Source organism: Rhizobium sp. BE258, from assembly GCF_031457345.1.
Taxonomy (GTDB): Bacteria; Pseudomonadota; Alphaproteobacteria; order Rhizobiales; family Rhizobiaceae; genus Rhizobium.
Map to the genome: position 1 here is coordinate 1 of NZ_JAVDWL010000009.1, position 110,351 is coordinate 110,351.

The window sequence follows — 110,351 nt, forward strand, 5'->3', positions numbered from 1 at the left end:
GGCATTACGATATCTCGGCGGGCGTTCGTGTCACGGACGCTAATTTCTAAGGGGATAGATGAGATGCTCACCACCAATAGTTTTTCAACAGTATCCGCCAGAAGCGGCCATCAATTCCAGCTTAACGCTTCTAAAGCGGTATCACGGAAAGTGCGATGCCAATTTCGTTTTACGGAGGCTTGTTATGGTGGGCGGACTTGCCGAAGCCTTACCCTATCTTTTCGTTCTTGTCGGGTGCGGCCTCGTTTGGTTCGTTGTGTCGAGATACAAGTCGTTTCACGATGTTCCGCGCAAGCAACTGGCATTGCTCGGTCTAGGCTGGTTGGTTCTAGTTTACTTGTTTATTCTCGCTGTGTCCCAATGACCGGTTAGGGCCAGTACCCACCGCCCTGTATTGGGATGTGACCCAGGGAAACCAGGGCGCCTAGCGACGCCCTGCCCTGCAAACTCGTTCGAAGACCTGCCATTAGGCTGCCACCCACTGAACCTTGTCGCCAGCGTCGGCGAAGACGTCATAGTCGGTATTGGCCGGCACAAAGACGCGCGGGCCGGTCGTGGCGTTCGGGGTCGGACCAACGGCGAAGTATGAGTCCGCGGATGCCCGGAGACGGAACATAGGCTGGCCGTAAAGGTCATGCGCGCCGGGTGCGCCGTTGGTAGTGGTTACGCCGGTTGCCGGGGCTTCCGACCAGTTGACCTTGCCAAGGATGGCCTGCGATTTGTCGCGACGATAAGAGCCGGCATAGCCGCATACGATATGAGCGCCCGAAAGAGCCATGGTAGTCTCCTAGAAATTTGTGGTGGTTAGCGAGTAGTAGATCGAGCCGCAGGGCGCGGCTTTTGCGCCTCGTGCATTCCGTCGATGCGGGTGGCTAGGTGGCGGACGTCATCGCGAATGCCGGAGACGGCGCCAAGGATCTCGTCCTTGATCTCTTTCATGCCGGACTTAGTGGTGTAGGTCTCGGCGACGTGGAGCTTATGGGCGGCGAGCTCGCGCTCGACGTCTTCGGCTCTGCTGTCGGCCTTGTCGATCTTGCCTTCGACCTTCCACCAGATGCCGAGCACAAAGCCCAGGAGCGCGACAATCGGGCTGACGTATGCAAACCACTCCATCAGCGCTTCCCTTCCAGACCGGCATCCCGATCGGCGTAGTAGTCCCGCAGCGCGAGATGCTTGCGGGCACAGGACAAAAGCCTCTCGCGATCCGTGATCCAGAGCTTTTCCAGCTGCGCCTGCGTGAGCGGCTTGTCGCCGAGATCGACAGGGCCTTTGCAGCGTTCCAGCAGGACGCTGTCAGGCTTGGTCAGATGCAACGGCGGAGGCGGCACGACGAGTTTATCGGATCTTGTTAATACGCTGCACGCTGGGAGCACCAAGAGCAGGCTTACCAGCATCAGGATCTTGGTCAGCTTCACGCTCTAGTTCCTTGATCTTTTGTTCGAGGGAATCGGTCTCAGCCTGCATCTCGGCGATGCGGGTGGCCTCGCGAGCCTTGGCGGCTGCTTGGACGCCGGCCTGACGTTCGACTTCGGCATTGCGCGCGTCAGCTGCGGCTTGCTTAAGCGTGGCGATCTGGCCCTGATAGTAGGTCTCGGCGCGGGCGTAGCCGCGGTGGTCGATGTAGGCCACGGCCCCGGCGAGAGCGGCAGCGATGGCCAGAGCCGCGACGACGCCTACCAGCCACTTATCCACGCCAAGCAGTTTTGCGAGAGCCCCGATCATGGCTTGAGACCCGAAACGCAGAGCTCCGCCTCGCCGATGCGCTGGGCGTCGCCCATCTCGCGGCGCTTCACAAGGCCTTTGACAACCTGGCCTCCCGCCTTGTTCCATGCCGTCTGGGCTTCACAGGCTTCCTTGTATCGGCCCTGCGAAGCAAGCCTAGCCGCCGTAGAGTTGACCATCCCATCGGCCCCGAAGTTGTAAGCGCCGGAAACCTGTGTCGCCTGAACGGACACCGGAAAGGACGTGAAACCCCTTATCCGCTTCGTCAATGGTAGGTAGTAGTCGGCATAGACGCGCTTCTCCAGGATGGCGTCACATTCTGCCTTCGTGAAGGACATGCCCGCAGTCACCGGCTTGCCGTTGATCCGGGTTTCGCCGTAGCAGATGTCGTAAATCTTGGCGTAGGGATCCCAGTGCGATTTGAGCACAAGACCTTCCCACGGCTTGATGAGGCTTTCAGTGGCCAGAATAACGGCCGCCGGCGTGGCTGGCTCGGTGAAGAACGTTCCGCCGCCCGCCAGAGTTGCGGCCAGAAGCGCGCCGGCTATGGCTGCCTTGCCGCGCTTCGACGGCACGATTTTATTTATCGGCATTGAGGTTTCCTTGGTCGATGATGCGCGCAAGCGGCGATGCCAGCAGCAGCGCGAACGACAGCCAGTGCGGAACGTAGCCATCAAGGTACGGCACGATGTAAGGCACCAGTTCCAGCACGCCTGCCAGATAGACGCACCACATCGAGAGCGAGCGCGTGAGCACTCGCCGCGGATTGCGGATAAACATGGGTGGATCCAATTGGCGGAATTACCGGCGCTTCAAGCCGAGATTGAACTGGTAGTGGCAGTTGACGCCATCGTAGGCGACGTTCAGCCAGCCGAGCCAAAGCTTTAGATACCAGTCGCCGAACAGCGGCTGCTCACGCTTCCACATAAAGAAGCGGTGATGATTGTTTGCCATCAGCCAGTAGCGCGGATTGTCGGTATCGGCCGGGGCTTTGAGATAGACGAGCCCTTCAGCGGACATGCCGAGAAGGCGGGACTGCCAGCCGTGGGCCGGGTTTCGGCAGATCCAGCATGTTCGCTGCCACCAGAGACGCCAGCCGGTTACGCCGACCTTGTATCCTTGCCTCTGACCGCCATCGAGCGTGTTGTCGAGTGTCGAAAACCACTGCAGGACGCCAGGCAGCACCGGTTTGCGCAGCGCCATGGAGAGAGCGGCGAGAAGTGGCGACAGCGCGAACGCGAGCAAGACCAGCCCGAGATTGACCGGGCAGTAGAGGAAGTAGCGGAGGATCATGGCCAAGCGATCTCCGGCAACTCTAGCAAGAAGGCTTCGACGGAAGGCTGCGGACGAACGCCACCCTGAACCTTGGCAAGCTCTGAATAGGCGTACTGCCAGACGTTGTCGCGCCAAGCGACGAACGCCTGCGCCTGAGCGGCCCACGCTTCGTTCGTCGAGGCCACGTAGGACGCCATTGTCACACCGTCATTGAACTGCTTGTCGCGGGCGGTACCATCAACCAGAGCTTGGATGGCGTTCTGGTAGTCCTCGATTTTTGGAGGTCGTGCCGCGTCGATGGCATGTTGAGCGACGTCCTCGGCGGACAGATCGACGACTTCGCCGTTAACTAGTTTCTTCATCCTGGGAGACCTTCCAATATGAGTTCGCCGCCACTGAACGTGCCCGCAGCGAGCAGAAGCCGGAATGCATTGTGCGCCGATCCACTGTTGCGCTCCCCGCCGATGACTGTCTCGGTAACAAGGCCAGCATTGTCGCCGCCGTAGCAGTGGACGTGAGCCGCTGTCCTCGTAGCTTGGTTGAAGCCCGTCAGGAGAGCTTCGATAGACATTCGAGTCACGCCGGCAGATGCTGAAACCTGCATCGACGCTGAAGTGGCCGTGCCTGCCGAGAGGCTCGCTGCTGTGGCCGTGATGACCTGCTGCGTGTAGTCGCTGGCGCCGCTGTCATAGGACGAGCCGTTGTTGGCGCTTACTCGCAACTGAATGCCGCCGGTAGCGCCAGAACCGGTCACCCAGCCCGTCAAGCGAAGCTCCCGGAAGCTGCCGAGATTGGTGAAATCGATGAGTGAGGGCGAACCGCTGATCGTGGTCTTCGAAATTTGTTGCCACGCGCTCGACGCCCGCACGTGCCGCAACACCCTCCAATTCCCCGAACCAAGGGAAACGAGATCAAGACTGTCGCCCGCCAGGATAAGGAGATCCGCTCCAGTTGGAGTAATCAGCGAAGTCGCGTTGTAGGTCACCGTCAGCGCGGCGGCGAAATAAACCGTCTTTGTGGTACCGGCCCTGATCGTGCCGAAGGAGGCGATCGTGGCCGTGCCAGTGGCGCGGATGTTCCGCGACTTCGCCGCGCCGATATCGGTAGTCGCCGCGGAAGCCACATCAACGAGCGGCTGTGGCGCAAGCTCGATGCGGTCGTTCGCGGTGTCAACGACAGCCACAAGAATGTCTTGCGACCCATCAAAGAACCAGAGGCGGGTTTCCCCCGCGACCGACGTGTCTTCCCAGATCGTGCCTGCCACGGCGTAAGTCGGCCGGGCCGAGCCTGAGTGGCCAGACATCAGCGCGTCAAACGAGTCGTCAATGCGTTGCGCAAAGTCAGTCGGAGAGGCCGGCCCGACTAGCGGCACCGACCAAGTTATTGCTTGCGTCATTGAATCGTCCCGTATCCTTTCGCCACGTAATCAAAAGACCGCGCGACTGCGGTCCCTGCGGCATTTCTGAAGATGATGGTGAAGCCGTTGGCACCCTTGCCGGTGATCTGATAGTAATCACCGGTCTGGAGTCCCTGGGCTGAGATGGAAACTCCGCTAAGCGCGAAGTAAGGAGGCGTGAAGCTAACAGTTCTGCCGTCCGTGCTGACGGTGAGGTCGTTTTCGGCGAGCACCCGGTCAGGCATGTCGACGGTGACTGCCAACCCTGTGACGACCGGCGTAACATCGAACTGAAGCGATTGCAGTTTCGCCCTGAATCTATAACCGCGTGCCGAGATGTCCGCCGTTACCAGTTCGCTCCAGTCGCTCCAGACAGGCGTGCCCGCCGGGTTGTCGTTTGTGGTAGAGATTTCGACAGTTACGTCCCACAGAGATCCTGACGCCTCGCCAAAAAAGTCAGGCGGACCAAACCAGTCCGGGCGTGAGAACACTTCTTCGCTGGTCAACTCTCCGTACGCCAGCACTTCAGCTGATACGCGAGAAGTAAAGACCTGCCCGAGATCGATGATGTTCGCGAACTCGTACATGCCCTGCGATGGGAAGCCGCCACCTGACAAAAAGAAATCCGGTGGAGCAAGGAAGTCGCTCAGATCGAAAACGTCGCCGCCGCTTTTCAACCGAAGCTGCCCGCCGACAGCGTACACATCTGTCTTAGTTCCAGTGAACGAAGGCGCATCCTGCATCGCCTCGACATCATTGAATGAGGTCAGAGGATCGACGGTTGTGGATATTACGGCAGGATTAGCCGAGACGCGACCAGAGTATGTCACAGCCTTGATCAGGTATGTTCCGACCATGGCAGACACCTGGACGCTGGTTCCGACAGCGTTATCCCTGAGTTGCGAGGCGGTCTGCCACGTCACGCCGCTCGTAAGTGGAGAGAACCGTATCTGATAGTAACCGACGGCCTGATTTTGAGGGTCGTCCCATTGCAGGGTTGCCGTGTCCCCTGCGACAGATATCCGGAACCCCTTGACGTCGTCCGGGTCGTTGGCGAAAATCGCAGCGACCATCGTTTCCGATACCCAGTCGGATAGCTGGCCGTTGGCGAACACTGCACGCACACGAACATCATAAACACCGACATCTAAGCCATTTAGTTCGAATGAGGTACCAGCCGCAGTAGCCGACGGGTTCCAGTTATCACTGCCCTTCAACGCATACTGGACGATGTAAGAGGAGACTGATCCAACCGATGGAGCAAGCCAGTTGAGCTTGAGCGTCGATTGGCCGGACGCCTTGGTCCAGATGGTTTCGATGTACGTCAGCTGCTGCGGTGCATAAGCCCGATAGTCCACCAACGGAGCAATACCAGTCTCGAATGGCGGGATATCTCCCTTGTCGGCAAGCAGGATGCCAGGCGCGTCATCGACGAGTTCGATTTTCGCCGATAGGTCGTTTTGAGCCGTGATGCCCTTCACACGAAGAATTACACTATCGAGGCCATTCTCACCGAACAGGGCAAGGTCGCCCCGCATAGGCAAAACGCCGGATCCCACTAGTGTGAAAGTCTTGAAGTCGCCGGCAATGCCAGCGACCTGTCGAACCACGCTTGACCCATCCTCAAGGCGGAAACGCATCGAATAAGTCTTCCCAGCTTCCATAGGGAAGGTGTCGTCAATGACGACGGTATCTGGAGAAGAACTGACGAATGAAACCCGCCCTGCCCCAAGACCCCAGAGAACCGTGTCATGGTTGACGCGGACGCGATCGCCACGCGTGCACACAAGGTTTTCGAAGTCAGTCGATAGCGTGTAGGTTTCACGCTGCAGGCGAAGCTGCGCCAGATGATACCGGCCGTGCTTCCAGATCAGATCCTTGTCGACAACACCCGGAAAATCCATACCTTCGAACTTGGTAGCGTTCGCCTCGGTGTAGCCATCGTCATAGACGACACGCTCGTCATTCAGGTAGCCGTTGTCCTTGTTGATGAACGCGACACGGAACCCGTGAGGCAGGTCAGCATACGCACGCACCGACGAGAAAGACCACGAGTTGCGCGGAGTGAAATGCTGGACGATCGGACTGTCTTCGACATCCCAGACCACTCCCCACTTGCCATCCCGCAGCGAAACAGCCGCCCTGCCCGCCGCTGCGATCTGCTGAAGCTGATCATAGACCGACAGCTGCGAGGTTGCGACATAGTCGAAGACAAAGCCTTTGCTTTGGCAGAAGTCATGCCACTCCTGCAGACCATCAAGATCGATCAGTGCATCGGCAACTGGGCGAGCGTTCGCACTACCCTGCAGGACATGCCTGAAGTGATCGGCGGGATTGCTGCTGAATTGTGCGTTAACCCATGCCGTGCCGTTCCATGCGCGGATGCGCGGCTTGGCAAGCAGGTTTAGCTTGTCGACGACGCCTGACAGTTCGTTTGTCGCCTTGATCCGCATTGCAATGACGGAAAGAGGTTTCGAGAAGTTGATCGCCGCTACTTTTCGTCGACCTCGCAAGGTCGAGAAGTAAACGGCCTCCGACACCTGATCGCTCGTAGAATTGTCGGAGCTAGATTTACGAACGCGAACGTCATACTTTCCAGAAGGAACCCGCCACAACACCGACCTACGGAGCGCCTGAGCGGAATTAGCCGTGACAGTGACTACTTCAGCAGGTGCCCATGCCCCCGAACCTGCGATGGCGTATTGCATCTCGACGCTGACGGTGTAGTTGACTTTCTTTCCGTTGGAACTTTGAAACTTGTAAACACCGTTCGGGAAAGAGATGTCGACCGAGATTTCTTGGATATTGTCCGCAGTGGTGCGAGTGGTCCAGCTGTCGGCGAATTCCATAAGGACGGAGACGTCCTCTTCGTAGACCGGCTGAGTGTAGAGCGTTGGCGGAGTGGCGATGTGGTTCTCGATGACCTCCATCGTCACGCCATCGAACTTGCTGATCGGTGTTTCGCCAATCTTGATGTCTGACATCGAGATTGGACCGTAGCCAACGCAGAATAGCAGCCGAAGATACTGGTCGTCGCCAACGATCTCAGTGTATGGGTTAGCAGCGTAGGGCGGCGAGATGCGATGCGTACCAAAGGTCGCTGGAATAGAACCGTACTGGGTCGCCTCGTTTTGTGCGCCACCGATGGAATACAGCGTCTTGGTGTTGTCCACCTGGCTTACGGGCTTCGCAGGCGGAAACAGCGCATTCACGATCATCGATCCGGCCATGGTGAGACCGGCACCGATTAGACCGGTTGCCACGCTGAACGCCGTTGTGCCGGCCTGAAATCCGAGAAATGCCGGGCCCGCCAGGTATGGAGCGACAACGGCCGCCACGAGCGCGATGATGGCACCGAAGATCTTGCCGATCGCCTTGCCGCGCGGGACAGCGACGATATTGACGTTGACGCCTGACTTAACCCTGATGCGTGACCAATTGGCCCGCGGTATGGCGTGACCGTTGAGCGAGACGTGAAGAGCCGAAATCTCAGGATGCAAGCCAGCCCTAAAGGCGCAATCCTCGACCATTTCCGCAACGGTGAGGCCCGCGGCTAGCCGAAAGTGCTTCTTCTCCTGGCGAAGAGGCGATGGACGAACATGGACATCCACCAAATCGGCAGGCGCAATGATCTCGCCGACATGGCTATGCGCCACGACGTTGCGTGCAACTTGCATATTGGGGCCGCCTGTTTATGCCGACGGCAAACCGTCGGTCTTCAACCTGAAATATCCGGTGATGCGTGAACGCAGCCGCATGTCGTCGAGACGTGCAACAACGGAAGGCTCCGGTCCCTCGCTGTGGAGGATCTTGCCGGCACCCAGAAAGATGCCGACATGGGAGTTATACCGACCAGCTCGTAGCAGAACGCAGTCGCCTGGTGATGGCGCATCAGCTTGAAGCCAGCGCTTCTCTTTTTCGGCATCTATGAGTGGCCCAATGTCACGCCGATGAAACTCTCGCTCGTGCATTTCGACGGAGTAAGATGGAATCGGAGTGCCGAGAAGATCTCGATAATAGAGATAAACCAGCCCCCAACAGTCCGCGCCGTCGTAGTCCCGCCCGTGAGCGACGTATGGTATCCCGACGAATTTTGAGAGCACTAGAACAGCCCTGGAAATGCGCCCGGCGTGAATAGCCCGGCTGGATATGGCTCATTGATCAGCGAGTCTGATACCAGAGTTGCCGATATGGACCCTTCATCGATCGTGACATCGCTCAACTGAAGCGAGGGCATCACGAGCTCGACGTGGTTCAAATCGGAACCAAGCACGACCTCGACCAGAACATCGGCCGGCGTTGAGATTGACCGCAGCAACTCGACCAGCGACCGATCGGTATTGTCCATGGTGAGGACCACACGTGGCGGGCTATCGCTTTTATCGTCGGGAAGTGTGAACTCAAAAGGCAGGTAGAGATGCTGGTTCCCGCGGCTGGTCGTCCCATAAATCAAAGGGTCGGCCGACAAGCGTTCGGTCGCGTCGCTCGATAGATATATCGGCCCTGGAATTTCAACGTGTGTCACCGTGAGGAGACAGATGATTACCTCATCTGTCTCCTGTGCGTTTGCCGCGGATATGAAGGTCGATGAAACGGTGCGGCTCACATTGGCCTCCTGATCACGGTAAAACCTCAAGTGTTATCGATACTTGCCAGAGGTTGGCATCAAGCGATGCCTTGGGCACCTCCTTGAACCGAACCAGAAGGTTTGGGCCGCCGAGCCGATCTGGGAACCAGAATGCTTTCGCGCCATCGCTGACATCGATCGACAGAAAGCGCAGGAAAGCGCGGTACTGATCATAGGTCATGACCATCGTGCCGCTCTGGTCCCAGACATTCGACGTCGTGCGCCGTCGAGCCTTTGCTGGCCCGATGGACACTTCGGAGTAAATGACGTTGTCTGGTCGTGTTTCCTGATAGGAACCCACCGTGAAACGCCTTGGCAGCGCGTCGGGCCAAATAGCTGTCATCGTTTTGCCAATCCACTCTTGAGCCCAAACTGCGATTGGACGGCGCCGCGCGAACGCGAGCCTGGCATGGACATTTTGTCGGCGACCACGTCGTCGATCACCATCTCGATGGACTGCCCGGAAGCAGTCTTTCGCTTGGTCTGTTTGACCTGCGATCCATTGTTATTGATGATCTTGATCTCGACGTCTCCCCGGCCATAGCCGCCAGATGGCGCCAGTGCAGGCGCGACGATGCCGCCTTTGGCAAGGTGCGCGACTGAGCCAGAGTTGATTGCTTCGAGCAACTTGCGATGCTTGCGAGTTGATGCTGCGTTGATGACAAACTCACCATTCGACAGCATCGCAGGGATGCTGTCACTGGTCGGGCCGCCCTCACCTGAGACGTGACCGCCGTCGGCGAATAGGCCGATGCCGCCAGAGCTCCAAGCCCCGGCGAACTGCGCCGAACTGCCAAGAACGGACGTTCCGTAAGCATTCAATCCGCCACCGAATAGCCTGCTGAACCAGCCTCCAATGCCGCCGCCATCAGGAGCGGATGGAAAGCCGCTGGAAAGCTTCTGTCCGAAATTGTTCAGGCCGTTACCAAGCGAACCGAGCCCCTGCGTCGCCGTCCCGGCTGTTTTTGCAACACTTCCAAGACTGCTGGCCGCTTCCGTTGCACGTCGCGCCTGGACGTCCATAGCATCAACCCAGCTCTTCCCAACCCCATCACGCAGGTTGCCGGAAAGCATCTCAAGCTGTTGCTGGCCGCCTACAAAACGGCTCGCGCCGGTAGCAAAGCCAACGTGACCGCCGGCCTGCGTCGATCCTAGCCCCCTGCTTTGAACAAGAACGTCGCCCTTGATGATCTGGCTCGGGTCAATCTTCGTGCCCCAGTCGAGGAAGCTGTTAGCAACGTTCGAACCGCTTCCTCCAATACCGACTTGAGCCAGCGAGGAGTTAACGAATGCGGCGCACCACTTCGTCTGAGCTGCGTTCAGATCAACGCCACCCTGTTTGAGGAAGGCGTTGATTGAGCCGGTATTCGCGTTCTCATTCTGGCCGAGTAGTTTCGTGGCTAGATCGACTGCTCCGCCTGCGGTAGAAACAACGGCCTTGCTAGCCGCCGTTCCGGATGCTGCGCCACCACCGTTGAACATGCTTCCAATGATGCCACCAAGACCACCGCCATTGCTGGCCGCGCTTTGCCCGGTTCCGCTGCCTAGAAACGCGTTGATGATCTGGTCGAATAGCTTATCCCAAATCTTCGAAACCTGGTTCAGAATCGCGTTTTCAATACTGTCGGCGAAAGCTTTACCGATATCGCCGCCATTGTTGAGCAAGGCGGATTTGAAGTCAGACGCAAAATCTTTCAGGTCGCCGCGCAACTCGTCGGTGCGCAAAGACCGCCGGATCGAACCCGCCTCAGTGCTGTTCAGATCCTCGGGCAGGCCATACTGACGCTGCGTCGTGATGACCTGCTGATCTTCCTTCGAGAGCGAGTTGAACCGCTGCTGAAATAGCAGATCCTGTGAAAGCTTGGCCTTAGCGAGGGTTTCGGAATACTGCTTGTATAGCTCGACTTTCTTTTGGATCTCAGCCCGTTGCGTCTCGGATAGAGACCGGCCTTTGTCTTCCGACTGCTGAAGCAGATCCAGCGCAAACCTGGCAGCGTCCGCCTCGACCCCGAAATTGCCGAGCAGCTGAATTTCTTGCTGGACCTGCGCAATGCGGTCATCGGCGGACTTCTTTAGATCACGGTAGGCATTCGCAGCTTTGGTTGCCGCGGTCTCTGCCTTCTTGTCGGCTTTCTCGGCGCCGGGCAGCCCTTCAAGCTCAATATTAGGTCGAGCGGAAGGCGTAGGGACATCAGCGGTACGGCCGTCGCCATTAGTAACTGTCGGGTTTTGGTCCGCAATGCGCTTCTTGGCAGCGGCTAGAGCATCATCAGCGGCACGGACATCCGCTTCGGTTCGTGCAGCTCGCAGCGCTTCGTCGTAAGCCTTTTGTGCCTGCGTGATGTCAGCGAGAGGCGTCGGCGAAATGTCTGCGAGCTTGTCGACAGCTTTGACGAAAAGATCAATGTTCTTAGCTGTAGCCGCCGCCGCAAGTCCTATGCCCTCTACCGTCTTGGTTAGCGGGTCGAGCTTTGCCTGTGCATCAAGGCCAGCTTTCGCTGCCTCGCGAATCTCCTTGATGAGTTCCTTGATGTTCTCAGGCGTGCCGGACTGATTTTCGATCTCAATCAGCTGCTCAATGAAGGCGCGAAGATTGGGATTTCCGGACTTGATACCGGTATCCAGCTGGCCGATGGCCGCCTGAACCTGCCGGATGGTCTCAGTAGCACCACCGAAATCGCTGGCCGGGATGCTGAGCAGTGGAGACTTGGCATCCTTTGAAGCATCCACTACCGCTGACTTGTACAGCGCGATGGAGTCCTTCGTATCCTGCATCAGGATACGCTTGCTTTCTGCCGCGTAGTCCTTCAGGCCTTCCGCCGCTTCCGGCCAAGCTTCCTTGATCCGGCGGATCAGATCGGAGTGGTTCTTGAGCGCATCTGCGGCCTTGTCGGCCTCGTCGCCAGTCGATGTGAAATACTGGAATGCAGCCACGCCAGCCGCGATAGCACCGATGGTCACCAGCGAAACAGGGCTGATGATCGACATAAACGCGGCGCCAATCCCCCGGATCGGGTTTTCCATCTGCGCAAGCACAGATGATAGCTGCGTGCCCTGCTGAAGTGCAACCTGCAGCGGATTGCCGTAAGATGCGGAAACGGCGATATCCTGGAACTGAGCCGCAATGTTGGCGGTCTCAAAGCCCCGAGCGCCCGCAGGCGTCTGCTTCACTGTCGGCGCCGCAGCCAATGCTGCGTTCCTGCCTTTGATGGCAGCCGTCGACGCCAGAGCGGCCTGCCGCTCCTTGCTGATCGCGGTTGCCATTTCATTGGCAGAGATTGCACCCAGCGCGTGGGCGCGCTTGATGTCAGCGACGGCGGTCTTGTAATTATTGATAGTTGCGAACAGCGGGCTATAGCGAGCGCGTAGGCGCTCAAGCTCCTTGCCCTGATCTGCGAGCGCGCCGGTCCATTCCTTCGACGCCTTGGCGCCTAGACCGACCATGCCGTTGATACGGGACTGCAGTCCGGAGATCGAGCTGTCGATCTTGGTGCCTGCCTGCTCGTACTTCTTGGCAATCTGGTTGGTCGCGGTGCCGATTTCACCCACGAATTTCGCCATGCCGCGGCTGGCGGCGGTCATGTCAGAGCTGACGGTAAAGACCAGATTATTGTCGTTGTCAGCCATGGGCAATTCGCCTTAAAATAGAAAAGCCCGCGTGGTGGCGGGCTGAGGAGGATGAATGCCGAAAGTGATTGTCCAGACGTGGTCCGGAGAAGGAATACTGACGGTTGGCGAAACCGATTATCCGGTCGCCTACCAACTTCGCTAATGAGGGGAATTCGAACACAAAAAACACGGCGGGGCACATCACCGGACTACCGGCCGCCTTGCTAGTCGATCTTCCGCAAGACGATCGACTGCCCCTCCGGCTCGATAATGGCGTCACGGTTGGTGTCGCAATATTTGGAGGTGACCCGTGTCGGGTGCGCGTCAATAGCTCTATGCCAGGTCTGGATTAGCCACGGCCACGACTACTCCGTTAGCGTCTTTGAGAAACCACCGGCCAGGGCGGGAACGCAGGAGTAAGCGACCATCGCTCAGTTTCAGCGGCTCGGTCGGAATTTCTTCGGCCTCGGGGCATCCGTGGATCTCGGCGAGGCGGCGAAACTCCGCCCGACCGACCACTGGTGCAACATCAAGTTCATCCATCAGTATCACCCATACTTCGCCATCAACTCGGCCATCTCATCAGCGGACGGTGCCTTCTCGGGGTGTTCCGGCTCTTGCGCTTCATTGTGGCCGTTGATGGCCTCAAAGAATTCAGTGAGCGTGGCGGCCCAGAATTCCGCTGGCCGCCACCCAAGGCCACCAAGGCCGATACGCATCCATTGTCGCCAAGGAAACGGCTCGTCCCCTTGGCTTTCTCTTTGCTTGGCTACGCCGCCTTGTCGGCGGCTTCCACGTTTCCCTCGTCGTCCTCGAAGTGGTGAGCGAGGATCGCGCTGAACGCGGCCGCACAAGCCGGGAAATGCTTCAGTTTGATCTTGGTGATAGCCGCGAGCGCGTTGCCCTTCACCGTCAGAAGCTCGATGCCCGCTAGCGTGGCGGCGGCTTCAACGCCCGAGAGGCGTAGGAACAGATCGTTGAGCGATTTGCACTGCAGTCGGCTGGAAACGGCAGAAAGTCGGCCGATCTCCGCGGCGAGAACGAGCTCGACGTCATCGATGACGAGGCGCACTTCCCCGCGCGCCTCGTTTACCTGATGCTTAAATTCTACCACCGTGGCATTCTCCTCACTGGCCATGATTATGCCTCCGCCGTGAACGTGAGGACATCAGCGGCCGTGAAGGTCGCGCTGAACTCCATGTTCGGCTCGACGTCACCAGATGCCGAGAAGTCGGTAACGAACCAAGAGCCGCTGAACGTGCCGAGGCCAGGAACGATCACCTTCGCATTGAAGGCGGTCGCATTAATCACCTTCGACATGAAGGCGGACATATTTGCACCCGCGACGTAGGCGCCGGAGCCCGTAAAAGTGCGGTTGGCGATACCAGGGCGGCTTGTCTTCTGAACCACGTCACCCGGATTGGCGCAGCTTGGGATCGTTGTATCGACTTCACCCGCCGACAGGTTGAAGCTGCGGGTTTTGAGGCCGCAGAGGTTGGTGAACACCTCCGTCGGGGAGCCTCCGTCACCGATTTGAATAAGCAGGGTTCTGCCGAGAACCTGACCGACTGATGCCATAGTAGTCTCCTAGTGTGGTGATTAGCGCGGTTGCGCGTTTGGTAGCTTGCCGCCCGCGCTACGCAGTCGGCTTCTCGACGTAGGCAACGAATTCGATGACTGCGTGCGAAGTGAGTCCGTCGGCGTCGCGAAAAACGCGCGTCTGACGGTGGCTGATCGAAATCAAATGGTTGGTAGCGAGCGTGATCGGAGCCTGATGAAGGCTATCTGTGACCGCGTCCGCGATGCTCTTTGCCTCCGGGTAGCCAACCGCCTGCGACCACGCATGCATGGTTAGATACACCCGCCCACCTTTGATGCAGGTCGCGTCATCCCGAAGGAATTGGGTCTCGCCTATAGTGAAATAAGGATACGTCACCGGCGAAGGAGGCTGGTCGTAAACACGACCGCTAATGAGCGCTGAAACAGTCGCGTCCGCCTTCAGGCGCGCAACAACAACGCCTTGTAGCTCAAGGTCTGGACTGGCCATGATTATTTCCGATTGAATTCGCGGAAGGCTTTCGCGATAGCCGCGCGCTTTATCTTGGCCGCCGTGGCTTTGAAACTTCTCCATGTGGGGAAGATGTGCGGCTGCGCCAGAGTGCCTGGATGCATGTCGCCTATGCCCTGCACGAGGTTTGATCGCCCCTTCACAGTGCCACCGCCCTTGGCCGTGTTGTGGGGCGCCGTGCCAAATTCCAAAAAACGCCAGGTCCAAAGCGCAAACAGGCCCGCCGCGTCTTTGTCTTTCGTCGGATTGTCGCTGGAATCCATGGCGCCGGGGTTGTTTTTGAGGAAGTCGCCACGCAGTGCTTCCGCATATTCCAGCGTCGCACCTCGTGGCGCGACTTCGCGGATCTTGTCGGCCACCTCTTCGGTGATCTTCAAATTGGCTTCCGCAGCATAGGTCAACGCGTTCGGAACAATGGCTTTCAGGTTTCGCGTCAGTTCGGCGCGGCCGGAAACCTTTACCGTGAACGCCATACCCTGCCCCACCACTTCACAAAGGACGCTCGCCATCTCGTCAGCGGCAGTGCGTACCAGATCAGCCAACCGGTAAATACAGCCATCTGGATCACGTCGCCACTCCTTGCGTCGCCATCAGGTCGATATAGGCGTTCTTCTGGTCGACGTTGGCCGCAGCCGTCAGGTTGAAAATCCGTGATGGGTTGCGCGCATCAACGGCACGCCACGCTGTGGTGACCACCCTTGCTGCAACACAACTGCGGATGCGGATAATGAAAGGCTGCGTCCCCGTCAGCCTGGCAGCGAGGACAGGCTCGCCGCCCTTGAGCGGGATAAGTTCCGCTGCGGCCGAGAAGACCGTGGCGAAATCGCCGGCCTGCTCATTACCGTATCCGTCGTCGACGAGCGATCGTTGCTGAAAATTCAGCTTTTCACGCATCGAACCAGCGCCCTTGGCCTTAGTCATCGTCCACCTGCCTTTGGCGACTTCCGACCGACTGGCCGATCAACGACTTCGGCGCGCTCGCCGGCCTCTTCGGCGCAAGCCCGCGTCACAAATTCAATAGTGCCCGCTTTGTACGCGACAGTTACGGCGGGCGTTGCGCGCCAGTCAAAGTCCGAGACAAAGCGGACCCACATTAGAGCGTGACCCCGGGATCGATAGTCGAAATCGCGAGAACCGCCGTGGTCTTTGCGATGCCGACAAGAACGGGGTCCATGCCGGTCGTTAGATCAGAGCGGGGACAAATTCCGCCCGGCGTGCCGCTTAGCCAGTAGTCCTGGCCCGCAACAAGCGTCGCGCCGATCGTGATATCACCAGACTTCTGGATCGAGACCGGCTGACCAGCCGACGCCGCATTGAGTGCGATGCCGTTAACCTGGCGCGTACCCGTGCCGTTGTTGTCTGAAAGCATCCAGCGATTGTTCGTGGCGTTCAGGTAGATGGTCTTGCCGGCTGCGATGGTCTCGCCAGCGATACCGGAATCAATGCCTGCGTTGCTGCCCGGAAGAACATTCGCGGGCGTAATGGTGATGTCTGCCATAATGGTTCCTTGTGGCGGCTCAGCCGCGCCTGAAATTGCAGAGAAGCGCGTCGAAAGCGGTCCAGTCGTCCTGGGCATCGTTTTCGCGGTTCTCGAATGCATCTGCGATCTGAATGAGGTGCGCGTGCTTCACGGCATCGGGCACGGCGGTATAGCCGACCACGGCGGTCACCGTGATGCGCGACCCATGCTGCGTAACCGGCCACTGTTTGGCGTAGGCGGCCTTGATAGACACCTCCAAGCCATCGAGCCTCGGCTCATAAATGGCAGGATCGACTGTTTGCGTGCCGCCTGCAGTGTCCACATAGGAAATCGAGGTGATGCTCTGCACGGGCGCAACAGAAAGGCGCGCCAGATCGTTCCAGCAGTCGCATTTGACTTCGACGGTACGCGTGACGAACGGCGTGTTGCAGTAGGCCTCGGCATAATCACGGACTGACGCGATCAAAGCTTTGATATCGTCGTCCTCGTCATCCCAAGTTATCCGCAGCCGACGCTTCACTTCATCAACCGTTACCGGCTCCGCTGTTGCCGCTACCGTCACCTTCGGTGGATACCACATCGGCCTTGCCCTTCTTGGTCTTGGCCGGAGCTTTCGGCTCGGCGTCGATGGCAAAGCCAGCTTCCTTCAGGCGCTCAGCTTCGGCATCGTCAAACTCGTGCTCGTCGCCCGGCGACAAGCTGAAGTCCGGACCAGATAGGCCCGCAGTCATTTTCAAAAGCATGTCGCCTCCGAGTGTGAGGCGGGCCAGCCACAAGGCCAGCCCGCACAGAACGTTAGGCCTGCTTCAGGTGCTTGATGGCAGCGGTGTCAGCCAGCTCACCGTCGAAGCGGATGTAGCCGGCGACGCCGAGGTTCGGCCAGAAGCGCTCGCGCATCACACCGATCACCGGGGAGCCGACCTTGCGGACGAAGTATTTCGAGAAGTCCCCGAACAGCATCGAGCGGTTACCGGTCGCGATATTCGCGACAGCCTGGTTGATGTCGTACCGGTAGCCGAGCAGCGCACCGGGCTGACCCTTGGTGACATCGCCCATCTGCCAGAGGTAATTGCCCTGACCGTCCTTCAGCTTGCGGATGGCGGACAGCGTGGTGTCGTTGAACTGAAAGCCGACTTTCGGCGACTGGCGGTAAGCCGCGTCGACAGAGTGGACCAGGTCGATGATTTCGTCAGACGCAATGGCCGTAGCGGAGGCGGCTACCTTACCCTGCGTCGAAGCAGTGGCGACACCGTTCGGGGCAGAGCTGCCGGTACCCACAGTCAGCTGCAGGTTGGCAAGGCGCCCGAGACGTTCGCCAAGCAGGTCACCGAGCAGCGCTTCGATATTGAAGATGCTGTCCTGTGCTAGTTCCATGGAGAACTTGATGAACTTGGTGTCGTAGACATAGGCCTCAAGCTGCTTCTGGCCGAACACTGCGTCGGCAGAACCGTCATCGACGATGTCCGCGCCCTGGGTGTGGGCGTAAGCCGTGCCAGCAGTATCATCGATCGTCGGCAGCTGAATAACTGCGCCTGAGGTCGTGTTTATCTCGGTGGTGACTCCCGGATCGTACATCGGGCCAAAGGCCTTCATGGACTTGATCAGGATGTCCGCGAGCTCGGTCGGGACGGTGTAACCGCCGGCCGCACCGGTTGCAGACGACTGCGCGCGATATTCTTCGCCGAGCTGAACGCCAGCCTTAAGCACGGCGCGCTCTTCCGGCTCAAGCGAAGCAAGATCGGCGCCGGTCGCAATGAACTTGTAGAATACCGAGCGGTACGAAAGTTCGTCGCCGGTATCCGATCCTGATGCGCGATCTTCCGAGCGAGAGCCGGGGCGGCGTTCCTGGCGGCGCTGCTCAAAGCGGGCTTCGATAGCCGCCTGGCGCTCTTCGCGCTCGATGTTCTTTTCGACCTTGTCGAAGTCCGCCATGATGGCGTCGTGACGGGCCTCAAGCTCAACGGAGCGGGCTTCGTCGGTGTTCTTCTTGATTTCGTCCAGGGCAGCGCGAGCTTCCGTTACAAGACGGCCGCGCTTTTCCTGCAGCTCAGTGAGAGTCATGCAAGTCTCCAATTTGGTGGTTTGTTGGGTTTGGCAGGACGTCCTGTCCGGCCCTCCGGCTGGTGCCGGGTGACTACAGCCTTACGGCTGGGCTACGAGACGTCCTGCCGGATGCCCCGAAACTTTTGTTCAGCGTTCGCGCGGCGTTCAGCAATGCGACGAGCGGCGTTCCGCTGATTGCGAGCACCACCCTCAGCCCTAGCCGCATCCAGCGACCGAAGACCGATCGTGGTGTCGTCGTAGGCCGGCCATGCGACCGCAGAAACCTCAAGAAGGTTCAGCTTCTCAATCGTCCTAACCGGAACATCGCCGGTTTCGTCCCATGTCTCTTTGGTGACGCGGAAGCCGAAGCTCATGCCACTGATATCACCGCGCTCGACGAGCACCCAGAGATCGTTGCCGTCTGTGGTGTCAGGAACGTCGATCTCGACGCGAAGGCCCTTGCCATCTTCCTGAAGCCTTAGCGTGCCGCTCTTGGTGCGGCCGATAACACGGCCCATGTCGTGGTCGACGAGTGCGCGGATGTCGCCCTTGATCGCGTCGGCGAAAGCGCCTGGCGCGATTTTCTCCTGGAAATATCCGCCGATGTCGGCAATGCGTTCGAAGACGGCCGCATAGCCAACGAGCGTGCGCTTGTCATCCGAAGCGCGGTGTTCAACCGCCTCTATATGACTGCGCTTTTCGATTTCTGTCGTCATGCGGCCTTTGCCTCGGGATCTGTGTTATCATTGGCGGCCGGCGGTGTGGCTCCAGGTTTTGGCTGAGACCCAAGGGGCACCGTTGCCCCTTGAATGTGCAGCTTCTCAGCCTCTCCGCCGATAGCCGGCAGGTTTTCCAGCCCTCGAACCTCGTCCGGCGTACGAATGCCGTTCTGGATTGAGATGCCATAACCTTCCATGCGGGTCTTGAAGTCGCCGCGCAGCAGTCCGTCGAGATTGTGCTCGATGTAGCGGCCGTTGTTGTTCCGACCGAAGAATTTGAGATTAAGCTCGTCCTCAAGCGCCTTGGCCCACTGACCGATCAGGTGCTTGACGAGATGCAGATCCTGCTGCTCGGCGTTGCTGAACGTCGCGCGCGTCAGATCCTGCAGGAACACCGGCGGGAGCTGGTAAGCACGGGCGATCTCTTCCACTTGGAAGCGGCGGGCCTCGACCATCTGCCCCTTGGCGGGATCTATGCCGACTGGGCTCAGCTTGTAGCCAGTAGGAATAGCGAAAACCGGTTCGTTGGCGTTCTTGGCGCCCTCGACAGCTCGCATGACGTCTGAGGTGGCGCGCTTCATCGCGTCGCCATTCGCCGGGAGCGGACCTTCTAGCGACAGCGGCGGGACACCGCCACCGGCAAAGAAGTTGCTGCCGTAGTCGTTCATGGCGATGGCGAGCTGAATCGCCTTCGAGGCCTGCGAAATCGGGCCATAATGCCTCAAGCCGCAGCTGCGGCGCATGAAAGGCACGTCGATAACGTCAGCCGCGTCGTATTCCTGGCCCTCGTACTGATAGACGATCTTCACGCCATTGCGCTTGATGGTCGTCTTCTTCGGATCCATGGGCCAGAGCGAATCCACGCCCTGCGGCGTACGCTCGATGTACGCGAGGCCGCGCCCTTCCGTGAAAACTTGCCCCCAGAACCACTGCCAGAAGGCAAATGAGCCCATGATGTCGTTCGGCGCGCCGTTGACGACCGTCTCCAGTTTACCGTTGACGCGCTTCGCGCCTTCCTTCGTGTCGCGATACGCATGTCGTGGTATCGCAGCGAGAGTACGGGACAGGAAAGCTACGGCAGCCCAGACAGCAGGCACAGTCAGCGCCTTGTCGACGTTCACCGCCGGCAGATTGGCTGAATTTACACCGAAGAACGCGAAAAAGTTCTCCGCGCTCACAGGCACCGTCGGATTTTCAATGGATGCGCGAGTTTCCGGCGCTTTTCCCTCATTTCGGCGGGAGAGCCAGTCTTTGATAGCCATTATGCCGCCTTGTTGAGGGAAAATTCGGGGTCATCCCATGGGGATGCCACCGGCTTAATTTCGAAAAAGCCGTCAACCGCCGCACCTACAGCCATTGCAGCCGCAACGGCGGGGTCGATGCGTACCGTCGCCTTTTTCTTGGAAAACCACTGGTTCCCCATGAGAGGATCGGTCTCGATGGCGACGCCCATCAGGGCACCCAGGAGGATCGGAGACTTGCGCAGGCGCACACGTTCTTCGAGGATCAAAGCCTCAAGCGCCCCGACGCTGCCCGGCATCCAAAGACCAAGAGGCGCCGGCTGACCTGAGGCCTTTGCTGCCTGCACCCGCTCTTCGTCGGGCTTGGCACGCCGCTTCCCGCCTTGTGGGTGCGCAACCGTCTTCAGCTCGACGCCATACTCGTCGAGTTCCTGCTCGAACTTGTCGAAAGCATACTTGTCGAACGCCAGCACAGAAATTCCATGCTCGGAGTTTAGCCTGGAGAACAGCGCCGCAACATGATCATAACGGATCCGCGAGCCTTCAGGGGCATTGATATATCCCTGCTCGAACCAAACCCGGTAGGGCACATGGTCGACTTTCGACCGCTCGTCCATGGTGTCACGTGGCGTCCATGCCTCAATCCAAAGATCATAGGTTGGAAGGTCCGCCTCGGAGCCGTCGGCGCGCGTGACGCGCTTGGTGCCGGTCTCGACAACGAATGCCGCCGCTGTGAGGTCCTTGGATCCGGAGAGATCGAGCCCGGCGGCAGTGATCGGCGCGCCTTTGTGCTCCACGTACGGATCGAAGTCGACCATCACCCTCTCAAGGAGAGGCCGAGGTATCCAGGCCGTGTCGGATTCGGTCCAGACGCAGAAATGAAGGCGGAGGATATTGTTGCGTTTCGAGGGAATGTCCCGCGCCTGCGCCACGACACCTTCCAAGTATTCGTATTTCAGCGTGACGCCGAGAAGCGGGTTCGCTTTGATCCAGCATGACGGATCGGTGAACGGGTCGTCGTCCTTGTCGAGTGCGCAGACATACGAAAAGCACTCGTCGCTGGTGCCGAACACGTCACCGACGTAGGCGAACTCTTCATCGGGAGTGTCCGTACCCGCCGCAACCTTTACCGCCCACTGATGCTCTGCCCAGCAGACCGAGTTGCGGTCCGAACCTGAGTTGGTGATCATCAGCAGGAGCGGCTGGTCGCGAAACTTGAAGCCGCGTTCGAGCATTTCCAGCGTATGGCCGTTCTGATGCTCGTGAATTTCGTCGCAGAGCGCCACGTACGGGCGCGGACCGCTATGGGCCTGCTCCCGCGAGATGGGCCGGAAGAACGATCGTGACTTGATGTGCGCCAGGTTCCAAACCGGATTGCCGCCAGATGGCGTCAGTTCCCGTTTCAGCTTCGGCGACTGCTCATACATTGCAACCGAATCACGGAAGAGAACAAAGGCCTGCGCCTTGTCCTTGCCCGCAGCATAAATCTCCGCGCCGGCCTCGCCGTCAGCGGTCATGCAGTATAGGCCAACAGCGCCAGCGAACGGCGACTTGCCCTGCCCTTTTGCCTGCTCGACATAGGCGCGACGAAAACGCCTCACGACCTTCCCGTTCTCGTTCTTTCGCTTCCATCCGAACAAACATCCAGCGATAAACGCCTGGCTTGGCTCAAGGATGAAAGGCCGACCCTCGAACTGGCCGCCGTTGAGGCGAAGTACGTCGCGGCAATAGCCTCGGAAACGGGCCTCCGCGGCCGGATCCCAGATCAGGCCGCGCTCCGCGCCGTGCACCAGGTCGTCGAGATGACGGCGGCAGGCATTGCGAACGTGCGGACCAGCGACAATCTCGCCAGAAACGACCGCTTTCGCATACGCGGTCGCGGGATCATCAGAAATACTTGTCGGCGGGGTCCGTCTTTTCGCCATCTGGTGTTGCCCCTGCCTTCGATGCGTCAGCCGGCGTCGCCCCCATCTGTCCCAGACATTGCCTCAGGAGGTTCAGCGCCTGGACGCCAACATCTTCGCCGGCCATAAGGCGCCCGCGAATGTAACTTGCGATTTCCACCAGCGCTCGGTGCGAGCTGTTGAGCCACGGAATTTCAGTTGCGAGGACGCGCCAAGCGGCCTGCTGGCCGACGGGCATCCATGCCGGCGGTTCGCCGAGTTCATCGGCAACCACAGGCTCGGCTCGCGTCTCGAACCGGCCTTTGTTCTTCTTGTCTGCGCCGGTCACGGCTGCCTTCGCCTTTGGCGTGCGCGGCCTTGCCATGCGCTAACCCTCAACTTTTGAAATGTGGCGCTGTGTACGAATGGGGACCGCCGGTAAGTCGGCGCCGATGCTCCATAACAATGGAAGACCCCTCCCCACCCTAGATCGGCCAACCATCGGGGCCATACCGCACCACGACCTTGCCGTGGTCCTCAAGCTGACCTCTCGACGAGTGACACGGCTTGCATGTCGAGACGAAAGGCCCACCCCAGAACAGGCTCAGGTTACCTCGATGCGGTGTGGCATGGTGCACCTCGGTGGCTTCGGTGATGTCCTCGCGCTCAAGGCACCATTCACAAAGGGGGTGCAGCGCAAGCTGATGGCGCCTCAGTGTCTGCCACCTTGCCGAGGCATACAGTCGACGATAGCGCGTCGCCTCTTCGGTGCGCGCATCTGATTTGGTGCTGGCAGCAGGAGTTGAACCCACGACATCCTCGTTACAAAGGAGGCGCTCTACCGACTGAGCTATGCCAGCGAAACGAAGTGTGGACCCGAAACCAATACTTGGTGGTCGGTAAGGGAACGCCACACGCTAGACGGCGATCAACCCGTCCGCCCGGTTTGCACCCGGTAACCTATGAAACCGAAAACGGCAGGGAGTGCGCACGACCCGCCGAGCCTAAGCTGACGGGGTCACACTCGACCTGCCGCACGATCGCCCAATGCAGCGGAGGAGGCGCGCATAGGGCAATGGGTATTGAGGCTGTCCCGGCATCGCTGCGAGCTCAGAGCGTCCGCGCGAATTCAGCGCCTCAAATGGAAAAAAGCCGCGCGATGGCGGCCTTTTGTGTGTCGTATATATATAACCTGACAATTCCCGGAACTGGTGCGCACCAAGCGCTAAGCGGCTACCATCTCGTCCAAGTCCTCATTGGTTAATGGTCCTACCCTGTCACGGATGACGGACAGCGCCATGTGGATCACCGCTCGCCCAACGGCCATTGCCGACCGCGAGCTCTTTGCGCCTGCCATCATGCCGACCTTCTCCAGGGTGGAGCCATGCAGCGCTGCTTCCTCGAAGGGCTCCATGGTCGGGCCAAGCAGAGCGCGTAGCATTGCCAACTGACCGACGGCATCGATCCGAGCGATGACCTTAGCATCGCCATTCCACTTGGTCGGAACCTGCGCCGGCAACTGCTTCGTGTAGGTCCACTTGAATACGTCGGTCGACTTGGCTTGCCAGGGTTGCGCATCCTTGGCCTTCGACTTCTTTTCGCCTTGTCGCTTGATGGCGCCAGTCTTCTCGTCCAGCCACAAGCCCTGCTCGGCCTGTAGCGGCTCGTTACCTATCGAAGTGCCCACCAGCTGCGCTCCGCTTGTCGCGGCAGCCTCGATGCGCCGGTAGTACAGCAACGGTGCCAGCAGATCGAAGTTTTCTTCCGCCAACAGCGCCTTGATGATCGGCAGGGACGGATTGTCGTTTGCCGCCTTGCCATCCCATGGATCAGATGGCTTGTTGCGCTTCGCCAGGCGCTTGCGGATTACGTTCATGCCCTGCCCTTCTGCCTTCACCTTTCTCGCGACCTCCTCTTTGTCGAACCAGTGTTGCGGCGTCTCTGGCACGAATTCCCCTGCGACCCACTTACCTCGGTAGGCCATCTTCGGACGATTGTCGTTCGCTGCCATGCGTGTCATCAGTTGTTGCTCCATTTCGGTCTAATATCGGGAATGTCGCGGATCGCCTCGCTTAGTGATGTCGGCTCGCCATCTGGCCCTTCCATCAATCGCGCGGCCTTCTCTCGGGCTAGGCGAAAGGCGCTTAGCCTGCCTTGCTCCGCCTCGGTTCGAGTGATGGTGAGCGAGCGATCATATTCACGCTGTCTCCGTATCGCTTCCCGTTCCGCTTCGATGCTGCTAATCTTGAGCTGCAGAACATCGATCACCCGATGAGCGTCGACGAAGAGGTTTCGATAATGGTTCCCTCGGAAGCGTGGGTCACGTGGTGCTGTCGAATCCGCCACATGCGTCGAGATTGCTAGCGGCAGCGGGGTTGCTACATGTTTCCGAATCCTGTGCTTTGCCATGCTTAGAGCGGATTGCCGCGGCTGGTGTGCTTCAGATAGGTCTCAGTGCCCAGGTGCGTGATGCCACCTTCCACATACTCGACGATGTAAGCTGGCTCGCCATCCTCCTCCTTCACGCCGATCACGCGGCACGGGTTCCAGCTAGATTTCAACGTTCCATCATCCTGCTTGGTGTAGACCTGACGTTCGGCGTAGTAATTCGCGACAGCGAACATATCGGTACTCCTCTTCTGTGTTGTGTTTAGCGGTGTGAAGTGAGCGGCTGGTTCCACCAGCAAGCGGTGCTTCCACCGCACAGGGGGTTATAGGGGGAGAGGTGGAACGCTTGGTGGAAGGTGGTGGAAGCGTGGTGGAACGTGAGGTGGAACATCATTCCTCGCCGCTCCGTCGAACGCTGTAATCGTCCTCCGTAACGATTAGCCTCTGTCTTTTTTTGGATGCAGGACCATCCCAAACGAGCTTGATCGTCCCCTTCTCAAGCAGGCGCTGCATTGCATCAGCGAGAGACTTCTTGGTGAAGCCTTCGGCTGACGGATGCTCCACCATCCTCGACGGTGCATAGTTTGTGCCGCGAGATGCGCCCAAATTCTGCCCCGTCCTGACAAACGTTCGCAGGATGTCGATGAACGCCTTTTCGGCATTGCGTTTGATCATGTTTGCCGCTGGTGAGACTGCGCCGCCGCGATCGAGGACGAATGCGCCGTCCTTCCACCGGATCTTGATCTCGCCTCCGGTGGTACCGTAGTTGGCCTTCATCGTTTTCAGCACGCGTTGATCTTGGTCATCCGCGCCCTTTGGATCTGGCCGGGTAAGATATAGTCGAGACCGAACCGAGTTATTCCAAGCCGTAGAGCCTGACGAACCCGTACCGCTCTGCATTCCCTGTACCGACGGATGGGCCAGAAGAACTACCGCGCAATCAAGAGCAATCGCGACCTGGCGAAGCATGCCTATGAACTGACGCACCTGGCCGCGTTTGATTTCATCGCCTCCGAACAGGTCAGCGGCTGTATCAAACACGATAAGGCGTGGCTGCCATTCTGCTGCGAAGTCGAAAATGCCTTCCATCAGCGGCGTTGGCATCATTTTGCCGCTCTTGTCCGGAAGGGACAAAAGCGCATCTCGATCAGCCAGAGGCAAAAGTCGGAAGCCCGAAAGGTCGCCGAGTGACTTCCCGTGAGCCTCAGCAATGTCGATCAGGCGACGCCAGAACTCCTCCGCTTCGTCCTCGGCTCCGACATAGAGCGTGTGACCAGCGGCTGGTGACATCTCCAACGTGTCCACGCCCATAGCGCCGGCAGCGGCGATTTGCAGCGTCAGAAGTGACTTGCCCACGCCACCGTCACCATTCACGATTGTGACCTGCCGCAGCGGTATGAGGTCTACGGCATACCATTGGCGCGTCGGAACTGGCTTGCCGTTCCACTCTGTCGGATCGACGAAGTTTAGTGGCTCTTCTGCGGGGGGCTTTTCAGCCTCCCGCGCTTCTGTCCTGGACGATGTTGCCGCCGCATGATTGTCGTTTGCTGCATTCGTTGCGTGCCTGAACCACCGCTCGTCTGGAATAATCGAGCGAGTACTACCGTCATCGAATTCCACCCGTGACATGAAGTTGCCAGCAAACGTTACGCTGCCGCTGCCATAGTCGACATGCGAAACTCGGTCGCCGACCTTCAGTTTAGGCTGCGTTTCCGCTGCAGCTGCCGCCATTTGTTCTTTGCTCCTCTAAGGCGTTTCATATTCAAAACCTGACCCTAGAGGGCGCTACGATGCGCGAAGCTCTGCATCGATCCGCACCGCCTCGGCGGCCAATAGGGTATCGAAACGATCAAGTCGGTCTGCGATCTCATCACTGGCTCGCTTCACTATGAAGTCGTCGATATGAGACGCTTCGCCAGCAATCCAAAGACGTGCAGCTTCTTGGCGAGCCTCTTCGTGCGTGCTCCAGTAGCTCACGTTGGCTGAGCCATAGTCGTGCTGCACCTCGTATCCGCGCTCCGGTGAGCCAAGGACGACTGCGCCCCTGTACACGTCAAAATTCTCACTCTTGGCGAGCGTCAAAAGTTCGGTGATGGTCAGGTTTGTTTCAGTCATAGGTCCCCCTCGCCGGCTGGCGGCCGGTCGGCAAAATGGTGGGTGATGTGGTGGCTTGGGTTATTGTCGGCCGCGGACCGGCCTAAGTCCAGAAATCAGGCGGCTACTTGAGGTCTCGACGCGATGCGCGCGTCGATCCAAGCTTCAACCTCAGACCGCACATACGCAATTCGACGTTCGCTCAACTCAACGGCGGCAGGAAACTTACCACTCGCCGCCATGAGGGAGAGCATTGTTTTGGAGAAAGTTGTGGCTGCCGCAGCTTCGTTCGGCGACATCAAACGCGGCAGGTTATCGTTGACAGCGGAAATCATAAGCCTCCTCTTTCGCAGTTGATCGACTGCGGAGATGACAATGTAAACATGCCAAGCGCGCAATAGGCTCACGGCACGAAATGTGAAAAACTTGGAAGTCCGGTACTCCCCGGAAAGGAATCGCCACCGAGTGGCTATGCGTAAAACCGCGATCTGGATGGCGAAGGACTTACAGGGTGCAGCCTTAACCACTCGCGGTCTTATCCCGCGATCAACACACTAAATGTAGACCAATATAACAAATTTGTCAATATGGACCACATTTAGTGTTCAAGGCGCGTCGCCACGCCCGATTAGGCCAGGCTTTAGGCCAAGCAATTTTTTCATCACCTAACATACTGAAAAATAGCAAAATCTGGCGGAAGAGGTGGGATTCGAACCCACGGTACGGTTTCCCGCACGCCGGTTTTCAAGACCGGTTCCTTAAACCACTCGGACACTCTTCCTTCGAGCGCCTTATGACGCAAAGCCGCGTTGCAATGCAAGGGCCGGACATAAAAATCTGTGCTTCGGGAAGCGCGCTCGCCTGTCCCATCAGGCGTGCGGAACATCTTGGGCCGTCAGCTGTTGGGAGAGCATCTGACGATGCATAGGGAAGAAGTCCATGCTGAAGAAAGTTACAGCCACGGTCGTTCTCTCGCTGGGTCTTGCGACGGTTGCCCTCGCCCAGTCCGGTAACGTGTCTGCGGACGGCGCGAGCGCCTCCGGTTCGTCGATCGGGACGGTCCCAGGTTCACGCGTGAGCGGCACTAATGATCGTAGCCGCGTCGGAGACACTGACAAAGCGCAGCCCGGAACGATTGATCCAAGCGCAACGAACAGCACCATCAATAGCGGGGATTCGAACTCCAGCACCGACGTGAACGACTGCCGTAGCGAACGGAGATCTGCGCGGAAGGCTGCGCACGATGCCGATGGAAACGTCGTCAGTCCTGGCAAATCTGCCGCCTGCGGTCAGTAATCGCTCTGCGCTATTGGATAAGGTGGTCCCGAACGGTTGGATAACGCTTGACTTTCGCCGCCCTGAAGAACCCGCAAAAGTTGCCGGATCGAAAGAGGTTTAGGTCCTTTCGATCCGGGAGGCCTCGTCAGAGTGCTAGTGGAAGGCTTCGGCGGCCCGGTAATCTTGGCTCTGTCGTCGTATTTCCGGACACTTCGGTCTGTGGCTGCAACCGTCTCAAGCGGCAATCGTCTGCTTATCGCGCGGCATCTTGTCCTGCTTGCGCGCCGCCTCTTTCGCGATTTTTATCAAGTAGGCGACGAACATTTCATTGTCTGCTTCCGCAATCTTTCGAGCGGCTTCGAGATGTTCCATGAGATGTGAATGACGCATCTGAGTCTCCTCCAGGTTGCTATAGATCGATGATCACTAATATGCATTAACGGCACGTTAATTTTGCAACCTGGAATATTTTACGTGGCGAAGTAAAAAACGGTTTCATCGTCGCCGATTCATTCAAATTTTATGCTTAACTATCCGTTAATATTTAACTTGCCGCCCTTTCCCGATGATCTATTCTCGATCGGCAAAGGGAGTGAGTAAAAATGTCGAGTAAGAGTTTGATCATGCCGCTGGGCTTTGCGATCCTGGCGCTGTCTGGCCTTCTGTTCCAGCTGCTCACACATGCATTGCATATGCCGGTCACGCTGTTGCAACCGTGACCGGGACGGAACCTTTCTGCAGTTTCCGCGTTCATTTCGTTGTTTTCTTAGGAGGGAAATCATTATGGAAGATCAGAGTGTCGGCTGGATTGCGGCAATCATTATTGGCGGCCTTGCCGGATGGCTCGCCGAGAAATTCATGAACAGCAACATGGGCGTGTTCATGAACATCATTCTGGGCATCATCGGCGCCATCGTTGCCAATTTCATCCTCGGCCTTTTGCATATCCAGCCGCTGGCTGGCTGGCTCGGATATCTCATCACCGGTTTCGTCGGCGCCTGCCTGCTGATCGCGATCGGCCGGATGGTCCGGCGCTGAGCGCACGGAATTTGAACGCAAAAAAGCCGGGAGTTTTGCTCCCGGCTTTTTTGTTGTCTCGCAATCGTTAACGGCGGCTCATCAGTCCGAACACATAGGCAATGCCGGCCGTGACGGCGAGAGCGAAAATCGGTTCCTCGCGCACCTTGTCGCGCACCTTTTCCGTCATCACCGACGCTTCGTCGGTCACGGCGCTCTTGGCGCCCTGCCCCAAGGCGACGACACTTTCCGAAAGACGGGCCAGATCCTCGCGCAAGGCTGCGACCTGCGCAGAAAGATCATCGGCGGCGATATCCGCCTTGACGCGCGCGGCTGTCGATTGGGCGGAGGCGGTTTTCAGTTCGGCCATTGTCTGCTCCTATTTTTCCGGATGCCGCAACAACGAACTGAGGGCCGGAAAGGTTCCGGTACCGGTGTGCTTTTGTTGCCTGCCGCAAGCACCGCAAATCCATTCCGGATGCTGTCATGTTTTCGTCGGATAGCGCTTCATTTCCGCCTTACTTTGCTCTAAGGAACGTCGAAAGCTTTGCCCGTGAATGGGCGGAATCTAATGCGAGGTTTGCGTTTCGATGTTCCATATCCTGAGAAGAGCTGCCCAGACCTGGGTCGCCAAGCTCCTCATGCTTCTCCTGGTCGCGTCTTTCGGCATCTGGGGTATTTCCCGTGAGCTGATCGGCGGCGGTTCGAGCACGACAGTCGTGACGGTCGGCGATCAGAAGGTGGACGTCAACGAGTTCCGGCTGGCCTATCAGCGACAGGTTGCCAGCCTCAGCCAGCAGTTCGGCATGCGCCTGACCCCGGAGCAGGCCAAGGCGTTCGGCGTAGAGCAGCAGACGATTGCCCAGCTGGTTGCCGGCGCTTCGCTTGATCAGCTGGCCGCAGACATGAATCTCGGCCTCTCCGAAGACCGGCTTGCCCAGCTGATCGGCGACGATCCGGCCTTCAAGGACGTCAGCGGCAAGTTCGACCGCAGCCTCTTCACCTCGCGCCTGCGCAATGCCGGCATCCCCGAGGCCGACTATATCAACGAGCGCAGCAAGGTCGCCGTCCGCAGCCAGATCGTAGATGCCGTCTCCAACGGCTTCAAGGCGCCGGCCGCTCTCGTCGACGCGCTCAAGCTTTACCGTCAGGAAAGCCGCGACATCGATTACCTGCTTCTCACCAACGCCAATATCGAACCGATCAAGGCGCCTGCTGACGATGTGCTGTCCAAGTGGTTCGATGGCGTAAAGGCCCGCTACCGCGCGCCTGAATACCGCAAGGTCGCCTACCTGAAGCTCGAATCGGCTGATATCGCCGATGTCGCGACGGTGACCGACGATCAGATCCGCGAAGATTTCGACAAGCGCAAGGAAACCTTCCGCACGCCCGAGACGCGTACCGTCGAGCAGCTGACCTTCGCCAACAAGGACCTCGCCGCCGCCGCACAGACGGCGCTGAAGAGCGGCACAACATTCGATCAGCTGGTCACAGATCAGGGCAAGACCGCGACCGACGTCCTTCTCGGCGATTTCACCAAGGACAAGGTTCCCGATCAGTCGGTTGCCGAGGCTGCTTTCGCCGTCACCAAGAATGGCGGTACGACGCCGGTCGTCGATGGTGCCTTCGGTCCGGTGATCCTGCGCATCACCAATATCAAGCCTGAAACCGTCAAGACGCTCGACGAGGTCAAGGAAGACATCCGCAAGCAGCTGGCGCTGGTCAACGCTTCGCAGGAAGTCATCAACGTTCACGATCATATCGAAGACATGCGCAGCTCCGGTCAGTCACTCGAAGACATCGCCAAGGAGCTGAAGCTCAAGGCCGTCGTCGTCGATGCGATCGACGCCACCGGTGCAGACAAGGACGGCAACGAGGTCAAGGACATCCCGTCGAAGCAGCAGCTGCTCGGCGAAGCGTTCAAGACTGAGCCAGGCACCCAGCCGGTCGCACTTGCCCTCGGCAATGACGGTTACGTCTGGTTCGACGTCCGCGAAGTCACGCCAGAGCGCGATCGCCCGCTTGCCGAAATTCGCGACAAGGCGGTTGCCGACTGGACGGCGGAGCAGCAGAAGCTGGAACTTGCCAAGAAGGCCGACGAGCTGAAGCAGGAAGCGCAGAAGGGCAAGTCGCTTGCCGATATCGCGGCACCGCTCGGCATTGCCGTCGAAAGCAAGAGCGGCGTGAGCCGCACCACCGACGATGCCGTTCTCGGCCGCGGCGGCGTCAGCGCTGCCTTCAGCGGTCCGGCCGACACCGTTGCCAATGCCGTCGGCGCCGACGCGACCACGCAGATCCTGCTGAAGGTGACCAACGTCAACACCGATCCGACGACCGATGCGCTGAACAACCAGGATGCGCAGATCGCAGCAGTCGCCAATGCGGCCGGCGATGACATCCTCGACCAGATGGTCACACTGCTGCAGACGCAGTACAGCGCCTCGATCAACCAGACGCTCGCCGATCAGGCAACCGTTCGCTAGGAGGAGCTTTAGCGCATGACCGATCTGAAGCCGCTTCTGGCTAAGGCCGCAAGCCGTGAGCCCCTGACACGGGACGAGTCTCGCCAGGCCTTCGACATCCTGATGTCGGGCCAGGCAACGCCCTCGCAGATCGGCGGCTTCCTGATGGCGTTGCGCGTGCGCGGCGAGACGGTCGATGAGATCGTCGGCGCCGCCACGACGATGCGTTCGAAGATGCTGCGCGTCGAAGCGCCCGCCGATGCCATCGATATCGTCGGCACCGGTGGCGACGGCAGCGGCACCTACAACATCTCGACACTGGCGGCGTTGATCGTCGCCGGCGCCGGCGTCCCGGTTGCCAAGCATGGCAATCGTGCTCTGAGTTCCAAGTCTGGTGCGTCGGACAGTCTCGCCGCTCTCGGCGTCAAGCTGGAGATTTCGCCGGAAGTGATTTCGCGCTGCATCGCTGAAGCCGGCGTCGGCTTCATGTTCGCGCAGCAGCATCATTCGGCCATGCGTCACGTTGGACCCTCGCGCGTCGAACTCGGCACGCGCACGATCTTCAATCTGCTCGGCCCGCTGACCAACCCCGCGGGCGTCCGCCGCCAGCTGCTCGGCGTCTTCGCCGAGCAGTGGGTGCTGCCGCTAGCCGAAGTCATGCGCGATCTCGGCTCCGAAAGCGTCTGGGTCGTCCATGGTGATGGTCTCGATGAAATCACCACGACCGGCAAGACCAGTGTCGCAGCGCTCGAGAATGGCAAGATCCGCAGCTTCGAGCTGTCGCCTGCCGATTTCGGTGTGTCGCCCTGCACGCTCTCTGCCCTGAAGGGCGGCGACGGTGTCGTCAATGCCGCGGCACTCCGCGACGTCCTCGGCGGTGCCAGGAATGCCTACCGCGATATCGCGCTCGCCAATGCCGCCGCCTCGCTCGTCGTCGCCGGCAAGGCCGAGACGATCGCCAAGGGCATGACGCTGGCAAAGGAATCGCTCGATAGCGGCGCAACCGCGGCCGCGCTCGACAAACTCATCGCCGTTTCCAACGACATCGACTAGGATCGACCGATGACCGATATCCTGAAGAAGATCGAGACTTACAAGCGCGAGGAAATCGCCGCCGCCAAGGCCAAGGTCTCGCTCGCCGATCTCAAGGCAATGCAGGCAGGCCAATCGGCGCCGCGCGGCTTTCACAAGGCGCTGGTCGCCAAGCGCGATGCAGGGCTCTACGGACTGATCGCCGAGATCAAGAAGGCAAGCCCGTCCAAGGGCCTCATCCGCCCGGATTTCGATCCGCCGGCCCTGGCAAAGGCCTATGAGGACGGTGGGGCTGCCTGCCTGTCCGTGCTGACGGATACGCCAAGCTTTCAGGGCGCACCGGAATTCCTGACAGCGGCGCGTGCTGCCTGCGCGCTACCGGCGCTGCGCAAGGATTTCATGTTCGAGACCTATCAGGTCCACGAAGCCCGCGCCTGGGGCGCCGACTGCATCCTGCTGATCATGGCCTCGCTGACGGACAGCGATGCGGAGCGCCTACAGGACGAAGCCTTTGCGCTCGGTATGGATGTCCTGGTCGAGGTCCACGACGAAGAGGAAACGGAGCGGGCGCTGAAGCTCTCGTCCCCGCTTCTTGGCATCAACAACCGCAATCTGCGCACATTCGAAGTCAGCCTGACCGTCAGCGAGAAGCTTTCGGCGATGGTGCCTTCGGACAAGCTGCTGGTCGGCGAGAGCGGCATCTTCATCAATGCCGATTGCAAGCGCCTTCAGGCCTTCAACATCAATACCTTCCTCGTCGGCGAAAGCCTGATGCGCAAGGATGACGTCACGGCGGCCACCCGCGCGCTTCTCTTCGGCGAAGCGGCAATCGCGGCTGAATGACATGAGCGGCGCCAAGCCTGGCCTCACCCACATCGATGCAGCTGGTGAGGCGCATATGGTCGATGTCAGCGGCAAGGCCGAAGCCGTGCGCATTGCCACTGCCGAAGGCTATATCCGCATGTCCCAGGAAACGCTGGCGCTGATCCGCGACGGCAATGCCAAGAAGGGCGACGTCATCGGTACGGCCCGGCTGGCAGGCATCATGGCGGCCAAGCAGACGGCAAACCTCATTCCGCTCTGCCATCCGCTGATGCTGACCAAGGTCAATGTCAATATCACCGAAGATGCAGCGCTTCCGGGCCTCAGGGTCACGGCGACGGCGAAGCTGACCGGCAAGACAGGCGTCGAGATGGAGGCGCTGACCGCCGTGTCGGTCGCGTGCCTGACGATCTACGACATGGCGAAAGCCGCTGACAAGGCGATGGAAATCGGCGGTGTCAGGCTGTTGGAAAAGTCGGGCGGCAAGTCCGGCGATTTCCGTCACCCGGAGGCGCAATCATGAGCCTGCTGCCGGTCGAGGATGCGCAGGCGCGTCTGCTGGGCAGTGCCTCGCCGATCGCCGATGCGCAGACCTTGCCGCTCGCCGCCGCCGATGGGCGCGTGCTGGCGGGCGATCTTGCTGCACGGCTGACGCAGCCGCCCTTCAACTCTTCCGCCATGGATGGCTATGCACTGCGCCGCGCGGATGCGCCGGAGCCCGGCGCCGAACTTCGCGTCATCGGCACCGCGTCGGCCGGGCATGCATTCGACGGCGCGATTGGTGATGGCGAAGCCGTCCGCATCTTCACCGGTGCGCCTGTGCCTGACAGTGCCGACAGCGTTTTGCTTCAGGAGGACGCCGAAAAGATCGATGGCGGCATCCGCACCAAGTTTCCGGTTCGCGAAAACCAGCATATCCGCCCGCGGGGGCAGGATTTCCGTCTCGGCGAAACGGTGCTCACCTCGGGCACAGTCATGGATTTCACACGGCTGACGGTCGCGGCCGGCATGAATCATGCCGAAATCCCGGTTCTGCGCAAGCCGCTGGTGGCGATCCTTGCAACGGGCGATGAACTGCTGACACCTGGCGGCATGCCCGGCCCTTCGCAGATCGTTGCGTCAAGCGGCTTCGGCATTGCCGCGCTCGTCCGCAATGCCGGTGGCGAGGTGCTCGATCTCGGCATCGTGCCGGATGATAGCGCGGCCATCACTGAGGCCGTACGTAGGGCCGAGGGCGCCGGCGCCGATGTCATCGTCACGCTTGGCGGCGCATCGGTCGGCGATCACGACCTCGTGCAGGCAACGCTGGTCGCCGCGGGCATGCAGCTTGATTTCTGGCGTATCGCCATGCGGCCCGGCAAGCCGCTGATGGTCGGAAGCCTTGGCAGTATCCATGTTCTCGGTCTTCCCGGAAATCCGGTCTCGAGCCTCGTCTGCGCCCTGCTATTCCTCGAACCACTGCTGCGCAAGCTCGCCTCGCTGCCACCGGTCAAACGCGAAGCGATCGTCGAGGCCGCGGTCGATCTCGCGGCCAACGATCACCGACAGGATTATGTTCGGGCCAGCTTTGAGATGTCACCGGATGGTGTGCGTCGTGCGCGGCCTTTCGGCAAGCAGGATTCGTCGATGATGAAGATCTTCGCGCAGGCCGATTGCCTGATCATCCGTCCGCCAAATGCGCTCGCCCTTGAGGCCGGCGCGCCCTGCCCCGTCATGCTGCTGCGGCCGGCGCTTCTGCCCTGACCCGGCTGGCTTTCACGCCGATCCAGAAGCAGCTCTGCGCCAACAGGCTGGCGCCGAGAATGACGCTCGCTGCGGCAAAGCCCGGATCGCCGCCAATACCTGCCAGCGCAGTGCAGACGGCTCCAACGGCCATCTGCGTGGCTCCATAGAGTCCCGAGGCTGAGCCTGTGACCTTCGGATTGACGCTGACGGCAAGCGTCAGCGCATTCGGCGACGCCACCCCAGCCCCGATCGTATAAACCATGATCGCCGCCATCATCGGCAGCAGGCCGAGCTCGCCGGTTGCCGCCAGCCCGAAGAAGGCGATTGCAGCCGCGATGCTGACGAGGTTAGAAACGAGCATCAGCGGCTTCATGGCAATCCTGCCGATCAGCCGCGTGGCGATCATGCTGCCGATCCAGTAGCCGAAGATCAGCAGGGCAAGGCAGATGCCGACCTCGGTCGCCGGCCGGTGCAACTCATTGATGACGATGAATGGCGCGGCAGCGGTGAAAGCATACATCGATGTCGTGGCGCAGCCGCCGCCAATGGCGTAACCGACGAAGGCCGGCGAGCGAAGCAGACCGAGATAATCGCGGCTCAGCGATTTCATCGATGCTTCCGCATTACGCCTGCCGGTTTCCGGCACCATCTTCCAGGTCATCAGCATGTTGAGAACGCCGAGCGCGCATAAGGCGACAAAGATGGACCGCCAGCCGAGTGTCGCGGCCAGCGCCCCGCCGGCGATCGGCGCCAGGCCAGGCCCGACGGTGACCATCAGGTTCATGACGGCCAGCCGTTTTGCCGTGTCGTCAGCCGTCGAGGTGTCCCGCACGATAGCCCTGGCGATCACCAGTCCCGCGCATCCGCCAAGCGCCTGAAACAGCCGCGCGACGATCAGCGCATGGACGCCTGGTGAAAACAGCGCGGCGAACCCCGCCAGCGTGTAAAGCACCAGCCCGCTCATCAGCACGGGCCGCCGTCCATAGCGATCGGAAAGCGGTCCGTAGATCAACTGGCCGACGGCAAGGCCGAAAATATAGAGGCTGACCGTCATCTGCATCTCGCCGATGCTCGCCCCAAGATCTGTGGCGGCTGCAGGCAAGGCAGGCACGAAAATATGCATGGCGAGCGTGCCGCTGAAGGTAACCAGCGCCAGAAGCCAGACGGGAACGGTCTTGCGGGCAGTCAGCGGTTCGGCGCCGGCCATGCGGCCAGGATGGGAATTCACGGTGTCGGCTCCTCGCCGTTGCGGGAAAAGACGCTCGAAATATGCTCGAGCACGCGGAAGGCCGTCTCGATGTCGGCCTCGGAGAGACCGGCGAGCGCTTCTTCGCGGACGCCCTGGGCGATGCGCTCGACATCGATCACTGTATGCCTCCCGGCCTCGGTCAGAACAATCGCCTTCGAACGCCGGTCCTCGCCCTCCTGGCGTTCGACAAGGCCAGCCGTTTCTAGATTGTCGATGAGCCGGACGACCGAGGAATTATCGAGCGAAAGTGATGCCGCGAGCGCTCTTTGATGCATCGGCACCTCCGAACGAGAGATCCGCAGCAGCGGCAGCCATGTGGCTTCCGTCAGACCGAAGGGCTGCAGCCGCTGGTCGGCAGCCCGGCGCCACAACCGCGCCGTCTGCGCCACCAACGCACCGAAGGTGGCGGCAATCTTTTCGTGTTCTGAAGGCATGAAGCGATATCCGATGATATCACAATAAATGATATATCATCTATTTTTCCGCAAGGCGCATCGATGGCGATTTCCGCGCTGTCGATCGTCCCAACGGGCACCGGACACTGACCGGTGAGGCGGGTTTTCAGAAGGCGCCGGATGTCATGTAGAAGGCTGCTGCCCATGCAATGATTGCCAATAGTCCCAATCCGATAATCAATACCCGCATGAATATGTCTCTCGTTCTCGGCGGGGATTACGTAGAGTGACCCGTTTCAGATCAGTAGGATGCAGGTAAAAGCGATGCTTTCGCGCAAAGGTCGTGTCACGGCCGCGTCACGCGACACGCATGCCGTCTTATGGTTACTTGAAGATGAGGCGTCCGATCCGCCTCCGAACCTTCAATTCTATACCCGCCGTCTTGGCGGGTGCCTGATGCAAGTCGGCGGACCTGCGAGGGCAAGGGCTCGCCTCCTGTTTCGCGTGGCGAGCCCGTTTCTTTCCGCAGCCGTGTTTCGAGGATTTCAGAGTAGAGCCATGCGTTCGATTAAAGATTCCGATCCCGATCTCGCCGTGTTCCTGCGGCTCCGCATGCAGGAGATCTTCCTGCGTCTGAAGAGCCAGGGCTGGACCGATGCCGATATCGGCGTTGCACTGGATGAGCTGGTTGTCCGCTTCGAGCGGAACCGCGAACCTGAGGATATGCGCTTCCGGTTAGCAATGTAGCCGTTGCAGTGCTCGCCTTTGCAAAACCGGAGTGATATCAAGGCTGCCATCATATAACGGCGCATCGGCTGGTCCGGTGCGCGTCTGCAATGGAGGCATGCATGTCGGTTGATAAGGTAGCACTGGTGACGGCGGGCGGTAGCGGCATGGGTGCCGCGGCTGCAAAGCGCCTAGCTGAGGACGGCTACAAGGTGGCGATTCTGTCTTCGTCTGGAAAAGGCGAAGAGCTTGCCCGGGAACTCGGCGGTTTCGGCGTCACCGGTTCAAACCAGTCGAACGACGATCTCCGCAAGCTGGTCGATCGTGCGGTCTCCGAATGGGGCCGTATCGATGTTCTCGTCAACAGCGCCGGCCACGGACCTCGCGCGCCGATCCTTGAGATTACCGATGAAGATTGGCATCGCGGCATGGACGTCTATCTGATGAACGTCATCCGCCCGGCGCGCCTCGTCACGCCGCACATGCAGAAGCAGAAGTCGGGCGCCATCATCAACATCTCGACGGCTTGGGCCTTCGAGCCGAGCGCGATGTTCCCGACCTCGGCAGTCTTCCGCGCCGGTCTCGCCTCCTTCACGAAGATCTTCGCCGAGACCTATGCCGGCGACAACATCCGCATGAACAACGTGCTGCCGGGCTGGATCGACAGCCTGCCTGCGACGGAAGAGCGCCGCGACAGCGTGCCGATGAAGCGCTACGGCACGAGCGAGGAAATCGCCGCCACCATCGCCTTCCTGGCCTCCGACGGCGCCGCCTACATCACCGGCCAGAACCTGCGCGTCGACGGCGGCCTGACGCGCGCCGTGTGAATTTATCGAGCGGCGCCTGCACGCGGGCGCCGTTCACTTCGCGAGCCTGTAGATACCGCCGCTCGCCTCGCCTTCCCCGAAATCCGCGACCCTGTATTCAGCGACGGCAGTCAGCCTGCTGCGCGGCAGTGTCTTGCGGCCGGGATCACCGATCAGCACCGAAATGCCCGCCGCCCTGCAGCGCTGCAGGAAGGGCAGCGTCCTGCGCGCAAGGTTGCGATTGTAGAACAGATCGCCGGCAAGGATGAGATCGGCCGGAGGTGGTGGATCGTCGAGAATGTCAGCCTGGAGGATATCGATCACGACGCTGTTTGCCTGGGCGTTGAGCGCTGTCGCGGCAACCGCGTAGCGGTCGGTATCAACGGCGGTCACATGAGCCGCGCAGCTCTTCGCCGCCGCCATGGCAACGATGCCGGAGCCGCAGCCGAGATCGATCACCGTGCGGCCGCTGACGACATCTGTATTTTCGAGAATATGACGGGCAAGTGCGCTGCCGCCGGCCCAATGATAGGCCCAGTACGGCGGCTCTCCGCCGCCGCCCGACAGGCGGCCAAGGCGGCTTGCCGGATGGGCGGCATAAAGAGCGATCTCCGGGACTGATGGTGCCGGGCGAAGCTCAAGATTGCGGCGTATGAACGCCTCCGCATCGTGAACCATCGCACCGGCCATCATCGTCATCGCTGCTGCCCGCTATCGAGCGGCCGGGATGGCGTTGCCACCAGCCTCAGCCCTGCTTCTTCTTGCTGAACTTGCCCTTCGGAGCGAAGCCGCCCTTGCCCTCGAATTTCTGGCCTTCGAACTTCGGCTTGCCCTCAAACTTGGGCTTGCCTTCGAACTTCTGGCCTTCCGCCCTTGGCTTGCCTTCGAATTTCGGCTTGCCGGGCTTCTTGCTCCAGGGCTTGTCGCTGCGCTCGCCACCAGCCGGCGCCTGCTCCGGGGAGAAGTCCTTCTTGAACTTCGCCTTCGGGCGGTCGTCGCGCACGGCGTCGTCGCGGCGTGCCTCGTAGGCCTTCTTGCCTGCAGGCCGGTCGTTCGCCGGGCGGCTGAAATCGGGTGTGCCGTTCAGGCGATTGACGCGAATGCCGCGTTCCATCGTCTTGTTCGGTCCAAGTGCCGCGAGAAAGGCCTCAGCATTGCCGGCAGCGATCTCCACAAAGGTTTCTTCCGGCTGCATCTTGATGGCGCCGATCTCGCGCTTCGTCAGGTTGCCGTTGCGGCAGATCATAGGGATCAGCCAGCGCGGTTCGGCATTCTGCTTGCGACCGACCGAAAGCGAGAACCAGACGCTGGCGCCGAAATCGTCGCGCGGCCCCTTCTGGCTCGGCTCACGCGGACCATCGGCATTGTCGCGGCGCTTGCGTGCACCGCCGTCGAGTGAGACTTCGGTGATGTCTTCAGGCGCAGACTGATTGGAGCGGTAGAGCCGCACGAAAGCGGCGGCCAACTTCTCGGCGCCATAGTTGGCGATCAGCTGATTGACGAGTGTCTGGTCGTCGTCAGACTGCGCTTCGCTAAGAATCGGATCGGCAAGCAGTCGCTCGTCGTCACGCTGCATCACCTCTTCGGCAGACGGTGGGCGGGCCCAGGTCGGTGAAACGCCTGCGCCGTCCAGAATGCGCTCGGCCTTGCGGCGCGCATTCAGCGGCACGATGATGGCGCTGACGCCCTTGCGCCCGGCGCGGCCCGTCCGGCCGCTGCGGTGAAGCAGCGTTTCAGAGTTGGTCGGCAGGTCGGCATGGATGACGAGATCGAGGCCCGGCAGGTCGATGCCGCGGGCGGCAACGTCGGTCGCGATGCAAACGCGGGCGCGTCCGTCGCGCATCGCCTGCAACGCGTGCGTCCGTTCGTTCTGCGTCAGTTCGCCGGAGAGTGCGACGACCGAGAAATTGCGATTGTTAAACCGCGCCGTCAGGTGATTGACGGCCGCACGCGTCGAGCAGAAAACGATGGCATTCTTGGCATCATAATAGCGCAGCACGTTGACGATGGCATTCTCGCGATCAGAGGGAGCAACGGCCAGTGCACGATATTCGATATCGACATGCTGCTTTTCTTCCGACTGCGTCGAGATGCGAACCGCATCACGCTGGAAGCTCTTGGCGAGCTTGGCAATAGCCGCCGGCACCGTTGCCGAAAACATCAGTGTGCGACGGTCGTCAGGCGACGATTCGAGGATGAATTCCAGGTCTTCGCGGAAGCCGAGATCGAGCATCTCGTCCGCCTCATCGAGCACGACGGCCTTCAGCGACGAAATATCGAGTGCTCGGCGGCGGATATGGTCGCAAAGACGGCCAGGCGTGCCGACGACGATATGGGCGCCGCGCTCCAGCGCCCGGCGCTCGCTGCGGATATCCATGCCGCCGACGCAGCTGACGATCAGCGCGCCGGTCATTTCGTAGAGCCATTCAAGCTCGCGCTTGACCTGCAGGGCGAGTTCGCGAGTCGGCGCGATGACCAGGGCCAGCGGTTCCGCTGCCGGCTCGAAGCGGTCGTCGTCCTGAAGCAGCGTCGGTGCCAGCGCCAGGCCAAAGGCTACGGTCTTGCCGGAGCCGGTCTGGGCCGATACGAGGGCGTCCTTCGAGGCAAGCGCCGGGTCGAGCATTGCCTGCTGAACCGGGGTCAACGCCGTATAGCCGCGCTTCGACAACGCCTTGGCGATCGCCGGAACGACGCCGTTAATCTCTGTCATGTGATCTGTCTTTCGGAATTTTCAGGCGCAAGCGCGCCTTGGCCGGGATCTGCCTGGCCGAACGGTTGGCGCGTTCCTATCCCTTTGCAGGCAAAAAGTCAAAGCGCAGTTTCAGGCAGCCTGCTGCCGCCGCAACCAGACTTCGATGCCGCCAGCCCGCCCGCGAATGCGCGTCTCGAATGGTCCCTCAAGAATTCCTCCCGCAGGCGGTGTACCGCCCTGAGAGGCCGCATGCACCAGCGCTGCGCTGAAAGCGATCTCCGAGCCGCGCCCGGCCGCCACTTCCATCAGCCGGCTGGCGACGTTGACGGTGTCGCCCGTCGCCGTGATCTGCTGGCGGTTACCCGTGCCGAGACGCGATGCTACGACGGGACCGCAATGCGCCCCGATCTTGAAGCCGACTTTGTGGCCGGAGGGCAGCATCGGGTTGGCCGCCAGCCAGGCGCGGGTGCGCTCCGCCAGAGACAGTGCGCAGGCCGCAGCACGCGCCGCATCGTCCGGCTGGGGCTCCGGCAGGCCGAAGAGGATCATCGCGCCATCGCCCATGAAGCTGGTTATGGCACCTTGGTGGGCGCGCGCCTCTTCATCGACAAGCTCGAAGAAGCCGCTGAGAATCTCGCGGACGGCGACGGCACCAACGGCTTCGCTCATGCCGGTAAAGCCCGAGAGATCGATGAACACGACGGCTGCGTTCTGGCGCACGGGATGGGAGAGGAAGGAAGGATCCCGGGCCAGCCATTCCCCGAGGCCGGGCGCTTCGATCCGCTGCAGCAATTCGCTCTGCGCGGCGAAAAGGCGGGCGCGGCGGCGGTCGGTAAACAGCTGCGCGGCGCCGAAGATCAGCGCCGGTGGCAACGCGGCGGCAATCGGTAGTGCCGCACTCAGCCAGTATCCCTGCCGGAATGCCGCGATATTGACGCCAGCCCAGGCGAAGAACAGCAGGGCGATCATCACGAAACCGATGACGCTGCGCCGCCAGGCAAGCAGACCGACGACAGCAAGCGGCAGCAGCACCGCGAGCGTTGCATCGAACCTTCGGACATTGTGGTCGCGGATGACGCTGTCCCCGGCGACCAGGTGCGTGATCGCTGTCGACATCACTTCGACGCCGGGCAGGACGGGATCGAAGGGCGTCGGAAAGACATCGCCGCCGCCGGTGACCGTGGAGCCGATGACGACGACCTTGTCGGCCACCTCCTGCGCGGTGAGCTTGCCATCGAGCGCATCGGCGATGCTGACAGTCGGAATGGTGCCGCGTGGGCCGTAGAAGGTCAGCGGCAGACGCTGTCCTGTGTCGGTCGGGATGCGGGTGTCGGTAAAGGCGATCGCGCCGGGCTGGAATGCCGGATCGTGGCCGATCGCCAGCGACGCCGCCTTCAGCGGAAAGGACGGGTCGATACGCCCCTCGCCGCGCGACAGCAGCGGGATGAAGCGCGGTACGCCGGTCTGGTCCGTCGAGACATTGACGATGCCCGTTGCCGCGACATCGGCAAGCCGTTCTTGCGGAAGCAACAGGCTCTCTGCGACGGGAATGGCCGCCAGCGGATCGTTTGCTTCGTTGCCGACGAACTGGACGCTTTGCGGGAAGACTGCAGCACCCGCTATCACAGACGGAGCAAGCTGAAGCGCCGACGCCAGCGCGCTATCGGCCGCATCATTGCCGGGATCAACGAAGAGCAGATCGAGCGCTATGACTTTGGGCTTCAAGGCGGCAATAGCCGTCACGGCCTTGGCCAGCGTCGCGCGGTCGAGCGGATAGCCATGAGCCGCGGCTGTCCGGTCGTCGATCGCCGCGATGGTAACGACGGGTGGCGGCGTTCTCCTGCCGAGCAGCGTGCTCTTGAGATCGGTCAGCGAGGCTTCCGGACGATCGAGAAAGGTTGCGCCGCCGCCAAGATGCGCCGAGCCGAGGAACGCGCCCCAGATCGCGGACAGAAGCAGCGCGGCGGTCACAAGAACATTCTGACGGGGCATGGGATACTACTGGCCGAGGCGGGCAAGCAGTGCCGCGGCGCGCGCCTGCGGCCAGCGGCGAACTTCGAGCGCGCTGCTGCCAGCGCGAACATCGACGCCCTCGCCCGGACGAAGAACGACGGAATCGCCCTGCGGGCGCCGCACGGCAACCGCGCCGCGGACGACCAGCACCGAGGTCTGTCCGCCACCGACATCGACAGCCCATTGCGTGCCGCGGACAGCCGCAATCGCCTGTGGCGTCACCACTTGAAAGCCACCCGTATGCCGGCTGCTGTCGACATCAACCAAGATCGCCTTGCGCCGCAGCGATGCGCTGTCCGGATTGCCGTCGCCATTCCGGTCGTTGAGATTGAATCCGGCACCGGCTTCAGCGGTGACCGTCACGCCGCCTGGGCAGCGCAGGATCCGGCGTCCGCCATCGGCGTTCTGCAGCGCGCAGCCGCTTGTCTGCGCCGCTGCGGCAACCGGCAGCGCGAGCAATATGCATGCAGCAGCCGATCCGCGAAGGATTGTCGAAACCAAGCCCATGATACGTCCCCACATGACTTTCGGCCAATCCTGAGATGCGCAGTCGCTGCGCAGGCGATCGGCCCGTTTTCCGGCTCGCCATCATAAAACAAAAGCTTGATCCCGTATGCAGAAAAGCGCCGCCGCTGGCAAGCGCTAGCCGCCGGCCACCAAGGCCGGGCCACAATAGCGCGCCCGCGGGCGGATCAGATGGCCGTCTTCGACCTGCTCCATCGCATGGGCAAGCCAGCCGCACGTGCGCGCCAGAGCGAAGATCACCATCGCCGCCTCGCCGGGCAGCGCAAAGCTCTCCGCCATCGCTGTCAGGGCGAAATCGACATTCGCCCGTTCCCCTGTCGCCGCTTCGCCTGCCTTCCTGATCTCCTCAAACAGGCGCGGCATTTCGAAATGTTGAAGAAGCGCCGATGCCCTTATGTCACCATCCGGATACAGGGGATGACCGAAAGCAGGAAGCGGATTGCCCTGAGAGAGAACGCGGCGCACAGCCTCTTCGGCGCCAGTGTGTCTCGCCATGTCCGCGAGCGCGGAAACGCCTTGCCACGCGCCGCCGTGCAACGGGCCGGTCAGTGCCGAGAGGCCTGAAAGCACCGCGGCCGAAAGAGACGCCCCCGAAGAGGCCGTGACCCGCGAGGCAAATGTCGATGCATTGAGCTCATGGTCCGCAAGAAGCACCAGTGCCCGGCGCAGACAGTCGGCAGCCTCCGGCCTGCCCCAGGCATTGGCGAGACGGATATGGACAAAATCGCCGCGACCGGGCGCGAGCGCGGCGCTGACACAGCTGAAAACCGAGATCGCTTCGCTGCGCAGCACCGAACGTGAACGCCCGAGGCTTGGAAGATCCCGCGTCACTCTGCCGGCAAGCGCCAGGAATGCGTTGCGGATGACAGGCGGGCCGCTTTCGATCGCCTCACCCGCGAGCTCGACGGCAGGCGCATCCCAAAGAACGGCCGCGGCCGCTTCCAGCGTTGCCGACGCCGACAGCGAAACCGCATCGCGGCCGCGATAGTAAAGCCTGCCGTCGACGATCGTCGAAACGGCGGATGGCAAGACCGGATCGCCCCACTGGATCGCCTCCGCCGCAACCGTCTCGCTCTTGCGGCGCCCGGCATGGCGTTCGGCCAGCCGGGTGACGTCGGCGGTGTGATAGAGGCTGCGCCGCGGATCGGCAGGATCGGCCTTGGCGCGAATGCGGCCACGGCTGACATTGGCATAGAGCGTCTGCGGTTTGGTGCCGAGTTGCGCCAACGCCTCCTCTGCCGTCAGCCAGGACATGTGAACCTCACATTGATCAATTGTATCAAGATTGACGTCAACTAATCTAAGCCCGATCCTTTATCGGGTAAAGGAGAAACACTGATGAAGAATGGTCTTGAAGATGTCGTCGCAGCGGAAACGCAGCTCTCGGATGTCGATGGCGAGGCCGGCCGGCTGATCATCCGCGGCGTCTCGCTGGATGATCTCGTCGCCGACAGCAGCTACGAGCGCACCGCGACGTTGCTGCTCGATGGCCTGATGCCCGAAGCGCTCGATGAAGCCTCCCTGACGCGGCGTCTCGGCGAAGCACGCGCCGATATATTCCGCCATGTCGAAGCGGCCGACGCCACGATCCTGGCGCTGCCGCCAGTCGATGCCATGCGCGCCCTGCTCGCGCGCCTGCCCGATGGCGAAGGCAGCACAGTCGCCATCCGCCTGATGGCTGCATCCGCCGTATTCCTCCCTGCAGTTCTGCGGCTGCAGAAAGGCCAGGCCCCGATAGCGCCGGATCAAAAGCTTTCCCAGTCTGCCGACATTCTGCGGATGCTCAACGGCATGCCTCCGAGCGGTGAACAGATATCGGCCCTCGACGCCTATCTGGTCACCATCTCCGACCATGGCCTGAATGCCTCGACCTTCGCCTCGCGCGTCATCGCCTCGACCCAGGCCGGTCTCACTTCCTCCGTGCTCGCGGCAATCAGCGCCCTCAAGGGCCCGCTGCACGGCGGCGCGCCGGGGCCGGTGCTGGATATGCTCGACGCCATCGGCAAGGCCGAAAACGCCGAGGCATGGCTTGGCAATGCGCTCGACAATGGCGAGCGCTTGATGGGCTTCGGCCATCGTATCTACCGCGTCCGCGACCCCCGCGCCGACGCCCTGAAAAACGCGCTGAAACCGCTGACGGCGACCGGACAGGTTGATAGCGCCCGCGTGACGCTGGCCGAGGCGGTCGAGCGCGCGGCGCTCTCGATCCTCAAGCAGCGCAAGCCGGATCGTCCGCTCGACGTCAACGTCGAGTTCTATACGGCGCTGCTCCTGGAAACATTGGGCTTCCCGCGCGAAGCCTTCACCGGCGTCTTCGCAATCGGCCGGACGGTCGGCTGGATTGCCCATGCGCGCGAGCAGGCGCTGCAGGGGCGGCTTATCAGGCCGCGCTCTGTCTATGTCGGTCCCGTGCCGAAAGCGGCGTAAGACAGGTGGCCCGGCGCTATGACGCCGGGCCGCTTTTCTCAATTGCCTGAATCAAGCCCCAGGAAGCCGCCGGACTGACGTGACCAGAGGCGCGCATAGATGCCGTCCTGTCTCAGCAGCTCCTCGTGGCGGCCTTCCTCGACGATCCGGCCCTGATCCAGCACCACGATCCGGTCCATCCGGGCGATGGTCGAGAGCCGGTGGGCGATGGCGATCACTGTCTTGCCCTCCATGAAGCCGTAGAGCGTATCCTGGATGGCCGCTTCCACTTCCGAATCGAGCGCCGATGTCGCCTCGTCAAGGATCAGGATCGGCGCGTTCTTCAGGATCGCCCGCGCCAGTGCGATGCGCTGACGCTGCCCGCCGGAGAGCTTGACACCGCGTTCGCCGACATGCGCATCATAGCCAGCACGGCCTTGCTGATCGCGCAGGCCGGGGATGAAGCTGTCCGCATGCGCCTTGGCTGCCGCCGCCTCGATCATTGCCTGCGGCATGTCCTCGCGGCCGTAGGCGATGTTGTCGCGCACCGAGCGGTGCAGCAGCGCCGCATTCTGCGCCACCATGCTGAAGCGGCTGCGCAGGCTTTCCTGCGTAACGGTGCGGATATCTTGGCCATCGACGCAAATCAGCCCGCTCTCGGCTTCGAAAAAGCGCAGCGCCAGATTGACCAGCGTCGATTTTCCCGCGCCTGAGCGGCCGACCAGCCCGACCTTCTCTCCCGCCTCGACCTTGAGCGTGACACGCTCCAGGCCACCCTGCCCCTTGCCGTAATGATGGCTGACATTGTCGAAGCTGAGCGTCCCGCCGTTCAGCAGCAGTTCGCCCGCATCCGGCGCATCCGGAATATCGACCGCTTGTGCGATGATCCGCAGCTGATCGCGTGCGGCACCCATATGGTTGAACAGCGAGGCAACGGCATCCAGCAGCCATTCGGCCATGGCGGTGATCCGGAAGCCGAGGGCCAGTGCGGCAGCGACCATGCCGAGCGGCGCATTGCCGTTTTGCCAGAGCAGGATGGAATAGCCGATCAGGCTGACCATCAGCAGGCTGCTCAGAAACACCATGCTGCTGTTGACCGTCACCTCGAGCTTTTGCGAGGCGATGAAGGTCCGGCGGGCGGCATCCAGATTTTGCCTGCTGTCTCGGTCCTCGTCCCGCTGGCGAGAGAAGAGCTTGATCGTGTCCATGTTGGAGAACGTATCGACCAGCAAGCCGGACAAGGCCGAGTCCGCCTCTTGGAAATGCTCCGAGGCCAGCCTGACACGCGGAATGACATAGGCCATCAGCGCGAAATACAGCCCCACCCAAACCAGCATCGGAATGACCAGCCTGATATCGACGGAAGCCATCAGCCAGACTGACCCGGCGATATAGATCGCCACGTAGAAGATGGTGTGGAGGAAGCAATAGGCGGCACCGGTGGCGCTGTTGCCGATTTCCTGGACGCGTGCAGCGACTCGCCCCGAGAAATCGTTCTGGAACCAGCCGACCGATTGGCGCTGGACATGACGAAGCGCCCGCCAGCGGATCATTGTGACGGCATTCGGCTTGAAGACGATGTCGTCGAGCCCTTCGCAGAACAGCGCGGCAACCGGGCGTATGACCAGCAAAAAAAAGGCGGCAAACAGCAACTCGCCGCCGTGCCGCGCCCAGAGCTCGTCGGGACGGATTGCCGCCAGTATATCGACCAGCCGGGCAGAATAGCCGATCAGCCAGACTTCAAGGATCGCGCCGACGGCGGTCAGCGCCAGACTGGCGGCGGCGACGTGGCGGAGCGGTTTCAGTGTATTGAAGATGAATGGCCAAACCCTATCGGGCGGCGTCTCTTCGGCATAGGTTTGGAAAGGATCGGTCAGCTTTTCGAAGCGACGAAACATGAAGGCCCTCCATGGGGCAGGAAATGTCGTCTGATGATGGACCGAACATGCCAGCCCCCAACGGCACGGCTTGTTCAGCTGTGGTTTTCGGTGCCGTTGGTTTTCATCAAACAATCTCCCCATGAGACGCTTCGCGCCGGTGGAAATCGGCGACGAACCGATACTTAGCAAAAAGTGCCTGCGAACGGAAGCCGCGTCGGAAGACGAGCTTGAGTAACAGCAATGGCGCTCTTGAAATAAACTCTAAGCGTGCAATCATTGATTGATGTGGATTTTAGAGCGGAGATCGAGTGACAACCTATACCGTCGTAGTAGATGAAAGTGGCGAGGCTGGCATATCAAAAGTAAGGACAGGTAGCTCGGGAGGCGCATCACCTTACCTAACGTTAGGTGCTTGCATATACAGAACAGAAACCGAAGACGAGCTAATATCGGACTTAGATCGCGTTAAGGTTTTGCTTAAGAAAGCTGATCTCCATTGTTCTAGCCTAGGCCACTTTCACAAAGTTCGGTACGCGCGGGAAATTAGCAATAATAAGTTTATGGCGTTTGGAGTCATCTCAGATAAAAGCACATTAGGTGGCTATAAATCGAAGATACTTGAGAACAGCAAAATGTATTACAACAAATGCTCTCAGTATCTTCTGGAGCAAATCGGACGCTTCATAAAAGAATACGGGTTGGATCCAAATGAGGTATCAATAATTTTTGAAGAAGGAAACTTCGATTACCAATCTCTACGAAATCTAATTGAGAAATGCCAAAAGACACCAATCCATGAGAACGCAAAATTTTTACGTTATGTAAGAGCTGAGCGAATTGTCGCTCGACCAAAAAAAGATATGCTTACGCTATGTCTGGCCGACCTAGTCGCTCATGCGCTCTATAAATGCGTGGATAAATCAGATCGAGATTTTCAAATTCCAGAATCTCGGTATCTCAAAGAGCTGTCGTCAAAGTTTTACGCCGACAAAAAGAATAAGTCCATTCTTGGATACGGTATAAAGTGCATCCACAATGTTGATAAGCTCGACTTAGACGATGACATCGTCGAAGTATTAAAAAACCTAAAGGCTAAGGCTTTTTGAACAGGGATTGGCCCGAACGGTTGTTCGGACCAAGAATGTCCGGCTATTTCACACCAGACGGCTCTGCTCGGTTGCCGCTTCGATGAAGCTGGCGAAGAGCGGGTGCGGGTCGAGCGGGCGCGACTTCAGTTCCGGGTGGTACTGAACGCCGATGAACCACGGATGGTCAGGATATTCGACCGTTTCCGGCAGAACGCCGTCGGGCGACATGCCGGAGAAGACGAGGCCGCAATTTTCCAGGCGGTCCTTGTAGTCGACATTGACTTCGTAGCGGTGGCGGTGGCGCTCGGAAATATCCGTCGAGCCATAGATGTCGGCGATCTTGGTGCCCTTCTTCAGGGCTGCCTTGTAGGCGCCGAGACGCATGGTGCCGCCGAGATCGCCGGCCGCAGTGCGCTTCTGCAGCTCGTTGCCCTTGACCCATTCCGTCATAAGGCCGACGACCGGTTCTTCGGTCTTGCCGAATTCGGTCGACGAGGCCTTTTCGATGCCTGCCAGGTGACGGGCCGCTTCCACGACTGCCATCTGCATGCCGAAGCAGATACCGAAATAGGGAACGTTGCGTTCGCGGGCAAACTGCGCCGCCTTGATCTTGCCTTCCGAACCGCGCTCGCCGAAACCGCCCGGTACCAGAATGCCGTGAACCTTTTCGAGATAGGGTGCCGGATCTTCCTTTTCGAAGATCTCGGACTCGATCCATTCAAGGTTGACCTTGACGCGGTTGGCGATACCGCCGTGATGCAGCGCCTCGATCAGCGACTTGTAGGCATCCTTGAGGCCGGTGTACTTGCCGACGATCGCGATCGTCACTTCGCCTTCAGGCGTGCGGATACGGTTGCAGACCTCATCCCAGGCATCGAGGCGAGGCTTCGGAGCCGGTTCGATGCCGAAAGCGGCCAGCACTTCGTTGTCGAGGCCTTCCTTGTGGTAGGCGATCGGCACGTCGTAAATATTAGCAACGTCGAGTGCCTGGATGACGGCGGACGGGCGAACGTTGCAGAACAGCGAGAGCTTGCGGCGCTCGGCTTCCGGAATTTCGCGGTCGGCGCGTACCAGCAGGATATCGGGATGAATACCGAGCGCCTGCAGTTCCTTGACGGAATGCTGCGTCGGCTTGGTCTTCAACTCGCCGGCTGCCGGAATATAGGGCATCAGCGTCAGGTGCACATAGATCGCGGTACCGCGCGGCAGATCGTTGCCTAGCTGGCGGATCGCTTCCATGAACGGCATCGCCTCGATGTCGCCGACCGTGCCGCCGATTTCGCAGATGACGAAATCGTAGTCGTCATTGCCCTCGATGACGAAATCCTTGATCTCGTTCGTCACGTGCGGAATGACCTGGACGGTCGCGCCGAGGTAATCGCCGCGGCGTTCCTTGTCGATGATGTTCTTGTAGATGCGGCCAGTGGTGATGTTGTCGGTCTTGGTCGCCGAACGCCCCGTGAAGCGCTCGTAGTGGCCGAGATCGAGATCGGTTTCCGCGCCGTCGTCGGTGACGAAGACCTCGCCGTGCTGGGTCGGGCTCATGGTGCCCGGGTCCACGTTCAAATAGGGGTCGAGCTTGCGAAGCCGCACCCGATATCCACGGGCCTGCAGCAACGCTCCGAGAGCCGCGGCCGCAATTCCTTTACCGAGAGAGGAAACCACGCCGCCAGTGATGAATACGTATCGCGCCATGGGAGTCACCGGATACCTTTTCAAAAACGATTCCACCAGCCCAAAAATTCTTTTCCAGAACTTTTGGTGCCAGCTTGAAATCTGAACAAAAGAAAACCGGCAGACCCTTGGGCCTGCCGGCGGTTTATTTCGCTGACCGGTTTATTGTCCGGTCGGTACGCCGCCCGGCTGGGCCGGGGTGGCGGGAGTAGCAGGTGCTGCGGCCGGTGCGCTGGCGGCGGGAGCCGTCGCGGCAGGTGCCGGAGCCGTTGCAGCAGGCGCGGATGCAGCTGGGGCCGGAGCCGCGGGTGCTGCAGGAGCCGGAGCAGCTGCGCCGTTCGGAACGCCGTTGCTGGCAGGCTGATTGTGCGGAGGCTTGGCCGCGCCGCCACCCAGCGAATCGAGAATGCCGTTGCCGGCGCCACTCGTTGCCGGAATGCGGTTCAGGATATCCGTCGGATTGCCCTGGTAACGCGTCAGGATGCCGAGGCCGAGCGACGTGATGAAGAACAGCGTCGCCAGGATCGCGGTCGTGCGGGTCAGCGCATTGGCCGTGCCGCGCGCCGACATGAAGCCGGAACCGCCGCCGATGCCGAGGCCGCCGCCTTCCGAACGCTGGATAAGCACGACGCCGACAAGCGCCAGCACGATCATGAGGTGGATGACAATCAATACGGTCTGCATGGGTCCAGTCCTGCCCGCAAGGCGGGCATCCAATAAAATCTGGCGCTCTTTACATGAGGCAATCGCCTATTCCAAGCCCTTAGCTCAGATTTAGGCAGTGAGTTCCGTGTATGCGCCGTAGATGGCGAGGAAATCCGCCGCTTTCAAGCTCGCGCCGCCAATCAGTGCACCATCGACATTGGCGACACCCATCAGCTCCTTGGCGTTGGAAGGCTTGACCGACCCGCCATAGAGGATGCGAACCTTCTTGCCCTCGGCGCCGAAACGGGCCGTCAGCTCGCTGCGCATGAAGGCATGTGCCTTCTCGACGTCATCGACGGTCGGCGTCAGACCGGTGCCGATTGCCCAGACGGGCTCATAGGCGATCACGGTGTTTTCGGCCGTCGCGGTGTCAGGCACCGAGGCGGAAAGCTGACGCTTGATGATATCGAGCGTCTGGCCGGCCTTGCGCTCGTCGGCGGTCTCGCCGATGCAAATGATGGCGGTCAGGTCGGCAGCGAATGCAGCCTCGGCCTTGGCGCGCACCAGATGATCGGTCTCGGCATGGTCGGTTCGGCGCTCGGAGTGACCGACGATCACATAGGTGCCGAAGCAATCGGCGATCATTTCCGCCGAGATGTCGCCGGTATGGGCGCCGGATGGCTTCTGATGGCAATCCTGCGCGCCGATCGCCAGCGGGCTGTCGGTGCAGAGCGCTGTCGCCACGTAGAGCAGCGTGGCCGGCGGGCAGATCAGCGCTTCGACCTTCGAGGAGAGCGGGCCTTTGACACCTTCCGAGATCGCCTTGATCTGGTCGAGAGAGTCGCGGGTACCGTTCATTTTCCAGTTCCCCGCCACGAGCGGACGCACGTCAGGTGTCATGCCAAGCCTTCCACATTTTTCCGGTATTCTGCGGCCTTAGCAAAAGCAGCAGCGAATGAAAAGCTTTCCGCCCCTTACGTAAGGGAAAAAGACGGTTTAGCGCTCAAAATGCTTAAAATAGGCTCGGCAGACGGCCTAGGAAGCAAGAATCCAGTTCAGCACCTTGCGCCAGTCGATCATCCGGATCGGCGTCCCGTGATTGCCGGTGTCGAAGAGCGTGAAGCGGGTCGGGTACTTGGACTTGTAGAGCGCTTCGAACAGCCCCTGCTGGTCGGTGGCGGCATAGACAGGATCGCGGCTGCCATGGGCGAAATACATCGGCAGCTTGGCCTTGTAGAAGGCGCTCTTGGTGAAATCCGGATCGGTGACGCCGCTCATGATCAGCATACCCTTCAGCCGCTTGACGCTCGCCGCATCCCGCGTCACGCCCCAGCAGATCTGGCTGCCCATCGAGGCGCAGGTGAGAATGACAGGCTTGCCACCGGACTTCTCGCTGGCGTAGCGGATCAGCTCGACGATGTTGGCAACGCCATCGCTGTCGAAGGTCTTGACGGTCGGCGAGTAATAGACGCCGCCATTGCCGGCGACGAGGTTCTTCACCCGGTTGAAGTTGCCGCCGAAGGTGAAATCGTTGGCACCGAGCCGGCGCGTGCCGTCGCGCCCATGAATGAAGATCACCGTAAAGGCGGCATTTTCCGCCGGTCCCACCCTGGTGACATCGATCCGGTGCCCATCGAGCGAGAGCGTTTCTTCCTGTTGCAGCTTGCGGATGCCAAGCGACACGTATTTCTGCTGGACTCGCTGTTCCGGGATCTGGTCGCGGCCGTTGATGTCGCGCATCTCGTCATAGCTGATCGTCTCGAAGGCGCCGTTGTCGGCGGTCTGGAGCACAGTCTGTGCCGAAAACAGCTCGTCCTTGTATGGCGGCAAGACGTCGGCCGCGGAGGCCTCCAGCCCGCCGGACAGCAAAAAGGCCGCAATTGCGGTGACAATCATGCAATGACTTGTGGACATTTTCATGCGAGCGCTTTCCTCAGAGATAAGTCCGCTTGCCATTCCGCGCCCGGCAACGCAAACCAATTCTAGAGAATTCCGCCAAATCGGGCGGCGTCGCGTAACGAGGCGATTTCTGGCAAAATCGGCCTGATTCGCAAACGTGACATCAAATGCGGTGATTTTGGGTCCAGCCCATGCGGACGGGCTGCCCAAACAGGATTGAAGATCTGAACGATTCCATGGATGACAGCAACGACCTCTTCGCCGGAATGCCCCTCGCGCCCAAGCAGGAGGAGCCAGCAAAGCCGGCTGCGCCTGCCGAAAAGCCCGTCGTGGCAACACCCGCCGCTTCCGCCCGCCCCGGCCCCATCTCATCGACCTCGGATGATTACGGCGCCTCGTCGATCCGCGTTCTCGAAGGCCTCGAGCCGGTGCGCATGCGTCCCGGCATGTATATCGGCGGCACCGACGAGAAAGCATTGCACCATCTGTTTGCCGAAGTCATCGACAACTCGATGGACGAAGCCGTTGCCGGTCACGCCAACTTCATCGAGGTCCATCTCGATATCCAGGGCTATCTGACGGTCAGCGACAACGGCCGTGGTATCCCGGTCGAGAACCATCCGCAGGTTCCCGGCAAATCGACGCTCGAAGTCATCATGACCAAGCTGCATGCCGGTGGTAAGTTCGACGGCAAGGCCTATGAAACGTCGGGCGGCTTGCACGGCGTCGGCGTCTCTGTCGTCAACGCGCTATCCGACGATCTGGAAGTCGAGGTCGCCCGCAATCGCAAGCTCTACCGCCAGCGGTTTTCGCGCGGCCTGCCGCAGGGTGGTCTTGAGGAGCTTGGCGACGTTCATAACCGTCGCGGCACCCGCGTCCGCTTCCATCCCGATCCGCAGATCTTCGGCGATCATGCCAAGTTCGATGCCGGCCGGGTGTTCCGTATGGCGCGGTCGAAAGCCTATCTCTTCGGCGGCGTCGAAATCCGCTGGAGCTGCGATGACGGCATTCTGCCTGAAGGGTCCGATGTCCCGAACAAGGCGGTCTTCCACTTCCCCGGCGGCTTGAAGGATTATCTTCAGGCAACGATGGGCAAGGACTTCACCGTCACCCGCGAGATCTTTGCCGGCAAGACGGAGAAGGCCAGCGGCCACGGCTCGATGGAATGGGCGATCACCTGGTATGGCGGCGATCCCCAGCTTCATTCCTATTGCAACACCATTCCGACGCCAGAAGGCGGTACGCATGAGGCCGGGCTGCGCATTGCTCTGACCAAGGGTCTCAAGGCCTATGGCGAGCTGACGCAGAACAAGCGTGCCGCGCAGATCACCACCGACGATGTGATGATCTCCGCGGTCGGCATGCTATCGATCTTCATCCGCGAGCCTGAGTTCGTCGGCCAGACCAAGGACAAGCTCGCCACTGTCGAGGCCCAGCGCATCGTCGAAAACGCTCTGCGCGACCCCTTCGACCATTACCTCGCCGACAATCCCAACGAGACAGCCAAGCTGCTCGACTGGGTGATCGAACGCGCTGAAGAGCGCCTTCGCCGCCGCAAGGAAAAGGAAGTCAACCGCAAGACCGCGGTACGCAAGCTGCGCCTGCCCGGCAAGCTTGCCGATTGCTCGCAGAACACCGCTGCCGGCGCCGAACTCTTTATCGTCGAAGGTGACTCGGCAGGTGGCTCCGCCAAGCAGGCGCGCAACCGATCGAATCAGGCGATCCTGCCGCTGCGCGGCAAGATCCTCAACGTCGCCAGCGCCGGGCGCGAAAAGCTCGGTGCCAACCAGCAGCTTTCGGACCTCGTCCAGGCGCTCGGCTGCGGCACCCGCTCGAGATACCGCGAGGAAGACCTCCGCTACGAACGCATCATCGTCATGACCGATGCCGACGTCGACGGTGCTCACATCGCCTCGCTGCTGATCACCTTCTTCTATCAGGAGATGCCGGAGCTCGTTCGTGGCGGTCACCTCTTCCTTGCCGTTCCGCCACTCTACAAGCTGACGCAGGGTGCGAAATCGGCCTATGCGCGCGACGACAGACACCGCGCCGAGCTGATGGAGAAGGAATTCAAGGGCAAGTCGAAGGTCGAGATCAGCCGGTTCAAAGGTCTCGGCGAAATGCTGCCCGCCCAGCTCAAGGAAACGACCATGGATCCGAGCAAGCGCACATTGCTGCGCGTGCTGATCGATGAGATCGATTTCGAGGGTACGCGGACGGCGGTCGATGACCTCATGGGCACCAAGCCGGAAGCCCGCTTCCGCTTTATCCAGGATCGAGCCGCTTTCGCGGAAAACCTCGATATCTAAGAGGCGACTCGCAGAAGACTTCGAAACAGCGCGACGGATTTGCTCCGTCGCGCTGTTTTCGTTTGGCGTTCTGCCATCCTTTGCGATTTCTCGTTGAGCGGAGCGCATCATCTTTTCGCTGACGGTCAACACTCTGGCAGGAAATTGCCGTCACACTGGCTTCAGCACAAAGCGCTATGCCAACCGCGGCATGGTCCTTGGCGCTGCCGGAGCAACTGGCATTTCCTGGCCGAAATGCTTGCGTCCGGTGGCACGATGGCCCATATCCGTGGTTGAGAAGAAAAGCAGGGAACGACGTGAGCCTCTCGAATAAAAACAAACTGCCAGGCGAGCCGCGGTGGCTTGGTCCCTCCGCACATGCCCGCACGCCTCTCATTCCCTCGATTTCAGCTGCCCGCTGGCTCCTGATCCTGATCGTCGCCGCCGGCGTCTATTTCTTCTACGGCTTCGTCGTCCCGGTCCTGGCAGCCCTCGTCATCGGCTTTGCCAGCTGGCCGCTTTATCGCAAGCTGCTGGCCCGCGTCGGCGGCAACACCACCATCGCGGCGACCATCGCCATCATCCTGATCATCACCTTCCTGGTCATTCCGATCGTCTTTGCCATCACCTATACGACGGGTGAAGTCCGTGAATGGGTCGCCTGGGCGATCCGCGCCAACCGCATGGGTGCGCCTACCCCGCAGTGGATCCTCGCCCTGCCCTTTGCCGGTCCCTATATCGACGAACTCTGGACGAAATATATCGGCACGCCGGGTTCGATGGGCGAAGTCATCCAGGCCGTCAGCGGTGCCAATATCGGTAATATTTACCGCGCGGTTCTGGCAGCCGGCGGCGCATCGTTCCATCTGCTGTTGACGCTGCTTTTCATGCTGATCGCGCTGTTCTTCGTCTATCGCGACGGCTCGTCCTTCTCCAAGCAGATCGACATGCTCGGCGAGCGCATCCTGCCGAACCGCTGGGAGCGGATCTCCCGCGTCGTTCCGGCAACCATCAGCTCGACAGTGATGGGCATGACACTGATCGCCATCGGCGAAGGCATCGTTCTCGGCATCGCCTATTGGATCGCCGGCGTGCCCTCGCCCGTGACGCTCGGCGTGTTGACCGGCATCATGGCGCTGATCCCGGGTGGCGCGCCGCTCTCCTTCACGCTGGTATCGATCTATCTGGTCGCCAGCGGCTCGCATGTCGCCGGCGCCGGGCTGTTCATCTGGGGCAGCGTCGAACTCTTCATCGTCGACAAGACACTAAGGCCGAAACTGGTCGGCGGCCCGATCAAGCTTCCTTTCCTGCCGACCTTCTTCGGTCTGGTCGGTGGCGTGAAGACCATGGGATTCCTTGGCCTCTTCATCGGCCCGGTGCTGATGGCTCTGCTGGTCGCCATCTGGCGCGAATGGATGCACGAAGTCCGCACCGCCGATCAGAACGGTACCGGACCCGAAATCATCATCGACGAACAGGCGCCGCCATCGCAGCGTGCGGCAGCCGAGGGCTGATTAGCCGAGGTGCTTTTCCTCAACGTCCGCTCGAGCGCCGCGCCATCGCGCGGCAAACCGTGCACGTGCATGACGAAATGGTAATGCAGCCGCCTTTATTCCGTTGGAATTGGAACGTCTAAGATTCTCAGTCTCAACAGCCGAAGGCCTCGGATATGCAAGCCGTTCTCATCGCCATGACCATCTTCGGGTGCAACGATTCCGTCACCCAGTGCAATTACGTGGCGACGGTCGACAAGCATTGGCAAACGGTGGCCATGTGCGATGCCGAATCGGAAAAGCAGCTGAAGGGCTTTACCAACGCCAAATATCCGACGGTGATCGCCGTCTGCGAGGAACCGAAGCCCGTAGCCGCCCCCGAGACGCCGAAGCTTGAAGCGCAGGCAACGGCGGCGGCTCCAGTCGCCGAACAGCCGCAGCCAACCGGTCTTCGCGCCTACGCCGTGCGCGTTGCCGAGCGCGTCCGCGCCGGGCTGCCAACCGGTGACGACATCAAGCAGACGCTCGTCAAGCCGGTGCATTTCGTTTCAAACGGATATTCCTGGGTCGCCCAGCGCTTTAGCCACTAGGCTGCGACAAGCGCCGCCTGCGAGGCATAGGCGCGAGCCGACTGGCGCTGTTCGGCAATATGGAGCTTCTCGACCATGTCGAGCAGTTCCTTGACCGCGTCATGGGTGCCGTGATGGCGGAAGCGTTCAAGCAGCCGCCCGCAGATCGTCGAAAGCATCGTTGCCGAAGCCTTGCGCGAAGCTTCGCGCCATAGCAGCGTCGCCTCGACAAAAATGGTGCTGATCTCGCGCGTCAAACCAGCTGTCTCGTACAGCGCGCGAATCGCATGCATGCGGCCAGTCGCCAGGATCGAGCGGACCCGTCTTTCGCTGCAGCCTGTCAGGTTGACGACGGCGCCTGCGAAGAAGTCGACCTTTCCCGAGCACAGTGCATGCATCAGGAAGGATGGCGTCAGATGGCCGTGGACGCGCAGATGCTCGACGAGGTCGTCGATCTCGCGCGGCTGAATCTCGCCGGCGATCGAGACGACGGCAGACTGCGTCGCCTCGCGGCTGATCCGCTGCAGACGGTTGAAGCCGATGGCGGCCTGGACGAGCGGCAGCGCCACCAGCGCATCGCTGACATGCTGCGTCAGAAGCTGGCGGGCATCGGCCGGCAGACTGTCGCGATCGAGCAGCAGATTGCGAATATCGCAGCAGTCACCGAGCCTTTCGGCGATACGCTTCAGCGAATGCGGTGCAATCGAGGCGCCCTCGTTTTCAAGCAGGCAGAGCACGTCCTCCTCGCCGCCGATCTCGGCAAGCGCCGCACAAACGGCGCGCGACAAGCTGCTGCGCGCTGCGATCAGCATCCGCGTGACCTCGCTGCCCCGTCCGGCGAGATCGACGAGATCGGCATCGGTCAGTAGCGGCGAGCAGGTAACGGCATGGCAGGCAATTTCCGGCTGATCTTCGGCCAGCGCCAGGATCAGCGAGCGCGGTGCCTCATCTGACCAGGCGATGGCTTCCGCGAGAGCAAGGCGGACTTTCGGGGACGGATCGTCGAGCAGGAAGGTCATCGCCATCTCGGCGGCCTTGCGCTCTTCCGGCTGCATCTCGGATTGCAGATAGGCCCGGCCAAGGGCGCTGGCCGCTCGTGCCCGGTCTCCGGACTTGGCAGTTTCGACCCAGCGAAGGAATGCCTCTACAATCACCATTACGCCCCAACCTGCGGAACGTGATTCCTTCACGCTCCTCTTGTTCTGAGAACGCTACCGGCAAATGGTTTATGATTGGTTCACCATATTCATTAACCCCTGTGCGCAGGGCACAAGCGCATCAGGGCGTCTTCGGCCGCATCATTTCGAAGACATCGCTGCCTTCCGCGTAGTCCATGTATCCCATGCGGGCCACCGGCCGGGCGATCGACATGTCGAGGCGGCCTTCGCGGATGATCGTCTCGTCGATATGGATGCCGACCACCTCGCCGAGCACCATGACATTCTCGGACGGCTCGCCGGACAGCCCCTTCGGCTCGATGATTTCGGTCACCTTGCATTCCAGAACCGCAAAGGCTTCCGCGACATAGGGTGCGTCGACGATCTCGCCCTGCCGCGCCGTCAGCCCCGCTAGCTCGAACTCGTTGGTTCCGTAGGGCACGGCCGCCGATGATACATTCATATGCTCGACCAGATGGCGGCTGACGAAATTGCAGGTGAAGACGCCGGTATCGGCGGCATTCTTGTAGCTGTGCTTGCGCCCGCTGGAGGAGAACATCACTAGCTTCGGACGGTCGGAAATGGCGTTGAAGAAGGAATAGGGGCCGAGATTCAGCGAACCATCGGTGCCCTTCGTCCCGATCCAGCCGATCGGCCGCGGCGACACGATCGCCTTGAAAGGATCATGCGCCAGGCCATGTTTATTGGCGTCCGTCCGGTAGAACATCAGTTCTCTCCACCGACCCAGGTTACGGTTTCCGTCAGTTCCGGGCGCGGCCGCTCGACCGGCGGAAATTCGGACGACCCCATATGGATGAAGCCGGCAACCTTCTCACCGGGCTCAACGCCGAGCAGCGGATAGGCGCGCTCGTCGAAGGCGAACCACTCGGTCAGCCAGTTCGCCACCCAGCCATGCGCATTGGCGGAGAAGATGACGTTGAGGCACAGCGCACCCGCAGACATCACCTGCTCCCATTCCGGAATCTTGAAATGCGGCCCGGCCTTGCTGACGATCGCGACGACGACAGGCGCCCGGGTGAAGCGGGTGCGTTCGACCTGGATCATCTCGTCCGACAGTTCAGGCTTGGCTTCGAGGGCGAGCTTCAGCAATTCCTCGCTGATCCGCACGCGCTCCTCGCCGCGATAGACGATGAAGCGCCACGGCGCCAGCTTGCCGTGATCTGGAACGCGCGACGACAGGCGAAGGATTTCCTCGATTTCGGCTTTGTCGGGACCCGGCTCGCACATCTGGAATGCAGGAATGGAACGGCGCACGTTGAGGTAATCGATCAGCTTGATATCGGATTTCATGCGGGAGAAACTTTCAATTTCAGGACTGTAACGAGGATGGGTCTTGAATTTGCCATCGGGTTGGTCTTGAAGTGGCCCCTGTGATTTCTAAAGTCAATCGGTCCAGGAAACTCATGACCGGCATTTTGCCCCTTGCGCGGATAGCCCTTGCGCTTGCACTGGTGATCTTCTCGCCGTTTTCGGCAGGCGCGCAGGATGCATTCAAGGACTTCAAGCAGCTCGACACCACGGCCAAGATGCCGAAGCTGAACGCTTTCATCGCCCCCGGCACGACGCCGCCGGGCGCGCTTCTGCATGAAGTGCCGATGGAGGCAAAGCTGACGGCCGACGGACAGCCGGTGGAAGACGGCCTTTCCTGGTACGTCTTCAGCCCGATCGCCGGTGCCGACGGCAAGCTGCCGCTGATTGCCAGCGCCAAGGGTGGTTCCGCTGCGTTCCAGCTGGCGCCCGGTGACTATTTCGTCAACGTCTCCTTCGGGCGCGCAGGCGTTACGAAGAAGGTCAACGTGCCCGAGAGCGGCGCGGTCGATAAGCAGGTCATGGTGCTCGATGCCGGTGGTCTGCTGTTGAATGCGGTATCCGGTTCCGACGTCCGCATCCGCCCGGATCAGCTGAGCTTCTCGATCTACTCTTCCGAAGTCCGTGACGACGGCGAGCGTGGCCTGGTGATGGCCGATGTATCTCCGAACACGGTCGTCCGCCTGAATGCCGGAACTTATCACGTCGTCTCCGAATATGGCGACGTCAACGCCGTCATCCGCGCCGATATCCAGATCGAGGCCGGCAAGCTGACGGAAGCGACGATCCAGCATCGCGCGGCCCAGATCACTTTCAAGCTCGTCTCCGATGCCGGTGGCGAGGCAATCGCCGACACGGCATGGTCCATCCTGACGGCGGCGGGCGACAGCGTCGGCGAAAGCGTCAGCGCCTTCCCGACCATGGTGCTTGCCGAAGGCGAATATTCCGCGGTCGCCCGCAACAAGGACAAGATCTATCAGCGCGACTTCAAGGTCGAAGCGGGCAAGAACACCGACGTCGAAGTGCTGATGAAGGACGTCCAGCCGCAGGAGCCGGATAGCGCCGCAACGACCGTCCAGCCCGAACCGCAGCCCTCTGCGGCCGGTGAGCCGCCGCAGAAATCGGCGCAAGCGCCGCTGCCGTCCTACGACCAGCTGGTTCCGAACAGCGGATCGGACGGCGCAGACGCGGACTGATTGGCCGCTCCCCTCCTCTGAACGGAGCATTCCCCTCGCCCATCCCGATGAACGGCGCATAGCCCGCGCGCCGAGCACCTGCATCCGATTAGGCGAATGGAAGCCTGCAGGTGGACATGCGATTGTTGCGCGTGCGGAGGGGTTCCGTATCGAGAAGTCATGCCGAACGAAGGAGGTGTCCCATGAGGACCATCTGCGCGGCATTGACGATGTGTATCGCGCTCGCGCTCTGCGCGCCGAGTGTCAAGTACGTCAGTTTGCCCGGATATGCCTTCAAGACCGACCCGAAATGCATGCGGACGGTATCGAAGGCCAAGTTTGACCGCAAATGCGATTACCCGAAACTGGGGATCAAGGATTTCACGCCGCCAAGCGTAACCGTTCTCGGAATTTGATCCATGAAATTCAAAGGGGCGGCGCTCGATCGAGCGCCGCCCCTTTGCATGCTTGTCTTCACCCGGATGGGTTCAGGCGGCCTTGGCTTTCTTCGCCTCGATCTTGCGCCGAACATCCGGTGGCGTCGCTTCCCAGGTCAGGCTTTCGATCGCCGCATCAAGCGTCATCGAGGTCTGCTCCTGGCTGCCGAGCCGGCGGATATTGACCGTCCGCTCTTCGGATTCCTTCTTGCCGCAGACGATGATCACCGGAACCTTCGTCACCGAATGTTCGCGGACCTTATAGTTGATCTTCTCGTTACGGAAGTCGGTCGAAACATTCAGACCGGCCTCGCGCAGTGCTTCGGCAACTTCCGCGCCGTAGCCATCGGCTTCGGACGTGATCGTCGCGACGACAATCTGCTGCGGTGCGATCCACAGCGGCATGTGGCCGGCGAAATTCTCGATCAGGATACCGAGGAAGCGTTCCATCGAGCCGCAGATGGCGCGATGGATCATCACCGGCTGCGTCTTTTCCGAATTGCTGTCGATGTAGAAGGCGCCGAAACGCTCCGGCAGGTTGAAGTCCACCTGCGTCGTGCCGCACTGCCATTCACGGCCGATGGCGTCCTTCAGCGTATATTCGAACTTCGGCCCGTAGAAAGCACCCTCGCCCGGCAGAATGCCGGTCTTGATGCGGCCCTCAGACTGCTCCTCGATCATCTTCAGCACGTCCATCATAACGCTTTCGGCGCGATCCCAAAGGGCGTCGGTGCCGACGCGCTTTTCGGGACGGGTCGAGAGCTTGACGACGATCTCCTTGAAGCCGAAGTCCTCATAGACCGAAAGGATCAGATCGTTGATCCTGAGGCATTCCGAAGCCATCTGCTCGTCGGTGCAGAACACATGCGCGTCGTCCTGCGTGAAGCCGCGGACGCGCATCAGCCCGTGCAGCGCACCAGACGCCTCGTAGCGATGCACGTTGCCGAATTCGGCAAGACGGATCGGCAGCTCGCGATAGGACTTCAAGCCATGCTTGAAGATCTGCACGTGACCCGGGCAGTTCATCGGCTTCAGTGCGAAGATGCGGTTGTCGGCTTCCTTGTCTTCAGGATGCGTAAAGGCGTAAGCCGACTTCACCGCAAACATGTTCTCCTGATACCAGCCCCAGTGACCCGAAGTCTCCCAGAGCGAGGCGTCGAGAACCTGCGGTGCGTTGACCTCTTCGTAAGTGCCGGCCAGACGGCGGCGCATGTAGGCGGTCAGCGTCTGGAACATCCGCCAGCCCTTGCCATGCCAGAAGACGACGCCCGGGCCCTCTTCCTGGAAATGGAACAGGTCCATCTCGCGGCCAAGCTTGCGGTGATCGCGCTTCTCGGCTTCGGCCAGGATATGCAGGTAGTTGTCGAGCTCTGACTGCTCGGCGAAAGCCGTGCCGTAGATGCGAGAGAGCATGGCGTTGTTGCTGTCACCGCGCCAATAGGCGCCGGCAACCTTCATCAGCTTGAAGGCATTGCCGATCTGGCCGGTGGAGGCCATATGCGGACCGCGGCAAAGGTCGAACCATTCGCCCTGATTGTAGATCTTCAGATCCTGTCCTTCAGGGATCGCATCGACAAGCTCGACCTTGTACTGCTCGCCCTTGGCGGCAAAAACTTCCTTCGCCTTCTCGCGCGACCACACCTGCTTGGTGAAGGGCGCATTGCGGGCGATGATCTCCTTCATCTTCTTTTCAATCTTCGGCAGATCGTCGGGCGTGAAGGGCTCGTTCTTGGCGAAGTCGTAGTAGAAGCCGTTCTCGATCACCGGACCGATGGTGACCTGCGTGCCGGGCCAGAGTTCCTGCACGGCTTCGGCCATGACGTGCGCTGCGTCGTGGCGGATGAGTTCCAGCGCGCGCTCGTCATTGCGGGTGATGATCTCGATCTTGCCCGTAACAACGGGATCGGAAAGGTCGCGCACAACGCCGTCGATCGCAATGGCGACGGACTTCTTGGCAAGCGACTTGGAAATGGATTCGGCAACCTCGCGCCCGGTCGTACCAGCAGCGAAATCGCGCACATTGCCATCAGGGAAAGTCAGGGAAACGGATTGGGACATATCGATATTCTCCTTGTCCAGTCCCGCCAACGAATGCGGGTGGTTGCAATGAAGCGCGCGTCCGTACGCAAGCGCTGCCGCCTGATAATCGGATTTGGCCTCTTAGTAAAGAAAAAGCAGGTCTTGTCAGAGCATCTCGGCCAAGCCGCGGATGGTGTTCCAGTTGCGCAGCGTGCCCGCCCCCATGCGCTTGGTGGTCAGCGCCGAAAGCAGTTTCCATTCGCTGGGCTTGCCGGCGAAATCGATCCACAGATCGCCATCGGCAAGCGCCAGACGCTGGCTGGGGTCGGCATAGGCCTTCAGCTTGTCGAGTGCCGAGATATCGAGCGGCTTGCGCATGACGCGAACGATCACCTGGCTGCCCTCACCATCAGGAAACGGATTGGACCGTGCCAGCCGCTCCCAGCTCTTGCCGGTGCGGACGATGATGTCGACCGGCTTGCCGAACTTCTCGATGAACGCCGCCTCCAGCTTCTTCTCGATATCACCGGTAGGCGACTCCGGTGCTTCGAAGATGATATTGCCGGTCGAGACAAGTGTGCGTGGGTTGCGGTAGCCGAGCGCCGAGGCCATGTCGCGCAGGTCGGACATCACCACCCGGCGTCCCGGCGCCAGGACGATACTGTGCAGCAGGGCAACGTAGACGGTCACGCGGCTTTCCGGCCGAACGCGAGATAGCGCCAGGGTGTCCACCAATGGAATCGCCGTTCCAGCCGTTCCGGCACCGGATCGAGCCCGCTCGTGCCACCCGGACCGCAGCGTCCGACGCGAAACAGCGTCATCCATCCGCCTGCCCACAGCCCATGGCGGGCGACGGCCTCGTAGCCATATTCGGAGCAGGTCGGGATATGACGGCAGGAATTGCCGATGAAACCGGAGAGCGTCAGCTGGTAGAGCCGGATGAAGCCCATGCCTGCGAGCCTGCCCGGCGTTTTCGGGAAAGCGCCCGCGTAGTTGCGGGAGAAGCGTTTGGGCTTTTGCGGAGCCGCCGCCGCGCCGCCCTCGTCTTCGTCGTCATGCTGCAGGGAGCAGAACTCGCACATCGCCTCAGGCTTCCACCATCTCGGCGCGCTTCGCCTCGATCTGGCCGATGGCATCGACGACGGCGTCGAAGGTCAGCATCGTCGAGGCGTGCCGCGCCTTGTAATCCCTGACCGGGCGCAGATAGCGCATTTCCTCGAAGCGGCCCTCAGGTCCCTCGCCATCGGCCTTTAGCATGTCGAGCATATCCTGGCGCGCCTTGCGCAGTTCGCCTGCGGTGGCGCCGACGACATGGCGGGCCATGACCGACGAGGACGCCTGGCCGAGCGCGCAGGCTTTGACGTCATGGGCGAAATCGCTGACGGTATCGCCATCCATTTTCAGCCAGATCTTCACCTTCGAACCGCATAGCTTCGAATGCGCCTGAGCGCTGGCATCGGCATCATCGAGGCTGCCGATCCGCGGAATATTGCCGGCGAATTCCAGGATTTTGCTGTTGTAGATCTCGTCCATGATCAATTCCGCCCCAGATCGCTGCGGACCGGCTCATTCGGTGGTCATTGTATCTTAAACAAAAAACGCACCGTCTCGTGTTAGCATACTTACATGAAGACGCTGTCTTCCTATATGTATGTCGTTCGAGGGCCATGAAAAAGCAATGGCCTCCGGTAAGATTGATTGGGAAACCGTGCCGGATGGGCGACGCCCTGAAAGCCCCGGAGCCTGCCAAAGGTGCAACATTCCTGACAGGGGAGACCAGTTGGCGAGTCCGAAAGACGATCCGCATTCGAGCGGATCAGGAGACTTGAACAGTATGGACGCCATCGTAAAGAATTTTCCGCAGAACAGCCGCGATTCCAACCGCCCGAGCCAGAAAGAAGCCGAAGACGCCGTCCGCACGCTGCTGCGTTGGGCCGGTGACGATCCGGCGCGCGAAGGTCTGCTCGATACGCCCTCCCGCGTCGCGAAGGCCTATCGTGAACTCTTCGCCGGCTATGATATGGATGCCGAGGATGTGCTCGGCCGCACCTTTGAAGAGGTTGCCGGCTACGATGACATGGTCCTCGTCAAGGACATTCCATTCTTCTCGCATTGCGAACACCACATGGTGCCGATCATCGGCAAGGCGCATGTCGCCTATATGCCTGACGGCAAGGTCCTCGGCCTGTCGAAGATCGCCCGTGTCGTCGAAATCTTCGGCCGGCGCCTGCAGACGCAGGAAACCATGACGGCGCAGATCGCCAAGTCGATAGATGAGACGTTGCGTCCGCGCGGTGTCGCGGTCATGATCGAAGCCGAACATATGTGCATGGCCATGCGCGGTGTGCAGAAGCAGGGTTCGACCACATTGACGACAACCTTTACTGGGACCTTCAAGTCCGAACCTGCCGACCAGGCGCGATTCATGTCCATGGTACGGGGCCGCTGATACCGGCTTCACAAAGAGAGCCGATCGATGACGCCATTCGCCTTCAATGCGCCTTCTGACGACAAGTCCGAGCTCGAGGACGCGGGGGATTTCACCCCGCGCTTCGATGATCGTGGACTGATCACTGCGATCGTGACCGACGTTCAGGACGGCGAGCTCCTGATGGTCGCACATATGAATGCGCAGGCCCTGGCGCTCACCATCCAGACAGGCAAGGCGCACTACTTCAGCCGTTCGCGCGGCAAATTGTGGATGAAGGGTGAAACGTCGGGCAATATCCAAACGGTCAGGGAGATCCGTACCGATTGCGATCAGGATGCCATCTGGCTGAAAGTAGAGGTCGCCGGTCACGATGCGACATGCCATACTGGCCGCCGTTCATGCTTCTACCGGACCGTATCGTTGCAGGATGGAAAGCCGATGCTCGACATCGTCGATGACGAGCGCCATTTCGATCCCGCTGACGTCTATAAGAAATAGCGCAAAACGGCGGCATTTGCTTCTTATAGGGACAGATCAGCCCTCTATATACGATTTGGAAAGGGAAAAGGAACACACTTCGAAAACACAGAGTGTTCTGCCGGGAGGAGGCACGCCATGCTGAACTGGAGTTTGCACCGTCAGGGCTCTGAAGCTGGCCAATCCGATTCCGGTTCGTCTTCCGCATTGCCCGATATGACAGTTCCTCCGATCTCCCCACCACCACAGAAGAAAGCCAAGATCGCTCTCGCGCTAGGCGGCGGCGCCGCGCGTGGCTGGGCCCATATCGGCGTGCTGCGGGCGTTGGATGAAGCCGGCATCGAGATCGGAATGATCGCCGGCACCTCGATCGGTGCGCTGGTCGGCGGCTGCTACTTGGCCGGCAAGCTCGACGAGCTCGAAGAATTCGCGCGTTCGCTCACCATGCGCCGCATCGCCAGCCTGCTTGATCTGACGATCGGCGGCAGCGGCCTGTTCGGCGGCATGCGGCTGACGAAGCGCATGGCCGAGCATCTGGAAGGCTTGAATATCGAGGATCTCGACCGTCCGTTCGTCGCCGTCGCGGCCGAGGTCAATACCGGCCACGAGGTCTGGATTTCCAATGGCTCGCTGATCACGGCGCTGCGCGCTTCCTACGCCCTGCCCGGCATCTTCGAGCCCATCCGCAGCAACAACCGGACGCTCGTTGATGGCGCCCTCGTCAATCCGGTGCCGGTCTCCGTCTGCCGCAGCTACGAACAGCCGCTCGTCTGTGCCGTCAACCTCAACTACGACCTCTTCGGCCGCTCCGCCGTCGTCAAGCACAATGCCGGACTGACGGTGCAGGAAATGCAGAAGCGCGAGGAAACACCCTATACCCGTCTCGGCATGACCGGCGTCATGGTGCAGGCCTTCAACATCATTCAGGATAGAATTTCACGCGCCCGCCTGGCGGGCGACCCGCCGGATATTTCGCTGCATCCGCGGCTGAGCGATATCGGGCTCTCAGAGTTCCATCGCGCCGGCGAGGCAATCGAGCGCGGTTACCAGGAAGCCTCGCTGAGGCTTCCTGAACTGAAGCGAATGCAGGAAGCTTTTGCCGGCCACGCGTAATGGCCGGCGCCGCACCTACCCTGCAATATAGGCCTTGATCTCCTCGGCCTCGCGCTCGACCGCCGCAATGCGGGTCTTCACTACGTCACCGATCGAAATGATGCCGCTGAGCTTGCCGTTGCTCTCCACCGGCACATGCCGGAAGCGCTTGCTGGTCATCAGCTCCATCAGTTCATTGACGGTCGAATCCTCGTGGCAGCGGAACACTTTGGAAGTCATCATCGAGGCGACCGGTTGGTCAAGACAGTCCTTGCCGGATTTGGCGATCGCATGAACGACGTCGCGTTCGGTAAATATCCCGGAAATCTTGCCCTGCACGCCGACGATGACGATCGCGCCGATCTTTTTCTGGCTGAGCACCTTGGCGGCTTCGGCAACGGTGGTGTTCGGACCAGCCGTCACGACGTCGCGGCCCTTCAGGTCGAGTATGGCTTTTACTGTGTTGGACATCAGCAACCTCCTATGTCGTAAGTGGATACACTTTACTGGATCACAGGCATCCGCGACGGTCTCTCCTCCCAACGCGGATCAGTTGGAATGGTGCACTTCAACGATCAGGATTGCAATACGACGGCTCGTCCTGACCTTCGTCCGTAGGCGGTAGTGCACGGTCGAACAACGGAAACAGGAAGAAGCCGAAGACGAAGCCGCCGATATGGGCGTCCCAGGCGATCGCCTGGCTGCCATCGCCGACCAGCGGCACGCCGACGGCGATCAGCGCGTTGCCGAACAGCCAGAACAATGTAAAGGCGATCACCGTGCGGCTGCGGAACGTCTGCGCGATCGAAAGCCGCGGATTGAGATGCGCCGGCCGACCCGGACGCGCATCGGCAGGAAAGGCAAACCGGCAGGCTGCACCCATCAGGCCCGAAATCACGCCGGACGCGCCGATCAGCAGCGTCGGATCGCCCCAGTTCAATGCGGCATGCAACGCTGCCGAAGCGATCGACGAGAGGAACCAGAAGGTTAGATAGCGGCCGATACCGATCCGCCGGATCACCGGCGCACCGAAGGCCATCAGCCACAGGCCGTTGAACAGGATATGCTCGATGCTTCCGTGCAGCAGCGAATAGGTTACCGGGCTCCACAGCCACTGCAGCCCCTGCTCCGACAGCGGAATCACGTAGCGCGCGGGAATGAAGCCGAAGGTGAGGAGCAGCCACTCGACCGCCTGATCCGGCAGGACCAGCGTCTGCACGGCGTAGATAGCGGCAAGAAGGGCGAGTGTTGCAACGAGGATGCCTGGCAGATTGAAGACCGGTTCGCGCTTGGCCTGCACCCGTTCCTCACCGTTCGTCTGCCGCTCCGGCGATTGCTCGTCCATCTGTACCCTCATATTTCGAGGCCACAGCCTTACAGGAGCGTCGGGCAAAAAAAAAGCCGTCCGGCAGAACCGGACGGCGGCCGAGCGTCCCCCGGGATAACCCCGTGCCCGATAAGTCTTTCGTGCTGAACTTCGTTTCCGAAGCGATGACAAGACATCTCCCACGGACAGGCGGGACGGGCAATCGAAACTCTTCTTTAACCTTAACGGGCCCGACTTGGCATGAAACCCGCAGGATAACACCCAAGCAGGCCATGACGGCCTGATTCTGGACTGTAATGAAACAGATTGGGTGCACCGTGCGTCATCACACCATCATCGATGTTTACGACTACTGGAACCGTTTGCGCGGCACCCGGGACGCGCCGCTGAAATCCGAACTGGAACCGTCCACTTTGGGTCACATGCTGCCCAGCCTCTTCATACTGGAGATCAGCGCCGAAGGCCCGGTCACCTTCAGGCTGGCCGGCGCCAAGATTTCCGATCTTTTCGGCCAGGATCTGCGCGACGAAAGCTTCTCGGCATTGTTCGGCGAAGGATATGGCAACACCATCGAAGCCACGCTGGCCGGCGCCATGCGCCATGCGATGCCGGCACTGCTCAACGTAACGGGTTACAGCACCGCCGGCCACCGCGCAGCCTTCGAGATCGCGCTAATGCCGCTGCGGTCGGATGACGGTCACTGCGAGCGCCTCTTCGGCGTCATTGCCGCCACGACTGTCGCCAGCTGGCTGGAGGTCGTGCCGCTCGATTTCCTGGTGCTCGACCGCTGCCGCGCGCTGCGGAATTTCCAGGGCGACGCTAGTGCCGAAGCAGGCTGGCAGGTGAGCACCAAACCCACAAGACCGCATGGTCTGGGCGCGATTCTGGGGCGCGTCGTTTCCTCGTTCCGCAGTGGTTCACCTGCCCGCTGACGCGTCTCGAAACGATACAGATCGGATGCTTGCCAGAAGCTGCAATGTGAGGTCGTCAGACAACCTTCTGTTAAGGTGTTGCGGGTAAAGATCGCACTATATCATTTTATAAAGAAGCGCTTTCATGCACTCGTTCCAGCAAGCTCAGACGCAGAGAGCGCCGCGCCCTGAACAGGGTGTTTTTCAGCGCGTGCCGATCAATATGCAGGGCCGGCTGATGCTTGCGAACTACGAAGAGTTCGAATGCATGGTCATCGACATGTCGCCAGGCGACATGTACGTCACCTGCCCCGGCCGGCCGCGCGCCAACGAACGTGTCGTCGCCTATATCGACCATCTTGGCCGCGTCGAAGGCCACGTGCAGACCGTCGATGCCCGCGGCTTCACCATGTCGATCAATGCAACGGAACGGAAGCGCGAGAAGCTTGCGGCACAGCTGACCTGGCTCGCCAACAAGCACGAACTTGGCCTGCCAGAAGACCGCCGCCACGACCGTCTGACGCCGCGCGAAACCAAGAGCGAACTGACGCTCGAAGACGGTACGCGCTATGTCTGCCGTATCATGGACCTTTCGCTGTCGGGCGCTGCCGTCGACGTCGAGGCCCGGCCACCGCTCGGCACAGCGATCCGCCTCGGCAACATGCGCGGCCGCGTGGTGCGCCATTTCTCCGAAGGCGTGGCGCTCGAATTTCTCTCGCTCCAGTCCCGCGAAACCCTGCGCGAATTTCTCTAGGCGTCATCTTGCCGTCATCGCCGTCGGTGATCAAGGCCGCCTCGCAAGAAGGCGGCTTTCTTGATGGCTGTATTATTTCCTGAGATCGAGCCATACGATCACGGCATGCTGGATACCGGCGACGGCAACCGGCTCTATTTTGAATGCTGCGGAAATCCGGACGGCCTGCCGGTTGTCGTTTTGCATGGCGGCCCGGGCTCGGGGTGCTCGGCTGCGTCCAGACGCTATTTCGATCCGTCGGCGTACCGGATCATCCTCTTCGATCAGCGCAATTGCGGCCGCAGCCTGCCGAATGCGGCCGACCCGGATTGCGATCTTGCTGCCAACACCACCTGGCATTTGGTCGCCGATATCGAACGCCTCCGCGAACATCTCGGCGTCGGGCGATGGCTCCTGTTTGGCAACTCCTGGGGTACGACGCTCGCGCTTGCTTACGGACAGCGTCACCCGCAACCCGTTGCAGGCATGGTTCTAGCGGGCATCACCACGACACGCCGCTCCGAGATCGACTGGCTGTGTAGCGGCATGGCCCGGCTCTTCCCCGCTGACTATGCGCATTTCATCGGGGCCATTCCACACAGCCTCCGCGATCGCGGACCACTCGCATCCTATTTCGCTATGCTGAACGGCCCGGACGTCGATCTGCGCCAGGCCGCCGCCTTGGCCTGGCACCGGTGGGAGGCCGCGTCGATCCTGCTTGCCGATCCGAACGGCATGCCGCGCCGGTGGGCCGATCCGCGCTATCTGCTGATGCGTGCGCGGATCGTGACGCACTACTTCCATCACGGCGCCTGGCTGAAGGACCGGCAGCTGCTCGACGAAGCCAGCAAGCTTCAGGGCATACCCGCAACGCTGATCCAGGGCCGGTTCGACCTTGAGGCGCCGTTGACCACCGCATGGGAACTGGCCCAATCCTGGCCGGAGGCCGAGCTCGTCATCGTCGAAAATGCCGCTCATTCCCTCGACAATAGCGTCATCGCCGCCGCTATCGTTGATGCGGCGGCAAAATTTCTGCATTTTCTCGAAAAATAATTTTCGCCTGAATCGGACGAAAACCTGCCAATTCGGCGCTTTTTGCGCCCTTATGTCAGCGATCTTGCATCTGATCCGGAAAGATCAGCCCGCAAGGCAGCGTTAACAACGCGATAATAAGCCACAATCCGGAACACTCCGCCGTTAACTTTTACCCCGGAATAGCGCCATTCCGGCACAGAACCCGTATCGGGAATAGCTGCAATTTTAATCGAATTTGCCGCAAATTTTCTGCTGTTTTTATGCGTATTCGACTCAAATATCGCTCAAGTTTTCTGTGCTTTTGAATCAACTAAGCGCTTAATTTGACTACGTAATTTTGCGTCGGATAAAACCGTCGATGTCATTGTCACCTCAACAAACGGGGAGACGGCAGAGACAATGTTCAACGCAATCAAGAGCGGCATTTTCGCCAGTATCATGATGATCACCATGACGGGCACAGGACAGGCGGCGCCCGGCAGCATGACGCTTGCAGGCAACGCTAGCCCACCGATCGGCGCCTATCAGTTCTGCAAGGAAAATCCGGCCGATTGCAGCAATCCCGCCGGTGACGCCGGCCCGCTGCTTCTCACCGAAGCACGCTGGAAGGATATCCTGAAGATCAACTATCAGGTCAACTCGTCGATCCAGCCGATGACCGACATGGAGATCTACGGTGTGGAAGAGCGCTGGGCCTACCCGCGTACCGTCGGCGACTGTGAGGACTATGCGCTCTTGAAGCGCAAGCTGCTGATCGATGCCGGCGTCTCGCCGTCCGACCTCCTGATGACCGTGGTGCTGCAGCCGAATGGCGAAGGCCACGCCGTCCTAACCGTCCGCACCGACCACGGCGACTTCATTCTCGATAACATGCGCAACAAGGTCATGCTCTGGGCCGATACCGAATACACCTACCTCAAGCGCCAGTCTTCGGATGATCCGAATCGCTGGATGAAGCTTCAGGATGGCCGTGCGGTTGCCGTCGGCAGCGTGAAGTAAGAGACCTGCCGGGATTTTCCGGCACCATAGCCAGGCACCGGTCAGTCCCCCGCATCCCCGTCCCCGACCGGCGCCCCAGAGCCGCTCCCGCTGTCCCGGGAGCGGCTCGCCCTTTATCGGGCGCCCCGCATCCCTTTGGTTAATGCGATATTAACCACCCTCACCTGATGATGCCGTCAGATTCATCCAGGCACCGGCGGCTCACGTTTTTCTTGCGGCGGTCAACGACTGAGAGCCGTCATGAGCCATCTCGCCCCCAATGCCGCCGCAGTCGACGAAAGCCCGATCCTCTCCAGTGGCTTCCTCATCCGCGTGACCGCCGCCGTCGCCGTTCTTGCCGTCCTGACCATCGCGATCAGCCTCGGCGGCCGCTGGTTCGGCCGCCACATCACGCTGGCAGGCAATAGCGACAGCACCCAGGCCGTCAGCGTCACGATCGGCCGCGACACGCTCAACCTTTCGGAAAACACGATTCGCTTCCCGAGCCAGCGCCATGCCGGCGTCTCCGAGCGTGCCGACCTGTATCTGACCTGGCCGGAAATGCAGGGCTACACGAAGAACGACCGCGAACGCTTCGACGACGTCGCCCAGTCGGCCGGCCTCATCTTCCTGCAGATCACCCAAAGCACGATGTCGCGCGACATGTCCGGGCGAATCGAACCGATCTACGCCCATCTGATGGACGGTACGGCCAAGCCCTATGCCGATGGCCTGACGCTCCACAACCTGCGCGCCGATGCCGGCTACACCGGAGAGGTCCTGCTGACGGCAGAGCGCCCGAACGCGGCCGACTATGCCGTTCGCTGCATCCTGCCCGAATCGCCCGAGCTCGCGACCAGCGGCGACTGCCAGCGCGACATCAAGGTCGGCAAGGATCTGAGCGTGCTTTACCGATTCTCCAGCCGTCATTTGAACGATTGGGACCATATTGATGCCGCTATTCGCTCTTTTGTGGAGGCGCGCCTTGCGACCCGTTCTGCGACAAGCCGGTAAAACGCGGCTGACGGGCGAAAGAAACGATTAATCATAAACGGATTGGTAACTCAGCCCCGGTAACTTCCGTAGTCAACGATCGCCGCGGAGGGGCGTGCGGTCCGGTTCAAAAACATCAGAAATGCAAGCGAAGAGTGAAATAGTGTCAAGGTCAGTCTCCTCCGTACATCCGTCGCGGTCCGGCAATTTCCTGGTGAAGATGCTTGCGGCACTTGCGATCGCCACGACGGCGTTTCTCGCCGAATCGGTTACCGCGGAAGCGGAAGCAGCCAATCCGAAATATGCAGGCATCGTCGTCGATGCGAAGACCGGCAACGTTCTGTACAGTGAGAACGCCGACCGCCTTCAGTATCCGGCATCGCTGACCAAGATGATGACACTCTACATGACCTTCGAGGCGCTGGAGCAGGGCCGCATTTCGCTCGATACCCGCGTTCCCTTCTCCCCGCACGCTTCCGCACAGGCGCCGACCAAGCTCGGCGTCCGCACCGGCGGTTCGATCACCGTAGAACAGGGCATTCTCGGCCTCGTAACGCTGTCTGCCAACGATGCGGCAACCGCGCTTGGCGAGATGATTGGCGGTGGCAGCGAAGACCGCTTTGCGCAAATGATGACGGCCAAGGCCCATGCGCTCGGCATGACCCGCACCACCTATCGCAACGCCAACGGCCTGCCCAACACGGCGCAAATGACGACGGCCCGTGACCAGGCCCGCCTCGGCATCGCGCTCCGCCAGCATTTCCCGCAATATTACGGCTATTTCGCCACGCAGAGCTTCAAGTTCGGCACCCGCACGATCCGCAGCCATAACCGTCTCGTCGGTTCCGTGCGCGGCGTCGATGGCATCAAGACCGGCTATACCCGCGCTGCAGGCTTCAATCTTGTCAGCTCCGTGCAGGACGACGGCCGCTCGATCGTCGGCGTGGTCATGGGTGGTGCCTCTACCCCTGCCCGCGACAACCAGATGCGCAAGTTGATCGCCACCTATCTGCCGAAGGCTTCGACCCGCGGCGGCACCAAGCTGATTGCCGAACCGGCTCCGACGCGGGCACCTGCCCCGGCAGCTGAAGTTCCGGTCGCTGCTGCCTCCGAGATCGAATTGCCGCATACAGCTCCGGCTCCGGCCGCACGCTACGAAGTTGCCGCTGCGGCGACCGCTTACACCGACACACCTGCCGTCAAGACGGAGAACCCGCTGGTGGCAACTCAGCAGCCGACCGAGATGCCGTCGCCGACAAAGGTCAAGACTGTCGCGATCAAGGGTTCGGTTGCCGTCCCCACGCCGGCGCCTGCCTATATGCCGGAACAGGCTGACGACAATTCCGTCGATCAGCTGACCACGGCTTCCGTCCCTGCGGCAAAGGCTGCTGCGACGCCTGCACCTGTCACCGAAAAGGGTCCGTCCGGCTGGGTTGTCCAGATCGGCGTCTCGTCCAGCAAGGATGCAGCGATGGATCTGCTGCAGAACGCCAAGGCCAAGGGCGGCAAGGCGCTGAGCTCGGCCAAGCCTTTCGCTATCGCCTATGCCAATGACGGCGAACAGATTTACCGCGCCCGCTTCGGTGGTTTCGACGACCAGCGCGACGCGGTCAATGCCTGCAAGGCGCTGAAGCGCGCAGGCGTCAAGTGCTGGGCGGCTGCCCAGTGAGACATTCGGTGCCGCCAGTCCTGTTTCTGACGGCACCGCTGACGGCCGAACCGGTGTTTGCGGTTCTGGTCGAAGTTCGTGACCTCGATTGTTAGTGCGTACGGGGAATATTATGGCGATCAATGGAAATGTACCGGGCTTTCCGCCCGAAGGACGCGCAACCGGCAAGCCGGCCCGCATCGGCCTGCACCCGCTTCATGAGGCTGCATTGCGCCTCGCCGAGATCGGGCGGCCGCGCGCGACCAAGTCGGCCAAGACCAAGGATCTGATCAATCTTCTGCTGACCCATGGCGCCCGCGCCTGGCGCTACCAGCAGCCCGAAGCCCGCATCCACCTGCACGTCACCTGCCCGGAAGGTACGTCGCCGGTCACGCTGCGGCTTCGCTGATTATCTAGAGCAATCCGAGTTCCGAAAGCTCGCGGCGCAAGTCCGCGGGCATTTCAGCAATACCGGCGCCGAGGCTCATCAGGTCGCGCGGCGTATCTTCTTCCGGATAGTAGCGCCAACCCTGGAACGCCCGCTTCGGCTGAACCGATGTCTCGATGACCTCCGGTCCGAGAATGAGATGGCAGCGGCCGATGCCCTCGCCATCCGTGAAGGCCTCGATACCCAGCAGCTTCTGGCGCGCCTGTACCTGCCCCTTGATCACCCAATAGAGCGAGCCGCCGTCGAGAAGTTCATCGACGCGCTTCGGCACCATGCGGGTGGTGTGGATGGAGTGGGGCTCGAGACCGGCGGCAATCGCCCGCAGAGAACGTTCAGCGACCCATTCGCGCAGATCCTCGATGGAGTCGGCGCCAACGCACAATTTGATGAGATGCAATGCCATGCTGGCTGTTGAAATCCTTTTGACCGGCAGCGTCAAGCGCTACCGGCCCGAAGTCCACAAACTCAGCATTCCACGACGTTGACGGCCAAACCTCCGGTGGAGGTTTCCTTGTATTTCTCGCTCATGTCGTATCCGGTCTGACGCATCGTCTCGATACAGGCGTCGAGCGGCACGAAATGCTGGCCGTCTCCCTTGACCGCAAGCGAGGCTGCCGTCACCGCCTTGACCGCACCCAGCGCGTTCCTCTCGATACAGGGAACCTGAACGAGGCCGGCAACCGGATCGCAGGTCATGCCGAGGTGGTGCTCGAGCGCGATTTCGGCAGCGTTCTCGATCTGGGCCGGCGTCGCGCCCATGACCGCGGCAAGCCCCGCAGCCGCCATCGCAGCCGCCGAACCCACCTCGCCCTGACAGCCGACTTCGGCGCCGGAGATCGAGGCATTGTGCTTGATAATGCCGCCAACGGCTGCTGCTGTCAGCAGATAGTCGCGGATGCCGTTCTGGTCCCAGTCGTCATGGAAATGCTCGTAGTAGCGGATGGTTGCCGGAATGACGCCGGCCGCACCATTGGTCGGCGCCGTGACGACGCGGCCGCCCGCCGCATTCTCCTCGTTGACCGCCATCGCATAGACGCTCAGCCAGTCGTTGGCGAGCAGCGGGTTGATGCGATTGCTGCGCCATTCTTCCTGCAGCTTGTCGTGGATCTGGCGCGCCCGGCGGCGAACCTTGAGACCACCAGGCATGATGCCGTCGACCTTCAACCCTCGCTCGATACAAGAGCGCATCGCATCCCAGATGCGGTCGAGGCCGGCATCGAGCTCCTCGCGGCTGCGCTGGCTTTCCTCATTGGCACGCTTCATCTGCGCGATAGTGAGCCCCGAGCGATCGGCCATCTCCAGCATCTGCGCCGCGGTGGCGAAGGGATAGGGTACCTTGGTGGCGCCGGGCGCCGCCTTCTTCTTGGCGCGCATCTGCTCAAGCTCGGTATCGGTGACCACGAAACCGCCGCCGACCGAGTAGTAGATGCGGCGCAGCAGCAGCCGGTCGTCCTTGTCGAAGGCGGAAAAGATCATGCCGTTCGCATGGCCGGGAAGCGTCTGCTTCTTGTCGAAGACCAGGTCGTTCTTCGGCAGGAAGAAGTAGGCGGGATGGCCGGGCGGCGTGATGCGGCCGGAGCGCTCCACCTGATCGATGATGCCGTCCATCTTGTCGGGATCGACACTATCTGGCGCCTCGCCCATCAGGCCAAGGATCACCGCCCTGCCCGTCCCGTGACCGATCCCGGTATAGGCGAGCGAGCCATGCAGGCTGGCCTTGATCGACGCGACCTGCGCGCCTGATGAAGGGCGCGGCCACTCGTTCGACAGAATAAGCTCGAGGAAGCGGTTGGCAGCCGACATCGGCCCCATCGTATGCGAGCTCGAAGGCCCGACGCCGATCTTGAAAACATCGAATACCGAAAGGAACATGCCTGATTCCCAATAATGAACTGCACCGAGACTATCCCCGGGAGCAACTTGCCGCGCGCGGCGAACCGACATCGCGTTTGACCGGCGCGACACTGCCGAAGAAGGATTTAATGCCTGTCGGCGCTTTGCGAAAGGCCGGACCACTGGAAATCGCTTTGGGCCGCAGCCCCGGTCATTGCAGCATCTCATTGCATATGTAGAGTGGCGCCGGAGACAAAGGGGTTGAATCATCGATGCTTACGCTTGCGGACTATACTGCGCTTGCCTTCTTTGCCGTGTCCTGGCTCGGCTATTCCTGGCTTCTCCGCGGCCGGACCTTCTTCGGGCGCACCAGCCTGACGCATGCGATGGGCGAACGCCGCCGCGAATGGATATACAATTCGCTGCGCCGTGACCTGAAGATGATCGACACCCAGATCATGGCCGGTCTGCAGAACGGCACGGCTTTCTTCGCCTCGACATCCATCTTCGCGATCGGCAGCTGCTTTGCCCTGCTCGGCGCCACCGACAAGGTCAGCGCCATCTTTGCCGACCTGCCTTATGTCTTCGTCGGTAGCCACGTAAGCTTCGAGCTCAAGGTCGGCGGGTTGGCCGGATTGTTCGCCTATGCCTTCTTCAAGTTCGGCTGGTCCTACAGGCTTTTCAACTACTGCACGATCCTGTTTGGCTCAATCCCGATGATGCGCGACACCGAAGCGGATGTTTATGCGGCCGAGCGCGCGGCCGAACGGGTGATCCGCATGAACATCATCGCCGGCGGTCATTTTAACGAAGGCCTGCGGGCGATCTTCCTGTCGATCGGCTATCTCGGATGGTTCGTCAACGCTTACGTTTTCATGGCAACGACGGCGACCGTCGTCTTCGTGCTTACGCGCAGGCAGTTCTTTTCGGAGGCGCGGCTGGCGATCATGGATGTGTCGCCGCCATCAAATCTCCACCTTTCTCCTATTCCCCGCGACCCAGCGCAAAACGGCGACGGTGATTTGTCCGGGAGACAGTGAATGACGATGATGGCTGACAGCAACGGCAGCCCGGCGCATCCGCCCCGGATCGGCCTCCTTGATACGCTGCGCGGCGCCGCCCTGATCGCCATGGCAACCTATCATTTCAGCTGGGACCTGGAGTTCATGGGGTACCTTGCGCCCGGAACCGCCGAGACCGGCTGGCTGAAGCTCTATGCCCGCGCCATCGCCACCACATTCCTGTTCATTGCCGGGCTCAGTATGGCGTTGTCGAGCCAGGCAGGCATCCGCTGGCCGTCGTTCTGGAAACGCTTCGCGATGATTGCAGGCGCTGCACTGCTGATCTCCGTCGCAACCCGCATCGCCATGCCCGGCGAGTGGATATTCTTCGGAATCCTGCATTGCATGGCCGCGATGACGCTGGTGGGCGTCGTCTTCGCGCGCCTGCCACTATTCGTCACCGCCCTCGTGACAATCGCCCTGATCGCCGCCTGGATCGCCGATACCTTTGTTTCGCCGGGCATGCTTCGCTCGGCATCGTTCAACCAGCCGCTGCTCTGGTGGATCGGTCTCACCGACATGCCGCCGCGCTCGAACGATTATGTGCCGATCTTTCCCTGGGCCGCCGCCTATATGTCAGGCTTGACGCTGGCGCTGATCGCCCTGCGTACCAGCCTGCCGCAGACGCTTGCCGCATTTGGGACCGGCGGCTCGCTGCTGGCACGCGGCGGGCGCCACAGCCTGGCATTCTATCTGATCCACCAACCGGTGCTGATCGCCATCGCTTACGCAATGACCTTCGTCATGCCACCGGCAAAGCCGGATCTGGCCGAAATTCACATGCGCCAGTGCAATCCCGGCTGGTGCCAGGGCATGGATGCCAAGTCATGTCAGATCTATTGCGAATGCACGCTGACCGAAATGCAGGGGCAAAAGCTGCTGGAGCCCTTCCACACGGGAATCGTCAAGCCTGACGACGACCGGGTGCAGGCGATCGCCAATCAATGCAGCATCAAGGCGCTTCCGTCCGAACCGCAATAGCGGCTCAGGTACCGACGCCGATTTCGGCCAGCCGGCCGAGGCAGGATTCTTCGATATTGTCGAGTTCCGCCAGCGTGTCGTCGATATCCTTGCGCTTCTGGCGCAGGTCCTCACGCTTCTCATCGACGCGCTTCATCAAGAGCTTGAGCTGACCGAGTTCGCCCGGCGGCTCCTTGTAGACGGTGATGATCTCGCGGATCTCGGCGATGGTAAAACCGATGCGCCGGCCGCGCAGGATTTCCTGGATGAGCCTGCGGTCCGCCTGGCGGAAAAGGCGGGTACGGCCACGGCGCTCCGGATGGATCAGACCTTCGTCTTCATAGAAGCGAAGCGTGCGCGTCGACACACCGAATTCGCGCGTCAGCTCCGTTATGCTATAATACTTGTTCACAGGCATCAGATTCCCACTCTTTCCCGCCAATAATATTGACTTTTACGTAATAGTCAATTTCGGCAGGGCAGCGCGGTTAAATGGCAAACCACCAGGTCGCGATCCCCAGAAACGCGAAGAAGCCCGTACAGTCGGTGACCGTCGTCACGAAGACCGACGAGGCGATGGCGGGATCGGCACCGACCTTGTCCAGAAGCAGCGGCAGCAGGATGCCCGCTAGCGCTGCAGCAATCAGGTTGATGATCATCGCCGCGCCGATCACCATGCCCAACTGGTAATCGTGGAACCAGGTGCCGGCAATCGCCCCCATGATCGTTGCGAAAATCACCCCGTTCATGACGCCGACGGTCGCTTCCCTGCGGATGATGCGGCCGGCGTTGTAAATGTCGAGATCGCGGGTCGCGAGCGCCCGCACTGTCACCGTCATCGTCTGCGTGCCGGCATTGCCGCCCATCGAGGCGACGATCGGCATCAGCACCGCCAGCGCGATCATCTTCTCGATCGAGCCGTCGAACAGCCCGATGACGCTGGCAGACAGCATCGCCGTGCCGAGATTGATCAGCAGCCAGAGGAAGCGCGAACGGACTGTGGAGATGACATTATCCGACAGCTCTTCGTCACCGACACCGCCGAGGCGCTTGATATCCTCGTCAGCCTCTTCATGGATAACGTCGACCACATCGTCGATGGTGAGCACGCCCACCAGACGTTCGTTCTCGTCGACGACGGCGGCTGAGAGAAGGTCATATTGCTCGAAGAGCTGTGCCGCCTCTTCCTGGTCCATCTCGGCCGGGATCGGGTGGTTCGTCTCCCGCATGATCACTTCGATCTTGTTCTGCCGCTTGGTGCGCAGGATCTGGTCGAGATCGACGGCGCCGAGCAGCTTGAAGGTCGGATCGATGACGAAGATCTGCGTGAAGGAGTAAGGCAGGTCCTCCTCCTCGCGCATGTAGTCGATCGTCTGCCCCACGGTCCAGAACGGCGGCACGGCGACGAACTCCGTTTGCATGCGCCGGCCGGCCGAGCTCTCGGGGTAGTCGAGCGCTCTGCGAAGCCGCACCCGCTCGGTGAACGGCAACTGGGCGAGAATCTCGTCCCGGTCTTCTTGATCGAGATCTTCGAGAATGTAGACGGCGTCGTCCGAATCGAGATCGCCGATCGCCGCGGCGATCTGCTCATTCGGCATCTGATCGACGATCTCACGGCGGATCGCTTCATCCACCTCGGTCAGCGCCGTCATGTCGAAGTCGTCGCCGAGCAGGCGCACCAGCGCCAGGCGCTGATCTGGCTGGATCGCCTCAAGCAGGTCGCCGATTTCCGATTCGTGCAGGCGCGCCACGTTCTGGCGCAGGAAAATCGTGTCGCGATCAGCGATTGCCGCACCGAGCAGCGCTAGAAAATCGCTGCGAACGTTGCCGTCCTCGTCATAGATGTCGGCGTCTTCGTCCTCTGGACGCTTGCGGATGCGTTCGTCTTCTTCGCTTGCCGTCATTTGCGCCTCGCATCCAGGATCATAACAGTTACGGCTTTCCTGCCGCGTTCGAGAATGGCGGCGGAAAAGGCATTGTCAACAAGCGGATAAACGAACCCCGCCAGCCGTTGCGGCAGCATAAGTCCCCGTCCCTGCTAACCGAATTGGCTCCTTGCGTCTAGCGTCCAAAACCATGTCTGCGGATGACAATGCGCCGTTGCGGCGATAGTTTCCGCAACCCGAATATCAGGAGCTTATGAAAACATGACGATCCGCCCGATCCTGCGCTATCCGCATCCCGGATTGAAAACAGTCTGCGCACCTGTCAGCGCCTTCGACGGCGATCTGCAGAGCCTTGCGGGCGATCTCCTGGACACCATGCGGGCCGCGCCCGGCGTCGGCATCACGGCGGCCCATATCGGCATCTTCCAAAGGGTGGTGGTGATCGAACTCAGCAAGGCCGATGGCGTGCGGACCTATGTCAATCCGGAAATCCTCTCGTCTTCGGCGGAAACTTTGCGCCAGATGGAAGGCAGTGTCTCCATGCCTGGCGCGACAGAGGAGGTCATCCGGCCCGGCGCAATCCGTTTCCGCTATCAGACCGTGACCGGCGAGACGAAGGAGGAAAACGCAGATGGTTTTCTCGCCATCTGCATCCAGCATGAGATCGACCAGCTCGATGGTATCTTCTGGCTGCAGCGCCTCTCCAAGCTCAAGCGCGACCGGCTGATCCGCAAATGGGAAAAGGCCGCCCGCTAATTTCATAAAACTTCCACGAACCAATCCAGCCGATGAGCGTTCTTTGAGCATGACCTTGAAGGAGGACGATCATGCCGAAGACCGACGACAAGAGCACCATTTCACGCGAAGAAGATTATCGCGACTACGAGGAGCGTAATCTCGATGACGGCTGGCCCTATTCCGACAGCCCCGGCGCATCCTCGGCAAAGCCCGCCAACGGCGCCTATGGCGAGACATCGGCGAATTTCGACCGCGACCGCAACGGCGGCTTCCGCATCGATGGAACCGACGAGGACGGCAATGAGAACCGTCTGAGGGATTCGCTGACGGCAGATATGATCGATCGCAGCGAGAGCGACGATCTGGAAGCCCGCGTCTCCGAAAACCTCGAAAACATTCCTGATCTCGACGCCGAAAGCATCGACGTCCATGCCGACGGCCATACGATCACGCTGGAAGGTTCAGTCGAGACGATCGGAATTGCCCGCAAGGCCGAACTCGGCGCGCTTTCCGTCGATGGCGTCCACCACGTTCGCAACCGTCTTGAGACGACAGGCGTCGACTCGCATATCCCGAACGAGGATTAGCTTCAATAATTGTAGAAACGAATAATGTATTCATGGGTTGTATGTTTCGATAAACCCGGCCGCACACGCGGCCGGGTTTTGTTGTTTTGATAGGTTGCTAACCTATGTCACAAAACGGTGAAATATCGCCACAGAATCGTGAATTACATGGACAATTCGTAATCCGCAGTGGCCATACGCTCCCACAATTTCGCCTCAATTCAGGAGCGAACTCGTACCTGCCGAGGGTTATCGTTTCGTTGTTGATTGCAACAACTGATTGAGGAGATATCACATGAGAATCAAACTTGCAGCCACCGCGGCCCTGTTTGCCATTGGCGTCGCATCGTCCGCTTTCGCCGCTCCCATGTACGACGACAGCTACGTCCGCCCGATCCGCATCAGCCCGCCGAAGCCTGTTCACTACACCGAACATGCCCCTCCGGCCTATTCCGACGACTACACCAATGACAGCGACGGCTGGTACCAGACCAAGATGGCCGCGCCCAAGAAGATCAACTATTCCAAGCTCGAAGCCCAGCGCCTTCCGCCGTGCAAGAACCCGGCCGAGCTGACGGGCGTGCAGACCAGAGCCGGTGATGGCGGAGCTTCCGATACCGATGCCTGCCGCGACGTTGGCACGCACTGACCGCGACGAAAACGCAACAAGAGCCGTATATGCGGCTCTTGTTTTATTCGCACAGTGATCAGCTTCGAACCTGAAGCAATGTGGCCGGACCGCCCGGGAGACTATCGTCGAAAACCGCGCAAGAGAGTTTTCCCCCGAAGACGCAGCCGCTGTCGAGATTGGTGCGATTTCCCATCGTTCGCGGATTGGCCGGTGACGGGGTGTGCCCGTGCACCAGATGCTTTCCCCAGAATTCACCTGATACATCGTCTTCGAAGCGCAGCCACATCAGGTCATGCGGCGCCTGATCTTCGAGATAGAGCCCTTCCCTGACGCCGGCATGCACGAATATGCGATGCGAATCCGTGTGTAGAAGCGGCAGTGCCGCCATCCAGTTCAAGTGCGGCGACGGAACCGGTCCGCCGTAAGATGCCAGCGTCTCGATCCCGCCATTGTCCAGCCACCACGATTCGTTATGCCGCCCATCATGAGCACCCGTTGCCATGTCCTCGTGATTGCCCTTCAGCGCGATCCATTGCCAGTCCGGCGAGCGCGGCCCTGCCATCAGCGTCTCCACGACGGCACGGCTATCTGGGCCACGGTCGATATAGTCGCCGAGAAACACGACCTTTCCTGATGGCGCATAATCTTCCACCCGTTCGATCATCCGCAACAGCGGGCCGATGCAGCCGTGGATATCTCCAATGGCGAAGGTCAGGCTCAATGCGCGGCACTCCCGTCGATGTGACAAGGGAATAAACTAGCGCGAGGCAGCCAATGGTCGATAGCGCTGAAACCGCTGGTAACGGCTCAGGTTTCACGTCAGCAAAATGAGATAAGAAATTGTAGAAAAAGAAAAACCCGCCGAAGCGGGTTTACTTTGGTGCGGTCGAGAAGACTCGAACTTCCACGGGTTGCCCCACAGCGACCTCAACGCTGCGCGTCTACCAATTCCGCCACGACCGCATCGTGGTAGAGCCGATTTGCGTCGGCGAGGCAGCATGTAGCAAAAGCATTTTGGGCGCACAAGAGCGATATGACAGATTTTTTCAAAACAAATCACAGCATTTGAATTGGTTATCAAACGAGGCCATATAGCAGCATGCCGCTGAGCCTTTGCGGCAAGGGAAAAGTCTATGCTGCGTACCGATCTTCAACTCTCCATGTTTCCACAGGCCGGCAACAAACCCGTGCGCTGGCGCATCGCCGATGAGCTGGTGCCCTATGAGCTTGCTGTGGAAACCATGGAGCGCGAAGTGGCCTTGATCGCCGATGGCGGCGATGAGCTCGTCTGGCTGGTCGAACACCCGCCCCTCTACACGGCAGGCACAAGCGCCGATGCCAAGGATCTGGTGCAGCCCGACCGATTCCCGGTCTTCGCCACCGGCCGCGGCGGCGAATACACTTATCACGGTCCCGGTCAGCGCGTTGCCTATGTGATGCTCGATCTCAAGCGACGCCGTCAGGACGTCCGCGCCTTTGTCGCAGCCCTCGAAGACGTCGTCATCCGCACGCTCGATTCGATGAATGTCCGCGGCGAACGGCGCGAGGACCGCGTTGGCGTCTGGGTGCGGCGGCCGGAAAAGCCGTTGCTGCCGGATGGCACGATGAGCGAGGACAAGATCGCCGCCCTCGGCATCCGCCTGCGCCGCTGGGTGACCTTTCACGGGCTGTCGCTCAACGTCGAGCCCGATCTCGATCATTTTACCGGCATCGTCCCCTGCGGGATCTCCGCCTATGGCGTCACAAGCCTTGTCGATCTCGGCCTGCCGGTGATGATGTCAGATGTCGACATCCGTCTGCGTCAGTCGTTCGAATCGGTTTTCGGAGAAACCATCTCGGACGCCTAGGTCATATTGATCCGGCGCGGTTCCTGTGGTTGATGGCTGTGTTTCCGAAAGCGCAGCATGTCTCAGCCACAATCATACCAAAACCCGCTCCAAGGCATGGCCATCATGGCCAGCGCCATGATCGTCCTGCCGGCCATGGATGCGATCGCCAAATATATGGCGACGTTCGAATCGATGTCGCCGGGCCAGGTCACGTTCTACCGCTTCTTCTTCCAGCTGGTCTGCACGCTGCCGCTGCTGCTCTATATCTTCCGCTGGAAGGCATTGTCGGCGAAGCGTCCGTGGATGAACCTGTTGCGCGGCGCGCTGCATGGCGCAGCCAGCCTGCTGTTCTTCGTCGCCGTCAAATACATGCCGCTCGCCGATGTCTTCGCCATCTATTTCGTCGAGCCGTTCATGCTGACAGCGATGTCGGCGATGTTCCTGGGCGACAAGGTCGGCTGGCGGCGCTGGACGGCCATCGTCGTCGGCTTCGGCGGCGCGATGATCGTGATCCAGCCGAGCTACGAGATCTTCGGCCTGAAGGCGCTGCTGCCGGTTTTCTGCGCCTTTCTTTATTCGCTGTACCTGTTCCTGAACCGGGCGATCGGCGATGCCGATTCGCCGCTGACGATGCAGACCATGGCCGGCATCGGCGGCACGCTGTTCATGTCCGTGGCCCTTGCGGGCGGCGCAGCCGCAGGCCTTCCGGATTTCGAGATCTCGCTGCCCTCGTCCGTCCTCGGTCTGGTCCTGCTTCTGCTTCTCGGAACGATCTCCGGTTACGCCCATATGCTGATCGTGCGCGCCTTTCGCCTGGCGCCGCTCTCGCTGCTTGCTCCATTTCAGTACTTCGAGATCATCTCGGCAACGGTTCTCGGCTACGCGCTGTTCAATGATTTTCCCACACTTTCCAAGTGGATCGGCATCGCCATCATTGTGGCCTCGGGGCTTTTCATCATCTGGCGCGAGCGGGCGCAGTCGAAGTCTGTCAATTCCGTCTGAACGGCGCGGCATTTCGTTAACTGTCGTTGTTCAGGGATCTTCAATTCGCCCGCGCTAGAACCGTCTCCGGCCTCATGATGAGGTTCTGGAGACAAAAAATGAGCGAATTTCGACTCGCTTTCCCGGCATGTGTCATCGCCGGAAAGCATCGGCTTGCCGCCGACGATATCGGCCTTTTGCGCAAGCACAGCTTTCCGGACGGCGTCCGGACATCCGACGACGTCGTCGTCATGCTTGCCCTCAACAATTCCTGCCCCGAAAAATGCCAGGAATGGAACGCGTTCTTCGTCGAGAACCTGGCAGGCTTCATCGTCAATTACACCTATCCGCAGGGCTCGCTCGACGCGATCAACGTTGCCTGGATCATGCGCATGTTTGCGACTGACGGCGTCGTCAATTCCGCGCTCGAGCTAGAGTTGGTGCTGCACATCATGGAGATCTCCTCCCACGTGCCGGACGAGCTGCGCGCCTTCGCCCTCGATCAGCTGCGCCTTGCGATCACCGACAATGTCGGCGGCTACAAGCTTTCGCGCGCCGTCGATCGCAAGGGCATCACCCGCCAGGATATCGACTTCGTCATGCGCGTGCTGCGCAATGTCAGCGAAGGCGGCGTCATTCCGGTTTCGCCGGTGACCCATGGCGTTCTCAGGCGGATCGAGACGGAGACCCTGCCCGCCTCGAACCACCCCCGCTGGGTGGAAATCATGCGGGCGCTCGAACTTCGCGACTATCACCAGCCGCGCGCCAGCCGCTGGCTACGGATTGTCGATGACGAGCAGGCGGTCGCCTGACCCCACGCCATAAAGCTGAATATCTGCAAGGCTTTCGCACGATTGTGCGTTCTGAAGTTTCTGCGTAGAACTTCAGGACGCATTTTTCGGGTGGAGTCTGCATGTTCAAGAAAATCCTGATCGCGAATCGCGGCGAGATCGCTTGCCGCGTGATCAAGACTGCGCGGCGCATGGGTATCCTGACGGTCGCAGTCTATTCCGATGCGGATCGGGACGCGCTTCATGTCGAAATGGCGGACGAAGCCATCCATATCGGCCCTGCACCGGCCTCGGAAAGCTATCTGGTGGCCGAGAAGATCATCGCTGCCTGCAAGGAAACGGGCGCCGAAGCCGTACACCCCGGCTACGGCTTCCTCTCCGAACGCGCCTCCTTCTGCGAAGCGCTGGAGAAGGAAGGCATCGTCTTCATCGGACCGAAGCCCAAAGCGATCCTCGCCATGGGCGACAAGATCGAATCAAAGAAATTCGCCAACGCCGCGAAGGTATCCACGGTCCCCGGCTATCTCGGCGTCATCGAAGATGCCGTCCATGCCGAAAAGATCGCCGGCGAGATCGGCTACCCGGTCATGATCAAGGCCTCTGCCGGTGGCGGCGGCAAGGGCATGCGTATCGCCTGGAGCGAGAGCGAAGTCCGCGACGGTTTCGACCGGGCACGCTCTGAAGCAAAGAGTTCGTTCGGCGATGACCGCGTCTTCATCGAGAAATACGTCGTCGATCCCCGCCACATCGAGATTCAGGTACTCGCCGACGGGCACGGCAACACCGTCTATCTCGGCGAGCGCGAGTGCTCGATCCAGCGCCGCAATCAGAAAGTCGCCGAAGAGGCGCCCTCGCCGTTCCTCGATGAAAAGACCCGCAAGGCGATGGGCGAGCAGTCTGTCGCGCTTGCCAAGGCCGTCGATTACCAGAGTGCAGGAACCGTCGAATTCATCGTCGATCGCGACCGCAACTTTTATTTCCTGGAAATGAACACCCGGCTGCAGGTCGAGCATCCGGTGACCGAACTCGTCACCGGCGTCGATCTCGTCGAACAGATGATCCGCGTCGCTGCCGGTGAAAAGCTGCCCTTCGCGCAGAAGGACATCAAGCTCAACGGCTGGGCGATCGAAAGCCGTCTCTATGCCGAAGACCCCTATCGCAACTTCCTGCCCTCGATCGGCCGCCTGACGCGCTACCGCCCGCCTGAAGAAGGCAAGCAGGGCGACGTGATCGTCCGCAACGACACCGGCGTTTATGAGGGCGCCGAGATTTCCATGTATTACGACCCGATGATCGCCAAGCTCTGCACCTGGGCGCCGGACCGGCTGGCGGCCATCGATGCCATGGCCGAAGCGCTCGACGCCTTCGTCGTTGACGGGATCGAACATAACGTCCCGTTTCTTTCGGCACTGATGAAACATCCACGCTGGCGCGAGGGCCGCCTGTCGACCGGCTTCATTGCCGAGGAATATCCCGATGGCTTTGCCCCGTCCGAACCTGACGGCTGGCAGCAGACCGCTCTCGCAGCCATCGCGCTCTCGGCATCGCTGATCGAAACGAGCCGCCGCGAGCGCCACGCCGACCGCCTGCGTGCGGCCAGCAGCGATCTGCGCAGCGACTGGGTGGTCAGGATCGGCAAGGACTATGTTGGCCTGTCGCTGACTGACGGCCACGTCACCATCCCCTTCGACATGGAGATGAACGCAGGTGGCAGCGAAATCCAGGTTATCACCACTTGGAGACCGGGCGAGCCCGTCTGGTCCGGAACGATCGGCGGCGTCAAAGTCATCGCCCAGATCCGCCCCATCCTGAATGGCCTGCGGATCGACTGGCAGGGGCTTTCTGTCCGGACGAAGACGTTTACGCCGCGCCACGCGGAACTCGACAGGCTGATGCCGGTGAAGCTGCCGCCCGATACGTCGAAACTCCTGCTCTGCCCGATGCCCGGCCTCGTCGTGTCGATCTCGGTGTCCGAAGGCCAGGAAGTCAAGGCCGGCGAAACGTTGGCGGTGGTCGAAGCCATGAAGATGGAAAACGTCCTGCGCGCCGAGCGCGACCTTGTCGTCGGCAAGGTCAAGGCAAAGCCGGGTGAAAGCCTGGCCGTCGATGCCGTCATCATGGAATTCGCCTGACCCATTCCGAAACAGCCGCAGCCTCTGACGGCCTGAAGGCCAAGGCTTTTTGTTAAGACGCCCGCTCTATGATGAGCCGTTTTCGTCCTGTGGCTGGGGCCGGAGTTGCGAATGACGGCCCTTCAATCGGCAGGCTTGCTGCTATCGATCAATCTTGGCCTACTCTGGCTGTTGATGCGTATGCCACTCGGGCAGCGCACGATCAGCGTCGTCAGAACCTTCCACTGTCCGCCGGAGACGCTCTGGAAGGCGATCAATCCCGCTGGCGAAGCCGCTGATTGGCATCACGCCGTCATCAGCAGCCGGCCGATCGCACATCGTCCTGGGTTCGTCGAGCAGGTTTACAATCATCTCGACCGGAATGGAGAGCCGCTGCGCCGCGTCCTGGCGCTCGACCCGCTCCCGGCTGGCGGCGTTCATGCCTTCCGCTCCCGGATTGCCGACGACAGCACGCTCGATCCGCAGTTCTGGACGCATTACACCGAGAGCCGCATCATCAGGGCAACGCCCCAAGGGTCCACACTAGAGATCAGTCAGACCGATCACTATCGCGGTCTCGCTTTCCTGCTCTTCCGCTATTTCGTTCTGCAGCGGGAGGTAAGGTCGCTGCAGGGCTGGCTGGAAACCGGCATTTCGAAGCCGCAGGGTTACTTCGAAGGTCCGTTGGTGCAGACAGGCCTGGCGATCCTCTCGACGCTTCTGCTCTGGCCGTTCTTCGGGCTCAGCGTCAGCGGCCTGATGATCTCCACCTTTCTCACGCTGGTCATCGTGCTCCATGAGCTTGGCCATATGGCTGCCTATCGCGCCTTTGGACACAAGTCAGTGCGGATGATCTTCGTCCCCCTGCTCGGCGGTATCGCCATTGGCGGGCGGCCGTACAAGAATCTCTTCGAGGTCGCAGCCTGCGCGCTGATGGGCGCCGGCATGTCGGCTTTCCTCGTGCAGATCGTCATCACCGCATACCAGGGGATCGGTCATGGCCTTCTGCCTGCCAGTTTCGGACGGCCGCTGCTTGTCTTCCTGCTGATTCTCGGCGCCTTCAATCTGCTGAACCTCCTGCCCATGCATCGCTTCGACGGCGGACAGGTTCTGCGGCAGATCTTCCGCACCCGTCATTCGCTGATGGTGGCAAGTTTCGCGGTCACAGGCTGCATTCTGGCGATCGGCTGGGAGATCGGACTGTCGAACAATCTGCTGATCGCCGGCCTTGTTGTCTTCATCCTGCTGAGCATGATCGGCTCGGGATCCGTCAAGCCGCGCCAGAAGCTTGATGAGATGAATGACGGCGAGCGGATGCTTGTGGCATTCGGGCTCTATGCGGCAATCGCCATGCACGGCTATGCCATTATTTTCGCGAGCGAAAACCTCCTCTGACGTTTGCGGCAAACTCGCTGCCGCATCCCGGACAAAGTGTCTTTTGATCAAGCTTTTTGCTTGAGCCTCCCTCACCCGGCGTGCCAATGTCCGCCATCAAATCATATGAGGGAGATCAGACGATGGACGTTCGCGCCGCAGTCGCCGTTCAGGCCGGCAAGCCGCTTGAGGTCATGACAGTTCAGCTTGAAGGACCACGCGCCGGAGAGGTGCTGGTCGAGGTGAAGGCGACTGGCATCTGCCATACCGATGATTTCACCCTGTCGGGCGCCGATCCGGAAGGCCTCTTCCCCGCAATTCTCGGTCATGAGGGTGCGGGCATCGTCGTCGATGTCGGCCCCGGCGTCACCTCGGTGAAGAAGGGCGACCACGTCATTCCGCTCTACACGCCGGAATGCCGCGAGTGCTATTCCTGCCTGTCGCGCAAGACCAACCTCTGCACGTCGATCCGCGCGACGCAGGGCCAGGGCCTGATGCCCGACGGCACCTCGCGCTTCTCGATCGGCAAGGACAAGATCCACCACTACATGGGCTGCTCGACCTTCTCGAACTTCACCGTTCTGCCGGAGATCGCGCTCGCCAAGGTCAATCCGGACGCCCCCTTCGACAAGATCTGCTACATCGGCTGCGGCGTCACCACAGGCATCGGCGCTGTCATAAACACCGCCAAGGTCGAGATCGGCTCGACGGCGATCGTCTTCGGTCTCGGCGGCATCGGCCTGAACGTGCTGCAGGGCCTGCGCCTTGCCGGCGCCGATATGATCATCGGCGTCGATATCAACCCCGACCGAAAGGAATGGGGCGAGAAGTTCGGCATGACGCATTTCGTAAATCCGAAGGAAGTCGGCGACGACATCGTGCCCTATCTCGTCAACCTGACGAAGCGCAACGGCGACCTGATCGGCGGCGCCGATTACACGTTCGATTGCACCGGCAACACCAAGGTCATGCGTCAGGCCCTCGAATCATCGCATCGCGGCTGGGGCAAGTCTGTTATCATCGGCGTTGCCGGCGCCGGCCAGGAAATCTCGACGCGACCGTTCCAACTGGTCACCGGCCGCAACTGGATGGGCACGGCCTTTGGCGGCGCGCGCGGCCGCACCGACGTGCCGAAGATCGTCGATTGGTACATGCAGGGCAAGATTCAGATCGATCCGATGATCACCCATACGATGCCGCTCGAAGACATCAACAAGGGCTTCGAGCTGATGCACAAGGGCGAAAGCATCCGGGGCGTCGTGGTCTACTGAGGAGAGTGATGCGGAATGCGGTTCGACGTTGAAATCGCCTGCGGCTTTGTCGCAAATCGATCCTGATTTGGGAGCCGTGGGCAGCTGAGGAGGAGAAGCTGAACATGGCAAACCAGGTATCGATACACCCGCTGCTCGATGGCGGGGTGAAGAAGGGTCAGGCGAATTTCAACGGCGGAACGCTTGTCTGCGCCTGTACGGACAAGCCCGTGAAGGTGGCGGTCAAGGGCACGGTACTGCACAACCACGCCTGTGGCTGCAGCAAGTGCTGGAAGCCCAAGGGCGCCGCATTCTCGATCGTGGCAGTGGCGGCGCATGAGAATGTCTCGGTGCTAGAGAATGGCGACAAGCTTCACGTCGTCGATCCCGAAGCGCTGATCCAGCGCCATGCCTGCAAGCAGTGCGGCGTTCACATGTACGGACCAGTGGAGCGCGATCACGCGTTCAAGGGGCTGGATTTCGTCCATCCCGAACGCTTCCAGGAAAGCGGTTGGCCTGAACCGGGCTTTGCGGCTTTCGTCTCCTCGATCATTGAAACCGGCACGCCGCCTTCAGCGATGGCGGGCGTGCGGGGCAAGTTCAGGGAGATCGGCCTGGAGACCTACGACTGCCTCAATCCGACGCTGATGGACGTCATTGCCACCTGGGTGGCAAAGAAGGCCGGCACACTGAAAGAAGCCTGACATCTTGAACCGATGGCAGCCGCCGGACTATGAGAGCCGAAAGAAAGAACGCTACCCGGTAACGCGTGGCGTTCCAGCAAGAACAGATTGAACTTCATGATCTATGTCGATGCAGACGCCTGCCCGGTCAAACCGGAAATCCTGAAGGTTGCCGAGCGCCTCGGCATCGAGGTCACCTTCGTCGCCAACTCGGGCCTGCGTCCGTCGCGCGATCCGATGGTGAAGAACGTCATTGTTTCCAATGCGTTCGACGCGGCTGACAACTGGATCGCCGAGCATGCAGGTCAAGGTGACGTCGTCGTCACCGCCGATGTGCCGCTTGCCGTGCGCTGCGTTGCGACCGGCGCGCTCGTCAGCGGCCCGACCGGACGCGTCTTCGACGACACCAATATCGGTATGGCGAGTGCCATGCGCGACCTCGGCGCCCATCTTCGCGAGACCGGCGAGAGCAAGGGCTACAACGCCGCCTTCAGCCCCAAGGACCGCTCACGGTTCCTGGAAACATTCGATCGCCTCTGCCGGCGCGCCAAGGCCGCCAGCTCCAATACGGACAATCAGCCATGAACATCATTTCCCAGGCAACCGCTTTCGGCGGCATGCAGGGCGTCTTCAGCCACGCTTCAGAAGCCTGCAACTGCGACATGACCTTTGCGGTCTTCGTGCCGCCGCAGGCGATCAAGGAGCCCTGCCCTGTGCTCTGGTATCTCTCCGGTCTCACCTGCACCCATGCAAACGTCATGGAGAAGGGCGAATACCGGCGCATGGCTGCAGAACTTGGCTTGATCATCGTTTGCCCCGACACCAGCCCGCGCGGCAACGATGTCGCCGACGAGCTGACAAATTGGCAGATGGGCAAAGGCGCCGGCTTCTATCTCGACGCAACGGAATCGCCCTGGGCCGAGCACTACCAGATGTATACCTACATCACCGAAGAGCTCCCTGCCCTGATCGCCGAACAGTTCCGCGCCGACATGAGCCGTCAGGGCATCTTCGGCCATTCAATGGGCGGTCACGGTGCGATGACGATCGCGCTGAAGAACCCGGAGCGTTTCAAGAGCTGCTCGGCCTTCGCGCCGATCGTCGAACCTTCGACAGCCGACTGGTCGGCACCTGCGCTCGGAAAATATCTCGGCACGGATGAGACCAAGTGGCGCCAGTATGACGCCTGCGCGCTGGTAAGCGATGGCGCACGGTTCCCGGAGTTCCTGATCGATCAGGGCAAGGCCGACGGCTTCCTGGAAAAGGGCCTGCGCCCCTGGCTGTTCGAAGAGGCCATCAAGGGTACGGACATCGCCCTGACATTGCGCATGCACGAGCGCTACGACCACTCCTACTACTTCATCTCGACCTTCATGGACGACCATTTGAAGTGGCATGCCGAGCGGCTTGGGTAAGCCGCAAGAAACGGGTGGCATGGCAGCTATGCCAATTCCTACCTTGAACTCAGCCGTTACTCCGCGCATATAGAAATCAACGCAGACGACTGCGGCGCCCGATCCCTCGGGCGCAAATGTCGCGGGGACGGCCTCGCTCTTGAAAAGGAGAGTAAGATGGCCTGGTTCCTGCTGTTTCTAGCCGGACTTTTTGAATGTGGTTGGGCGATCGGCCTGAAATACACCGATGGCTTCACCAAACCCATGCCGACGATTTTCACCGTTATCTCGATGGTGATCAGCGTCGTGCTTCTGGGGCTGGCGGTGAAAACGCTACCGATCGGCACAGCTTACGCGATCTGGACCGGCATCGGCACCGTCGGCACGGTCCTTCTCGGTATCTGGCTGCTTGGCGATCCCGCGACCGCATCGCGCCTCGCCTGCATCGCACTGATCGTCGCAGGCATCGCGGGGCTGAAGCTCACCGCATGAGATAAAAACGCCGCGGGCCAAAACCCGCGGCGTCTTCTTTAGGCGTTGCGCTTGTCCACCGATAGCGCGCCAGCTCCGGCGAAAACCAGGAACAGGAAGATGAAGCAAAACAGGATGGCTTCGCCGCCGCCGTTCACCGCCGGATAGAAGCCGCGCGGGAAATGCGCCATGAAATAGGCGATCGCCATCTCACCGGACAGCAGGAAAGCAACCGGGCGCGTCAGGAAGCCGACGAGAACGAGCAGGCCACCGATAACCTCAAGCAATGCGGCAACGAGGAAAAGCGGTGGCAGCGAACCACCCTCGCCCTGCGGGATGGGAAAAGCGAAAAGCTTCATCGTGCCATGCTCGATAAAAAGCAAAGCGGTGAAAATTCTGAGCGCAGCCAGCGCGAAGGGTTGGTAGGCGTTCAGGCGATCAAAAATACCAGACATAAGGACTCTCCTTTTAGGGGCGCAAGAGCGTTAGCGCGTCGCCATTCCCAAGAAAAATCACGGAATGCCAACGTCTATTCACTTCTTCGACAGTGCGTAAACAGCTGAAAGGACAGTTTTATTCGCTCATAACGGAATGTTGTCATGCTTCTTCCAGGGATTGGAGAGATCCTTGTTGCGCAGCATCTTCAATCCGCGCGCCAGACGGCGGCGCGTCGAGTGCGGCATGATCACCTCGTCAATGTAACCGCGCTCGGCTGCCACGAAAGGCGACAGGAACCGGTCCTCGTACATTTTCGTATGCGCCGCGATCTTTTCGGGGTCGGCGATATCCTTGCGAAAGATGATCTCGACGGCGCCCTTGGCTCCCATGACCGCGATCTGCGCCGTCGGCCAGGCGTAGTTCAAGTCGCCGCGCAGATGCTTCGACGCCATCACGTCATAGGCGCCGCCGAAGGCCTTGCGGGTGATCACCGTCAGCTTCGGAACCGTCGCTTCGGCATAGGCAAACAACAGCTTTGCGCCATGCTTGATCAACCCGCCATATTCCTGCGCCGTCCCCGGCAGGAATCCCGGCACATCGACAAAGGTCACCAGCGGAATGTTGAAGCAATCGCAGAAGCGCACGAAGCGCGCCGCCTTGCGCGACGCGTCGCTGTCGAGCACGCCGGCCAGCACCATCGGCTGGTTGGCCACGAAACCGACCGTAGAGCCCTCGATGCGCCCGAAGCCGCAGACGATATTCTTCGCGAAGCTCGCCTGTATCTCGAAGAAATCGCCCTCATCGGCGACCTTCAGGATCAGTTCCTTGATGTCATAGGGCCTGTTGGCATTGGCGGGCACCAGCGTATCGAGCGACTCGTCCGCCTCTATCACCGGCTGGTAACATTCGATTTCGGGGACCGGCGACGTGTTCGACAAGGGCAGGAAATCGATCAGGCGGCGCACCTGCAGCAGCGTATCGACGTCGTTATCGTAGGCGCCGTCGGCAATCGAGGATCGCGTCGTATGCACGGAGGCGCCGCCGAGCTCTTCGGCTGTGACTGTCTCGTTGGTCACCGTCTTGACGACGTCAGGCCCGGTGACGAACATGTAGGACGTATCACGCACCATGAAGATGAAATCGGTCATCGCCGGCGAATAGACATCGCCGCCGGCGCAAGGCCCCATGATGACGGATATCTGCGGGATGACTCCCGAAGCCAGGACGTTGCGCTGGAACACTTCCGCATAGCCGCCGAGTGCCGCAACACCTTCTTGGATGCGCGCCCCGCCTGCATCATAGATACCGATGACCGGCGCGCGGTTCTTCAGCGCCATGTCCTGCACCTTCATGATCTTCTCGGCATGCGCTTCCGAAAGAGAGCCGCCGAAGACCGTGAAATCCTTGGCGAAGACGAAGACGGTACGGCCGTTGACCGTGCCCCAGCCGGTGACGACACCGTCGCCGGCGAAGCGGGTCTTCTCCATGCCGAAATCGGTGGAACGGTGCTCGACGAACATGTCGAATTCTTCGAAGGAATCTTCATCGAGGATCAGGTCGATTCGCTCGCGGGCCGTCAGCTTGCCACGCTTGTGCTGCGCATCGATGCGCGCCTGCCCGCCGCCAAGCCGCGCTTCGTCGCGCCGGCGCTCGAGCTCCTCGAGAATTTCCTTCATGAAAACGCCTCCTGCCGCCAGCGCGGCATTGATCAGCCGCGCCCGGCCGTCAGCTTGAATGCCGAGCGAAGCCGCGCGGCAATATCTTCTGCGAGAATCTGATCGGCCATTGCAGGATCGTTGGCGAAGCTCGACACGTCGAAGGCCGAGACACCGATCACCGACCCGTCGTCGACAGAGGCAGCATCGGCGGTAATCTTCGCGACGTTGCGGTTATTGTCGAACCCCTGCCCCTTGGTGACGGAAACGATGCGGATCGTCAGCACGACGCGCGGATAGACGTCGGTGCGGACCGTGGCATTGATGGCGGCATTGACGCGGTCGCTGATGCCGGACAGCAGAGGCTCGGCAATCCCGGGGCCACCGAGAACCACGGCACTTCTGACGTCATATACAGGGGCTGGCGGCTCGCTGGAACCCATGCCGGCGCAACCGGTCAAGGCAGCGCAGATCATCGCTATCTGGCAAAAACACAACCGCAGCCACTTCATTGAAAAAACCTGCACCCATCCCCACTCAGGAGTCGCAGAGTTCGTCATTATGGCGGTCAAAGCAATATGTTTCAGGCCCTTAGCGCCAAAAAAACATCCGCCGACGCCTTGAAGTCCTCGAAGCGCTTGGCACGGCGCTCTTCGGCTTCCTCGTCGCTGCCCCAATGCTCGATCGTCCAGTCCTCGTCGAGATGCGCAAGCGACCAGGCTTCGTCCATCGTCAGGTGCCGCTCGGCAAAAGCCAGCGCCAGGATTGCCGATCCGGTCAGCGTCGTCATCGTATGCAACGCGGCAAGCGCCAGCGCGCTATCATGGCGGCGAAGCGTCACGCCGAAAGCCGCGATGGCGTCACGCGGCTGCTCATGATGGATCACGCCCTCGATCAGCAGGAAGCGCGCACCGAGATCGCCGGCCGCCCAGTCGAGCACCGGATCCCAGCGCTCGGCCTGGCGCTGTACCAGCAGCTCCGGCTGGTCGGCGCGGTAGCAGAGAAGGTCGCTGGAGGAAAAGCGCACAATATCGTCGAACACCGCCTGTGTGTCGGTCGCCACGCCGTCGAGCGCCGTGTTCACCAGCCGCGTCACAGGCATGGTCGCCGGATCGATCACCTCGGCCTGCGCCTGCCATTCGGCAGAGAGCAGATCGGCAAGCGGCTTGGTCGGCACGGCAAGGATCTGCTTGGCAGGCGTGCGGACAGGCCGGCCGTCGAGCAGGATCGCAAATCCGGCATCCTGCTCGGCAACGGAAACGTCCTTGTAGAAACGCTTCGGCAGCGGCTTCTTCATCTGGATCTGCGCACGGCGGATCGGATCGGGATGGCTGAGGCCTTCGGAAAGGTCGTTCAACAGGTCGCGCATGGCGTCACCTCATAAATGGTCGAGCACGTCGTTCGGATGATGGGCGATGGCATCGGCACCTGCAGCAATCAGCTCATCGACACTGGCATATCCCCAGGATACGCCGACCGCCTTGGCACCGGCCGCCTTCGCCATCTGCATATCGTAAATCGCATCGCCGATGACAACGGCATCGGCAGGGTTCATGCCCGTTTCGTCACAGCATTCCGTCACCATGGCCGGATGCGGCTTCGACGGGCAATCGTCGGCAGTCCGCGAAACGATGAAGTGTGGCGCGAAACCATGGATTTCAAGAACGCTGACGAGGCCGCGTCGGGACTTGCCGGTCACGGCACCGATCAGGATGTCGTCGCGCGCCGCAAGCGCTGCAATGACAGTCTTGATACCGTCGAACAGCGGCACATCCATGCCGGGCTCGCCGCGCACGTCCATGTAGATCTTCTTGTAATGCGCGGTCATCGCCACCGCCTCGTTATCGACATGCGGTTTGCCCTGCATCCGGGCAATGGCGATATCGAGCGTCAGGCCGATGATCGACTTGGTGCTTTCGATCGCAGGCCGTGGATGGCCGAAGGCCACGAAAGTCCGTGCCATAACTTCATGGATCAGCGCAGCACTGTCGACAAGCGTGCCGTCGCAATCGAACAGGGCGAGCTTCATTCGTAGTCTTCCCGATCCGCCTCTGCGAGGTCGAGGCCGAGCAGGTTCCATGTCTGCACCATATGCGGCGGCAGCGGCGCTGTGACCCGCAGACGGCCGCCGTTCGGATGAGGAACGTCGATCTTGCGCGCATGCAGATGCAGCTTCTTCTGCACGCCGCCGGGGAAATCCCAGTTGTGGTCGTCGTCGAAATATTTGGGGTCGCCGATGATCGGGTGGCCGATATGCAGCGCGTGCACACGCAACTGGTGCGTACGCCCCGTATAGGGCTCCATCTCCAGCCAGGCGAGGTTCTGCGCTGCCGTTTCGCGCACCTTGTAGTAGGAGATCGCGTGGTCCGCCCCCTCCTCGCCGTGCTTGCAGACCCGCATGCGGTCACCGTCCGGCGTCTGCTCCTTGACGAGCCAGGTCGAGATCTTGTCCTCATGCTTGCGCGGCACGCCCTTCACCAGCGACCAGTAGGTCTTTTTGGTGTCGCGCTCGCGAAACGCCGCCGTAAGCTTTTGCGCCGCGCCGCGGGTGCGGGCAATCACCAGCACGCCCGAAGTATCGCGGTCGAGCCGATGCACCAGCCGCGGCTTCTCGCCCTTCGGGCTGGTCCAGGCCTCGAGCATCTTGTCGATATTGCGCGTCACGCCCGATCCGCCCTGCACAGCAAGGCCAGCCGGCTTGTTGAGCACGATCACCTTGTCGTCCTCGTGCAGAACCATGCGCTGCAGCAATTCGTAGTCGCCACCATGCTTCAAATCGTGCCCGGCGATCGGAGTGTTCTTCTTGGCGTCAACGTCTATCGGCGGAACGCGCACCACCTGGCCGGGCTGCACCCGCGCATCGGTCTTGACGCGGCCGCCATCGACACGCACCTGGCCGGAGCGCAGGAGCTTCTGGAGAGGGCCGAAGCCCAGGCCCGGAAAATGGATCTTGAACCAGCGATCGAGCCGCATGCCCGCCTCGTCCGGTTCGACGGTGATATGTTCAATGCCAGCCATGAAAGTACTTTCGGAAAGAGTTGCCAGCGCCAGGCGCGGCCTTTGCCGGTGGCTTTAGAGCATTTTTGTCGAAAACGGAAACCCGAATCTCAGATCAGCGCCCGCATCAGCGCAAGACCGGCGACAACGGCGGCCATCGAGAGACCGACGCTGGCAGCGATATAGACGCCGCCAAGCACGGCTTCGCCGCGTTCGAAAAGCGAAATTGCGTCCAGAGAAAAGGCTGAGAACGTCGTGAAACCGCCGAGGAAGCCGGTGATCAGCAAGAGCCGCAACTCTACCGACGCATTGAAACGGCGGGCGATCATCTCGGCAAACACGCCGATGACGAAACATCCGGCAACGTTGACGATCAGCGTGCCCCACGGAAAGTTGGGACCCCACAGTCTGAGCGACCACTGGCCGACGAAATAACGCAGCAGAGAGCCGAGAGCGCCACCGGCGGCAACGAGAAAAGCCTGGAACATGGCCCTGTTTAGCGCAGCAGAAGAGCATTTCCAATCGTTTCCCGGTAATTCCGGCAGATCGGTAAAATGCGAGTATTTTCCTTAGCCGGGAGCCAACGCCACACCGGTATCGTCGAAAGCATGACACAGGTCGTGACCATATCGGCAAGCACTGCGGCTGCCGCCTTCGACTCGTTGCGGATCGCTCCGCGCGTTCCGGCAAGCATGGCCGCGAAGGATGCCCGCAGGATTGCCGAGCGCCAGCTGCGTGGCGTCGAAGCGGCCGACGAACATGAAGAAATGCCGAACATCATCCAGTCGACGGAAGTGGCGCTGGACCTGATGACCAAGGGCAACAAGCAGCCGCAGGCAGGCCTGCAGCACGCGCTTAAATCCTACGAAGACTTCTAACTTCTGTCCCCGGAAGGCAGAAAGGCCCGCGGTCTGTGACGCGGGCCTTTTTGTTGGTTGCCTTGACGGGCGTGTTACTTGCCTTGCGCCGAGAGCACCTTCAGCGTCACATCGACCTTGCCCGCCTTTTCGAATGTCAGCGTCACCGGAACTGTGTCACCCTGCTTGAAGGGCGCCGTGACTTTCTGGAACATCAGATGCAGGGCGCCGGGCTCAAGCTTGACGGTCCCGCCCGCAGGAATGGCGATGCCACCCTTCAGCTCGCGCATCTTCATGACGTTGTTCTCGGTCTTCATCTCATGCATCTGCACCTCGCCGGCATTTGGCGACGTGATGGCGACAAGCGTATCATCGCTCTTGCCGTTGTTCTTGACCGTGAAGAAGCCACCGCCGACAGGTTGGCCCGGAAGCATCGCCTTGGCAAAGGCGCCGGATATTTCGAGATCGCCGATCTTTGCCTCGTCGCCCGCGGGCGCCGCCATCGCCATTCCGGCCATACCGCTCATGTCCATGCCCGCCATGTCGTCGTGGCCATGGCCGTGACCGCTGCCCTCGACCACCTTCAGCACCGGCGCCGGGCTCTTCAGCTTGTGCGGATCGCTGCCATCGGCGGCGATCTGATCCCAGGCCTCGACGGTATCGCCGCAGAGCTGCGTGACCGGGAAAGCCAGCGAGGTGCCGGCATCGATGCCGGAGACCTTACCCTGGATCACGAAGGTGTCGTAGAAATCATCGGAGAGATTGCCGCCCTTCCAGCGGATCTCGATCGCGCCCGACTTCACCGGCGTACCGTGATTGTCGTAGCTCCTCTTGTAGTCGCCCTTGATGACCTCGAGCTCCCAGCCGGCCTTCGGCTGCGGCTTGGCGAAGACAAAGCCTTCCGGCAGCTTCACCTGCACTTCATTCGTCGGCTTGCCGTCACAGCCATGCGGGACCTGCAGCGTTGCCAGGATGGTGGCTTCCTGCGCCGCCTCGGCGTCGAGAAAGGTCACATGCGCGCTAGCGGCCGTCGCGGCAAAGGAAAGGGCAGCGGCAAGGCCAAGGGTTTGAACGGTTTTCATCTGATATCTCCTCGCCGTCATCCGCATCGTCTTGGCGGGCTCCGGCATCATATTGCATTTCGGTTCGGGTTGGAGATCAGGCCAGAACCGGCGGCCCCCGAGATTTCGGCTGCGTCACTGCGCGAAGCGGCAGGGCCGCGATATCGCTCGTCAGGCCGTTCTCGAACGAAGCAAATTCGAGTTTCAGCCATGCGGCAGCATCCGGCGCGGGCAGGATCACCGAGGCAGCGAGACGGCACACGTCGCAATTCGGCCCCATCGGGATCCGCTTGCCTTCGTCATCCTTGACGGTGACGCAGAGCGAGGCGAAGGAACCGCCAGGCAGTGTATATTCGGCAGCGTTGTAAAGCGGCTCAGCGCCGAGTTGCGGCAGCTGGTGCCCAAGGCCGAGCAAAAGCAGGCTCAGCGCGCAGATCATGCGCGTCAGCATCCCTGCTTTCCGGCTCCTTGCAGTCATCCAATCCCCTCACCGCTGGTGTCGCGATTAATCACTTTATTGGCGAAAAGCAAAAGCCGATTTGACGCAGAATGCAATTCGCGCCGGGGCGGCGCGACAAAAATTTGTTCGGCGGCGACATTCCCCTCTTGCCAAGCACCCGTTCCGCCCGATAATTGCGGCAACCTTGTTGGGAGAAGCTGGTTTGCAAGAACCAGTGCCGAAGGAGCAACCGCCCCGGAAACTCTCAGGCAAAAGGACCACAAGGGGCAGACGGAACTCTGGAGAGAGGCGTTCTCGAAACGCTCGCCGAAGGGATAACAATCTCAGGCGCAAGGACAGAGGGGGCTCGATAACGAGGCGTAACTGCGCCTTCATTTGAGCCCGCGCATGGACTTCCACGCGCAACGACCGGAGGCGTCATTGGACGATACTGCTGCCCTCAAGAAAACCCCGCTTCATGCGCTGCATCTGTCGCTCGGCGCCCGCATGGTTCCTTTCGCAGGCTACGACATGCCGGTGCAATATCCGGCCGGCGTGATGAAGGAGCATCTGCAGACCCGCCAGGCTGCCGGCGTCTTCGACGTTTCGCATATGGGCCAGGTCATCGTGAAGGCGAAGACCGGCAAGTATGAGGATGCAGCCCTCGCGCTCGAAAGCCTCGTACCCGTGGACATTCTCGGTCTCGCCGAGGGACGCCAGCGCTATGGCTTCTTCACCGACGACAATGGCGGCATCCTCGACGATTTGATGATCACCCATCTCGACGACCACCTGTTCGTCGTCGTCAACGCCGCCTGCAAGGACGAAGACGTCGCGCATATGCAGAAACATATCGGCGACCGCTGCGACATCACCGTGCTCGACCGCGCGCTCGTTGCGCTGCAGGGACCGCGCGCCGTCGATGTGCTCGCCGAACTCTGGGCCGATGTCGCCGCCATGAAATTCATGGACGTGCGCCACTGCCGCCTGCACGACGTTTCCTGTCTCGTCTCCCGTTCGGGCTATTCCGGCGAGGACGGCTTCGAAATCTCCATTCCCGCCGACAAGGCCGAGGATGTCACCAAGCGGTTGCTTGAGCATCCCGATGTCGAGGCAATCGGCCTCGGCGCCCGTGACTCGCTCCGCCTCGAGGCCGGTCTCTGCCTTTATGGCAACGACATCGACACGACGACGACGCCTGTCGAAGCGGCCTTGGAATGGGGCATGCAGAAGGCCCGCAAGACCGGTGGCGCCCGCGCCGGCGGTTTCCCGGGTGCTGCACGCATTCTCTCCGAACTCGACAATGGCGCCACGCGCCGCCGCGTCGGCCTGAAGCCCGAAGGCAAGGCGCCGGTGCGCGGCCACGCGAAGCTCTACGCCGATGCCGAAGGCAAGACCGAGATCGGCGAAGTTACGTCCGGTGGCTTCGGCCCGAGCGTCGAGGGCCCCGTTGCCATGGGCTACGTGCCCGTCTCGCATGCGGCTGCCGGAACCGAAATCTATGCTGAAGTGCGCGGCAAATATCTGCCGATCACCGTCAGCGCCCTGCCCTTTATCACGCCGACCTACAAACGCTGAACCTTTTCCAGAGAGGACCTTTCCATGCTGAAATTTACCGAAGAACACGAATGGCTGAAGATCGAAGGCGGCGTTGCAACGGTTGGCATCACCAATTACGCGGTCGACCAGCTCGGCGACCTGGTTTTCGTCGAACTGCCTGAAGTCGGCGCGACTTTCGGCAAGAATGACAATGCCGCGACCGTCGAATCCGTGAAGGCTGCTTCCGACGTCTATTGTCCGCTTGATGGCGAAATCACCGAAGTGAACCCGGCCATCGTTGCCGATCCGTCGCTGGTCAATTCCGATCCGCAGGGTGCCGGCTGGTTCTTCAAGCTGAAGCTTGCCAATGCAGCTGATGCCGATGGCCTGCTCGACGAGGCGGCCTACAAGGAGCTCACCGCGTAATGACGACGCCGACGGAATTCCAGTTTACTGATTACCAGCCGTATGACTTCGCAAACCGCCGTCATATCGGACCGTCCCCGGCCGAAATGACCGATATGCTCAAGGTCATCGGCTATAACAGCCTCGACGGGCTGATCGATGCGACCGTGCCGCCCTCCATCCGCCAGAAGGCGCCACTCGTCTGGGGCGCGCCGATGACGGAACGCGAGGCGCTCGACAAGCTGCGCGAGACCGCCAACAAGAACAAGGTTCTGACCTCGCTGATCGGCCAGGGCTATTACGGCACGATCACGCCGCCGGTCATCCAGCGCAACATCCTGGAAAACCCGGCCTGGTACACGGCCTATACGCCCTACCAGCCTGAAATTTCGCAGGGCCGCCTCGAAGCGCTCCTGAACTACCAGACGATGATCTGCGACCTGACCGGTCTCGACGTCGCCAACGCATCGTTGCTCGACGAAGCGACGGCCGCTGCCGAAGGCATGGCGATGGCCGAGCGCGTTTCGAAGTCGAAGGCCAAGGCTTTCTTCGTCGATGCCGCCTGCCATCCGCAGACGATCGAGCTGATCAAGACGCGCGCCGAGCCGCTCGGCTGGAGCGTTATCGTCGGCAACCCGTTCACCGATCTGGACCCGGTCGATGTTTTCGGCGCGATCTTCCAGTATCCGGGCACGCATGGACACGTCCATGATTTCACCGGCTTGATTTCCCGCCTGCACCAGACCGGCGCCATCGCCATCGTCGCCGCCGATATCCTGGCGCTGACGCTGCTCAAGTCTCCGGGCGAAATGGGCGCCGATATTGCCATCGGCAATTCGCAGCGCTTCGGCGTTCCCGTCGGTTACGGCGGTCCGCATGCGGCCTATATGTCGGTCAAGGACGCACACAAGCGTTCGATGCCCGGCCGCCTCGTCGGCGTTTCCGTCGATGCCCGCGGCAATCGCGCCTACCGCCTTTCGCTACAGACCCGCGAACAGCATATCCGCCGCGAAAAGGCGACATCGAACATCTGCACCGCGCAGGTGCTGCTCGCCGTCATGGCCTCGATGTATGCTGTCTTCCATGGCCCCAAGGGCATCAAGGCGATCGCCCAGCAGGTCCACCAGAAGGCCGTGCTGATGGCAAAGGGTCTCGAAAAGCTCGGCTACACGATCGAGCCCGAAACCTTCTTCGACACGATCACCGTCGATGTCGGCCACATGCAGGGTGTCATCCTGCGCTCAGCTGTTGCCGAGGGCGTGAACCTGCGCAAGGTCGGCGCCACCAAGATCGGCATGAGCCTTGACGAGCGCACTCGCCCGGCAACGCTGGAAGCCGTCTGGCGCGCGTTCGGCGGCAACTTCGCCGTCGCCGAATTCGAGCCAAGCTATCGCCTGCCGAAGGGTCTCGCCCGTACCAGCGAATACCTGACGCATCCGATCTTCCACATGAACCGCGCCGAAAGCGAGATGACCCGCTATATCCGCCGTCTTTCGGACCGCGATCTGGCGCTCGACCGCTCGATGATCCCGCTCGGCTCCTGCACGATGAAGCTGAACGCCACGGCGGAAATGCTGCCGATCACCTGGCCGGAATTCTCGGATATCCATCCGTATGTCCCGGCGGACCAGGCGCTCGGCTATCGCGAAATGATCGACGACCTGATCGAGAAGCTCTGCGCCGTCACCGGCTATGACGCCTTCTCGATGCAGCCAAACTCCGGCGCGCAGGGCGAATATGCGGGCCTGCTGACGATCCGCAACTACCATATCGCCAATGGCAATGGTCACCGCGACGTCTGCCTGATCCCGACTTCGGCGCATGGCACCAACCCGGCCTCGGCCCAGATGGTCGGCATGAAGGTCGTGGTCGTCAAGGTTCGCGAAAACGGCGATATCGACCTCGACGATTTCCGCGCCAAGGCCGAGCAGTATTCGGAGAACCTCTCATGCTGCATGATCACCTATCCCTCGACGCATGGCGTGTTCGAGGAGACGGTGAAGGAAATCTGCGACCTCGTGCACAAGCACGGCGGCCAGGTCTATCTCGACGGCGCCAACATGAACGCCATGGTCGGCCTGTCCCGCCCTGGTGACATCGGCTCCGACGTCTCGCACCTCAACCTGCACAAGACTTTCTGCATTCCGCATGGCGGCGGCGGCCCCGGCATGGGCCCGATCGGCGTCAAGGCGCATCTGGCACCCTTCCTTCCCGGTCACCCGGAAAGCGACGGCCGCCCGGGTGCGGTCTCCGCGGCAGCTTTCGGCTCGGCATCGATCCTGCCGATCTCCTGGAGCTACTGCCTGATGATGGGCGGCGAAGGCCTGACGCAGGCAACCAAGGTGGCGATCCTCAACGCCAACTACATCGCAGCCCGGCTGAAGGGCGCCTATGACGTGCTCTACAAGTCCGAAGCCGGCCGCGTGGCGCATGAGTGCATCATCGACACCCGCCCGCTGGTCGACAGCTGCGGCGTGACGGTGGACGACGTCGCCAAGCGCCTGATCGACTGCGGCTTCCACGCCCCGACCATGAGCTGGCCGGTTGCCGGCACGCTGATGATCGAGCCGACGGAATCGGAAACCAAGGCCGAACTCGACCGTTTCTGCGAAGCCATGCTGGCGATCCGCCAGGAAGCTCGCGACATCGAGGAAGGCCGTTCCGACAAGGCCAACAACCCGCTGAAGAACGCCCCGCACACGGTCGAAGACCTGGTCGGCGAATGGGATCGCCCCTATTCGCGCGAACAGGCCTGCTTCCCGCCCGGCGCCTTCCGCGTCGACAAATACTGGTCGCCGGTCAACCGTGTCGACAATGTCTTCGGCGACCGCAACCTGATCTGCACCTGCCCGCCGCTGGAAGACTATGCCGAAGCGGCCGAGTAAGGTCTGAACAACGAAACGCCCGGCTTGGTCCGGGCGTTTTTCTTTTCTCGAAAGCTTGTGAGCAGCCCGAGTGAAAGCTAAGGGTCTCCCACTTTCAGGCAATCACAGGTGACACCGCCATGGCAAAATCCGACGACGATCTCACGCAGGTGCCTTGGGCTAAACCCGTGCAGCTCGCCCTTGAAGAGCCCGGTGTCTACGTGACCATCAACACGACACAGGCGGCCTCCTGGGCGATGATCGAGGACTGGCCGACAGAAGACGGCCCGGCGCTCGACAAGGCCCTGCTGATCTGCGCCGACGTCGTCAAGGGAAAGCGCACAAACGAGGATGCGCGGCTGGCATTCATTGCCGCGGCTGTCGAAGCGGGCATCGATATCCAGAAGTGAACTGCAGTCAGGGAACCCTGCCGCGGCAGGCCCAGGCGATATTGGCAAAGGAACGCGGGCCGTCGGGCCGCCCGGCTTCATAGGCATCGCGTACCGCCGCATCGGCCTGCGCCCTCTCCGCGCCGCCGAGCTTGCCCATGAAAGCGCCGAGCGGCCCTTCCCCCGCGGCAATCGGTTTCCAGTAGTCCTCGAAATTCTCGTAATCCATCCGGACGAGCAGCTGCGTCTCCTCGACATCGAGAAGACCGCCGTCCATGAAGGCCTGCTTCATCTCGCCTGGCTGCATCATCGGCTGAAAGCAATAGCGGGCGCGCAACTGCCGCCCGCCTTCACTGAGCGCCGCCACGGTATCGATCATCATCCGCATGCCCGCCATGCCGCCGAGATGATCCCAGACCACCGCAGCAACCACGCCACCGTGGCGTACGACCCGCCGCATTTCGGAAATGGCCTTCGGCGCTTCCGGAACGAAATGCAGGACGAGCAGGGCCAGCGCCCGGTCGAAACTCTTCGCCTCGAAAGGCAGCGCGCAGGCATCCGCCTGCCGCACGGTGATGCGCGGATCGTTGTTCTGACGGATCACCTCGTCGACGAAGATCTGCGAAAAGTCGATCGCCTCGATCGCGCCGACATTAACGGTTTCTAACAGCGAGAAGGTAAGGCTTCCTGTGCCACAGCCGACATCGAGCACTCGCTCGCCATCCTCGACACCTGAAAACGCAATGAATGACGGCGCGAGCTTGCGGCTCCAGCGGCCCATCAGCTGCTCGTATCCATCCGCCTTGTGAACATTGAAGCTTGAAGACATAGCCGCCTCCATCATCTGGCCGAATGATACTCCTCGGCCGTCACCACGCCAAGCGCAGACCGCTCAGCCAGCCTTCACGACCTGCACCAGCTCGACACAGATCGTGCTTCCAACCCCCGGTCACCGTTAACGAAACGCGTTCAGCATTCACTAAGCTCCGGCTGCTATAGGATGGTGACGGGACGCGTGGGGAATGCCGGTCGATGAACATTTCAAGCATCATGAATACCGCATCGTCGGGCATGCGGGCGCAGACCAACCGCTTTGCCGCAGTTGCCAACAATGTCGCGAACTTGAGCACGCCGGCCTACAGCCGTGTCGATCCCTCGACGCTCACCACGGACGAAGACCAGCCGGCCGATCTCGCCACCGAGATGACCGAAATGATGCAGGCCACGCAGGCCTACAAGGCAAACGCCGTGGTCTTCGAGACCGGAGCCGACCTCTGGCAGTGGCTCGCCACCATCAAGCGCGACTGAATTATCCGAGAAGATTGATCGCGGCATAGCCAAGCACGGCAATGCCAAAGCCAATGATCAGCCAGCCGGAAATGCGGCGGATCAGCAGCGTCACGTCGCTGGAAATCCTGTCTCTGGCGAGATTGACCGCCGCACTCAGCGCCACCCACCACGCCATCGCCCCGAAGAAGACGCCGATGACGATCGCCGCCGTCTCCGTGACCGTATTGCCGTCAACAAGCCCGAGGCCCGCGAACAACCCGCCGAAGGATAGCAGCGCCCCCGGATTGGAGATTGCCAGCAGAAAGGTCGAGGCGATCAGACGGAAGAGATTACCGGCGCCCACTTCCCGCGCTGTAGCCGGCGGCGTCAACAGGTCGCGGATGCCGAGGAAGAGAAGCAGCACGCCGCCGACGGCAGCGATCATCAGCGAATAGGTATCGACGACGTCGGAGACCATCGCGAGACCCGCAGCGGCAACCAGCGCGTAGATGGAATCTCCGAGTGCCGCCCCGATGCCGATCGCAGCCCCCGATGCAAAGCCGCGGTTCAGGCTGCGGTCGATGCAAAGCGTCGCGATCGGGCCCGGCGGTATCGTGATCACGAGACCGAGCAGAGCGCCTTTGGCAAAGAGCAGAAGCAGCGTTTCGATGATCATGCCTGAGAGATGTTACGCCGCCGCGATCGGACAACTGCAAAACAAAAAGCCGCCATCGCTGGCGGCCTGTCGGTGGCCATGAGACCGCGCATCAATGCGAAGCGGTCACGACCGGATTACCCTGCGCGGCGAGTGCCGCGAGATCGGCGGGCTTCAGCTCGACGGATTCGCCGCAGCCGCAGGCCGATGTCTGGTTAGGGTTGGTGAAGGTGAAACCGGAGCGCAGCGTCGTCTGTTCGAAGCCGAGCTGGGTCCCGAGCAGATAAAGCACCGCCGAGGGCTCGATCCAGACGCGCGCGCCATCGCGCTCGATCAGGTCGTCCTTCGGATTGGGCTCTGTCACCATGTCGATGGTATATTCCATCCCGGCGCAGCCGCCCTTCTTGATGCCGACGCGAATACCCTTGGCATCCGCTCCTGCACCGCCGACGATCGCGTTCACGCGATCGGCCGCTTCCTGCGTCATGCTCATCACTGCAAAGCCCATCGGCTCATTCTCCTTACGCACACGGATTGAAGGTCCGGTGTTTCATGAATCAAATGTAGTGCCAGTGGCTTAACCGATCAATACCAGCCGCCAATTAGTACCAGCCGACAGCAACCTGCGCCTCTTCCGACATCCGGTCAGGCGTCCACGGCGGATCGAAGGTCATTTCGACCTCAACACCGGACACACCCTCGACGGAACCGACGGCGTTTTCCACCCAGCCCGGCATCTCGCCGGCCACGGGGCAACCGGGCGCCGTCAGCGTCATCATGATCTTCACCATGCGATCGTCTTCGATGTCGATCTTGTAGATCAGCCCGAGTTCGAAGATATCGGCAGGAATTTCAGGGTCATAGACCGTCTTCAGCGCCATGATGACATCATCGCTGAGGCGTGCCAGCTCTTCCGCCGGAATGCTGGAATGCACGATGCCCTCGCGCACGTCGATCTTCTGTTCGCTGTCGTCAACGCTCATAACGGTATCCTCAAGCAAAGAACTTGCGCGCGTATTCAAGCGCATCGGCCAAGGCATCGACCTCGGCACGGGTATTGTACATGCCGAAGGACGCACGGCATGTGGAGGTCACGCCGAAGCGTTTCAAGAGCGGCATGGCGCAATGCGTCCCGGCGCGAACCGCAACACCGCGCCTGTCGATCACCGTCGAGACGTCATGGGCATGCAGGCCCGCAAGCTCGAACGAGAAGATACCGCCCTTGCCGGGCGCCGTACCGATGACCCGCAGCGAGTTGACGTCGCGCAACCGCTCCGTGGCGTAGGCCGTCAGATCGGCCTCATGACGGGATATAGCTTCGCGGCCGACCTTTTCCATGTAGTCCAGCGCATAGCCGAGACCGATCGCCTGCACGATCGGCGGCGTACCGGCTTCGAAACGGTGCGGCGGCTCGTTATAGGTGACGTTGTCCTCGGTAACTTCGAAGATCATCTCGCCGCCGCCCTGGAACGGGCGCATGGCGCGAAGACGATCCTTCTTGCCGTAGAGAACGCCGATACCCGATGGACCGTAAAGCTTGTGGCCGGTCATCACGTACCAGTCGCAATCGAGATCCTGCACGTCGACAGGCATATGCACCGCACCCTGCGACCCATCGACCAGCACCGGAATGCCGCGCTCATGGGCGATGCGGCAGATTTCCTTGACCGGAACGACAGTGCCGAGCGCATTCGACATATGGGTGATCGCCACCAGCTTGGTGCGTTCCGTCAGGCTCTTTTCGAAGGCTTCGATCTGAAACGCGCCCTCGTCATCGACATCGACCCAGACCAGTTTCGCTCCCT

The 110,351-nt window shown here is 60.7% G+C and carries 123 protein-coding genes, 3 tRNA genes and 1 riboswitch (1 of these 127 running past the window's edge); of the genes, 47 read left to right on the forward strand and 79 right to left on the reverse strand.

What is annotated here, in order from left to right; all coding sequences use genetic code 11:
• Positions 1 to 466: 466 nt before the first annotated feature.
• The 36 genes from J2X43_RS26385 to J2X43_RS26560 all read right to left on the reverse strand — a co-directional run bounded on the left by J2X43_RS26385 (position 467) and on the right by J2X43_RS26560 (position 27,326).
• Entirely contained in the window at positions 467 to 778 is a 312-nt protein-coding gene (locus J2X43_RS26385) for a hypothetical protein (protein ID WP_310299649.1), read from the reverse strand.
• Positions 779 to 804: 26 nt separating this feature from the next.
• Positions 805 to 1,113 (reverse strand): hypothetical protein, encoded by a 309-nt coding sequence (locus J2X43_RS26390; RefSeq protein WP_310299651.1) that lies wholly within the window; start codon positions 1,111 to 1,113, stop codon positions 805 to 807.
• Complete coding sequence (locus J2X43_RS26395) at positions 1,113 to 1,328, reverse strand: anaerobic dehydrogenase (RefSeq protein ID WP_310299654.1); 216 nt, start codon at positions 1,326 to 1,328, stop codon at positions 1,113 to 1,115. The genes J2X43_RS26390 and J2X43_RS26395 overlap by 1 nt, the downstream gene beginning before the upstream one ends.
• 7 nt (positions 1,329 to 1,335) lie before the next feature.
• Positions 1,336 to 1,722, reverse strand: coding sequence for a hypothetical protein (locus tag J2X43_RS26400; RefSeq protein ID WP_310299657.1), 387 nt, complete (start codon positions 1,720 to 1,722; stop codon positions 1,336 to 1,338).
• Positions 1,719 to 2,315, reverse strand: coding sequence for a lysozyme (locus J2X43_RS26405; protein WP_310299660.1), 597 nt, complete (start codon positions 2,313 to 2,315; stop codon positions 1,719 to 1,721). Before J2X43_RS26405 ends, J2X43_RS26400 begins: the two co-directional genes overlap by 4 nt.
• Positions 2,302 to 2,502 carry a hypothetical protein gene (locus tag J2X43_RS26410; RefSeq protein WP_310299663.1) on the reverse strand — a complete coding sequence of 67 codons (201 nt, stop codon included), beginning with the start codon at positions 2,500 to 2,502 and terminating at the stop codon, positions 2,302 to 2,304. Before J2X43_RS26410 ends, J2X43_RS26405 begins: the two co-directional genes overlap by 14 nt.
• A 21-nt stretch (positions 2,503 to 2,523) precedes the next feature.
• Entirely contained in the window at positions 2,524 to 3,015 is a 492-nt protein-coding gene (locus J2X43_RS26415) for a hypothetical protein (RefSeq protein WP_310300309.1), read from the reverse strand.
• A complete protein-coding gene (locus tag J2X43_RS26420) occupies positions 3,012 to 3,359 on the reverse strand; it encodes a hypothetical protein (protein WP_310299665.1) in 348 nt (115 codons plus the stop codon). The genes J2X43_RS26415 and J2X43_RS26420 overlap by 4 nt, the downstream gene beginning before the upstream one ends.
• Positions 3,356 to 4,261, reverse strand: a complete 906-nt coding sequence (locus tag J2X43_RS26425; RefSeq protein ID WP_310299668.1) for a hypothetical protein — start codon at positions 4,259 to 4,261, stop codon at positions 3,356 to 3,358. Before J2X43_RS26425 ends, J2X43_RS26420 begins: the two co-directional genes overlap by 4 nt.
• A gap of 128 nt (positions 4,262 to 4,389) precedes the next feature.
• A complete protein-coding gene (locus tag J2X43_RS26430; protein WP_310299671.1) occupies positions 4,390 to 8,070 on the reverse strand; it encodes a host specificity factor TipJ family phage tail protein in 3,681 nt (1,226 codons plus the stop codon).
• A gap of 15 nt (positions 8,071 to 8,085) precedes the next feature.
• Positions 8,086 to 8,496 carry an NlpC/P60 family protein gene (locus tag J2X43_RS26435; protein ID WP_310299673.1) on the reverse strand — a complete coding sequence of 137 codons (411 nt, stop codon included), beginning with the start codon at positions 8,494 to 8,496 and terminating at the stop codon, positions 8,086 to 8,088.
• On the reverse strand, positions 8,496 to 8,999 hold the full coding sequence (locus J2X43_RS26440) for a DUF1833 family protein (protein ID WP_310299676.1): 504 nt from the start codon (positions 8,997 to 8,999) through the stop codon (positions 8,496 to 8,498). The genes J2X43_RS26435 and J2X43_RS26440 overlap by 1 nt, the downstream gene beginning before the upstream one ends.
• 13 nt (positions 9,000 to 9,012) lie before the next feature.
• Positions 9,013 to 9,321, reverse strand: a complete 309-nt coding sequence (locus J2X43_RS26445; RefSeq protein ID WP_310299679.1) for a hypothetical protein — start codon at positions 9,319 to 9,321, stop codon at positions 9,013 to 9,015.
• A gap of 38 nt (positions 9,322 to 9,359) precedes the next feature.
• Positions 9,360 to 12,647: a phage tail length tape measure family protein gene (locus tag J2X43_RS26450; protein WP_310299682.1), complete on the reverse strand. Its 3,288-nt coding sequence runs from the start codon at positions 12,645 to 12,647 to the stop codon at positions 9,360 to 9,362.
• 315 nt (positions 12,648 to 12,962) lie between these two features.
• The gene (locus tag J2X43_RS26455; protein WP_310299685.1) at positions 12,963 to 13,172 is read right to left on the reverse strand and encodes a hypothetical protein; all 210 of its coding nucleotides are present in this window, start codon (positions 13,170 to 13,172) and stop codon (positions 12,963 to 12,965) included.
• A gap of 5 nt (positions 13,173 to 13,177) precedes the next feature.
• Positions 13,178 to 13,483, reverse strand: coding sequence for a phage tail assembly chaperone (locus tag J2X43_RS26460; protein WP_310299688.1), 306 nt, complete (start codon positions 13,481 to 13,483; stop codon positions 13,178 to 13,180).
• Positions 13,399 to 13,767 carry a hypothetical protein gene (locus J2X43_RS26465; protein WP_310299691.1) on the reverse strand — a complete coding sequence of 123 codons (369 nt, stop codon included), beginning with the start codon at positions 13,765 to 13,767 and terminating at the stop codon, positions 13,399 to 13,401. Before J2X43_RS26465 ends, J2X43_RS26460 begins: the two co-directional genes overlap by 85 nt.
• A gap of 2 nt (positions 13,768 to 13,769) precedes the next feature.
• Positions 13,770 to 14,207: a phage tail tube protein gene (locus J2X43_RS26470; RefSeq protein WP_310299695.1), complete on the reverse strand. Its 438-nt coding sequence runs from the start codon at positions 14,205 to 14,207 to the stop codon at positions 13,770 to 13,772.
• A 58-nt stretch (positions 14,208 to 14,265) separates the two neighbouring features.
• Positions 14,266 to 14,676, reverse strand: coding sequence for a DUF3168 domain-containing protein (locus J2X43_RS26475; protein WP_310299700.1), 411 nt, complete (start codon positions 14,674 to 14,676; stop codon positions 14,266 to 14,268).
• Between the two features lie 2 nt (positions 14,677 to 14,678).
• Positions 14,679 to 15,239: an HK97 gp10 family phage protein gene (locus J2X43_RS26480; RefSeq protein WP_310299703.1), complete on the reverse strand. Its 561-nt coding sequence runs from the start codon at positions 15,237 to 15,239 to the stop codon at positions 14,679 to 14,681.
• Positions 15,240 to 15,261: 22 nt separating this feature from the next.
• The gene (locus J2X43_RS26485) at positions 15,262 to 15,591 is read right to left on the reverse strand and encodes a head-tail adaptor protein (protein WP_310299706.1); all 330 of its coding nucleotides are present in this window, start codon (positions 15,589 to 15,591) and stop codon (positions 15,262 to 15,264) included.
• Between the two features lie 199 nt (positions 15,592 to 15,790).
• Complete coding sequence (locus J2X43_RS26490; protein WP_310299709.1) at positions 15,791 to 16,195, reverse strand: hypothetical protein; 405 nt, start codon at positions 16,193 to 16,195, stop codon at positions 15,791 to 15,793.
• Between the two features lie 19 nt (positions 16,196 to 16,214).
• Positions 16,215 to 16,739, reverse strand: a complete 525-nt coding sequence (locus tag J2X43_RS26495; RefSeq protein ID WP_310299711.1) for a phage head-tail connector protein — start codon at positions 16,737 to 16,739, stop codon at positions 16,215 to 16,217.
• Positions 16,702 to 16,920, reverse strand: a complete 219-nt coding sequence (locus J2X43_RS26500; RefSeq protein WP_310299714.1) for a hypothetical protein — start codon at positions 16,918 to 16,920, stop codon at positions 16,702 to 16,704. The genes J2X43_RS26495 and J2X43_RS26500 overlap by 38 nt, the downstream gene beginning before the upstream one ends.
• A 52-nt stretch (positions 16,921 to 16,972) precedes the next feature.
• A complete protein-coding gene (locus J2X43_RS26505) occupies positions 16,973 to 18,238 on the reverse strand; it encodes a phage major capsid protein (protein ID WP_310299717.1) in 1,266 nt (421 codons plus the stop codon).
• Positions 18,239 to 18,330: 92 nt separating this feature from the next.
• Complete coding sequence (locus J2X43_RS26510; protein WP_310299720.1) at positions 18,331 to 18,936, reverse strand: HK97 family phage prohead protease; 606 nt, start codon at positions 18,934 to 18,936, stop codon at positions 18,331 to 18,333.
• Complete coding sequence (locus J2X43_RS26515; protein WP_310299723.1) at positions 18,933 to 20,201, reverse strand: phage portal protein; 1,269 nt, start codon at positions 20,199 to 20,201, stop codon at positions 18,933 to 18,935. Before J2X43_RS26515 ends, J2X43_RS26510 begins: the two co-directional genes overlap by 4 nt.
• Entirely contained in the window at positions 20,201 to 22,105 is a 1,905-nt protein-coding gene (locus tag J2X43_RS26520; RefSeq protein WP_310299727.1) for a terminase TerL endonuclease subunit, read from the reverse strand. Before J2X43_RS26520 ends, J2X43_RS26515 begins: the two co-directional genes overlap by 1 nt.
• A complete protein-coding gene (locus J2X43_RS26525) occupies positions 22,068 to 22,448 on the reverse strand; it encodes a hypothetical protein (protein ID WP_310299730.1) in 381 nt (126 codons plus the stop codon). The genes J2X43_RS26520 and J2X43_RS26525 overlap by 38 nt, the downstream gene beginning before the upstream one ends.
• A gap of 399 nt (positions 22,449 to 22,847) precedes the next feature.
• Positions 22,848 to 22,923: transfer RNA gene (locus tag J2X43_RS26530), tRNA-Thr, on the reverse strand.
• Between the two features lie 365 nt (positions 22,924 to 23,288).
• Positions 23,289 to 24,083, reverse strand: coding sequence for a hypothetical protein (locus tag J2X43_RS26535; RefSeq protein ID WP_310299733.1), 795 nt, complete (start codon positions 24,081 to 24,083; stop codon positions 23,289 to 23,291).
• A 391-nt stretch (positions 24,084 to 24,474) separates the two neighbouring features.
• Positions 24,475 to 24,687 carry a hypothetical protein gene (locus J2X43_RS26540; RefSeq protein ID WP_310299735.1) on the reverse strand — a complete coding sequence of 71 codons (213 nt, stop codon included), beginning with the start codon at positions 24,685 to 24,687 and terminating at the stop codon, positions 24,475 to 24,477.
• A gap of 154 nt (positions 24,688 to 24,841) precedes the next feature.
• Positions 24,842 to 26,182, reverse strand: a complete 1,341-nt coding sequence (locus tag J2X43_RS26545) for an AAA family ATPase (protein WP_310299737.1) — start codon at positions 26,180 to 26,182, stop codon at positions 24,842 to 24,844.
• Positions 26,183 to 26,236: 54 nt separating this feature from the next.
• Positions 26,237 to 26,566, reverse strand: a complete 330-nt coding sequence (locus J2X43_RS26550; RefSeq protein WP_310299739.1) for a hypothetical protein — start codon at positions 26,564 to 26,566, stop codon at positions 26,237 to 26,239.
• Between the two features lie 95 nt (positions 26,567 to 26,661).
• Positions 26,662 to 26,880 (reverse strand): AlpA family phage regulatory protein, encoded by a 219-nt coding sequence (locus J2X43_RS26555; protein ID WP_310299742.1) that lies wholly within the window; start codon positions 26,878 to 26,880, stop codon positions 26,662 to 26,664.
• Positions 26,881 to 27,236: 356 nt separating this feature from the next.
• Positions 27,237 to 27,326, reverse strand: a tRNA-Ser gene (locus tag J2X43_RS26560).
• 158 nt (positions 27,327 to 27,484) lie between these two features.
• Between J2X43_RS26560 and J2X43_RS26565 the strand changes: the two genes are divergently transcribed.
• Entirely contained in the window at positions 27,485 to 27,841 is a 357-nt protein-coding gene (locus J2X43_RS26565; RefSeq protein ID WP_310299745.1) for a hypothetical protein, read from the forward strand.
• 216 nt (positions 27,842 to 28,057) lie between these two features.
• Here J2X43_RS26565 and J2X43_RS26570 read toward each other — a convergent pair whose 3' ends face one another.
• A complete protein-coding gene (locus tag J2X43_RS26570; protein WP_310299748.1) occupies positions 28,058 to 28,195 on the reverse strand; it encodes a hypothetical protein in 138 nt (45 codons plus the stop codon).
• Positions 28,196 to 28,606: 411 nt separating this feature from the next.
• Between J2X43_RS26570 and J2X43_RS26575 the strand changes: the two genes are divergently transcribed.
• Complete coding sequence (locus J2X43_RS26575) at positions 28,607 to 28,861, forward strand: GlsB/YeaQ/YmgE family stress response membrane protein (RefSeq protein ID WP_112387376.1); 255 nt, start codon at positions 28,607 to 28,609, stop codon at positions 28,859 to 28,861.
• A 67-nt stretch (positions 28,862 to 28,928) separates the two neighbouring features.
• On the opposite strand, the gene J2X43_RS26580 is transcribed toward J2X43_RS26575, so the two are convergent.
• On the reverse strand, positions 28,929 to 29,210 hold the full coding sequence (locus tag J2X43_RS26580; protein ID WP_112443920.1) for a hypothetical protein: 282 nt from the start codon (positions 29,208 to 29,210) through the stop codon (positions 28,929 to 28,931).
• Positions 29,211 to 29,430: 220 nt separating this feature from the next.
• Here J2X43_RS26580 and J2X43_RS26585 point away from each other — a divergent pair, with 220 nt between their 5' ends.
• The 5 genes from J2X43_RS26585 to glp are packed head-to-tail and all read left to right on the forward strand — an operon-like array spanning position 29,431 to position 34,899.
• Positions 29,431 to 31,323 (forward strand): SurA N-terminal domain-containing protein, encoded by a 1,893-nt coding sequence (locus tag J2X43_RS26585; protein ID WP_310299752.1) that lies wholly within the window; start codon positions 29,431 to 29,433, stop codon positions 31,321 to 31,323.
• A gap of 15 nt (positions 31,324 to 31,338) precedes the next feature.
• Complete coding sequence (gene trpD / locus J2X43_RS26590; RefSeq protein WP_112518494.1) at positions 31,339 to 32,355, forward strand: anthranilate phosphoribosyltransferase; 1,017 nt, start codon at positions 31,339 to 31,341, stop codon at positions 32,353 to 32,355.
• Between the two features lie 9 nt (positions 32,356 to 32,364).
• On the forward strand, positions 32,365 to 33,177 hold the full coding sequence (trpC, locus tag J2X43_RS26595) for an indole-3-glycerol phosphate synthase TrpC (RefSeq protein WP_310299755.1): 813 nt from the start codon (positions 32,365 to 32,367) through the stop codon (positions 33,175 to 33,177).
• Between the two features lies 1 nt (position 33,178).
• Positions 33,179 to 33,679: a cyclic pyranopterin monophosphate synthase MoaC gene (moaC, locus tag J2X43_RS26600; protein ID WP_310299759.1), complete on the forward strand. Its 501-nt coding sequence runs from the start codon at positions 33,179 to 33,181 to the stop codon at positions 33,677 to 33,679.
• Positions 33,676 to 34,899 (forward strand): gephyrin-like molybdotransferase Glp, encoded by a 1,224-nt coding sequence (gene glp / locus J2X43_RS26605; RefSeq protein WP_310299762.1) that lies wholly within the window; start codon positions 33,676 to 33,678, stop codon positions 34,897 to 34,899. The genes moaC and glp overlap by 4 nt, the downstream gene beginning before the upstream one ends.
• Here glp and J2X43_RS26610 read toward each other — a convergent pair.
• Positions 34,868 to 36,109, reverse strand: a complete 1,242-nt coding sequence (locus tag J2X43_RS26610) for a multidrug effflux MFS transporter (RefSeq protein WP_310299766.1) — start codon at positions 36,107 to 36,109, stop codon at positions 34,868 to 34,870. The two genes, glp and J2X43_RS26610, sit on opposite strands and share 32 nt — an antisense overlap.
• Complete coding sequence (locus J2X43_RS26615; protein ID WP_310299769.1) at positions 36,106 to 36,564, reverse strand: MarR family transcriptional regulator; 459 nt, start codon at positions 36,562 to 36,564, stop codon at positions 36,106 to 36,108. Before J2X43_RS26615 ends, J2X43_RS26610 begins: the two co-directional genes overlap by 4 nt.
• Before the next feature lie 519 nt (positions 36,565 to 37,083).
• Here J2X43_RS26615 and J2X43_RS26620 point away from each other — a divergent pair.
• The gene (locus J2X43_RS26620) at positions 37,084 to 37,272 is read left to right on the forward strand and encodes a hypothetical protein (RefSeq protein ID WP_112518500.1); all 189 of its coding nucleotides are present in this window, start codon (positions 37,084 to 37,086) and stop codon (positions 37,270 to 37,272) included.
• Between the two features lie 101 nt (positions 37,273 to 37,373).
• On the forward strand, positions 37,374 to 38,078 hold the full coding sequence (locus J2X43_RS26625; RefSeq protein WP_112518516.1) for an SDR family oxidoreductase: 705 nt from the start codon (positions 37,374 to 37,376) through the stop codon (positions 38,076 to 38,078).
• 33 nt (positions 38,079 to 38,111) lie between these two features.
• On the opposite strand, the gene J2X43_RS26630 is transcribed toward J2X43_RS26625, so the two are convergent.
• The 5 genes from J2X43_RS26630 to J2X43_RS26650 form a co-directional block, all read right to left on the reverse strand.
• Positions 38,112 to 38,756: a 50S ribosomal protein L11 methyltransferase gene (locus J2X43_RS26630; protein ID WP_310299776.1), complete on the reverse strand. Its 645-nt coding sequence runs from the start codon at positions 38,754 to 38,756 to the stop codon at positions 38,112 to 38,114.
• Between the two features lie 46 nt (positions 38,757 to 38,802).
• Entirely contained in the window at positions 38,803 to 40,767 is a 1,965-nt protein-coding gene (locus tag J2X43_RS26635) for a DEAD/DEAH box helicase (protein ID WP_112518501.1), read from the reverse strand.
• Positions 40,768 to 40,878: 111 nt separating this feature from the next.
• A complete protein-coding gene (locus J2X43_RS26640) occupies positions 40,879 to 42,741 on the reverse strand; it encodes an adenylate/guanylate cyclase domain-containing protein (protein WP_310299780.1) in 1,863 nt (620 codons plus the stop codon).
• Positions 42,742 to 42,747: 6 nt separating this feature from the next.
• Positions 42,748 to 43,284 carry a FecR domain-containing protein gene (locus J2X43_RS26645; protein WP_310299783.1) on the reverse strand — a complete coding sequence of 179 codons (537 nt, stop codon included), beginning with the start codon at positions 43,282 to 43,284 and terminating at the stop codon, positions 42,748 to 42,750.
• Between the two features lie 120 nt (positions 43,285 to 43,404).
• Positions 43,405 to 44,541: a citrate synthase gene (locus tag J2X43_RS26650; protein WP_310299786.1), complete on the reverse strand. Its 1,137-nt coding sequence runs from the start codon at positions 44,539 to 44,541 to the stop codon at positions 43,405 to 43,407.
• Between the two features lie 84 nt (positions 44,542 to 44,625).
• On the opposite strand from J2X43_RS26650, the gene J2X43_RS26655 reads away from it, so the two are divergent.
• On the forward strand, positions 44,626 to 45,714 hold the full coding sequence (locus tag J2X43_RS26655; RefSeq protein ID WP_310299788.1) for a citrate synthase/methylcitrate synthase: 1,089 nt from the start codon (positions 44,626 to 44,628) through the stop codon (positions 45,712 to 45,714).
• 38 nt (positions 45,715 to 45,752) lie between these two features.
• On the opposite strand, the gene J2X43_RS26660 is transcribed toward J2X43_RS26655, so the two are convergent.
• The gene (locus tag J2X43_RS26660) at positions 45,753 to 47,591 is read right to left on the reverse strand and encodes an ABC transporter ATP-binding protein (RefSeq protein WP_310299791.1); all 1,839 of its coding nucleotides are present in this window, start codon (positions 47,589 to 47,591) and stop codon (positions 45,753 to 45,755) included.
• 290 nt (positions 47,592 to 47,881) lie between these two features.
• On the opposite strand from J2X43_RS26660, the gene J2X43_RS26665 reads away from it, so the two are divergent.
• Positions 47,882 to 48,679: a DUF3800 domain-containing protein gene (locus J2X43_RS26665; protein WP_310299794.1), complete on the forward strand. Its 798-nt coding sequence runs from the start codon at positions 47,882 to 47,884 to the stop codon at positions 48,677 to 48,679.
• Positions 48,680 to 48,727: 48 nt separating this feature from the next.
• Here J2X43_RS26665 and J2X43_RS26670 read toward each other — a convergent pair whose 3' ends face one another.
• The 4 genes from J2X43_RS26670 to J2X43_RS26685 all read right to left on the reverse strand — a co-directional run bounded on the left by J2X43_RS26670 (position 48,728) and on the right by J2X43_RS26685 (position 52,900).
• A complete protein-coding gene (locus tag J2X43_RS26670) occupies positions 48,728 to 50,356 on the reverse strand; it encodes a CTP synthase (protein WP_112387357.1) in 1,629 nt (542 codons plus the stop codon).
• A 141-nt stretch (positions 50,357 to 50,497) separates the two neighbouring features.
• Positions 50,498 to 51,019 carry a preprotein translocase subunit SecG gene (gene secG, locus J2X43_RS26675; RefSeq protein ID WP_310299798.1) on the reverse strand — a complete coding sequence of 174 codons (522 nt, stop codon included), beginning with the start codon at positions 51,017 to 51,019 and terminating at the stop codon, positions 50,498 to 50,500.
• Between the two features lie 90 nt (positions 51,020 to 51,109).
• On the reverse strand, positions 51,110 to 51,880 hold the full coding sequence (gene tpiA, locus J2X43_RS26680; RefSeq protein WP_112518508.1) for a triose-phosphate isomerase: 771 nt from the start codon (positions 51,878 to 51,880) through the stop codon (positions 51,110 to 51,112).
• Between the two features lie 135 nt (positions 51,881 to 52,015).
• Positions 52,016 to 52,900, reverse strand: a complete 885-nt coding sequence (locus J2X43_RS26685; protein WP_310299803.1) for a dienelactone hydrolase family protein — start codon at positions 52,898 to 52,900, stop codon at positions 52,016 to 52,018.
• A 215-nt stretch (positions 52,901 to 53,115) separates the two neighbouring features.
• Between J2X43_RS26685 and parE the strand changes: the two genes are divergently transcribed.
• From parE to J2X43_RS26700, 3 genes are all read left to right on the forward strand, one after another.
• Positions 53,116 to 55,188, forward strand: a complete 2,073-nt coding sequence (parE, locus tag J2X43_RS26690) for a DNA topoisomerase IV subunit B (RefSeq protein WP_310299806.1) — start codon at positions 53,116 to 53,118, stop codon at positions 55,186 to 55,188.
• A 296-nt stretch (positions 55,189 to 55,484) separates the two neighbouring features.
• A complete protein-coding gene (locus tag J2X43_RS26695) occupies positions 55,485 to 56,681 on the forward strand; it encodes an AI-2E family transporter (RefSeq protein ID WP_310299809.1) in 1,197 nt (398 codons plus the stop codon).
• A 155-nt stretch (positions 56,682 to 56,836) separates the two neighbouring features.
• Positions 56,837 to 57,250, forward strand: a complete 414-nt coding sequence (locus tag J2X43_RS26700; RefSeq protein ID WP_310299812.1) for a hypothetical protein — start codon at positions 56,837 to 56,839, stop codon at positions 57,248 to 57,250.
• Here J2X43_RS26700 and J2X43_RS26705 read toward each other — a convergent pair.
• The 3 genes from J2X43_RS26705 to J2X43_RS26715 form a co-directional block, all read right to left on the reverse strand.
• Positions 57,247 to 58,386 carry a DUF2336 domain-containing protein gene (locus J2X43_RS26705; protein ID WP_310299815.1) on the reverse strand — a complete coding sequence of 380 codons (1,140 nt, stop codon included), beginning with the start codon at positions 58,384 to 58,386 and terminating at the stop codon, positions 57,247 to 57,249. The two genes, J2X43_RS26700 and J2X43_RS26705, sit on opposite strands and share 4 nt — an antisense overlap.
• A 121-nt stretch (positions 58,387 to 58,507) precedes the next feature.
• Entirely contained in the window at positions 58,508 to 59,113 is a 606-nt protein-coding gene (locus J2X43_RS26710; protein ID WP_112518321.1) for a flavin reductase family protein, read from the reverse strand.
• Positions 59,113 to 59,697 (reverse strand): nitroreductase, encoded by a 585-nt coding sequence (locus J2X43_RS26715; RefSeq protein ID WP_310299819.1) that lies wholly within the window; start codon positions 59,695 to 59,697, stop codon positions 59,113 to 59,115. The genes J2X43_RS26710 and J2X43_RS26715 overlap by 1 nt, the downstream gene beginning before the upstream one ends.
• 113 nt (positions 59,698 to 59,810) lie before the next feature.
• Here J2X43_RS26715 and J2X43_RS26720 point away from each other — a divergent pair, with 113 nt between their 5' ends.
• Positions 59,811 to 60,911, forward strand: a complete 1,101-nt coding sequence (locus J2X43_RS26720; RefSeq protein ID WP_310299822.1) for a hypothetical protein — start codon at positions 59,811 to 59,813, stop codon at positions 60,909 to 60,911.
• A gap of 182 nt (positions 60,912 to 61,093) precedes the next feature.
• Positions 61,094 to 61,306 (forward strand): hypothetical protein, encoded by a 213-nt coding sequence (locus J2X43_RS26725; RefSeq protein ID WP_112387345.1) that lies wholly within the window; start codon positions 61,094 to 61,096, stop codon positions 61,304 to 61,306.
• A gap of 72 nt (positions 61,307 to 61,378) precedes the next feature.
• Here the strand turns inward: J2X43_RS26725 and thrS are convergent, their stop codons facing one another.
• From thrS to J2X43_RS26745, 4 genes are all read right to left on the reverse strand, one after another.
• A complete protein-coding gene (gene thrS, locus J2X43_RS26730; protein ID WP_310299827.1) occupies positions 61,379 to 63,385 on the reverse strand; it encodes a threonine--tRNA ligase in 2,007 nt (668 codons plus the stop codon).
• Positions 63,386 to 63,511: 126 nt separating this feature from the next.
• A complete protein-coding gene (locus J2X43_RS26735; RefSeq protein WP_112387343.1) occupies positions 63,512 to 64,036 on the reverse strand; it encodes a DUF1697 domain-containing protein in 525 nt (174 codons plus the stop codon).
• Positions 64,033 to 64,428 (reverse strand): membrane protein insertion efficiency factor YidD, encoded by a 396-nt coding sequence (yidD, locus tag J2X43_RS26740; RefSeq protein ID WP_310299830.1) that lies wholly within the window; start codon positions 64,426 to 64,428, stop codon positions 64,033 to 64,035. The genes J2X43_RS26735 and yidD overlap by 4 nt, the downstream gene beginning before the upstream one ends.
• Positions 64,429 to 64,432: 4 nt before the next feature.
• Positions 64,433 to 64,879 carry an iron-sulfur cluster assembly scaffold protein gene (locus tag J2X43_RS26745; RefSeq protein ID WP_310299833.1) on the reverse strand — a complete coding sequence of 149 codons (447 nt, stop codon included), beginning with the start codon at positions 64,877 to 64,879 and terminating at the stop codon, positions 64,433 to 64,435.
• A 301-nt stretch (positions 64,880 to 65,180) separates the two neighbouring features.
• Here J2X43_RS26745 and folE point away from each other — a divergent pair, with 301 nt between their 5' ends.
• The 3 genes from folE to J2X43_RS26760 all read left to right on the forward strand — a co-directional run bounded on the left by folE (position 65,181) and on the right by J2X43_RS26760 (position 67,367).
• Positions 65,181 to 65,795 carry a GTP cyclohydrolase I FolE gene (gene folE / locus J2X43_RS26750; RefSeq protein WP_310299836.1) on the forward strand — a complete coding sequence of 205 codons (615 nt, stop codon included), beginning with the start codon at positions 65,181 to 65,183 and terminating at the stop codon, positions 65,793 to 65,795.
• A gap of 27 nt (positions 65,796 to 65,822) precedes the next feature.
• Positions 65,823 to 66,275: a phosphoribosyl-AMP cyclohydrolase gene (gene hisI / locus J2X43_RS26755; RefSeq protein WP_112387339.1), complete on the forward strand. Its 453-nt coding sequence runs from the start codon at positions 65,823 to 65,825 to the stop codon at positions 66,273 to 66,275.
• Between the two features lie 117 nt (positions 66,276 to 66,392).
• The gene (locus tag J2X43_RS26760) at positions 66,393 to 67,367 is read left to right on the forward strand and encodes a patatin-like phospholipase family protein (protein WP_310299841.1); all 975 of its coding nucleotides are present in this window, start codon (positions 66,393 to 66,395) and stop codon (positions 67,365 to 67,367) included.
• A 15-nt stretch (positions 67,368 to 67,382) separates the two neighbouring features.
• Here the strand turns inward: J2X43_RS26760 and J2X43_RS26765 are convergent, their stop codons facing one another.
• Positions 67,383 to 67,817 (reverse strand): CBS domain-containing protein, encoded by a 435-nt coding sequence (locus J2X43_RS26765; protein ID WP_112387337.1) that lies wholly within the window; start codon positions 67,815 to 67,817, stop codon positions 67,383 to 67,385.
• Between the two features lie 97 nt (positions 67,818 to 67,914).
• Positions 67,915 to 68,691 (reverse strand): rhomboid family intramembrane serine protease, encoded by a 777-nt coding sequence (locus J2X43_RS26770; RefSeq protein WP_310299844.1) that lies wholly within the window; start codon positions 68,689 to 68,691, stop codon positions 67,915 to 67,917.
• A gap of 278 nt (positions 68,692 to 68,969) precedes the next feature.
• Between J2X43_RS26770 and J2X43_RS26775 the strand changes: the two genes are divergently transcribed.
• The 7 genes from J2X43_RS26775 to J2X43_RS26805 all read left to right on the forward strand — a co-directional run bounded on the left by J2X43_RS26775 (position 68,970) and on the right by J2X43_RS26805 (position 75,380).
• Entirely contained in the window at positions 68,970 to 69,605 is a 636-nt protein-coding gene (locus J2X43_RS26775) for a PAS domain-containing protein (RefSeq protein WP_310299848.1), read from the forward strand.
• Between the two features lie 124 nt (positions 69,606 to 69,729).
• On the forward strand, positions 69,730 to 70,338 hold the full coding sequence (locus tag J2X43_RS26780; RefSeq protein ID WP_310299851.1) for a PilZ domain-containing protein: 609 nt from the start codon (positions 69,730 to 69,732) through the stop codon (positions 70,336 to 70,338).
• A gap of 63 nt (positions 70,339 to 70,401) precedes the next feature.
• Positions 70,402 to 71,370, forward strand: coding sequence for a prolyl aminopeptidase (gene pip, locus J2X43_RS26785; RefSeq protein WP_310299855.1), 969 nt, complete (start codon positions 70,402 to 70,404; stop codon positions 71,368 to 71,370).
• Between the two features lie 381 nt (positions 71,371 to 71,751).
• Positions 71,752 to 72,351 (forward strand): transglutaminase-like cysteine peptidase, encoded by a 600-nt coding sequence (locus J2X43_RS26790; RefSeq protein ID WP_112387332.1) that lies wholly within the window; start codon positions 71,752 to 71,754, stop codon positions 72,349 to 72,351.
• A 240-nt stretch (positions 72,352 to 72,591) separates the two neighbouring features.
• Positions 72,592 to 73,344 (forward strand): hypothetical protein, encoded by a 753-nt coding sequence (locus J2X43_RS26795; protein ID WP_310299857.1) that lies wholly within the window; start codon positions 72,592 to 72,594, stop codon positions 73,342 to 73,344.
• 121 nt (positions 73,345 to 73,465) lie between these two features.
• The gene (locus J2X43_RS26800) at positions 73,466 to 74,992 is read left to right on the forward strand and encodes an SPOR domain-containing protein (protein WP_310299862.1); all 1,527 of its coding nucleotides are present in this window, start codon (positions 73,466 to 73,468) and stop codon (positions 74,990 to 74,992) included.
• A gap of 112 nt (positions 74,993 to 75,104) precedes the next feature.
• Positions 75,105 to 75,380 (forward strand): hypothetical protein, encoded by a 276-nt coding sequence (locus J2X43_RS26805; RefSeq protein ID WP_112387329.1) that lies wholly within the window; start codon positions 75,105 to 75,107, stop codon positions 75,378 to 75,380.
• A gap of 4 nt (positions 75,381 to 75,384) precedes the next feature.
• Here J2X43_RS26805 and J2X43_RS26810 read toward each other — a convergent pair whose 3' ends face one another.
• Entirely contained in the window at positions 75,385 to 75,822 is a 438-nt protein-coding gene (locus J2X43_RS26810) for a DUF1489 family protein (protein WP_310299866.1), read from the reverse strand.
• A 62-nt stretch (positions 75,823 to 75,884) separates the two neighbouring features.
• Positions 75,885 to 77,291 (reverse strand): L-serine ammonia-lyase, encoded by a 1,407-nt coding sequence (locus J2X43_RS26815; RefSeq protein WP_310299868.1) that lies wholly within the window; start codon positions 77,289 to 77,291, stop codon positions 75,885 to 75,887.
• Positions 77,292 to 77,524: 233 nt separating this feature from the next.
• Between J2X43_RS26815 and J2X43_RS26820 the strand changes: the two genes are divergently transcribed.
• Complete coding sequence (locus J2X43_RS26820) at positions 77,525 to 78,292, forward strand: DUF599 family protein (protein WP_310299871.1); 768 nt, start codon at positions 77,525 to 77,527, stop codon at positions 78,290 to 78,292.
• On the forward strand, positions 78,293 to 79,294 hold the full coding sequence (locus J2X43_RS26825) for a heparan-alpha-glucosaminide N-acetyltransferase (RefSeq protein ID WP_310299874.1): 1,002 nt from the start codon (positions 78,293 to 78,295) through the stop codon (positions 79,292 to 79,294).
• Between the two features lie 4 nt (positions 79,295 to 79,298).
• On the opposite strand, the gene J2X43_RS26830 is transcribed toward J2X43_RS26825, so the two are convergent.
• Together J2X43_RS26830 and mgtE are read right to left on the reverse strand one after the other, a co-directional pair.
• Entirely contained in the window at positions 79,299 to 79,691 is a 393-nt protein-coding gene (locus J2X43_RS26830; RefSeq protein WP_112387324.1) for a MerR family DNA-binding transcriptional regulator, read from the reverse strand.
• A 70-nt stretch (positions 79,692 to 79,761) separates the two neighbouring features.
• Entirely contained in the window at positions 79,762 to 81,177 is a 1,416-nt protein-coding gene (gene mgtE / locus J2X43_RS26835) for a magnesium transporter (RefSeq protein WP_112516291.1), read from the reverse strand.
• Positions 81,178 to 81,420: 243 nt separating this feature from the next.
• Here mgtE and J2X43_RS26840 point away from each other — a divergent pair, with 243 nt between their 5' ends.
• From J2X43_RS26840 to J2X43_RS26850, 3 genes are all read left to right on the forward strand, one after another.
• Complete coding sequence (locus tag J2X43_RS26840) at positions 81,421 to 81,915, forward strand: peptide deformylase (RefSeq protein ID WP_310299880.1); 495 nt, start codon at positions 81,421 to 81,423, stop codon at positions 81,913 to 81,915.
• A gap of 71 nt (positions 81,916 to 81,986) precedes the next feature.
• Entirely contained in the window at positions 81,987 to 82,484 is a 498-nt protein-coding gene (locus tag J2X43_RS26845) for a BON domain-containing protein (RefSeq protein WP_310299882.1), read from the forward strand.
• 274 nt (positions 82,485 to 82,758) lie between these two features.
• Entirely contained in the window at positions 82,759 to 83,112 is a 354-nt protein-coding gene (locus tag J2X43_RS26850) for a hypothetical protein (RefSeq protein WP_112387320.1), read from the forward strand.
• A 58-nt stretch (positions 83,113 to 83,170) separates the two neighbouring features.
• Here J2X43_RS26850 and J2X43_RS26855 read toward each other — a convergent pair whose 3' ends face one another.
• Complete coding sequence (locus J2X43_RS26855; RefSeq protein ID WP_310299886.1) at positions 83,171 to 83,815, reverse strand: metallophosphoesterase family protein; 645 nt, start codon at positions 83,813 to 83,815, stop codon at positions 83,171 to 83,173.
• A gap of 157 nt (positions 83,816 to 83,972) precedes the next feature.
• Positions 83,973 to 84,057: transfer RNA gene (locus tag J2X43_RS26860), tRNA-Leu, on the reverse strand.
• A 170-nt stretch (positions 84,058 to 84,227) separates the two neighbouring features.
• Here J2X43_RS26860 and lipB point away from each other — a divergent pair.
• From lipB to sugE, 10 genes are all read left to right on the forward strand, one after another.
• Positions 84,228 to 84,941 carry a lipoyl(octanoyl) transferase LipB gene (lipB, locus tag J2X43_RS26865; RefSeq protein ID WP_112516204.1) on the forward strand — a complete coding sequence of 238 codons (714 nt, stop codon included), beginning with the start codon at positions 84,228 to 84,230 and terminating at the stop codon, positions 84,939 to 84,941.
• 57 nt (positions 84,942 to 84,998) lie between these two features.
• The gene (locus J2X43_RS26870; protein WP_310299891.1) at positions 84,999 to 85,925 is read left to right on the forward strand and encodes a DMT family transporter; all 927 of its coding nucleotides are present in this window, start codon (positions 84,999 to 85,001) and stop codon (positions 85,923 to 85,925) included.
• 98 nt (positions 85,926 to 86,023) lie between these two features.
• The gene (locus J2X43_RS26875) at positions 86,024 to 86,716 is read left to right on the forward strand and encodes a hypothetical protein (protein WP_310299894.1); all 693 of its coding nucleotides are present in this window, start codon (positions 86,024 to 86,026) and stop codon (positions 86,714 to 86,716) included.
• Between the two features lie 101 nt (positions 86,717 to 86,817).
• Complete coding sequence (locus tag J2X43_RS26880; RefSeq protein ID WP_310299897.1) at positions 86,818 to 88,827, forward strand: acetyl/propionyl/methylcrotonyl-CoA carboxylase subunit alpha; 2,010 nt, start codon at positions 86,818 to 86,820, stop codon at positions 88,825 to 88,827.
• Positions 88,828 to 88,938: 111 nt separating this feature from the next.
• Entirely contained in the window at positions 88,939 to 90,201 is a 1,263-nt protein-coding gene (locus J2X43_RS26885; protein ID WP_310299899.1) for a hypothetical protein, read from the forward strand.
• A 122-nt stretch (positions 90,202 to 90,323) separates the two neighbouring features.
• Positions 90,324 to 91,451 (forward strand): S-(hydroxymethyl)glutathione dehydrogenase/class III alcohol dehydrogenase, encoded by a 1,128-nt coding sequence (locus J2X43_RS26890; RefSeq protein ID WP_112387313.1) that lies wholly within the window; start codon positions 90,324 to 90,326, stop codon positions 91,449 to 91,451.
• Positions 91,452 to 91,555: 104 nt separating this feature from the next.
• On the forward strand, positions 91,556 to 92,134 hold the full coding sequence (gfa, locus tag J2X43_RS26895) for an S-(hydroxymethyl)glutathione synthase (protein ID WP_112387312.1): 579 nt from the start codon (positions 91,556 to 91,558) through the stop codon (positions 92,132 to 92,134).
• 96 nt (positions 92,135 to 92,230) lie between these two features.
• A complete protein-coding gene (locus tag J2X43_RS26900) occupies positions 92,231 to 92,698 on the forward strand; it encodes a YaiI/YqxD family protein (protein ID WP_310300312.1) in 468 nt (155 codons plus the stop codon).
• Complete coding sequence (gene fghA / locus J2X43_RS26905) at positions 92,695 to 93,528, forward strand: S-formylglutathione hydrolase (protein ID WP_310299902.1); 834 nt, start codon at positions 92,695 to 92,697, stop codon at positions 93,526 to 93,528. The genes J2X43_RS26900 and fghA overlap by 4 nt, the downstream gene beginning before the upstream one ends.
• 156 nt (positions 93,529 to 93,684) lie before the next feature.
• Entirely contained in the window at positions 93,685 to 93,999 is a 315-nt protein-coding gene (gene sugE, locus J2X43_RS26910) for a quaternary ammonium compound efflux SMR transporter SugE (protein ID WP_112387309.1), read from the forward strand.
• Positions 94,000 to 94,037: 38 nt separating this feature from the next.
• On the opposite strand, the gene J2X43_RS26915 is transcribed toward sugE, so the two are convergent.
• The 7 genes from J2X43_RS26915 to crcB form a co-directional block, all read right to left on the reverse strand.
• Positions 94,038 to 94,433, reverse strand: a complete 396-nt coding sequence (locus tag J2X43_RS26915; protein ID WP_112387308.1) for a DoxX family protein — start codon at positions 94,431 to 94,433, stop codon at positions 94,038 to 94,040.
• A gap of 126 nt (positions 94,434 to 94,559) precedes the next feature.
• Positions 94,560 to 96,092 (reverse strand): acyl-CoA carboxylase subunit beta, encoded by a 1,533-nt coding sequence (locus tag J2X43_RS26920; RefSeq protein WP_112516197.1) that lies wholly within the window; start codon positions 96,090 to 96,092, stop codon positions 94,560 to 94,562.
• 32 nt (positions 96,093 to 96,124) lie between these two features.
• Entirely contained in the window at positions 96,125 to 96,583 is a 459-nt protein-coding gene (locus J2X43_RS26925; protein ID WP_112516196.1) for a hypothetical protein, read from the reverse strand.
• Between the two features lie 71 nt (positions 96,584 to 96,654).
• Entirely contained in the window at positions 96,655 to 97,440 is a 786-nt protein-coding gene (locus J2X43_RS26930; RefSeq protein ID WP_310299906.1) for an ATP12 family chaperone protein, read from the reverse strand.
• Between the two features lie 9 nt (positions 97,441 to 97,449).
• Positions 97,450 to 98,100, reverse strand: a complete 651-nt coding sequence (locus J2X43_RS26935; RefSeq protein ID WP_310299909.1) for an HAD-IA family hydrolase — start codon at positions 98,098 to 98,100, stop codon at positions 97,450 to 97,452.
• Entirely contained in the window at positions 98,097 to 99,089 is a 993-nt protein-coding gene (locus J2X43_RS26940) for an RluA family pseudouridine synthase (RefSeq protein ID WP_112539202.1), read from the reverse strand. The genes J2X43_RS26935 and J2X43_RS26940 overlap by 4 nt, the downstream gene beginning before the upstream one ends.
• A gap of 89 nt (positions 99,090 to 99,178) precedes the next feature.
• Positions 99,179 to 99,556, reverse strand: a complete 378-nt coding sequence (gene crcB, locus J2X43_RS26945; protein ID WP_310299912.1) for a fluoride efflux transporter CrcB — start codon at positions 99,554 to 99,556, stop codon at positions 99,179 to 99,181.
• A 120-nt stretch (positions 99,557 to 99,676) separates the two neighbouring features.
• Here crcB and J2X43_RS26950 point away from each other — a divergent pair, with 120 nt between their 5' ends.
• Positions 99,677 to 99,946, forward strand: coding sequence for a hypothetical protein (locus tag J2X43_RS26950; RefSeq protein WP_112387301.1), 270 nt, complete (start codon positions 99,677 to 99,679; stop codon positions 99,944 to 99,946).
• 74 nt (positions 99,947 to 100,020) lie between these two features.
• Here the strand turns inward: J2X43_RS26950 and J2X43_RS26955 are convergent, their stop codons facing one another.
• Both J2X43_RS26955 and J2X43_RS26960 read right to left on the reverse strand, forming a co-directional pair.
• Complete coding sequence (locus J2X43_RS26955; protein ID WP_310299915.1) at positions 100,021 to 101,007, reverse strand: copper chaperone PCu(A)C; 987 nt, start codon at positions 101,005 to 101,007, stop codon at positions 100,021 to 100,023.
• 76 nt (positions 101,008 to 101,083) lie between these two features.
• Positions 101,084 to 101,437, reverse strand: coding sequence for a hypothetical protein (locus J2X43_RS26960; protein WP_310299917.1), 354 nt, complete (start codon positions 101,435 to 101,437; stop codon positions 101,084 to 101,086).
• Positions 101,438 to 101,623: 186 nt separating this feature from the next.
• A riboswitch (glycine riboswitch) is annotated at positions 101,624 to 101,716 on the forward strand.
• Positions 101,717 to 101,866: 150 nt separating this feature from the next.
• Between J2X43_RS26960 and gcvT the strand changes: the two genes are divergently transcribed.
• The 4 genes from gcvT to J2X43_RS26980 all read left to right on the forward strand — a co-directional run bounded on the left by gcvT (position 101,867) and on the right by J2X43_RS26980 (position 106,643).
• A complete protein-coding gene (gene gcvT / locus J2X43_RS26965) occupies positions 101,867 to 103,003 on the forward strand; it encodes a glycine cleavage system aminomethyltransferase GcvT (protein WP_310299920.1) in 1,137 nt (378 codons plus the stop codon).
• Between the two features lie 24 nt (positions 103,004 to 103,027).
• Positions 103,028 to 103,390, forward strand: a complete 363-nt coding sequence (gene gcvH / locus J2X43_RS26970) for a glycine cleavage system protein GcvH (RefSeq protein ID WP_065693824.1) — start codon at positions 103,028 to 103,030, stop codon at positions 103,388 to 103,390.
• Positions 103,390 to 106,254 (forward strand): aminomethyl-transferring glycine dehydrogenase, encoded by a 2,865-nt coding sequence (gene gcvP, locus J2X43_RS26975; RefSeq protein ID WP_112516190.1) that lies wholly within the window; start codon positions 103,390 to 103,392, stop codon positions 106,252 to 106,254. The genes gcvH and gcvP overlap by 1 nt, the downstream gene beginning before the upstream one ends.
• Before the next feature lie 119 nt (positions 106,255 to 106,373).
• Positions 106,374 to 106,643: a DUF982 domain-containing protein gene (locus J2X43_RS26980; RefSeq protein WP_310299926.1), complete on the forward strand. Its 270-nt coding sequence runs from the start codon at positions 106,374 to 106,376 to the stop codon at positions 106,641 to 106,643.
• 7 nt (positions 106,644 to 106,650) lie between these two features.
• On the opposite strand, the gene J2X43_RS26985 is transcribed toward J2X43_RS26980, so the two are convergent.
• Positions 106,651 to 107,451 (reverse strand): methyltransferase domain-containing protein, encoded by an 801-nt coding sequence (locus J2X43_RS26985; protein WP_310299929.1) that lies wholly within the window; start codon positions 107,449 to 107,451, stop codon positions 106,651 to 106,653.
• A gap of 203 nt (positions 107,452 to 107,654) precedes the next feature.
• Between J2X43_RS26985 and J2X43_RS26990 the strand changes: the two genes are divergently transcribed.
• Positions 107,655 to 107,930: a flagellar basal body protein gene (locus J2X43_RS26990; RefSeq protein WP_310299932.1), complete on the forward strand. Its 276-nt coding sequence runs from the start codon at positions 107,655 to 107,657 to the stop codon at positions 107,928 to 107,930.
• A gap of 1 nt (position 107,931) precedes the next feature.
• Here J2X43_RS26990 and J2X43_RS26995 read toward each other — a convergent pair whose 3' ends face one another.
• The 4 genes from J2X43_RS26995 to J2X43_RS27010 form a co-directional block, all read right to left on the reverse strand.
• Positions 107,932 to 108,567, reverse strand: a complete 636-nt coding sequence (locus J2X43_RS26995; protein WP_310299935.1) for a LysE family transporter — start codon at positions 108,565 to 108,567, stop codon at positions 107,932 to 107,934.
• Positions 108,568 to 108,658: 91 nt separating this feature from the next.
• Entirely contained in the window at positions 108,659 to 109,054 is a 396-nt protein-coding gene (sufA, locus tag J2X43_RS27000) for a Fe-S cluster assembly scaffold SufA (protein WP_310299937.1), read from the reverse strand.
• Between the two features lie 94 nt (positions 109,055 to 109,148).
• Positions 109,149 to 109,529, reverse strand: a complete 381-nt coding sequence (locus J2X43_RS27005) for an SUF system Fe-S cluster assembly protein (protein WP_112516186.1) — start codon at positions 109,527 to 109,529, stop codon at positions 109,149 to 109,151.
• A 10-nt stretch (positions 109,530 to 109,539) separates the two neighbouring features.
• On the reverse strand, positions 109,540 to 110,351 hold the 3' portion of the coding sequence (locus J2X43_RS27010) for a cysteine desulfurase (protein WP_310299939.1). It continues 427 nt past the right edge of the window; 812 of the gene's 1,239 nt are visible here — the last part of the coding sequence; the start codon falls outside the window, past its right edge; its stop codon occupies positions 109,540 to 109,542.

Bases quoted from the DNA above. Each gene is read 5' to 3' on its own strand.
- J2X43_RS26580 (WP_112443920.1), bottom strand. From the start codon at position 29,210: ATGGCCGAACTGAAAACCGCCTCCGCCCAATCGACAGCCGCGCGCGTC.
- J2X43_RS26405 (WP_310299660.1), bottom strand. From the start codon at position 2,315: ATGCCGATAAATAAAATCGTGCCGTCGAAGCGCGGCAAGGCAGCCATA.
- gcvP (WP_112516190.1), top strand. From the start codon at position 103,390: ATGACGACGCCGACGGAATTCCAGTTTACTGATTACCAGCCGTATGAC.
- tpiA (WP_112518508.1), bottom strand. From the start codon at position 51,880: ATGACACCTGACGTGCGTCCGCTCGTGGCGGGGAACTGGAAAATGAAC.
- sugE (WP_112387309.1), top strand. From the start codon at position 93,685: ATGGCCTGGTTCCTGCTGTTTCTAGCCGGACTTTTTGAATGTGGTTGG.
- J2X43_RS26725 (WP_112387345.1), top strand. From the start codon at position 61,094: ATGAGGACCATCTGCGCGGCATTGACGATGTGTATCGCGCTCGCGCTC.
- J2X43_RS26850 (WP_112387320.1), top strand. From the start codon at position 82,759: ATGAGAATCAAACTTGCAGCCACCGCGGCCCTGTTTGCCATTGGCGTC.
- J2X43_RS26890 (WP_112387313.1), top strand. From the start codon at position 90,324: ATGGACGTTCGCGCCGCAGTCGCCGTTCAGGCCGGCAAGCCGCTTGAG.
- J2X43_RS26915 (WP_112387308.1), bottom strand. From the start codon at position 94,433: ATGTCTGGTATTTTTGATCGCCTGAACGCCTACCAACCCTTCGCGCTG.
- J2X43_RS26790 (WP_112387332.1), top strand. From the start codon at position 71,752: ATGTTCAACGCAATCAAGAGCGGCATTTTCGCCAGTATCATGATGATC.
- J2X43_RS26950 (WP_112387301.1), top strand. From the start codon at position 99,677: ATGACACAGGTCGTGACCATATCGGCAAGCACTGCGGCTGCCGCCTTC.
- crcB (WP_310299912.1), bottom strand. From the start codon at position 99,556: ATGTTCCAGGCTTTTCTCGTTGCCGCCGGTGGCGCTCTCGGCTCTCTG.
- J2X43_RS26625 (WP_112518516.1), top strand. From the start codon at position 37,374: ATGTCGGTTGATAAGGTAGCACTGGTGACGGCGGGCGGTAGCGGCATG.
- gfa (WP_112387312.1), top strand. From the start codon at position 91,556: ATGGCAAACCAGGTATCGATACACCCGCTGCTCGATGGCGGGGTGAAG.
- J2X43_RS26620 (WP_112518500.1), top strand. From the start codon at position 37,084: ATGCGTTCGATTAAAGATTCCGATCCCGATCTCGCCGTGTTCCTGCGG.
- J2X43_RS26710 (WP_112518321.1), bottom strand. From the start codon at position 59,113: ATGTTCTACCGGACGGACGCCAATAAACATGGCCTGGCGCATGATCCT.
- J2X43_RS26470 (WP_310299695.1), bottom strand. From the start codon at position 14,207: ATGGCATCAGTCGGTCAGGTTCTCGGCAGAACCCTGCTTATTCAAATC.
- J2X43_RS26990 (WP_310299932.1), top strand. From the start codon at position 107,655: ATGAACATTTCAAGCATCATGAATACCGCATCGTCGGGCATGCGGGCG.
- J2X43_RS26515 (WP_310299723.1), bottom strand. From the start codon at position 20,201: ATGGCTATCAAAGACTGGCTCTCCCGCCGAAATGAGGGAAAAGCGCCG.
- J2X43_RS26935 (WP_310299909.1), bottom strand. From the start codon at position 98,100: ATGAAGCTCGCCCTGTTCGATTGCGACGGCACGCTTGTCGACAGTGCT.
- J2X43_RS26960 (WP_310299917.1), bottom strand. From the start codon at position 101,437: ATGCTGACGCGCATGATCTGCGCGCTGAGCCTGCTTTTGCTCGGCCTT.
- J2X43_RS26420 (WP_310299665.1), bottom strand. From the start codon at position 3,359: ATGAAGAAACTAGTTAACGGCGAAGTCGTCGATCTGTCCGCCGAGGAC.
- J2X43_RS26640 (WP_310299780.1), bottom strand. From the start codon at position 42,741: ATGCCCCGTCAGAATGTTCTTGTGACCGCCGCGCTGCTTCTGTCCGCG.
- J2X43_RS26980 (WP_310299926.1), top strand. From the start codon at position 106,374: ATGGCAAAATCCGACGACGATCTCACGCAGGTGCCTTGGGCTAAACCC.
- J2X43_RS26670 (WP_112387357.1), bottom strand. From the start codon at position 50,356: ATGGCGCGATACGTATTCATCACTGGCGGCGTGGTTTCCTCTCTCGGT.
- J2X43_RS26615 (WP_310299769.1), bottom strand. From the start codon at position 36,564: ATGCCTTCAGAACACGAAAAGATTGCCGCCACCTTCGGTGCGTTGGTG.
- J2X43_RS26685 (WP_310299803.1), bottom strand. From the start codon at position 52,900: ATGAAAATGTCCACAAGTCATTGCATGATTGTCACCGCAATTGCGGCC.
- glp (WP_310299762.1), top strand. From the start codon at position 33,676: ATGAGCCTGCTGCCGGTCGAGGATGCGCAGGCGCGTCTGCTGGGCAGT.
- J2X43_RS26500 (WP_310299714.1), bottom strand. From the start codon at position 16,920: ATGCTTTTGAAAATGACTGCGGGCCTATCTGGTCCGGACTTCAGCTTG.
- J2X43_RS26805 (WP_112387329.1), top strand. From the start codon at position 75,105: ATGGCGATCAATGGAAATGTACCGGGCTTTCCGCCCGAAGGACGCGCA.
- J2X43_RS26700 (WP_310299812.1), top strand. From the start codon at position 56,837: ATGCAAGCCGTTCTCATCGCCATGACCATCTTCGGGTGCAACGATTCC.
- folE (WP_310299836.1), top strand. From the start codon at position 65,181: ATGGACGCCATCGTAAAGAATTTTCCGCAGAACAGCCGCGATTCCAAC.
- J2X43_RS26585 (WP_310299752.1), top strand. From the start codon at position 29,431: ATGTTCCATATCCTGAGAAGAGCTGCCCAGACCTGGGTCGCCAAGCTC.
- J2X43_RS26540 (WP_310299735.1), bottom strand. From the start codon at position 24,687: ATGTTCGCTGTCGCGAATTACTACGCCGAACGTCAGGTCTACACCAAG.
- J2X43_RS26430 (WP_310299671.1), bottom strand. From the start codon at position 8,070: ATGCAAGTTGCACGCAACGTCGTGGCGCATAGCCATGTCGGCGAGATC.
- J2X43_RS26795 (WP_310299857.1), top strand. From the start codon at position 72,592: ATGAGCCATCTCGCCCCCAATGCCGCCGCAGTCGACGAAAGCCCGATC.
- J2X43_RS26770 (WP_310299844.1), bottom strand. From the start codon at position 68,691: ATGGACGAGCAATCGCCGGAGCGGCAGACGAACGGTGAGGAACGGGTG.
- J2X43_RS26800 (WP_310299862.1), top strand. From the start codon at position 73,466: ATGCAAGCGAAGAGTGAAATAGTGTCAAGGTCAGTCTCCTCCGTACAT.
- mgtE (WP_112516291.1), bottom strand. From the start codon at position 81,177: ATGACGGCAAGCGAAGAAGACGAACGCATCCGCAAGCGTCCAGAGGAC.
- J2X43_RS26485 (WP_310299706.1), bottom strand. From the start codon at position 15,591: ATGCGTGAAAAGCTGAATTTTCAGCAACGATCGCTCGTCGACGACGGA.
- J2X43_RS26765 (WP_112387337.1), bottom strand. From the start codon at position 67,817: ATGTCCAACACAGTAAAAGCCATACTCGACCTGAAGGGCCGCGACGTC.
- J2X43_RS26410 (WP_310299663.1), bottom strand. From the start codon at position 2,502: ATGTTTATCCGCAATCCGCGGCGAGTGCTCACGCGCTCGCTCTCGATG.
- J2X43_RS26815 (WP_310299868.1), bottom strand. From the start codon at position 77,291: ATGTTCCTTTCGGTATTCGATGTTTTCAAGATCGGCGTCGGGCCTTCG.
- J2X43_RS26925 (WP_112516196.1), bottom strand. From the start codon at position 96,583: ATGAAGTGGCTGCGGTTGTGTTTTTGCCAGATAGCGATGATCTGCGCT.
- hisI (WP_112387339.1), top strand. From the start codon at position 65,823: ATGACGCCATTCGCCTTCAATGCGCCTTCTGACGACAAGTCCGAGCTC.
- J2X43_RS26760 (WP_310299841.1), top strand. From the start codon at position 66,393: ATGCTGAACTGGAGTTTGCACCGTCAGGGCTCTGAAGCTGGCCAATCC.
- J2X43_RS26745 (WP_310299833.1), bottom strand. From the start codon at position 64,879: ATGGACGAGATCTACAACAGCAAAATCCTGGAATTCGCCGGCAATATT.
- J2X43_RS26545 (WP_310299737.1), bottom strand. From the start codon at position 26,182: ATGGCGGCAGCTGCAGCGGAAACGCAGCCTAAACTGAAGGTCGGCGAC.
- J2X43_RS26570 (WP_310299748.1), bottom strand. From the start codon at position 28,195: ATGGAACATCTCGAAGCCGCTCGAAAGATTGCGGAAGCAGACAATGAA.
- thrS (WP_310299827.1), bottom strand. From the start codon at position 63,385: ATGTCCCAATCCGTTTCCCTGACTTTCCCTGATGGCAATGTGCGCGAT.
- J2X43_RS26780 (WP_310299851.1), top strand. From the start codon at position 69,730: ATGCACTCGTTCCAGCAAGCTCAGACGCAGAGAGCGCCGCGCCCTGAA.
- J2X43_RS26830 (WP_112387324.1), bottom strand. From the start codon at position 79,691: ATGCCTGTGAACAAGTATTATAGCATAACGGAGCTGACGCGCGAATTC.
- fghA (WP_310299902.1), top strand. From the start codon at position 92,695: ATGAACATCATTTCCCAGGCAACCGCTTTCGGCGGCATGCAGGGCGTC.
- J2X43_RS26900 (WP_310300312.1), top strand. From the start codon at position 92,231: ATGATCTATGTCGATGCAGACGCCTGCCCGGTCAAACCGGAAATCCTG.
- J2X43_RS26550 (WP_310299739.1), bottom strand. From the start codon at position 26,566: ATGACTGAAACAAACCTGACCATCACCGAACTTTTGACGCTCGCCAAG.
- J2X43_RS26920 (WP_112516197.1), bottom strand. From the start codon at position 96,092: ATGAAGGAAATTCTCGAGGAGCTCGAGCGCCGGCGCGACGAAGCGCGG.
- J2X43_RS26870 (WP_310299891.1), top strand. From the start codon at position 84,999: ATGTCTCAGCCACAATCATACCAAAACCCGCTCCAAGGCATGGCCATC.
- J2X43_RS26720 (WP_310299822.1), top strand. From the start codon at position 59,811: ATGACCGGCATTTTGCCCCTTGCGCGGATAGCCCTTGCGCTTGCACTG.
- J2X43_RS26995 (WP_310299935.1), bottom strand. From the start codon at position 108,567: ATGATCATCGAAACGCTGCTTCTGCTCTTTGCCAAAGGCGCTCTGCTC.
- J2X43_RS26390 (WP_310299651.1), bottom strand. From the start codon at position 1,113: ATGGAGTGGTTTGCATACGTCAGCCCGATTGTCGCGCTCCTGGGCTTT.
- J2X43_RS26450 (WP_310299682.1), bottom strand. From the start codon at position 12,647: ATGGCTGACAACGACAATAATCTGGTCTTTACCGTCAGCTCTGACATG.
- J2X43_RS26715 (WP_310299819.1), bottom strand. From the start codon at position 59,697: ATGAAATCCGATATCAAGCTGATCGATTACCTCAACGTGCGCCGTTCC.
- J2X43_RS26885 (WP_310299899.1), top strand. From the start codon at position 88,939: ATGACGGCCCTTCAATCGGCAGGCTTGCTGCTATCGATCAATCTTGGC.
- J2X43_RS26575 (WP_112387376.1), top strand. From the start codon at position 28,607: ATGGAAGATCAGAGTGTCGGCTGGATTGCGGCAATCATTATTGGCGGC.
- J2X43_RS26400 (WP_310299657.1), bottom strand. From the start codon at position 1,722: ATGATCGGGGCTCTCGCAAAACTGCTTGGCGTGGATAAGTGGCTGGTA.
- J2X43_RS26840 (WP_310299880.1), top strand. From the start codon at position 81,421: ATGACGATCCGCCCGATCCTGCGCTATCCGCATCCCGGATTGAAAACA.
- pip (WP_310299855.1), top strand. From the start codon at position 70,402: ATGGCTGTATTATTTCCTGAGATCGAGCCATACGATCACGGCATGCTG.
- J2X43_RS26955 (WP_310299915.1), bottom strand. From the start codon at position 101,007: ATGAAAACCGTTCAAACCCTTGGCCTTGCCGCTGCCCTTTCCTTTGCC.
- J2X43_RS26490 (WP_310299709.1), bottom strand. From the start codon at position 16,195: ATGGCAGACATCACCATTACGCCCGCGAATGTTCTTCCGGGCAGCAAC.
- J2X43_RS26845 (WP_310299882.1), top strand. From the start codon at position 81,987: ATGCCGAAGACCGACGACAAGAGCACCATTTCACGCGAAGAAGATTAT.
- J2X43_RS26705 (WP_310299815.1), bottom strand. From the start codon at position 58,386: ATGGTGATTGTAGAGGCATTCCTTCGCTGGGTCGAAACTGCCAAGTCC.
- parE (WP_310299806.1), top strand. From the start codon at position 53,116: ATGGATGACAGCAACGACCTCTTCGCCGGAATGCCCCTCGCGCCCAAG.
- J2X43_RS26825 (WP_310299874.1), top strand. From the start codon at position 78,293: ATGACGATGATGGCTGACAGCAACGGCAGCCCGGCGCATCCGCCCCGG.
- J2X43_RS26810 (WP_310299866.1), bottom strand. From the start codon at position 75,822: ATGGCATTGCATCTCATCAAATTGTGCGTTGGCGCCGACTCCATCGAG.
- J2X43_RS26510 (WP_310299720.1), bottom strand. From the start codon at position 18,936: ATGACGACAGAAATCGAAAAGCGCAGTCATATAGAGGCGGTTGAACAC.
- J2X43_RS26930 (WP_310299906.1), bottom strand. From the start codon at position 97,440: ATGCGCGACCTGTTGAACGACCTTTCCGAAGGCCTCAGCCATCCCGAT.
- J2X43_RS26660 (WP_310299791.1), bottom strand. From the start codon at position 47,591: ATGTTTCGTCGCTTCGAAAAGCTGACCGATCCTTTCCAAACCTATGCC.
- yidD (WP_310299830.1), bottom strand. From the start codon at position 64,428: ATGTGCGAGTTCTGCTCCCTGCAGCATGACGACGAAGACGAGGGCGGC.
- J2X43_RS26555 (WP_310299742.1), bottom strand. From the start codon at position 26,880: ATGATTTCCGCTGTCAACGATAACCTGCCGCGTTTGATGTCGCCGAAC.
- J2X43_RS26385 (WP_310299649.1), bottom strand. From the start codon at position 778: ATGGCTCTTTCGGGCGCTCATATCGTATGCGGCTATGCCGGCTCTTAT.
- gcvH (WP_065693824.1), top strand. From the start codon at position 103,028: ATGCTGAAATTTACCGAAGAACACGAATGGCTGAAGATCGAAGGCGGC.
- J2X43_RS26465 (WP_310299691.1), bottom strand. From the start codon at position 13,767: ATGGCCAGTGAGGAGAATGCCACGGTGGTAGAATTTAAGCATCAGGTA.
- J2X43_RS26645 (WP_310299783.1), bottom strand. From the start codon at position 43,284: ATGTGGGGACGTATCATGGGCTTGGTTTCGACAATCCTTCGCGGATCG.
- lipB (WP_112516204.1), top strand. From the start codon at position 84,228: ATGCTGCGTACCGATCTTCAACTCTCCATGTTTCCACAGGCCGGCAAC.
- J2X43_RS26630 (WP_310299776.1), bottom strand. From the start codon at position 38,756: ATGACGATGATGGCCGGTGCGATGGTTCACGATGCGGAGGCGTTCATA.
- J2X43_RS26455 (WP_310299685.1), bottom strand. From the start codon at position 13,172: ATGGATGAACTTGATGTTGCACCAGTGGTCGGTCGGGCGGAGTTTCGC.
- J2X43_RS26655 (WP_310299788.1), top strand. From the start codon at position 44,626: ATGAAGAATGGTCTTGAAGATGTCGTCGCAGCGGAAACGCAGCTCTCG.
- trpD (WP_112518494.1), top strand. From the start codon at position 31,339: ATGACCGATCTGAAGCCGCTTCTGGCTAAGGCCGCAAGCCGTGAGCCC.
- J2X43_RS26475 (WP_310299700.1), bottom strand. From the start codon at position 14,676: ATGGCCAGTCCAGACCTTGAGCTACAAGGCGTTGTTGTTGCGCGCCTG.
- J2X43_RS27005 (WP_112516186.1), bottom strand. From the start codon at position 109,529: ATGAGCGTTGACGACAGCGAACAGAAGATCGACGTGCGCGAGGGCATC.
- J2X43_RS26875 (WP_310299894.1), top strand. From the start codon at position 86,024: ATGAGCGAATTTCGACTCGCTTTCCCGGCATGTGTCATCGCCGGAAAG.
- J2X43_RS26775 (WP_310299848.1), top strand. From the start codon at position 68,970: ATGAAACAGATTGGGTGCACCGTGCGTCATCACACCATCATCGATGTT.
- sufA (WP_310299937.1), bottom strand. From the start codon at position 109,054: ATGGGCTTTGCAGTGATGAGCATGACGCAGGAAGCGGCCGATCGCGTG.
- J2X43_RS26650 (WP_310299786.1), bottom strand. From the start codon at position 44,541: ATGTCCTGGCTGACGGCAGAGGAGGCGTTGGCGCAACTCGGCACCAAA.
- J2X43_RS26985 (WP_310299929.1), bottom strand. From the start codon at position 107,451: ATGTCTTCAAGCTTCAATGTTCACAAGGCGGATGGATACGAGCAGCTG.
- J2X43_RS26535 (WP_310299733.1), bottom strand. From the start codon at position 24,083: ATGACACGCATGGCAGCGAACGACAATCGTCCGAAGATGGCCTACCGA.
- J2X43_RS26415 (WP_310300309.1), bottom strand. From the start codon at position 3,015: ATGATCCTCCGCTACTTCCTCTACTGCCCGGTCAATCTCGGGCTGGTC.
- J2X43_RS26565 (WP_310299745.1), top strand. From the start codon at position 27,485: ATGCTGAAGAAAGTTACAGCCACGGTCGTTCTCTCGCTGGGTCTTGCG.
- J2X43_RS26880 (WP_310299897.1), top strand. From the start codon at position 86,818: ATGTTCAAGAAAATCCTGATCGCGAATCGCGGCGAGATCGCTTGCCGC.
- J2X43_RS26520 (WP_310299727.1), bottom strand. From the start codon at position 22,105: ATGGCGAAAAGACGGACCCCGCCGACAAGTATTTCTGATGATCCCGCG.
- J2X43_RS26635 (WP_112518501.1), bottom strand. From the start codon at position 40,767: ATGACAGAGATTAACGGCGTCGTTCCGGCGATCGCCAAGGCGTTGTCG.
- moaC (WP_310299759.1), top strand. From the start codon at position 33,179: ATGAGCGGCGCCAAGCCTGGCCTCACCCACATCGATGCAGCTGGTGAG.
- J2X43_RS26525 (WP_310299730.1), bottom strand. From the start codon at position 22,448: ATGGCAAGGCCGCGCACGCCAAAGGCGAAGGCAGCCGTGACCGGCGCA.
- secG (WP_310299798.1), bottom strand. From the start codon at position 51,019: ATGCAGACCGTATTGATTGTCATCCACCTCATGATCGTGCTGGCGCTT.
- J2X43_RS26820 (WP_310299871.1), top strand. From the start codon at position 77,525: ATGCTTACGCTTGCGGACTATACTGCGCTTGCCTTCTTTGCCGTGTCC.
- trpC (WP_310299755.1), top strand. From the start codon at position 32,365: ATGACCGATATCCTGAAGAAGATCGAGACTTACAAGCGCGAGGAAATC.
- J2X43_RS26505 (WP_310299717.1), bottom strand. From the start codon at position 18,238: ATGACTCTCACTGAGCTGCAGGAAAAGCGCGGCCGTCTTGTAACGGAA.
- J2X43_RS26940 (WP_112539202.1), bottom strand. From the start codon at position 99,089: ATGGCTGGCATTGAACATATCACCGTCGAACCGGACGAGGCGGGCATG.